The 115,343-nt window shown below is 55.6% G+C and carries 105 protein-coding genes and 5 tRNA genes (1 of these 110 running past the window's edge); 67 read left to right on the top strand and 43 right to left on the bottom strand.

Translation table 11 applies throughout. The features are described from left to right. Positions 1-846: the 5' portion of a DEAD/DEAH box helicase gene (locus tag VJ369_RS14695; protein ID WP_324092801.1), read on the bottom strand. Its footprint begins 1,683 nt before the window's first position; the window shows 846 of its 2,529 coding nt (coding positions 1-846); the start codon lies at positions 844-846; the stop codon falls past the left edge of the window. 77 nt (positions 847-923) lie between these two features. On the opposite strand from VJ369_RS14695, the gene VJ369_RS14690 reads away from it, so the two are divergent. Further along, positions 924-1,715 (top strand): methyltransferase domain-containing protein, encoded by a 792-nt coding sequence (locus tag VJ369_RS14690; protein ID WP_324092800.1) that lies wholly within the window; start codon positions 924-926, stop codon positions 1,713-1,715. Positions 1,716-1,829: 114 nt separating this feature from the next. On the opposite strand, the gene VJ369_RS14685 is transcribed toward VJ369_RS14690, so the two are convergent. Next, positions 1,830-2,483 (bottom strand): MBL fold metallo-hydrolase, encoded by a 654-nt coding sequence (locus VJ369_RS14685; protein WP_324092799.1) that lies wholly within the window; start codon positions 2,481-2,483, stop codon positions 1,830-1,832. 83 nt (positions 2,484-2,566) lie between these two features. Here VJ369_RS14685 and VJ369_RS14680 point away from each other — a divergent pair, with 83 nt between their 5' ends. Further along, positions 2,567-2,944, top strand: a complete 378-nt coding sequence (locus VJ369_RS14680; RefSeq protein ID WP_324092798.1) for a GntR family transcriptional regulator — start codon at positions 2,567-2,569, stop codon at positions 2,942-2,944. A 213-nt stretch (positions 2,945-3,157) separates the two neighbouring features. On the opposite strand, the gene VJ369_RS14675 is transcribed toward VJ369_RS14680, so the two are convergent. Beyond that, entirely contained in the window at positions 3,158-3,985 is an 828-nt protein-coding gene (locus VJ369_RS14675) for an SDR family NAD(P)-dependent oxidoreductase (protein ID WP_324092797.1), read from the bottom strand. A 466-nt stretch (positions 3,986-4,451) separates the two neighbouring features. Here VJ369_RS14675 and uvrA point away from each other — a divergent pair, with 466 nt between their 5' ends. The 12 genes from uvrA (at position 4,452) to secG (ending at position 17,908) form a co-directional block, all read left to right on the top strand. Continuing rightward, complete coding sequence (uvrA, locus tag VJ369_RS14670) at positions 4,452-7,322, top strand: excinuclease ABC subunit UvrA (RefSeq protein WP_324092796.1); 2,871 nt, start codon at positions 4,452-4,454, stop codon at positions 7,320-7,322. Between the two features lie 97 nt (positions 7,323-7,419). Beyond that, on the top strand, positions 7,420-8,118 hold the full coding sequence (locus tag VJ369_RS14665) for an HAD hydrolase-like protein (RefSeq protein WP_324092795.1): 699 nt from the start codon (positions 7,420-7,422) through the stop codon (positions 8,116-8,118). Then, positions 8,118-8,789, top strand: coding sequence for a lysophospholipid acyltransferase family protein (locus VJ369_RS14660; protein ID WP_105673745.1), 672 nt, complete (start codon positions 8,118-8,120; stop codon positions 8,787-8,789). Before VJ369_RS14665 ends, VJ369_RS14660 begins: the two co-directional genes overlap by 1 nt. A 2-nt stretch (positions 8,790-8,791) precedes the next feature. Next, on the top strand, positions 8,792-10,729 hold the full coding sequence (uvrC, locus tag VJ369_RS14655; RefSeq protein WP_324092794.1) for an excinuclease ABC subunit UvrC: 1,938 nt from the start codon (positions 8,792-8,794) through the stop codon (positions 10,727-10,729). A 9-nt stretch (positions 10,730-10,738) separates the two neighbouring features. Beyond that, a complete protein-coding gene (rapZ, locus tag VJ369_RS14650) occupies positions 10,739-11,632 on the top strand; it encodes an RNase adapter RapZ (protein ID WP_096254575.1) in 894 nt (297 codons plus the stop codon). A gap of 6 nt (positions 11,633-11,638) precedes the next feature. Beyond that, positions 11,639-12,664, top strand: a complete 1,026-nt coding sequence (locus VJ369_RS14645) for a uridine diphosphate-N-acetylglucosamine-binding protein YvcK (protein ID WP_324092793.1) — start codon at positions 11,639-11,641, stop codon at positions 12,662-12,664. A 27-nt stretch (positions 12,665-12,691) separates the two neighbouring features. Then, complete coding sequence (gene whiA / locus VJ369_RS14640) at positions 12,692-13,672, top strand: DNA-binding protein WhiA (RefSeq protein WP_096254577.1); 981 nt, start codon at positions 12,692-12,694, stop codon at positions 13,670-13,672. Positions 13,673-13,734: 62 nt separating this feature from the next. Next, the gene (locus VJ369_RS14635) at positions 13,735-14,364 is read left to right on the top strand and encodes a superoxide dismutase (RefSeq protein ID WP_096254578.1); all 630 of its coding nucleotides are present in this window, start codon (positions 13,735-13,737) and stop codon (positions 14,362-14,364) included. A 200-nt stretch (positions 14,365-14,564) separates the two neighbouring features. After that, entirely contained in the window at positions 14,565-15,572 is a 1,008-nt protein-coding gene (gap, locus tag VJ369_RS14630; RefSeq protein WP_324092792.1) for a type I glyceraldehyde-3-phosphate dehydrogenase, read from the top strand. 16 nt (positions 15,573-15,588) lie between these two features. Further along, complete coding sequence (locus tag VJ369_RS14625; RefSeq protein ID WP_324092791.1) at positions 15,589-16,815, top strand: phosphoglycerate kinase; 1,227 nt, start codon at positions 15,589-15,591, stop codon at positions 16,813-16,815. A 3-nt stretch (positions 16,816-16,818) separates the two neighbouring features. Then, entirely contained in the window at positions 16,819-17,634 is an 816-nt protein-coding gene (gene tpiA, locus VJ369_RS14620; protein ID WP_324092790.1) for a triose-phosphate isomerase, read from the top strand. A gap of 22 nt (positions 17,635-17,656) precedes the next feature. Beyond that, complete coding sequence (gene secG, locus VJ369_RS14615; RefSeq protein ID WP_096254582.1) at positions 17,657-17,908, top strand: preprotein translocase subunit SecG; 252 nt, start codon at positions 17,657-17,659, stop codon at positions 17,906-17,908. A 68-nt stretch (positions 17,909-17,976) separates the two neighbouring features. Here secG and VJ369_RS14610 read toward each other — a convergent pair whose 3' ends face one another. The 9 genes from VJ369_RS14610 to tkt all read right to left on the bottom strand — a co-directional run bounded on the left by VJ369_RS14610 (position 17,977) and on the right by tkt (position 29,340). After that, positions 17,977-18,699 (bottom strand): TrkA family potassium uptake protein, encoded by a 723-nt coding sequence (locus VJ369_RS14610; RefSeq protein ID WP_324092789.1) that lies wholly within the window; start codon positions 18,697-18,699, stop codon positions 17,977-17,979. Continuing rightward, a complete protein-coding gene (locus tag VJ369_RS14605; protein ID WP_324092788.1) occupies positions 18,665-20,032 on the bottom strand; it encodes a TrkH family potassium uptake protein in 1,368 nt (455 codons plus the stop codon). The genes VJ369_RS14610 and VJ369_RS14605 overlap by 35 nt, the downstream gene beginning before the upstream one ends. Positions 20,033-20,292: 260 nt before the next feature. Next, positions 20,293-21,276: an FAD-dependent oxidoreductase gene (locus VJ369_RS14600; protein ID WP_324092787.1), complete on the bottom strand. Its 984-nt coding sequence runs from the start codon at positions 21,274-21,276 to the stop codon at positions 20,293-20,295. Between the two features lie 68 nt (positions 21,277-21,344). After that, the gene (gene pgl, locus VJ369_RS14595) at positions 21,345-22,085 is read right to left on the bottom strand and encodes a 6-phosphogluconolactonase (protein WP_324092786.1); all 741 of its coding nucleotides are present in this window, start codon (positions 22,083-22,085) and stop codon (positions 21,345-21,347) included. After that, on the bottom strand, positions 22,075-23,016 hold the full coding sequence (locus tag VJ369_RS14590) for a glucose-6-phosphate dehydrogenase assembly protein OpcA (RefSeq protein ID WP_324092876.1): 942 nt from the start codon (positions 23,014-23,016) through the stop codon (positions 22,075-22,077). Before VJ369_RS14590 ends, pgl begins: the two co-directional genes overlap by 11 nt. Next, complete coding sequence (zwf, locus tag VJ369_RS14585; RefSeq protein ID WP_324092785.1) at positions 23,013-24,533, bottom strand: glucose-6-phosphate dehydrogenase; 1,521 nt, start codon at positions 24,531-24,533, stop codon at positions 23,013-23,015. The genes VJ369_RS14590 and zwf overlap by 4 nt, the downstream gene beginning before the upstream one ends. Before the next feature lie 8 nt (positions 24,534-24,541). Continuing rightward, positions 24,542-26,116: a glucose-6-phosphate isomerase gene (locus VJ369_RS14580; protein ID WP_324092784.1), complete on the bottom strand. Its 1,575-nt coding sequence runs from the start codon at positions 26,114-26,116 to the stop codon at positions 24,542-24,544. Continuing rightward, positions 26,117-27,220: a transaldolase gene (gene tal / locus VJ369_RS14575; protein ID WP_324092783.1), complete on the bottom strand. Its 1,104-nt coding sequence runs from the start codon at positions 27,218-27,220 to the stop codon at positions 26,117-26,119. A gap of 17 nt (positions 27,221-27,237) precedes the next feature. Continuing rightward, positions 27,238-29,340, bottom strand: coding sequence for a transketolase (tkt, locus tag VJ369_RS14570; RefSeq protein ID WP_324092782.1), 2,103 nt, complete (start codon positions 29,338-29,340; stop codon positions 27,238-27,240). A gap of 632 nt (positions 29,341-29,972) precedes the next feature. Between tkt and VJ369_RS14565 the strand changes: the two genes are divergently transcribed. The 3 genes from VJ369_RS14565 (at position 29,973) to VJ369_RS14555 (ending at position 32,414) form a co-directional block, all read left to right on the top strand. Then, a complete protein-coding gene (locus VJ369_RS14565) occupies positions 29,973-30,950 on the top strand; it encodes a heme o synthase (protein ID WP_414652665.1) in 978 nt (325 codons plus the stop codon). Positions 30,951-31,126: 176 nt separating this feature from the next. Continuing rightward, on the top strand, positions 31,127-31,468 hold the full coding sequence (locus tag VJ369_RS14560; RefSeq protein ID WP_324092781.1) for a PadR family transcriptional regulator: 342 nt from the start codon (positions 31,127-31,129) through the stop codon (positions 31,466-31,468). After that, positions 31,461-32,414 (top strand): DUF1700 domain-containing protein, encoded by a 954-nt coding sequence (locus tag VJ369_RS14555; RefSeq protein ID WP_324092780.1) that lies wholly within the window; start codon positions 31,461-31,463, stop codon positions 32,412-32,414. The genes VJ369_RS14560 and VJ369_RS14555 overlap by 8 nt, the downstream gene beginning before the upstream one ends. A 73-nt stretch (positions 32,415-32,487) precedes the next feature. On the opposite strand, the gene VJ369_RS14550 is transcribed toward VJ369_RS14555, so the two are convergent. Genes VJ369_RS14550 through VJ369_RS14540 form a run of 3 tightly spaced genes read right to left on the bottom strand, consistent with a single transcriptional unit; the run spans position 32,488 to position 35,166 of the window. After that, positions 32,488-33,429: a COX15/CtaA family protein gene (locus tag VJ369_RS14550; RefSeq protein WP_324092779.1), complete on the bottom strand. Its 942-nt coding sequence runs from the start codon at positions 33,427-33,429 to the stop codon at positions 32,488-32,490. A 25-nt stretch (positions 33,430-33,454) separates the two neighbouring features. After that, positions 33,455-34,216 carry an ABC transporter permease gene (locus tag VJ369_RS14545; RefSeq protein ID WP_324092778.1) on the bottom strand — a complete coding sequence of 254 codons (762 nt, stop codon included), beginning with the start codon at positions 34,214-34,216 and terminating at the stop codon, positions 33,455-33,457. Continuing rightward, positions 34,213-35,166, bottom strand: coding sequence for an ABC transporter ATP-binding protein (locus VJ369_RS14540; RefSeq protein ID WP_414652664.1), 954 nt, complete (start codon positions 35,164-35,166; stop codon positions 34,213-34,215). Before VJ369_RS14540 ends, VJ369_RS14545 begins: the two co-directional genes overlap by 4 nt. A 188-nt stretch (positions 35,167-35,354) precedes the next feature. On the opposite strand from VJ369_RS14540, the gene VJ369_RS14535 reads away from it, so the two are divergent. Genes VJ369_RS14535 through VJ369_RS14515 form a run of 5 tightly spaced genes read left to right on the top strand, consistent with a single transcriptional unit; the run spans position 35,355 to position 40,044 of the window. Next, positions 35,355-36,140 (top strand): metalloregulator ArsR/SmtB family transcription factor, encoded by a 786-nt coding sequence (locus tag VJ369_RS14535; protein ID WP_324092776.1) that lies wholly within the window; start codon positions 35,355-35,357, stop codon positions 36,138-36,140. Then, positions 36,137-37,597, top strand: a complete 1,461-nt coding sequence (sufB, locus tag VJ369_RS14530; protein ID WP_105673789.1) for a Fe-S cluster assembly protein SufB — start codon at positions 36,137-36,139, stop codon at positions 37,595-37,597. Before VJ369_RS14535 ends, sufB begins: the two co-directional genes overlap by 4 nt. A gap of 2 nt (positions 37,598-37,599) precedes the next feature. After that, positions 37,600-38,880 (top strand): Fe-S cluster assembly protein SufD, encoded by a 1,281-nt coding sequence (sufD, locus tag VJ369_RS14525; RefSeq protein ID WP_324092775.1) that lies wholly within the window; start codon positions 37,600-37,602, stop codon positions 38,878-38,880. A gap of 47 nt (positions 38,881-38,927) precedes the next feature. Further along, complete coding sequence (gene sufC / locus VJ369_RS14520) at positions 38,928-39,686, top strand: Fe-S cluster assembly ATPase SufC (protein ID WP_105673793.1); 759 nt, start codon at positions 38,928-38,930, stop codon at positions 39,684-39,686. Positions 39,687-39,699: 13 nt separating this feature from the next. Beyond that, complete coding sequence (locus VJ369_RS14515) at positions 39,700-40,044, top strand: metal-sulfur cluster assembly factor (protein WP_105673795.1); 345 nt, start codon at positions 39,700-39,702, stop codon at positions 40,042-40,044. A gap of 86 nt (positions 40,045-40,130) precedes the next feature. Here VJ369_RS14515 and VJ369_RS14510 read toward each other — a convergent pair whose 3' ends face one another. The 6 genes from VJ369_RS14510 to VJ369_RS14485 form a co-directional block, all read right to left on the bottom strand. After that, positions 40,131-41,303: a thiolase family protein gene (locus VJ369_RS14510; RefSeq protein WP_324092774.1), complete on the bottom strand. Its 1,173-nt coding sequence runs from the start codon at positions 41,301-41,303 to the stop codon at positions 40,131-40,133. Continuing rightward, positions 41,300-42,769 (bottom strand): class I adenylate-forming enzyme family protein, encoded by a 1,470-nt coding sequence (locus tag VJ369_RS14505; RefSeq protein WP_324092773.1) that lies wholly within the window; start codon positions 42,767-42,769, stop codon positions 41,300-41,302. Before VJ369_RS14505 ends, VJ369_RS14510 begins: the two co-directional genes overlap by 4 nt. Positions 42,770-42,773: 4 nt before the next feature. Then, on the bottom strand, positions 42,774-43,349 hold the full coding sequence (locus VJ369_RS14500; protein ID WP_324092772.1) for a biotin transporter BioY: 576 nt from the start codon (positions 43,347-43,349) through the stop codon (positions 42,774-42,776). A gap of 43 nt (positions 43,350-43,392) precedes the next feature. After that, positions 43,393-43,998, bottom strand: coding sequence for an energy-coupling factor transporter transmembrane component T (locus VJ369_RS14495; RefSeq protein ID WP_324092771.1), 606 nt, complete (start codon positions 43,996-43,998; stop codon positions 43,393-43,395). After that, positions 43,995-44,684 carry an ABC transporter ATP-binding protein gene (locus VJ369_RS14490; RefSeq protein ID WP_324092770.1) on the bottom strand — a complete coding sequence of 230 codons (690 nt, stop codon included), beginning with the start codon at positions 44,682-44,684 and terminating at the stop codon, positions 43,995-43,997. Before VJ369_RS14490 ends, VJ369_RS14495 begins: the two co-directional genes overlap by 4 nt. 151 nt (positions 44,685-44,835) lie before the next feature. Continuing rightward, a complete protein-coding gene (locus VJ369_RS14485; protein ID WP_324092769.1) occupies positions 44,836-45,561 on the bottom strand; it encodes a LysE family translocator in 726 nt (241 codons plus the stop codon). A 154-nt stretch (positions 45,562-45,715) separates the two neighbouring features. On the opposite strand from VJ369_RS14485, the gene VJ369_RS14480 reads away from it, so the two are divergent. After that, entirely contained in the window at positions 45,716-46,162 is a 447-nt protein-coding gene (locus VJ369_RS14480) for an Lrp/AsnC family transcriptional regulator (RefSeq protein WP_324092768.1), read from the top strand. On the opposite strand, the gene VJ369_RS14475 is transcribed toward VJ369_RS14480, so the two are convergent. Further along, positions 46,159-47,373 carry an MFS transporter gene (locus tag VJ369_RS14475; RefSeq protein ID WP_324092767.1) on the bottom strand — a complete coding sequence of 405 codons (1,215 nt, stop codon included), beginning with the start codon at positions 47,371-47,373 and terminating at the stop codon, positions 46,159-46,161. The two genes, VJ369_RS14480 and VJ369_RS14475, sit on opposite strands and share 4 nt — an antisense overlap. Positions 47,374-47,696: 323 nt before the next feature. Here VJ369_RS14475 and VJ369_RS14470 point away from each other — a divergent pair, with 323 nt between their 5' ends. Then, positions 47,697-49,376 carry an FAD-binding dehydrogenase gene (locus tag VJ369_RS14470; protein ID WP_324092766.1) on the top strand — a complete coding sequence of 560 codons (1,680 nt, stop codon included), beginning with the start codon at positions 47,697-47,699 and terminating at the stop codon, positions 49,374-49,376. A gap of 79 nt (positions 49,377-49,455) precedes the next feature. On the opposite strand, the gene VJ369_RS14465 is transcribed toward VJ369_RS14470, so the two are convergent. Next, positions 49,456-49,532, bottom strand: a tRNA-Arg gene (locus VJ369_RS14465). A 240-nt stretch (positions 49,533-49,772) separates the two neighbouring features. Between VJ369_RS14465 and VJ369_RS14460 the strand changes: the two genes are divergently transcribed. The 3 genes from VJ369_RS14460 to ettA all read left to right on the top strand — a co-directional run bounded on the left by VJ369_RS14460 (position 49,773) and on the right by ettA (position 52,886). Further along, a complete protein-coding gene (locus VJ369_RS14460; RefSeq protein WP_324092765.1) occupies positions 49,773-50,549 on the top strand; it encodes a CPBP family intramembrane glutamic endopeptidase in 777 nt (258 codons plus the stop codon). Between the two features lie 67 nt (positions 50,550-50,616). Next, positions 50,617-51,090 carry a single-stranded DNA-binding protein gene (locus VJ369_RS14455; protein ID WP_324092764.1) on the top strand — a complete coding sequence of 158 codons (474 nt, stop codon included), beginning with the start codon at positions 50,617-50,619 and terminating at the stop codon, positions 51,088-51,090. A gap of 113 nt (positions 51,091-51,203) precedes the next feature. Next, on the top strand, positions 51,204-52,886 hold the full coding sequence (gene ettA / locus VJ369_RS14450; RefSeq protein ID WP_096254611.1) for an energy-dependent translational throttle protein EttA: 1,683 nt from the start codon (positions 51,204-51,206) through the stop codon (positions 52,884-52,886). An 87-nt stretch (positions 52,887-52,973) separates the two neighbouring features. Here the strand turns inward: ettA and VJ369_RS14445 are convergent, their stop codons facing one another. After that, entirely contained in the window at positions 52,974-53,477 is a 504-nt protein-coding gene (locus tag VJ369_RS14445; protein ID WP_324092763.1) for a flavin reductase family protein, read from the bottom strand. Positions 53,478-53,625: 148 nt separating this feature from the next. Here VJ369_RS14445 and soxR point away from each other — a divergent pair, with 148 nt between their 5' ends. Continuing rightward, positions 53,626-54,096: a redox-sensitive transcriptional activator SoxR gene (gene soxR / locus VJ369_RS14440; RefSeq protein WP_324092762.1), complete on the top strand. Its 471-nt coding sequence runs from the start codon at positions 53,626-53,628 to the stop codon at positions 54,094-54,096. 146 nt (positions 54,097-54,242) lie between these two features. On the opposite strand, the gene VJ369_RS14435 is transcribed toward soxR, so the two are convergent. Further along, positions 54,243-55,139: an acyl-CoA thioesterase gene (locus tag VJ369_RS14435; protein ID WP_105673819.1), complete on the bottom strand. Its 897-nt coding sequence runs from the start codon at positions 55,137-55,139 to the stop codon at positions 54,243-54,245. A 156-nt stretch (positions 55,140-55,295) separates the two neighbouring features. Between VJ369_RS14435 and VJ369_RS14430 the strand changes: the two genes are divergently transcribed. Next, positions 55,296-55,955 (top strand): hypothetical protein, encoded by a 660-nt coding sequence (locus VJ369_RS14430; RefSeq protein ID WP_324092761.1) that lies wholly within the window; start codon positions 55,296-55,298, stop codon positions 55,953-55,955. A gap of 54 nt (positions 55,956-56,009) precedes the next feature. Here the strand turns inward: VJ369_RS14430 and VJ369_RS14425 are convergent, their stop codons facing one another. The 3 genes from VJ369_RS14425 to pepN form a co-directional block, all read right to left on the bottom strand. Further along, entirely contained in the window at positions 56,010-56,510 is a 501-nt protein-coding gene (locus VJ369_RS14425) for a globin (RefSeq protein WP_324092760.1), read from the bottom strand. 16 nt (positions 56,511-56,526) lie between these two features. Beyond that, a complete protein-coding gene (locus VJ369_RS14420; protein WP_324092759.1) occupies positions 56,527-56,994 on the bottom strand; it encodes an OsmC family protein in 468 nt (155 codons plus the stop codon). A 125-nt stretch (positions 56,995-57,119) separates the two neighbouring features. After that, complete coding sequence (gene pepN / locus VJ369_RS14415) at positions 57,120-59,666, bottom strand: aminopeptidase N (RefSeq protein ID WP_324092758.1); 2,547 nt, start codon at positions 59,664-59,666, stop codon at positions 57,120-57,122. Positions 59,667-59,933: 267 nt separating this feature from the next. On the opposite strand from pepN, the gene VJ369_RS14410 reads away from it, so the two are divergent. From VJ369_RS14410 to VJ369_RS14400, 3 genes are all read left to right on the top strand, one after another. Then, positions 59,934-60,407, top strand: a complete 474-nt coding sequence (locus VJ369_RS14410; protein ID WP_324092757.1) for a ribose-5-phosphate isomerase — start codon at positions 59,934-59,936, stop codon at positions 60,405-60,407. A gap of 2 nt (positions 60,408-60,409) precedes the next feature. Then, positions 60,410-61,384 carry an Fpg/Nei family DNA glycosylase gene (locus VJ369_RS14405; RefSeq protein ID WP_324092756.1) on the top strand — a complete coding sequence of 325 codons (975 nt, stop codon included), beginning with the start codon at positions 60,410-60,412 and terminating at the stop codon, positions 61,382-61,384. A 181-nt stretch (positions 61,385-61,565) separates the two neighbouring features. After that, positions 61,566-61,639 (top strand) — tRNA-Gly (locus tag VJ369_RS14400). Between the two features lie 64 nt (positions 61,640-61,703). Here VJ369_RS14400 and VJ369_RS14395 read toward each other — a convergent pair. Next, positions 61,704-62,141, bottom strand: a complete 438-nt coding sequence (locus tag VJ369_RS14395; RefSeq protein ID WP_324092755.1) for a VOC family protein — start codon at positions 62,139-62,141, stop codon at positions 61,704-61,706. Positions 62,142-62,510: 369 nt separating this feature from the next. Between VJ369_RS14395 and VJ369_RS14390 the strand changes: the two genes are divergently transcribed. The 8 genes from VJ369_RS14390 to VJ369_RS14355 all read left to right on the top strand — a co-directional run bounded on the left by VJ369_RS14390 (position 62,511) and on the right by VJ369_RS14355 (position 69,482). Further along, a tRNA-Pro gene (locus VJ369_RS14390) sits at positions 62,511-62,585 on the top strand. Positions 62,586-62,740: 155 nt separating this feature from the next. Continuing rightward, positions 62,741-62,815 (top strand) — tRNA-Pro (locus VJ369_RS14385). 88 nt (positions 62,816-62,903) lie between these two features. Beyond that, positions 62,904-64,232 (top strand): trigger factor, encoded by a 1,329-nt coding sequence (tig, locus tag VJ369_RS14380; RefSeq protein ID WP_324092754.1) that lies wholly within the window; start codon positions 62,904-62,906, stop codon positions 64,230-64,232. Positions 64,233-64,478: 246 nt separating this feature from the next. Continuing rightward, on the top strand, positions 64,479-65,078 hold the full coding sequence (locus tag VJ369_RS14375; RefSeq protein WP_096254622.1) for an ATP-dependent Clp protease proteolytic subunit: 600 nt from the start codon (positions 64,479-64,481) through the stop codon (positions 65,076-65,078). A gap of 51 nt (positions 65,079-65,129) precedes the next feature. Then, positions 65,130-65,789, top strand: a complete 660-nt coding sequence (locus VJ369_RS14370) for an ATP-dependent Clp protease proteolytic subunit (protein WP_105673836.1) — start codon at positions 65,130-65,132, stop codon at positions 65,787-65,789. A gap of 167 nt (positions 65,790-65,956) precedes the next feature. After that, on the top strand, positions 65,957-67,249 hold the full coding sequence (gene clpX / locus VJ369_RS14365) for an ATP-dependent Clp protease ATP-binding subunit ClpX (RefSeq protein WP_324092753.1): 1,293 nt from the start codon (positions 65,957-65,959) through the stop codon (positions 67,247-67,249). 40 nt (positions 67,250-67,289) lie between these two features. Then, positions 67,290-67,898: a DsbA family protein gene (locus tag VJ369_RS14360; RefSeq protein ID WP_324092752.1), complete on the top strand. Its 609-nt coding sequence runs from the start codon at positions 67,290-67,292 to the stop codon at positions 67,896-67,898. Between the two features lie 696 nt (positions 67,899-68,594). Beyond that, positions 68,595-69,482: a trypsin-like serine peptidase gene (locus VJ369_RS14355; RefSeq protein ID WP_414652667.1), complete on the top strand. Its 888-nt coding sequence runs from the start codon at positions 68,595-68,597 to the stop codon at positions 69,480-69,482. A 322-nt stretch (positions 69,483-69,804) separates the two neighbouring features. On the opposite strand, the gene VJ369_RS14350 is transcribed toward VJ369_RS14355, so the two are convergent. Both VJ369_RS14350 and valS read right to left on the bottom strand, forming a co-directional pair. After that, positions 69,805-70,296: a DUF4870 domain-containing protein gene (locus VJ369_RS14350; RefSeq protein ID WP_324092750.1), complete on the bottom strand. Its 492-nt coding sequence runs from the start codon at positions 70,294-70,296 to the stop codon at positions 69,805-69,807. A 211-nt stretch (positions 70,297-70,507) separates the two neighbouring features. Next, entirely contained in the window at positions 70,508-73,126 is a 2,619-nt protein-coding gene (gene valS / locus VJ369_RS14345; protein ID WP_324092749.1) for a valine--tRNA ligase, read from the bottom strand. Positions 73,127-73,327: 201 nt separating this feature from the next. On the opposite strand from valS, the gene VJ369_RS14340 reads away from it, so the two are divergent. The 11 genes from VJ369_RS14340 to VJ369_RS14290 all read left to right on the top strand — a co-directional run bounded on the left by VJ369_RS14340 (position 73,328) and on the right by VJ369_RS14290 (position 84,423). Next, complete coding sequence (locus tag VJ369_RS14340; RefSeq protein ID WP_324092748.1) at positions 73,328-74,092, top strand: SDR family oxidoreductase; 765 nt, start codon at positions 73,328-73,330, stop codon at positions 74,090-74,092. A 10-nt stretch (positions 74,093-74,102) separates the two neighbouring features. Continuing rightward, a complete protein-coding gene (locus tag VJ369_RS14335; protein WP_324092747.1) occupies positions 74,103-74,795 on the top strand; it encodes a sirohydrochlorin chelatase in 693 nt (230 codons plus the stop codon). A 100-nt stretch (positions 74,796-74,895) separates the two neighbouring features. Next, on the top strand, positions 74,896-76,596 hold the full coding sequence (locus VJ369_RS14330; protein ID WP_324092746.1) for a nitrite/sulfite reductase: 1,701 nt from the start codon (positions 74,896-74,898) through the stop codon (positions 76,594-76,596). Beyond that, positions 76,593-77,303 (top strand): phosphoadenylyl-sulfate reductase, encoded by a 711-nt coding sequence (locus VJ369_RS14325; RefSeq protein WP_324092745.1) that lies wholly within the window; start codon positions 76,593-76,595, stop codon positions 77,301-77,303. Before VJ369_RS14330 ends, VJ369_RS14325 begins: the two co-directional genes overlap by 4 nt. Before the next feature lie 16 nt (positions 77,304-77,319). Next, positions 77,320-78,243 (top strand): sulfate adenylyltransferase subunit CysD, encoded by a 924-nt coding sequence (gene cysD, locus VJ369_RS14320; protein ID WP_324092744.1) that lies wholly within the window; start codon positions 77,320-77,322, stop codon positions 78,241-78,243. Position 78,244: 1 nt separating this feature from the next. Then, positions 78,245-79,540, top strand: coding sequence for a sulfate adenylyltransferase subunit 1 (locus VJ369_RS14315; RefSeq protein WP_324092743.1), 1,296 nt, complete (start codon positions 78,245-78,247; stop codon positions 79,538-79,540). After that, positions 79,527-80,615, top strand: coding sequence for an ABC transporter substrate-binding protein (locus VJ369_RS14310; RefSeq protein ID WP_324092742.1), 1,089 nt, complete (start codon positions 79,527-79,529; stop codon positions 80,613-80,615). Before VJ369_RS14315 ends, VJ369_RS14310 begins: the two co-directional genes overlap by 14 nt. Further along, positions 80,606-81,346 carry an ABC transporter ATP-binding protein gene (locus VJ369_RS14305; RefSeq protein ID WP_324092741.1) on the top strand — a complete coding sequence of 247 codons (741 nt, stop codon included), beginning with the start codon at positions 80,606-80,608 and terminating at the stop codon, positions 81,344-81,346. Before VJ369_RS14310 ends, VJ369_RS14305 begins: the two co-directional genes overlap by 10 nt. Then, positions 81,321-82,178, top strand: coding sequence for an ABC transporter permease (locus VJ369_RS14300; protein WP_324092740.1), 858 nt, complete (start codon positions 81,321-81,323; stop codon positions 82,176-82,178). Before VJ369_RS14305 ends, VJ369_RS14300 begins: the two co-directional genes overlap by 26 nt. Then, positions 82,096-82,950, top strand: coding sequence for a uroporphyrinogen-III C-methyltransferase (gene cobA, locus VJ369_RS14295; RefSeq protein WP_414652663.1), 855 nt, complete (start codon positions 82,096-82,098; stop codon positions 82,948-82,950). Before VJ369_RS14300 ends, cobA begins: the two co-directional genes overlap by 83 nt. An 18-nt stretch (positions 82,951-82,968) precedes the next feature. Continuing rightward, positions 82,969-84,423 (top strand): FAD-dependent oxidoreductase, encoded by a 1,455-nt coding sequence (locus VJ369_RS14290; RefSeq protein WP_324092738.1) that lies wholly within the window; start codon positions 82,969-82,971, stop codon positions 84,421-84,423. Between the two features lie 289 nt (positions 84,424-84,712). On the opposite strand, the gene VJ369_RS14285 is transcribed toward VJ369_RS14290, so the two are convergent. The 4 genes from VJ369_RS14285 to VJ369_RS14270 all read right to left on the bottom strand — a co-directional run bounded on the left by VJ369_RS14285 (position 84,713) and on the right by VJ369_RS14270 (position 89,242). Beyond that, the gene (locus VJ369_RS14285) at positions 84,713-85,159 is read right to left on the bottom strand and encodes a DUF2871 domain-containing protein (protein ID WP_324092737.1); all 447 of its coding nucleotides are present in this window, start codon (positions 85,157-85,159) and stop codon (positions 84,713-84,715) included. Then, on the bottom strand, positions 85,152-87,257 hold the full coding sequence (locus VJ369_RS14280) for an MMPL family transporter (protein WP_324092736.1): 2,106 nt from the start codon (positions 87,255-87,257) through the stop codon (positions 85,152-85,154). Before VJ369_RS14280 ends, VJ369_RS14285 begins: the two co-directional genes overlap by 8 nt. 96 nt (positions 87,258-87,353) lie before the next feature. Next, on the bottom strand, positions 87,354-87,971 hold the full coding sequence (locus tag VJ369_RS14275; protein ID WP_324092735.1) for a response regulator transcription factor: 618 nt from the start codon (positions 87,969-87,971) through the stop codon (positions 87,354-87,356). Next, on the bottom strand, positions 87,968-89,242 hold the full coding sequence (locus VJ369_RS14270; RefSeq protein ID WP_324092734.1) for a sensor histidine kinase: 1,275 nt from the start codon (positions 89,240-89,242) through the stop codon (positions 87,968-87,970). Before VJ369_RS14270 ends, VJ369_RS14275 begins: the two co-directional genes overlap by 4 nt. Before the next feature lie 209 nt (positions 89,243-89,451). Between VJ369_RS14270 and VJ369_RS14265 the strand changes: the two genes are divergently transcribed. Continuing rightward, positions 89,452-90,654 (top strand): glycerophosphodiester phosphodiesterase family protein, encoded by a 1,203-nt coding sequence (locus VJ369_RS14265; RefSeq protein WP_324092733.1) that lies wholly within the window; start codon positions 89,452-89,454, stop codon positions 90,652-90,654. 70 nt (positions 90,655-90,724) lie between these two features. Here VJ369_RS14265 and VJ369_RS14260 read toward each other — a convergent pair whose 3' ends face one another. Together VJ369_RS14260 and VJ369_RS14255 are read right to left on the bottom strand one after the other, a co-directional pair. Further along, the gene (locus VJ369_RS14260) at positions 90,725-92,053 is read right to left on the bottom strand and encodes a UvrD-helicase domain-containing protein (protein ID WP_324092732.1); all 1,329 of its coding nucleotides are present in this window, start codon (positions 92,051-92,053) and stop codon (positions 90,725-90,727) included. 51 nt (positions 92,054-92,104) lie between these two features. Then, positions 92,105-92,884: a hypothetical protein gene (locus VJ369_RS14255; RefSeq protein ID WP_324092731.1), complete on the bottom strand. Its 780-nt coding sequence runs from the start codon at positions 92,882-92,884 to the stop codon at positions 92,105-92,107. Positions 92,885-93,452: 568 nt separating this feature from the next. Between VJ369_RS14255 and ileS the strand changes: the two genes are divergently transcribed. From ileS to ndk, 4 genes are read left to right on the top strand one after another with little or no spacing between them, the layout of a single operon-like run. Beyond that, positions 93,453-96,692: an isoleucine--tRNA ligase gene (gene ileS, locus VJ369_RS14250; RefSeq protein WP_324092730.1), complete on the top strand. Its 3,240-nt coding sequence runs from the start codon at positions 93,453-93,455 to the stop codon at positions 96,690-96,692. Then, entirely contained in the window at positions 96,689-98,044 is a 1,356-nt protein-coding gene (locus VJ369_RS14245; RefSeq protein ID WP_324092729.1) for a bifunctional folylpolyglutamate synthase/dihydrofolate synthase, read from the top strand. Before ileS ends, VJ369_RS14245 begins: the two co-directional genes overlap by 4 nt. Then, positions 98,044-98,478: a DUF4233 domain-containing protein gene (locus tag VJ369_RS14240; RefSeq protein WP_096254647.1), complete on the top strand. Its 435-nt coding sequence runs from the start codon at positions 98,044-98,046 to the stop codon at positions 98,476-98,478. The genes VJ369_RS14245 and VJ369_RS14240 overlap by 1 nt, the downstream gene beginning before the upstream one ends. A 35-nt stretch (positions 98,479-98,513) precedes the next feature. Beyond that, entirely contained in the window at positions 98,514-98,930 is a 417-nt protein-coding gene (ndk, locus tag VJ369_RS14235; RefSeq protein WP_324092728.1) for a nucleoside-diphosphate kinase, read from the top strand. 200 nt (positions 98,931-99,130) lie between these two features. Here the strand turns inward: ndk and VJ369_RS19200 are convergent, their stop codons facing one another. From VJ369_RS19200 to VJ369_RS14210, 6 genes are all read right to left on the bottom strand, one after another. Next, on the bottom strand, positions 99,131-99,382 hold the full coding sequence (locus tag VJ369_RS19200; protein ID WP_414652662.1) for a type II toxin-antitoxin system Phd/YefM family antitoxin: 252 nt from the start codon (positions 99,380-99,382) through the stop codon (positions 99,131-99,133). A gap of 222 nt (positions 99,383-99,604) precedes the next feature. Continuing rightward, a complete protein-coding gene (locus VJ369_RS14230; protein WP_324092727.1) occupies positions 99,605-100,135 on the bottom strand; it encodes a GNAT family N-acetyltransferase in 531 nt (176 codons plus the stop codon). Positions 100,136-100,210: 75 nt separating this feature from the next. Continuing rightward, positions 100,211-101,500, bottom strand: a complete 1,290-nt coding sequence (locus tag VJ369_RS14225; RefSeq protein ID WP_324092726.1) for an AI-2E family transporter — start codon at positions 101,498-101,500, stop codon at positions 100,211-100,213. Positions 101,501-101,696: 196 nt separating this feature from the next. Continuing rightward, positions 101,697-102,281: a GNAT family protein gene (locus VJ369_RS14220; protein WP_324092725.1), complete on the bottom strand. Its 585-nt coding sequence runs from the start codon at positions 102,279-102,281 to the stop codon at positions 101,697-101,699. 147 nt (positions 102,282-102,428) lie between these two features. Beyond that, the gene (locus VJ369_RS14215) at positions 102,429-102,794 is read right to left on the bottom strand and encodes a DUF2809 domain-containing protein (protein WP_324092724.1); all 366 of its coding nucleotides are present in this window, start codon (positions 102,792-102,794) and stop codon (positions 102,429-102,431) included. 22 nt (positions 102,795-102,816) lie between these two features. Next, positions 102,817-103,437 (bottom strand): vitamin K epoxide reductase family protein, encoded by a 621-nt coding sequence (locus VJ369_RS14210; RefSeq protein ID WP_324092723.1) that lies wholly within the window; start codon positions 103,435-103,437, stop codon positions 102,817-102,819. A gap of 496 nt (positions 103,438-103,933) precedes the next feature. Here VJ369_RS14210 and VJ369_RS14205 point away from each other — a divergent pair, with 496 nt between their 5' ends. The 11 genes from VJ369_RS14205 to VJ369_RS14155 all read left to right on the top strand — a co-directional run bounded on the left by VJ369_RS14205 (position 103,934) and on the right by VJ369_RS14155 (position 115,134). Continuing rightward, positions 103,934-106,972 (top strand): Rne/Rng family ribonuclease, encoded by a 3,039-nt coding sequence (locus VJ369_RS14205; protein WP_324092722.1) that lies wholly within the window; start codon positions 103,934-103,936, stop codon positions 106,970-106,972. Between the two features lie 231 nt (positions 106,973-107,203). Then, the gene (rplU, locus tag VJ369_RS14200) at positions 107,204-107,512 is read left to right on the top strand and encodes a 50S ribosomal protein L21 (RefSeq protein ID WP_096254656.1); all 309 of its coding nucleotides are present in this window, start codon (positions 107,204-107,206) and stop codon (positions 107,510-107,512) included. A 50-nt stretch (positions 107,513-107,562) separates the two neighbouring features. Beyond that, a complete protein-coding gene (rpmA, locus tag VJ369_RS14195) occupies positions 107,563-107,817 on the top strand; it encodes a 50S ribosomal protein L27 (protein ID WP_096254657.1) in 255 nt (84 codons plus the stop codon). Between the two features lie 126 nt (positions 107,818-107,943). Continuing rightward, positions 107,944-109,527 (top strand): GTPase ObgE, encoded by a 1,584-nt coding sequence (obgE, locus tag VJ369_RS14190; RefSeq protein WP_324092721.1) that lies wholly within the window; start codon positions 107,944-107,946, stop codon positions 109,525-109,527. A 2-nt stretch (positions 109,528-109,529) separates the two neighbouring features. After that, a complete protein-coding gene (proB, locus tag VJ369_RS14185) occupies positions 109,530-110,687 on the top strand; it encodes a glutamate 5-kinase (protein ID WP_105673904.1) in 1,158 nt (385 codons plus the stop codon). Between the two features lie 10 nt (positions 110,688-110,697). Further along, entirely contained in the window at positions 110,698-111,993 is a 1,296-nt protein-coding gene (locus tag VJ369_RS14180) for a glutamate-5-semialdehyde dehydrogenase (protein WP_324092720.1), read from the top strand. Between the two features lie 121 nt (positions 111,994-112,114). Further along, positions 112,115-112,309, top strand: a complete 195-nt coding sequence (locus tag VJ369_RS14175; RefSeq protein WP_324092719.1) for a hypothetical protein — start codon at positions 112,115-112,117, stop codon at positions 112,307-112,309. Positions 112,310-112,311: 2 nt separating this feature from the next. Further along, complete coding sequence (gene nadD / locus VJ369_RS14170; protein ID WP_105673910.1) at positions 112,312-112,917, top strand: nicotinate-nucleotide adenylyltransferase; 606 nt, start codon at positions 112,312-112,314, stop codon at positions 112,915-112,917. Between the two features lie 82 nt (positions 112,918-112,999). Next, the gene (locus tag VJ369_RS14165) at positions 113,000-114,562 is read left to right on the top strand and encodes a hypothetical protein (protein ID WP_324092718.1); all 1,563 of its coding nucleotides are present in this window, start codon (positions 113,000-113,002) and stop codon (positions 114,560-114,562) included. 48 nt (positions 114,563-114,610) lie between these two features. Next, on the top strand, positions 114,611-114,979 hold the full coding sequence (rsfS, locus tag VJ369_RS14160; protein ID WP_105673914.1) for a ribosome silencing factor: 369 nt from the start codon (positions 114,611-114,613) through the stop codon (positions 114,977-114,979). A gap of 82 nt (positions 114,980-115,061) precedes the next feature. Continuing rightward, positions 115,062-115,134 (top strand) — tRNA-Ala (locus tag VJ369_RS14155). Positions 115,135-115,343: the final 209 nt, after the last annotated feature.

The following is a 115,343-nucleotide window of genomic DNA, read 5'->3' as shown; positions in this document are numbered from 1 at the left end:
TAGCGTCTTTCCGAATCCGGCAGCGAAGCGAAAACCTGCCACCAGTTCGGCTATGCGGTCCTTTTCCTCACGGGTACAGACATTGATACTCATCAGCCCGGTGGCGCGATCAATCGCATCCAACTGCGAGAAATGCACGATATAGATCGGGACCTGCTGGGTTTTGATTAGTTCCTCGACGGTTTCCTGAACCGGTTCCATCGAGTAATAAAAATGAAGCGGGATAGGACGCTCGGAGTGGGCAACGGTGACAGTGGTCTTTCCGGTGCGCTCTTCCAGCTCCTTTTCAAAGCGTGAAACATCACCCAAGGTGGCGCTCATCAGCAGGAATTGCGACTGTGGCAATTCAATAAGTGGTAGTTGCCAGGCCCAGCCACGTTGCGGGTCTGCGTAGAAGTGGAACTCATCCATGATGACCATGCCTGCGTCGGCACGTGAGCCTTCACGCAAGGCGATGTTCGCTAGGATTTCTGCGGTACAGCAGATGATCGGAGCGTCGGCGTTCACCGAGGAATCGCCGGTGACCATGCCAACGTTTTCGGCGCCGAAGATCTTACACAGGTCGAAAAACTTCTCCGAGACTAATGCCTTGATCGGTGCGGTATAGAAGCTGATTTCGTCGCGTGCCATTGCGTAGAAGTGTGCGGCTATGGCTACTAAGGACTTACCCGAGCCAGTAGGCGTCGCCAAAATGACGTTGCTTCCGGCGGCCAAGGCCATAGATGCCTCGTCCTGGGCTGGGTACAAATCAATGCCACGGGTGGTTACCCAGCGGCCAAAGGATTCGTAAATCTCGTCGTCGGAAACGTTCTTGGCATCTGCAGGCAGGTAATCGGTAAGCAACATGATGTTCTAAGCCTATCTCGTTGAGAAGTATGACCCGGCGCTAGTGCGGAAAGTAGTGTGGGGCTAGGCTGGCGAACATGAAGTGGGATCCGAGCAAATATACAGAATTCGCCGATTACCGCGGGCGGCCCTACGAAGATTTATTAGGGCAGTTAGGCGACATCTCACCCCGAGTGGTTGTGGATCTAGGCTGTGGCCCGGGCAATAAGACAAACCTGTTGGCTCAACGGTGGCCTGCTGCACAAGTGAAAGGACTAGATTCGTCGCCGGAAATGATCGCCAAGGCTCAAGACACGGTACGACTGCAGAATCTAGACTTTGAACTGGTTGATGCGCGCCAGTGGCACCCAGACGACGAAGTTGATCTGCTCTTTTCAAATGCGATGTTGCAGTGGCTCCCCGAACACCGTCAGCTGTTGAAGACCTGGCTGCACGATCTGAAGACCGGTGCGTACATAGCCATACAGGTGCCGGGGAACTTTGGCTCGGCCGCACACACCGTGATGCGACAGATGGCGGACTCGAGTAAATGGGAAGAGCGGCTTTCCGGGGTGCTTCGCCATGATGACGCCGTAAGCGAACCGGAGTTCTACCAGCAACTGTTGCTTGAGGCGGGATTTCAAGCCAACGTCTGGGAGACGACCTTTCATCAGGTGATGATCGGCCAGGATCCAATTCTGGACTGGGTGCGTGGAACGGCGCTGTTGCCGGTCAGAGCAGCTCTCAGCGACAAGGATTACCTAGATTTCGAAACGGACTATTCACGCGAGGTTTCTACACACTATCCGTCATTTGCAGGGCCGGACGGTTCAGAGCTAACAAATTTTCCGTTCCGAAGAATCTTCATGATCGGCCGCAAACTCAGCTGAAAGTAACCTGCGTCAGGGAATGTCTGAGATTGCGAGTCAGGGATCCACGGATGAGAACATCCGTGGATCCCTGACCTCATACAGGAGTACATCTTCTTTGATGGTTGCCAGCCTTTACCAGCCGCGCTGACGCCACTCGTCCAGGTGCGGCCGTTCGTTTCCCACGGTGGTGGAGCCTCCATGTCCGGGAAGGACATGGGTCTCATCCGGGAATCTTTCGAATATACGTTCGGATACATCGTTGATCAGCGACTCGAAACGTTCGGGGTCTTTCCACGTATTACCTACCCCACCGGGAAAAAGACTGTCGCCACTGAAGATGACCTGCACTCCCGAAGCGTCACGCAGTGCATAGGCAATGGACCCAGGAGTATGGCCACGCAGATGAATTGCCTCAAGCTGCACTTCTCCAATTAGGATCTGATCCCCATGCTTCAAACCGTCCGAAATCTCCACCCCCGACTCTTTGCCAATGCCAGCAACGTCCTCATTCCCTGCATAGGTAGGAACCTTGTATGTTGTAACAGCTTCGGACAGCGCGCGTACGTGATCCCAATGCTCGTGGGTTGTCGCGATGCCAACTATCTGAGGTGCAGGTCCGTCTGATGCTGCACTGTCAATAAGTTCTTGAATCGCCGGCATATTATCGGCCGCATCGATGATCAATTGTTTTCCACTAGCGCGTTCGGTTACCAGGTAGACATTGTTATTCATGTCGGACACGCTCACCGAACGAATGGTGACATCGTTTAAGAGAAGTTCGCTCATACGCTTTAGCCTACGTGGGGCCGACGCTCGAACGCGATAGGCTCTGGTGGTCACTCAAATACATTGCACTGAATGGAGCACCCATGGCTGTCCTCGATTTTATCCGTATCGACCCCACATCGGGTGTGGCACCGTACCAGCAGGTCCGCGAACAGATCTTAGCTAGTATCGCGCGCAATGATTTGGCCCCGGGGACGAAGCTGCCTTCGGTCCGAGCGCTCGCCGGTGACCTCGATCTTGCGGTGAACACCGTCGCGAAGGTTTACAAGGAACTTGAAGCGCAGGGTGCTGTGGTGACTCGTGGGCGCCATGGAACGATCGTGCAAGCAACGGATGATCGAGGTGATCAGGAGGTCAGCGACGCCGCAGCCGACCTGGCGAGGGTCTCCCAGACCTGGTCAGTCGATGAAGAAACCGCGGTGAAGTATTTGCGGGCAGCCTTCAGCTCATTGCCACGCTAAGCCTATCGATGCCGTAGCTTGGCTCTCTCCTCAATGCGTCCGAATTGCATCCGGCGAAAGAAGCCTCAGGGTATTGGTTCAGCACTAAGCGACGAGGACGGTCCGAGTCACTCGTTGCTCGGGGAGGGGTACGCTGACATGGAATCTTACCGCTCTGATGGCGTTGGTATGATCCACTGTTTGGAAGTGCTCCAGGGAAGATCTGGCTGAACCTCAGAACCCTTTCAGAAGCAGCTCCGACTTCGTCCAGAGCTGTGTCGCGATCCGCGGAACATGCATCTGGGGATTAACTTTTGTAGCGATTCTGCGGGTCTCGTAATATGCGCCTGGAAGGAACGATTCATTCGGGGTTCCTTGAGCAAGCCAAATTAGCTGGTCTGCACCCTGTTCCGGAGTTACGGTAAAAAGAAGTTTGAGCGGTCCGTGATAGACACGTCGCATGAAGTGCGTGGTGTCACTGGCAAAGTTGCTTGCGACGATACCCGGGTGGAAAGCAACCGCAGTAACACCACGCGCCCCGAACCGGTGCTGTAATTCTTGAGTAAAGAGGATATTGGCAAGTTTTGCATTGCCATAGGCCTTCTGCGGCGCGTAACCGACCGCATTTTGCAGGTCATCGAGGTCCAACCGTGCGAAAACGCGAGCAGCCACACTGGCTGTTTGAATGACGGTGGCGCTCCCTGCGACGAGTGCTGGCATGAGCAAACGAGTTAGCAGAAAGGGTGCGAGGTGGTTAACCTGAAATGTCTTCTCATACCCGTCGACCGTAATGACACGTGGCCCCATGATACCGCCGGCATTGTTCGCTAGTACGTTGATCACAGGGTATGACTCTAGGAGCGTGCTCGCGAGCCGCTGCACCTGAGCAAGGTCGGCGAAATCCGCCACATAAAAGGGAATGTCGAGCTCGGCGGCCAGGTCCTTAGTTTTGCCCAGCGAACGTCCAACGATGACGACGCGATGACCACCTGCAACTAGCTTGCGCGCAGCGGCTGCGCCGATGCCGTCGCTACCGCCGGTGATGACAATGGTTTTTCTCATGTTGAACTCGTTCCTAGATGTCATCGCACGCCCGACGAAAGATATCGCGTTCGATACTTGCTGCAACCCGTGGATGTGTCCATCCGGTAGATCTCCATGCGTGGTTCTATCCTTGCCGTGGTCCGGCTCCGCATTGGCGGGACGAAGACGTTAAGTTCATCCTAATGGAAACGCGGAACCATGGATCGAACCAGCTCCTAGGGCTTCCACCGCGGGGACCAGACAGCCATTCATCGTGGTCCGGGCTTTGACACTCCTCATAATATTTGAACTCGCTGGGTCTTGCTGGGAGGAATCTGCGGGCCTGGATCAGCCGAGCCACGGAGCTTGTCTGGCACCCGAAAAGCCACTGGACCAGTAAGTCTGCGGCCCGAGAAATCAATCGAATATCGCCCTTCGCGAACGTCTCACAGATTTGTGCCACATGCCACGTTTATTCGAAGTAGTTTTCGATTAGTATTACCTCGTGGCTATTACTGCAGAAAGCAAAAAACTCGATTTGTCCCGTCTGATCGTCAAGGGTGCGCGTGAGCACAACCTCAAGAACGTAGATGTGGATCTTCCGCGTGACGCGATGATCGTCTTTACCGGGTTGTCCGGTTCTGGTAAATCATCTCTGGCCTTCGACACGATTTTCGCCGAAGGACAGCGACGCTACGTGGAGTCCCTCTCGGCATATGCGCGCATGTTCCTGGGTCAGGTCGACAAACCGGACGTAGATTTCATCGAAGGTCTTTCCCCGGCAGTGTCGATCGACCAGAAATCCACCAACCGCAACCCGCGCTCCACCGTTGGCACCATTACCGAGGTGTACGACTATATGCGCTTGCTCTGGGCCCGTGTGGGACACCCGCACTGCCCCGAATGTGGTGAGCCAATTTCCAAGCAGTCGCCGCAACAAATTGTTGACCAGCTGCTGGAAATGCCAGAGAAGACACGATTCCAGGTGCTCGCACCCGTGGTTCGTGCGCGCAAGGGAGAGTTCGTTGATCTTTTCACGGAGCTTTCCTCCAAGGGCTTTGCCCGCGCACGGGTAGATGGCAAAACTATTCAGCTTTCAGACCCACCGAAGTTGGGCAAGCAGATCAAGCACACCATCGAGGTGGTCGTTGACCGCCTGGCGATCAACGACACAGTGCAACAGCGGTTGACCGACTCGGTAGAAACCGCATTGAACCTTGCCGAAGGCCGTGTTCTGGTGGACTTCGTTGATCTTGAAGAAGATGATCCCAAGCGGGTACGTGCATTCTCCGAGAACCTTGCGTGCCCGAATGAGCACCCATTGGCCATCGACGAGATTGAGCCGCGCACTTTCTCCTTTAACAACCCTTTCGGCGCATGCTCCGCCTGTAGCGGCATTGGCACCAAGCTTGAGGTTGACGAGCACCTGATCATCCCGGATCCAGAGCTTCCCTTGACCGAGGGGGCCATTGCCCCGTGGTCCCTGGGTAAAGCGACTACCGAGTACTGGAACCGTCTGATTGAAGGCCTGGGCAAGGAGCTGGGGTTCACCATGGACACCGCCTGGCAGGACCTTCCGCCAGCCGCGCGTCAGGCAATCTTGCACGGCAAGGATCATAAGGTGGTCGTGCAGTACAAGAATCGCTTCGGCCGCGAGCGTAAGTACTCCACCGGGTTCGAAGGTGTCATCTCCTATGTTCACCGCAAGCATCAGGAGACCGAGTCGGACCATGCCCGTGACCGCTACGAGCAGTACATGCGTCAGATCCACTGCCCGACCTGCGGTGGAGCGCGACTGAACCCGGCGTCACTGTCGGTGCTGATCGGTGGAAAATCGATCGCCGCGGTGGCAGCCATGGACCTGCGTTCGGCCGCAGAATTCCTGACCAGTCTAGAACTCAGCGAGCGCGAGGCGCAGATCGCCAACCAAGTATTAAAAGAAATTGGCGCCCGCATGAAGTTCTTGCTGGACGTGGGGTTGGAATACTTGACCCTCGAGCGTGCAGCTGGCACCTTGTCAGGTGGCGAAGCTCAGCGTATTCGCCTGGCCACACAAATTGGTTCCGGTCTGGTGGGCGTGCTCTACGTTTTGGACGAGCCGTCCATTGGATTGCACCAGCGCGATAATCGCCGGTTGATTGAAACCTTGTTGCACCTGCGTTCGCTGGGCAACACGCTGATCGTGGTTGAACACGATGAAGACACTATCGCCGAGGCCGACTGGATCGTGGATATTGGTCCGGGCGCCGGTGAACACGGCGGCGAGGTCGTACACTCCGGCTCGCTGGAAGAACTGAAGAAAAACACTCGCTCGTTGACCGGCGACTACCTCTCGGGACGTAAGCAGATTGAGCTGCCGGCCAAGCGCCGAAAGATCGATAAAAAGCGTGTGCTGAAACTGGTGGGGGCGAAGGAGAACAACCTGCAAGATGTCACGGTGGACTTCCCTCTGGGCGTGCTCACCGCGATTACCGGTGTCTCCGGTTCGGGTAAGTCGACTCTCGTTAACGACATCTTGTACAAGGTGCTGGCCAATAAGCTCAATGGTGCCAAGCAGGTTCCCGGCCGCCACACCCGTGTGGTGGGCCTAGACCAGCTGGACAAGGTTGTGCACGTCGACCAGTCGCCGATTGGCCGCACTCCACGCTCAAACCCGGCCACTTATACCGGTGTGTTTGATAACATCCGCAAACTTTTCGCAGAAACTAACGAAGCGAAACTGCGCGGTTACCAGCCTGGTCGTTTCTCCTTTAACGTCAAGGGCGGACGTTGCGAGTCATGCTCGGGCGACGGCACCTTGAAGATCGAAATGAACTTCCTTCCTGACGTGTACGTGCCGTGCGAGGTCTGCCATGGAGCGCGCTACAACCGCGAAACCTTGCAGGTGCTCTACAAGGGCAAGAACATTTCAGATGTGCTGAACATGCCGATAGCAGAGGGTGCCGAATTCTTTGCTGCTTTCACACCGATTGCCCGTCACTTGCGGACGCTTGTTGACGTGGGACTGGGATATGTGCGTTTGGGTCAGCCAGCCACTACGTTATCCGGCGGTGAGGCTCAGCGAGTGAAGCTTGCCGCAGAACTGCAGAAGCGCTCTAATGGTCGCTCCATTTACGTGTTGGACGAGCCGACCACCGGGTTGCACTTCGAGGACATCCGCAAGCTGCTCAAGGTCCTTCAAGGATTGGTCGACAAGGGAAACACCGTGTTGACCATTGAACACAACCTTGACGTCATCAAATCCGCTGACTGGGTGATCGATTTGGGTCCCGAAGGCGGTTCAGGCGGTGGCACCATTCTTGCGACCGGTAGCCCGGAGCAGGTAGCAAAGGTGGCAGCTTCACACACTGGAAAGTTCCTTTCCGAGGTTCTCTAGTTCAACAATTCACTACTGAAGCGGACCCACTGAATATGCGATTTCAGTTATGGATTGCTTACGTGAGTCCGCTTCATGGGAAGATGTCTAGGTGAATATGTCGGTAACAAGTGTGCTCTTTGATCTGGACGGGACTCTCGTGGACCCGGCGGGTTCCATAACATCCGGAATTCGTCAAGCCCTCGTGGCCAATGGCGTCAGCGATCCGGGGGAGGAAGCTGTCGAAGCGTTGGTGGGTCCACCCCTGCAGATCGGTCTGCGCACCCTTGATGGTGTCAACGATGGGAATATCGAGGAGATCATTGCGGATTACCGGGCCCGTTATGCCGAGGTAGGTATGGCGGCCTCTCGGGTCTACCCCGGGATTCGCGAACTTTTGACGACTTTGCGCGAAGCCGGGATTTACGTTGCGGTGACTACCGCTAAACCAGAACCTATCGCGCGAGAACTGATTAGCAAGCAGAACCTTGATTCGTCGTTAGATGCGATCTTCGGGAATGCATCAGAACACGGAACGATGGGATCAAGTAAAACTCATATTGTTCAGGCCGCGCTCACCGCAGGTAAGCTAGACCCGGCGAGTTGCGTTGTCGTGGGGGATCGACACTACGACCTCGACGCGGCACATGAAAATTCTGTGTCGTCTATCGGTGTCGCCTGGGGATTCGCGCTTGAAAACGAACTGGACGATGCCGACCACCAGGTAGCAACCGTGCAAGAGCTTGCGGCGCTGCTGCTTGGCGAAGAAGTAGCCGCGCAGTTAGCAGGAACAATGATGCAGGAGGGACAGAAGTAATGAGTCTTTACACTATGACCCGTTCCTCGATCCGCGGGATGCTACACACCTTGTGCCGCCCCGAAATCACCGGCCTGCACAATGTGCCCAAAGATGGCGGATTTATTGTCGCCTCAAACCACTTATCTTTCCTAGACTCGATTATCGTCCAGGCGCTTACTCCGCGAGATGTCGCGTTCTTTGCGAAAGCGGAGTATTTCACCACTCCGGGTATCAAAGGCAAAGCCATGAAGACCTTCTTCGAATCTGTCGGTTCTATCCCGGTACAACGTGGTGAGCAGGCAGCTTCCGTGGCCGCATTGGACTCGCTGGTAGAAATCATTGAAAGCGGAAGCGGAATCGGTATTTATCCTGAAGGTACGCGTTCTCGTGACGGGAAGTTGTACCGCGGACGTACCGGTGTGGGTTGGTTGGCGCTGACCACCGGTGTTCCTGTGATCCCAGTGGGACTAATTGGCACCGAGAAACTTCAGCCTGCGGGTGCGAAAGGGATTCGTCCCACCAAATTCTCCATTCATTACGGCGAACCGTTGTACTTCGAGCAGTTGGGACGTAAACACCCATTGCCGGAGCGGCGACGTGCCACCGACAGGATTGTCGACGCAATTGCCGAGCTAAGCGGACAGGAACGCGTCGACTCGTACAACCAGTTGCCACCGGACGCGAAGTAGTTATGGCAGATCCAGCCAGTTACCGCCCCAAATCATCTGACATCCCCACAAAGCCCGGCGTCTATCGTTTCCGCGATGAGCACGGTCGGGTAATTTATGTCGGCAAAGCCCGCGTGTTACGCAACCGGTTGGCGTCCTATTTCGTAAACCCACAGCGACTCACGGCTAAAACACGAGCCATGGTATTCACCGCGACGAGTGTTGAATGGACCACCGTAGGCTCGGAGCTTGAAGCACTGCAGCTGGAATACACCTGGATCAAGGAATACACCCCACGCTTTAATATCGTCTTCCGGGACGACAAAACCTACCCGTATCTTGCCATCACGATGGATGAAAAGTTCCCTCGGGCCCTGGTAATGCGGGGGGATAAACGCAAGGGTGTTAAATACTTTGGCCCGTTCTACCCGGCTAAAGCAATCCGCGAAACACTCGACACGCTTTTACGTGTATTCCCGGTCCGTACCTGCGCTCCTGGGGTTTTCAAGCGTGCCGAAGCATCGGGGCGACCTTGCCTGTTGGGCTATATCGATAAGTGCTCCGCACCGTGTGTAGGCCGTATCAGCCCTGAGGAACACCGGGATCTTGCCGATGACCTTTGCACTTTTATGGGTGGAGAAGCAGGGAAATTCACGCGCCAACTTACCAGTCAGATGCAAGAGGCAGTAGGCAAGCTCGAATACGAAAAGGCCGCGCGCTATCGCGATGACATTGCGGCGTTGAATAAGGTCTTCGAACGTAATGCCGTAGTACTTGCCGAGAATACCGAGGCAGATGTTTTCGGTATCCATGCAGATGAACTCGAAGCAGCCGTGCAGGTCTTCCACGTAAGAGATGGCAGAATTCGTTCACAACGCGGCTGGGTCGTGGAAAAGGTTGCGGATCTAACCGACGCGGAATTTGTGGAGCAGCTGCTTACTCAGGTTTATGCCGATCATGCGGACCGGATCCCTCGCGAAGTGCTGGTCCCGACCTTGCCCGACGATATTGAAGACGTAACAACCTGGCTGACCGAACTGCGTGGATCCAATGTATCGCTGAGGGTTCCACAGCGCGGTGACAAGGCAGCGCTGGCTTCGACCGTGGTTGAAAACGCCGAACAAGCATTACGTTTGCACAAGTCCAGACGAGCCGGAGATATTTCGACGCGTTCGGCCGCAATGCAAGAACTCCAGGAAGCATTGGGCGCGGAAACTGCGCTATTACGTATCGAATGTTACGACGCTTCGCATACGCAGGGAACTAACGTTGTTGCCTCGATGGTGGTCTTTGAAGACGGGCTGCCGAAGAAGAGCGAGTATCGAAAGTTTTCGATCACCGGTGATGCTGCACGTGATGATACTGCCAGCATGTATGACGTCATTTACCGTCGTTTCAACAGGTATCTGAAGGAAAAACTTGACCCGGAAACGTTTAGTACCGGGGAAGTTGAGGCCGGAACAACCGAGAAGAAAAAATTCGCTTACCCTCCGTCGCTAGTGATTGTTGACGGTGGCCCGCCACAGGTTGCAGCCGCCCAGAAAGCCTTAGATGACCTGGGTATTGATGATATTCCGGTGGTCGGACTAGCGAAACGTCTCGAAGAGCTATGGTTGCCAGAAGACCCGTTCCCGGTCATCTTGCCTCGTGCTTCAGCCGCGCTGTATTTAGTACAGCGGCTGCGCGATGAAGCGCACCGTTTCGCCATTACGTTCCACCGGGCGAAGCGTTCTAAATCGATGATCTCCTCGGATCTGGACGCTATTAGCGGTTTGGGCAAGTCCAAGCAGGAAGCGTTGCGTAAACATTTCGGGTCAATGAAAAAGATCCGAACTGCAACGCTGGAACAACTTATGGAAGTCCCCGGAGTCGGCGAAAAACTTGCGACTTCCATCAAGGAATCCTTAGAAGATACTTCACGTGCCGGTGTGAACATGACTACCGGTGAAATTGTCGACTAGCCTTGAGTTATGACCACCGAGTATGAAGCTGTAAAACCTCCGGAATCCGAGCTCGTGATCGTCACGGGCATGTCTGGCGCGGGACGAACCACTGTTGCCCATGCGCTGGAAGACCTTGGCTGGTACGTGGTGGAGAACCTGCCACCATCGATGCTGGGGATGCTCACCGAGCTGATGAGCCGTTCGCGCGGAACTATTGCACGACTTGCAGTGGTCATGGACGTTCGCTCGAAGGATTTGTTCCCAGAGATTCGTGAATCTTTGGCCTTGCTGACCAGCGGTGGGGTGAAATACCGCATGGTGTATCTGGATGCCAGCGACGAAGTTCTGGTTCGACGATTCGAACAGGGCCGTCGCCCGCACCCGCTGCAAGAAGACGGACGTATCCTCGACGGTATTCAACGTGAGCGCGACGTTACCGGACCGCTACGCGAAGCTGCCGAACTGATCTTGGACTCGACCTCCATGTCGGTCCATGACCTCGCGCGTTCGGCCACCGAGTTGTTCGCTGAATCCGGGCCAATCATTCTGCGTATTAACGTGATGAGCTTTGGGTTCAAATATGGTCTTCCTACCGACGCCAACTATGTGGCAGACGTACGTTTCATTCCCAATCCACACTGGGTCCCCGAGCTACGCCCGCAGACCGGCAAAGACAAAGAAGTCTCAGATTACGTCTTGAGTCAGCCGGGAACCAATGAATTTATCACTAATTATTTGAAGGCACTGGAACCAGTATTTGAGGGGTACCGCCGCGAAAACAAGCACTATGCCACCATTGCTGTGGGTTGCACCGGCGGCAAGCACCGTTCGGTCGCGACTACTATCGAATTGGGGCGTCGCTTGGCGCAGCTGCCAAACGTGCGAGTGAATATCACGCACCGTGATCTAGGCCGGGAGTAGTTTTCGATGGCATTCGCAACGGGACCTATCCCGATTCAGGGTCTTACCCGGCCCGATGATATGCGCAACCCTTCGGTGGTTGCGTTGGGTGGAGGACATGGTCTGTCCGCCTCGCTTTCGGCACTTCGCCGGCTAACTACCGAATTAACCGCGGTAGTGACGGTGGCAGACGACGGTGGAAGTTCAGGCCGCTTGCGCGGCTCCTTTGACGTCTTGCCGCCAGGGGATTTGCGCATGGCGCTCGCTGCGCTCTGTGACGATAATGACTGGGGCCGTACCTGGCGCGATGTCATGCAACACCGGTTTAAATCAGATGAGCATCCCGAAGAACCGCTCAACGGCCACGCGGTGGGTAACCTGCTGATTCTCGCACTTTGGGAACTGCTGGATAATCCAGTAGCCGGCTTGCGCTGGGCCGGTGCGCTATTGGGCGCACGCGGTCAGGTACTCCCGATGAGCACCGTTCCCTTGTCCATTCATGGTGAAGTCCTTGAAGCGGACGAAGTGACCGATACGCTGATTAAGCGACGCATCGACGGACAAGCCCGACTGGCGGCTGCCGGCGGTGGGGGATTGGTCGCTAACGTCCATCTCGAACCCGTTGACGCGCCAGCGTGTTCCGAAGCGTTGGACGCGATTGAACTGGCCGACTGGGTCATCCTTGGCCCTGGGTCCTGGTATACCTCAGTATTGCCGCATTTATTGCTACCCGATATGCGTCAGGCCCTTGCCGATACAACCGCCAAAAAACTGCTGACCATGAACCTTGCCACGGACACCGCGGAAACCACTGGAATGGACGCTGCAGCGCATCTCGAAGTGTTGGGACGCTATGCTCCAGAAGTAAAATTCGATGCGATTATCGCAGATGAAGCGCGGATTCGTAACAAGGAGAGATTTGAGCTGGCAGCGCAAAAACTCGGTGCGCGTGTCTTCTTTAGTAGAGTAGGGGTATCTGACGGTCGTGCCGAGCACGACCCGTTGCGCTTAGCGGCGGCCTATCATGAGGTGTTTACCGCAATAGGATCCTAATCGGATCTATGTAAGGGAGTTTGATTCATGGCATTGACGGCTTCCGTCAAAGACGAGCTGTCGCGGGTTGAGATTCGCAAGCCATCGGTACGTAAGGCCGAGGTTTCGACCATGCTCCGCTTCAGCGGCGGACTACATATTGTTTCCGGGCGAATAGTTATCGAGGCCGAGGTTGACTTGGCTGCGACCGCTCGCAGACTCAAGGTCGCCATTGGCGAGCTCTACGGACACGATGCAGAGATTGTCATGGTCTCTGGTTCCGGAATCCGCAAGGGTAGCCGATATATCGTGCGCGTCGCCAAAGATGGCGAAGTTTTAGCGCGGCAGACCGGCCTCCTCGATCAGCGTGGACGGCCCGTTCGTGGGCTTCCCTCGGTGATTGTTAACGGCTCCACCGCGGATGCCGAAGCGGTCTGGCGCGGTGCGTTCTTGTCGCATGGTTCGTTGACCGAACCTGGACGCAGTTCCGCATTAGAAATCACTTGCCCTGGACCGGAAGCCGCCCTGGCTCTGGTCGGCGCTGCTCGACGTCTGGACCTCACCGTGAAAGCGCGCGAGGTCCGTGGTGTCGACCGCGTGGTCATTCGCGACGGTGATGCTATCGCTCAGCTTTTGACCCGTATGGGTGCACATGATGCACTCATGGTGTGGGAAGAGCGTCGAATGCGTAAAGAAGTTCGCGCCACCGCGAATCGGCTAGCGAACTTCGATGATGCCAACCTGCGTCGTAGTGCACAGGCCGCCGTGGCTGCCGGCGCACGCGTAGAGCGGGCCTTAGAAATTCTCGGTGACGAGGTGCCCGAGCATCTGCGCTACGCCGGAGTCCTGCGTCTGGAGCACAAGCAAGCGTCATTGGACGAACTGGGTCGCATGGCCGAGCCACCGATGACTAAAGACGCGATTGCCGGTCGCATTCGCCGCCTTTTGGCGATGGCTGATAAAAAAGCCGGTGATATGGGAATACCTGGCACAGAGTCCAGTGTTCCAGTAGATGAACTGGAACAGTAAAAATTGTCCCCGCGGGAGACCTTCCGCGGAGATTCAACCAATTGAGAAGATTGAGGAGAATCATGGCTGTTTATTCACTGCCTGAATTGCAGTACGACTACGCTGCACTGGAGCCGAACATCTCGGCTCGCATCATGGAGCTGCACCACTCGAAGCACCACGCAACGTACGTTGCTGGCGCAAACTCGGCGTTGGAGCAGTTGGCAGAAGCCCGCGAAAAGGGCGAGTTCGGCAACATTCCGAAGCTTTCGAAGGACCTGGCGTTCCACTTGGGTGGACACACCAACCACTCGATCTTCTGGAACAACCTCTCCCCAGAGGGTGGCGACAAGCCAGTAGGCGAGTTGGCAGCTGCTCTGGACGAGTTCTTCGGTTCGTTCGACGCTTTCCGCGGTCACTTCACCGCTTCGGCCATGAGCCTGCAGGGTTCGGGTTGGGCAATCCTGGCATACGAGCCACTGGGTGGCCAGCTTGTCATCGAGCAGCTCTACGATCAGCAGGGCAACGTTCCAGTAGGAACCATCCCGCTGTTGATGCTGGACATGTGGGAGCACGCCTTCTACCTGGACTACGTCAACGTCAAGGCTGACTACGTCAAGGCCTTCTGGAATATCGTGAACTGGGCAGATGTCCAGGCACGCTTCGAAGCAGCCCGCACCGGTGCCGCTTCACTCATCGTTCCAGGTAAGTAATTTACATTGAATTAACCTTCGGGTAATTCACCTCACATTTTGCGCGATTATCGCGTAGGATGTTACAAGTGTGTTGCGGACCTCGCATTTTTGCGAGGTCCGCATATCACGGCACAACGGAGTGTCCTCTTAGATAAGCAGGCCACTTCCGTGAAAAGCACGGTTGTGGCAACGTCATCCCATTTAGAGGAGATAGTCACGTGACAACTCGTGTTGGAATCAATGGTTTCGGTCGAATCGGACGCAACTTCCTGCGTGCAACGCTTGCGCACAATGCAGATATCGACATCGTCGCCGTCAATGACCTTGGTTCAATCGATTCGCTTGCTCACCTGGTGAAGTTCGATTCCGTGCTCGGCCCAGTCGGCCAGCCGGTATCTGTAGATGGCGATACCATCGTCGTCGGAGAACGCCGTATCAAGGTTCTGTCCGAGAAAGACCCGGCAAACCTTCCATGGGGCGAGATGAACGTCGATGTCGTCATCGAATCGACGGGGTTCTTCACCAAAGCCGAAGACGCCAAGAAGCACATTGCTGCTGGCGCAAAAAAAGTCATCATCTCGGCTCCGGCCAAGAATGAAGACATCACTATCGTGATGGGTGCCAACCACGAGAAGTATGATCCGGCAAACCACCACATCATCTCCAATGCTTCATGCACCACCAACTGCTTGGCCCCTATGGCCAAGGTGTTGAATGATGAATTCGGCATTGTTGACGGTCTTATGACCACCATTCACGCCTACACGGCAGATCAGCGCCTGCAAGATGCCCCGCATAGCGATCCTCGCCGTGCACGTGCCGCAGCGCTGAACGTCATCCCGACTTCCACCGGTGCTGCCAAGGCAATCGGTGTGGTTCTGCCGGAGTTGAAGGGCAAGCTCAACGGTTACGCCATGCGCGTGCCGGTTCCAACGGGCTCAGCTACCGACCTGACGGTCAACCTAGCGCGTACCGCCACCGTGGAAGAGATCAATGCAGCCTTCGAGAAGGCTGCATCCGAGGGCAAGATGGCGCAGTACCTTGAGTACTCGACCGATCCATTGGTTTCCTCGGATATTGTGACGAACCCTCACTCGGCTATTTTTGACTCCGGTTTGACCACCGTGATCGGCAATACCGCGAAGGTTGTGGCATGGTACGACAACGAGTGGGGATACTCTTCGCGACTCGTTGACCTTGTTGAATTCGTGGGATCAAGCCTCTAGTCGATAACCTAGAGACATGACTTCTCACACTCTCGACGATTTACTCGCTGACGGTGTCCGCGGGCGGTACGTTTTGGTTCGCAGTGACCTGAACGTACCGCTCGACGGGGCGACCGTAACTGATGATGGACGTGTCCGCGCGTCCCTTCCGGTGATCACCAAACTGACCGAGGCTGGCGCCAAGGTCATTGTGATGGCACATCTGGGCCGGCCTAAGGGCCAGGTTGATTCGAAGTATTCCATCGCTCCGGCCGCACATCGGCTGAACGAGTTATCTGACTTCGAGGTCAGCGTAGCAACCGACGTCGTGGGGGATTCTGCCCGCGAGAGCGCTGCAGCGTTGGCTGAAGGTTCAGTTCTCGTACTTGAAAACGTGCGTTTCGATGCTCGTGAAACCTCCAAGGTGGATGCCGAGCGCGAGGAGTTCGCCAAGGCGTTGACCTTGCTGACCGGCGAAAATGGCGCTTATGTGAATGACGCCTTTGGCGCGGTTCACCGTAAGCACGCTTCGGTCTTCGACATTGCGGCTCTGCTGCCTAGCTACCAGGGTGACCTTGTCGCTACCGAGATCAAGGTACTCAAAACCCTAACCGAGGCTCCTAAACGTCCCTACGTTGTTGTCCTGGGCGGTTCAAAGGTTTCGGACAAACTCGCAGTCATTGACAACTTGCTTGGCAAGGCCGATCAGCTGCTGATCGGTGGAGGCATGGCATTCACCTTCCTCAAGGCTCAGGGGCACGCTATTGGCGGATCCTTGCTTGAAGATGATCAGATTTCGGTCTGCCAGGAATACCTAACCCGCGCCGAAAAACTTGGCTGTGACATCATTGTTCCTAGTGACGTCGTGGTGGCCAGCAAGTTTGGTGCCGACGCTGAGCACGAAGTACTTGATGCCGACAAGATCGAGGAAGCGAGCTTTGGCGCTAACGGTTTGGGCTTGGACATTGGGCCAAAGTCTGCGGAACTGTTCGCCAGCTACATCACGAGTGCAAACACGGTGTTCTGGAACGGCCCAATGGGTGTCTTCGAAATCCCAGCCTTCGCCGATGGCACCCGCACGGTGGCCCAGGCTCTGGCTGATTCCGAGGCGTTCAGCGTAGTTGGCGGTGGCGATTCTGCTGCTGCGGTACGTGCATTGGGCTTCTCTGAGGATGACTTCGGCCATATCTCCACTGGTGGCGGAGCGTCGCTGGAATACCTTGAAGGCAAGACCCTGCCCGGTGTTGCCGCTTTGGAAGGCTAAATTATGACGATGTCGAATAACGGCGCCTATGTGCGTCAGCCGCTAATTGCCGGCAACTGGAAGATGAACATGGACCACGTCCAGGGCATCACCCTGGTGCAGAAATTGGCGTGGACCCTGAAGGATGCACAGCACGAATATGATCGTGCTGAGGTTGCGGTGTTCCCACCGTTTACCGATATCCGTGGTGTGCAGACCCTGACCCTCGGCGATAAGCTGGACGTCGTTTACGGCGCTCAGGATTTGTCCGCCCAGGATTCGGGTGCGTACACGGGAGAAATCTCCGGTCAGTTCCTGAACAAGCTCGGTTGCAGCTATGTGCTGGTTGGCCACTCGGAGCGACGTGAGTACCACAACGAGACTAACGCTGTGGTAGCTGCGAAGCTTACCGCAGCTTACCGCCACGAGGTAACTCCGGTACTTTGTGTTGGAGAAGGCCTTGAGGTGCGTCAGGCAAGCGAGCATGTTGAGTACACGCTGGCACAGCTTGCGGAGTCATTGGAGGGCATTACCGCCGAGCAGGCAGCGACCCTGGTTGTTGCTTATGAACCGGTATGGGCCATTGGAACCGGTGAAGTTGCTGGACCAGCAGACGCTCAGGAAATGTGTTCCGCGATTCGTGGGGCATTGACCGAGCGTTACGGTGAAGAAGTTGCGCAGAAGGCGCGCCTGCTTTACGGTGGCAGTGTCAAGGCTGCAAACGCCGCCGCAATCATGCGCGAACGAGATGTTGATGGCGTGTTGGTCGGTGGTGCTAGCTTGGATGCCGAAGAATTTGCTAATATTGTAAGGTTCGAGCACCATCTGGTCACCGACTGAATCTAATTAAGGAACCGTCGACTTGGATATCATCAAGATCATTCTGCAAGTACTACTGGGCATTACCAGTGTCTTGCTAACCCTCCTGATCCTGCTTCATAAGGGTCGAGGCGGCGGTATGTCCGACATGTTCGGTGGCGGCATGACCAGCTCGATGGGTTCGTCAGGTGTTGCCGAGCGCAACCTGAACCGAATTACCATTATTCTCGGTCTGGTCTGGGGCGCCGTCATTATCGGCTTGGCGCTAGTGATGCGATTTAGCGTCGAGTCATAAGCGGCTAAAATTCGAGGGTCCCACATACGTGGGACCCTCGAATTCGTTAAACGTGATGCTGCATGCTGCTAACGAAGCTGTCCAAACCGATCAGTATCAACGGTGGAACCGAGCACCAGCACCCGATCGCCTTCATTGAGTACCGTGTCTACATCGGTGTTCTGCCAAACGCCAGCTCCGCTGGCTTTGGCCGCGATGGTCACCCGGTACTTTCTTCTTGTCTGGGTTTCGCTCAACGGAATCCCGCAGAGAGACTTCGGTGCCATCATCTTAACCATGGCGTATCCGGGGTCTACTTCCAGATAGTCCATGATTGACCCGCGGACCAGGTGTGCCACACGGCGGCCCATGTCTTTTTCCGGATAGACAATATGGTTAACGCCAAGTTGCTCAAGGATCAGCCCATGCCTGTCATCCTGGGCTTTCGCCCAAATCAGCGGAATCTTCATGCTGAGGAGTAGTGAACAGCAAAGGATTGAGGACTGCAGGTGACTGCCCACGGCAACCACCACACGGTCAAAGTCATGGATGGCTAGCTGCTCAAGAACCTCACGGCGTGAGGCATCGGCCCTTACTACCTGCGTCAACTCGCCATTGAGCGCCTGAACATTGTCCTCATGCTGGTCAATGCCCAAAACATGCGTGCCGGTTTTCATTAGCTCTAACGCGAGCGAACTGCCAAAGCGGCCCAACCCGATCACTGCCACCGAATCGGCGGTGGTGGCAATCTTTGACTCTGAATGGAAATTTAGTAGCTTAGCCAATGGCCGGCCTTTCTTTGGGAAGCTCATAGAGAGCCTTACGATTGCGCAGGGCTAGTGCAGAGCCTAGAGAAAGCACTCCCACGCGCCCCAGATACATCAGGGCTATCAGCACCGTCTTGGCCTCGTCTGGCAGGTCAGGGGTGATGCCTGTACTTAGCCCGACGGTACCAAAAGCCGATGTCACTTCGAAGAGACAACGATCCAGCGAGTAGTCCGTAAACAACACCAAGCACATGGTCCCGGCAAAAACCGCTGCCGCACCCAATAATGCAACTGTGAGCGCTTGACGATGGACCGAACGGGAGAGCCGCTTGCCCAGCACATTGACGGCTGCATCACCCCGTAGCTCGGTAATGATGATGAATGCCAAGACCGCAGCCGTCGTGATCTTGATGCCACCAGCCGTACCCGCCGGTCCGGCGCCGATAAACATGAGCACATCCATGCCCAGCCAGGTTGCTGGATGCATGGCCCCGATGTCGATGGAGTTGAATCCCGCGGTACGCGTCTGCACTGATTGGAAGAATCCGGCCAAGAGCCGGCCGGCTGGATCCAGTGCTCCGAGCGTCTTGGGGTTGTTCCATTCCATGACCGTGATGAATGCGGTGCCGCCAATAAGCAGGATTGCTGTCATCAGCAAGACCAGTCGAGTATTCATACTCCATTTCAGGGTGTTTGAACCATAACGTCGCAGTTGTACGAGCACGGGGAAGCCCAGGCCACCGAGGATGATGGCAAAGCTGATCGGTAGGCTAATCCACGGGTCGTCAACAAAGCCCATGAGATTATCCGTGTACAAGGCAAAGCCAGCATTGTTAAAGGCCGAGATCGCATGGAATGCGCCATGCCACATCGCCAACGGCAAACTATGGTCGTAGCTAAGCCAGAACCGGATGGTCAACACAGTGGCCGTGAGTGCTTCGATGGACAGGGACAGCAGTAACACCGTCTTAGCGGCGGTGCGGATATCCTGGCCACTGAGCGCGCTGCTTTCACGTTGACTGGAGAGCTTGGTCAGCGCGCCAATTTTTCCCATCAACAACATGCTCAACAGCGAGGCGACGAGCATGATCCCTAAGCCGCCGAGCTGGATGAGCACAATGATGACGATTTTGCCGAAGAGCGTGTAGTAGGTTGCCGTGTCCACCACGGTCAACCCGGTCACGCAGACTGCGGAGGTCGCGGTGAAGATCGCATCAATCAAGGAAGTGAAGTGACCTTCGTTGTGCGCCCATGGAGTAGCTAGCAACAAGCCACCGACAAGAATCGCACCGAGGAACCCCAACGCGACGACTTGGGCAGGTTTTGCCAGTGAAATTTGTCCCCTGGAGTGAGGGGGTCTAGAAGAGTCTGCGCGCATCGTTTCACATCGTTCGAAGTTGCATCGTGCTTATGCGCGAGCGGGAGTAACGAATGAAATACTACGCCTGAACCGGGTTTTGTCTAGTGTGATTTGCAGCTCATATTGGCGGGTCTGCTGGTGAAGGGGACAAGCGTTTTTGAGGTCCCGGCTGTCAATCTTCTTCGTTGTTCGTGCGCGATGCCTTAGCGGTAGTTTTGTATCTGATTATGCTCCGGCGACACAATTGCCGGAGCCCATAATGCAGGTGATGCACTACGTTAGCTAAGTGCACCGTCCACGAGTTCAGCAACGCGTTGTGCCGTGCCCCAGGAGAGGGTCACTCCCGCGCCACCATGGCCGTAGGCAGCCACCACTGGTACCGGGTGGTCCGAAACTAGTTCTAGGCGGATGCTTTCCCGTGCCGGACGTAAACCAACCTTGTGCTCCAAAACCTGTAGTCCTGCTAGTTCCGGCACCAGTGCGGTGGCCCGGCGCAGAATTTGCGCCGCGGTCTCTGGGTCAACTTCTTGGTTCCAGTCGTGTGCGGTGTCCGTGCCGCCGACAATAATGTCTTCTCGGCGCGGAATGATGTAGCTAACCCCCTCCGGATAGTCATCATCGCATAACCAATTTTTCAGGTGATTCGTGTTCGCCAGCCGCAGGACCTGTCCGCGGATTGGATACACCGAATCGTCATCGCCCAGTAATTCGCCTCCACGTAACCCGCTGGCAATCACCACCAGGTCGGCGTCATGCTCCAGCTCTTTTAGATCCTTGATGGTCTGACGGACAAAAGTCACCCCTAGCTTTGCCGCCTCGTTTTTCAGCCATAACAGGTAGGTGCTCATGGTGATGATGGGAACCGTTGCATAGGCTCCGCCGAAGGCCCCTTCGGGCAGATCTGCGGGGAGTGCCTCACTCACGTTTGCCACGATTTTTGTCCAGGACCGGTCGGCTCCGGGAACATGGTCGACGTTTAATCCGGCACGCAAATCTACCCCGGTCTCGGCGATGTCAGCTAGTTTTTCGAAGCGCGCCAAGGAACGGGCAAGTAACAGGTCCGCGGCGGGAGAGTTTTCCGAATGGTAGGGGAACCAAATGGCTGCGGCTACCGCCGAGACGGTCTCTAAGCTGTCCTGATCGGCGATCACGGTAACGTGGTGGCCGGCACTTGCTAACTCATAAGCGCTGGATAATCCGATGACGCCGGCGCCGATCACCGTAATTCGAGCGGGTTGTGCTGAATGTGCTTGGGTGCTCAAGGGAAGTCCTTTCAAAACACAAAAACCGGTGCTCCCCACATACGAGAAACACCGGTCTATGCTTGCGCTTAGAGTAGTGTGGCCGCGCTACGGTCAATCAACCAGCGAGTTGCTTCGGTGCCTTGAACGGCACTAGCTGGCACCGCCAACTCGTTGACCTCGTGCTGGGCTGCTGCCAAGGCTGGGGCTTTCTCCGCACCGGAGACCAGCAGCCAAACCTCACGGGCGGTGTTGATGGTGCTCATGGTCAGCGACACCCGATGCGGTGGTGGCTTGGGGGAGTCATGTACCGCAATCGCGCCGAGCTGCCCGGATCGAGTGTGATTCGGGAACAAAGACGCGACGTGCGAGTCCGGGCCCATTCCCAGCATTAATACGTCAAACACCGGATTAGCGGCACCTTCGCTGGCTTCCTCGGCCAGCAACTGCGTGTAGGCAGTTGCTGCGTCCTCGGCGCTAGCGAAGGAGTCACTATCACCCATCATGTGCACGTTGCCGCGCTCAAGGCCCAGTGCGTCCAAGGCAGTGAATAACGGTTCAGCTTGCACTGCGTTGCGGTCCGCACTGTCAGCGGCGACAAATCGTTCATCGCCCCACCAGAAGTGGACGGCTGACCAGTTCACCGAGAGATTTGCCGGGTTCTGTGCCACGGCAACCAACGTCGCTATGCCCAGCGAACCGCCGGTCACCACCACGTGGGCCACTCCGCGGGCGGCAAGAGCGTCGGCGATAGAGGTGATCAATCGGGCGGCGATACCTTGTGCGGTGGCATTCGCATCTTCATGGATGACAATTTGTCTAGCGATCACTGGAACGGATGCTCCTTAGGTTGGTCAAGGCAAGTCCACGGGTGATGACCTCGCCGAAGACGTCGTCGGCGTCGAGCCGGCGCATTTCCTCGGCCAGGCACTCGGCCACGGAACGGCGTGGCAGCGAAATTCGCTGGGGTGCTGTGCCAGGTAGATACAGATGTGCCACCGCTCCGGAAGGGCGTGAAAGTTCCACGTCTCCGGCCTCTCGGGTGAGCCGGACACTGGATAGACCACCGGTGGACTTATCCGCCGCGATGGTTACCGGAACCTCTAGGCACATGGTCAGCCAGGCGGCCAGCAGTGAAGTGGACGGCGAGTTTTCCGAGCCCTTCACGGTGATGCCCGTCAAGCCTTCGGTGCCGATCAAATCAATGATGCTGGCGAGCTGTGCGCGCCACAGCGTAATGCGCGTCCACGCAAGATCGGTGTCTCCAGCCCGGTAGGTGCTGGCCCGTTGGAACAGCGCCTCGGTAGGGTCACTGGTCTCGTTGGAATCGGTGATCCGCCGGTGGGCGAGTTTGCCCAGCGCGGTGTTGTATGGATCTGCTGGAACCCCGTGTGGCCACCAGGCAACAATCGGGGCATCTGGCAGCAACAGCGCCGAGATTAACGCTTCATCCGCGGCCATATTAGGCCCGTGCGTACGCATCACGATGACCTCGGACGCTCCGGCGTCTCCGCCGACGCGGATCTGCACGTCCAGACGATTTTCGCCCTTTTCAGAACCGCGCACCACGACAATAATCCGGCAGGGGTGCTCACGGCTTGCGAGGTTGGCGGCCTCGATGGCATTCTCCGCGAAACCCTCACGGGTAATGACCACCAAGGTCAGTACCCGGGACAATGCCACCACACCGTGGGTGCGGCGCGAAGAGATCAGCTTTTTGGCCACCTTATTGGTGGTTGTATTGGGAAGATCAATCATCATGGTCGTCGCCACGTCCTTCCATCTTTAGCCATCAGCTCATCCGCGCTGGCCGGACCCCAAGAACCTGGAAGATAAGGATCTGGTTGCTCGGGTTGCGCTGCCCAGTACTCTTCGAATGGGTCAAGGATGCGCCAAGACTGCTCAACTTCTTCGTGGCGGGGGAACAACGGTGGTTCGCCCAGTAACACATCAAGAATTAGACGTTCGTAGGCTTCCGGAGAAGACTCGGTGAACGCGTTGCCGTAGCCGAAGTCCATGGTGACATCGCGGATTTCCATCTGTGTGCCTGGCACCTTGGAGGAGAAACGGATAGTAGCGCCCTCATCTGGCTGCACGCGGATGACAAACGCGTTCTGACCAAACTCGTCATCGGCGTGATCTGTGAAGAGCAGATTTGGTGCTCGTTTAAAGACCACCGCGATCTCGGTGACTCGCCGGCCTAAACGCTTGCCTGCCCGCAGGTAGAACGGGACACCATTCCAACGACGGGTATTGATGTTCAATCGGACTGCAGCGAACGTTTCGGTTTTGGAAAGCGGGTTAAAACCTTCTTCATCCAGGAAGCCGACTACTTCCTCGCCACCCTGCCAACCGGAGGTGTACTGGCCGCGAGCACTAGCCTGGCCCAAATCCTCAGGCAGCTGAACCGCGGTTAGTACCTTTTCCTTTTCGCTGCGCAGGTGATCGGCGTTGAAGGAAATAGGTTCCTCCATGGCGGTCAGTGCGAGTAGCTGGAGCAGGTGGTTCTGGATGACGTCGCGGGCTGCGCCCACCCCGTCGTAGTAGCTTGCACGTCCGCCGATGCCGATATCCTCGGCCATGGTGATCTGCACGTGGTCCACGTACTTGTTGTTCCACAGTGGCTCGAACATCTGGTTTCCGAAGCGCAACGCCAGTAGGTTCTGCACTGTTTCTTTGCCCAGATAGTGGTCAATGCGGAAGACTGAATCGGCCGGGAAAACCGATTCAACGATTTGGTTCAGTTCTCTGGCGCTTTGCAGGTCATGGCCGAAAGGCTTCTCAATGACTACACGTTCCCAGCCCGGGTTCTCATCCTTGGCGAGTTTATGCTCGGAAAGCTTCTGGCAGACTACGTCGAACCAGCTCGGTGGGATGGAAAGATAGAACGCGTGGTTTCGTCCGGTGGACCGGGATTCTGCCAGCTCGTCGAGGGTTTCGGCGAGCTTTTCATAGGCATTGTCATCGTCGAAGGCGCCGGAAATGAAGCGCATTCCGGCGGCCAGCTGGTCAAAAACCGTCTCGTTAAACGGAGTTCGCGCACTGGCCAAGATCCATTCGCGAGCCTGGTTGGCGAAGTCTTCTGCCGTCCAGTCACGGCGGCCGAAGCCGACAATGGCAAAGTTGGGGGGTAGTAGGCCGCGGTTGGCCAGGTCATAGACCGCGGGCATAAGTTTTTTGCGGGCCAGGTCACCGGTGATTCCGAAGAACACCAGCGCGCCCGGACCGGCGATGCGGTTAAGCCGCCGGTCGCGGGCGTCGCGAAGTGGATTACTCATATTTTTTGTTAGCTCGCAGCCTCAAGCAGCGCCGCGATACCCGCGGCGCGGTCGGTTAGATTCACGCGCAGTACCGGACGGCCATGCTCGGCGTCCGAGAGCACCGCACCATCACCGGTGGCTTGGGCGGTGATCAAACCGCCAAAGCTGAAGGGACGGCCCGGGATCTCCAGATCCTGCTCGTGGTTTGCGGTGACCTGCAGGAAGACTCCCTGACGGGGGCCACCCTTGTGGTACTGGCCGGTGGAGTGCAAGAACCGTGGCCCCCAGCCGAAGGTGACCGGGCGTCCGGTGCGTTCGGCCAGCAGGTCACGGAGCGCTTCTAAACCAGCGTCCGCATGACGGTCCAGATAAGCGTGGATGGATAGGTATCCGTCCTCGCCCAACTGGGCTGTCAGCTCGTCCAAGGCGCCAGCTAGGTGAGGAGCTTGCGTACCGAACAGTTCAACGCTGCCGTCCACCGCGTCCGGGGATCCGGCGGCAGGAGCGTCCAACAGTGAACGGGCGGCAACCTTAGCTGCCTCCACATCTGGCTGGTCGAATGGGTTGATGCCCAGCAGGTAGCCGGCGACTGCAGTTGCAAATTCGAAGATCATGAAGCTGGTACCCAGCGGCGCACTGATGTGAATCGCCGTGGCTGCTTCATCAACTTCTTCAGGCAACTGCTCATGCAGGTACAACGGCAGGATATCTGCTGCGATATTCTTCAACTCCGGTGCGTTCGCGTCAGCGACCACTGGAAGCACACCCTTGCCGAGCTTGCCGGTGGATTCTGCGATGAGCTGTTCGGCCCAGTCGCCGAAGCCCGGAAGCGCGTCACCGATTTCTGCGATGACTAGCTTGTCGCGTCCTGCGGTGACCAGTGCAGCGCCCAAGTGCAACGCGATATTATCTTCGTCGTCGCTGCTCAGCAGGTCGGAGATCAATCCGGCTTCCTCGATGAGCGCTTCAATATCCGCCCCGGCAAGACCGCTGGGTACCAGACCAAAAGCGGTAAGCGCCGAGTATCGTCCGCCTACGTCTGGGTCGGCGTTGAAGATCGCGCGCACGCCTTCAGGATTATCCATCGGGGAGCCCGGATCTGTGACCAGCACCAGCCGTGTGGCAGGATCGATGCCGGCGGCTTCGAAAGCCGCGGTGAAGGCCCGACGCTGCGAGTCAGTTTCCACGGTGGAACCCGACTTGGAAGCGACAACCACTACGGTGCGCTCCAGATCGGTGTTTACGATGGTCGAAACCATTTGCGGGTCGGTGCTGTCGCAAATGACCAGGTCTACCTCGTCATGCGCGGCAATCACCTCGGGTGCTAGTGAGGAGCCACCCATACCGCACAAGGCGATCCGGGTGAGTCCCTCAGCCAGCAACTGCTCACGGAGCTCGAGAATCTGTGGAAGCAACTTTTCGGCCGCTTCGAAGGGCTGAGCCCAGCCCAAACGGATTGATGCATCAGCCTCGGCTGATGCACCCCACACGGTAGGGTCCTGAGTGGCGATACGGCTGCCAATCCGGGCTTCGATGAGCTTCGGCAGAAGCTGATCAACCGATGCGAGGGCCTCGCCGGAAGTTACCAGGCCCAATTCCATTTACTTAGCCTCTTTCAAGGCCACCGACATGTCTTCCAACAGTTCGTTCCAAGCGACGTCAAACTTCTCAACGCCCTCTACCTCAAGCAGCGACACAATCTCGGTGTAGTCGATGCCCTGGGCTGCCAATGCATCCAGCACACCGTTAGCCTGGGCGTAGCTGCCCGAAACCACGTTGCCGCGAACCTCTGCCTCGGCCGCGGTGGCGTCCAAGGTCTTCTCCGGCATGGTGTTCACGGTCTGCGGTGCCACGAGTTCGGTGACATACAGGGTAGACGGGTAGGCAGGATCCTTTACACCGGTCGAGGCCCACAGCGGGCGCTGGACGTTGGCGCCGGAGGCAGCCAGTGCATCGAAGCGCGCCGAGGCGAAGGACTCTTCGAAGACCTGGTAGGCCAGACGTGCGTTAGCCACACCGGCCTGGCCGCGAAGTGCCAAGGCTGCTTCGGTGCCCAGAGCATTTAGACGCTTGTCGATTTCTGAATCCACGCGGGATACGAAGAAGGAAGCCACTGAGTGGATCTTGGAGAGGTCAAGGCCCTTAGCCTTGGCCTTCTCCAAGCCGATCAGGTACGCGTTGATGACCTCGCGGTAGCGTTCCAGCGAGAAGATCAGGGTGACATTGACGCTGATGCCCTCGGCGATGGTTTCGGTGATCGCTTCGAGACCGGCCAGCGTTGCTGGGATCTTGATCAGGACGTTTTCGCGATCCACGCGCTGGTACAGGGCCTTCGCCTGGATGATGGTCTGCGCGGTGTCGTGGGCCAGACGAGGGTCAACCTCGATGGAGACACGGCCGTCAAAACCGTTGGTGGAGTCGAAGATCGGGCGGAACAGGTCGCATGCTGCGGCCACGTCGTCACTGGTGATCTCGGTGATCGCGTCCTCGACGGACTTGTGACGCTGCTCGGCGATAGCTTCGCCGTACACGGTCGCGTTGGACAAGGCCGCGGCAAAGATGGACGGGTTGGTGGTCACGCCAACAACGTTCTTCTCTTCAATGAGCTTGGCTAACGAACCGCTGGTCAAACGTTCGCGGGAAAGGTCGTCGAGCCAGATGGATACACCAGCGTCTGACAGGGCCTGGGTATTTGGGTTAGTCATAATGTGTACCAGTTCCTTTACTTAACAACTTTTTGGGCGGCTGCGACAACTGCTTCGGTGGTGATGCCGAATTCGCTGTACAGCTTCTTGTAATCTGCGGAGGCACCAAAGTGATCCAGCGAGATGATCTCGCCCTCGGCACCAACTAGTTCACGCCATCCCTGGGCGACACCGGCTTCCACCGAGACGCGGGCGGTGATGGCTGCCGGAAGAACTTCTTCGCGGTAGGCAGCGTCCTGCTTGGCGAACCACTCGAAACTTGGCAGTGAAACTACGCGGGCTGCAATACCCTTGGTTGCCAGTTCTTCGCGGGCCTCAACGGCCAGCTCAACTTCGGAGCCGGTAGCCAGCAAGATGACATCTGGGGTGACTTCTGCGCCGTCGCGAAGGGCTTCAGCCAGAATGTAACCACCCTTCAAGGTGCCTTCGGCGCCGCGGAAACCGGCGGCCGCGCGATCATAGATTGGCAGGTTCTGACGTGAAAGCACGATGCCCGATGGGGTATCAGTCAGTTCCAGCATTCCGCGCCATGCGTAGGCAACCTCGTTGGCATCCGCTGGGCGCACGACGTCGAAGTTCGGGATGATGCGCAGCGATGCCAGCTGTTCAACCGGCTGGTGGGTTGGGCCGTCTTCGCCCAGTCCGATGGAATCGTGGGTCCATACGAAGATCGACGGTACACCCATCAAGGCAGCCAAACGGATCGCCGGACGCTGGTAGTCCGAGAAGATCAGGAAGGTGCCGGAGAATGCGCGCGTCGGTGAAGACAGCACGATACCGTTCACGATCGAGGCAGCAGCGTGCTCACGGATACCGAAGTGCAGGACGCGGCCGTATGGGCTGGCATCCCATGAGTCCGTGGAGCGGCGTTCTGGAGCGAAAGACTTCGCGGTATCGATGGTGGTGTTGTTTGAACCGGCCAGGTCGGCCGAGCCGCCCCATAGTTCTGGCAACTCGTCGGCAATGGCGTTGATGACCTTGCCTGAAGCCGCGCGGGTAGCCATCGTGGCCCCTGGTTCGAAGGTAGGGATCTTCTCGGTCCAGCCCTCGGGCAGTTCGCCAGCCTGCAGGCGCTCAAGCAGCGCAGCCTCTTCAGGGTTGGCGCTCTTCCAGGCGTTGAAGGTTTCATTCCAGGACTCGTGCAGTGCCGCGCCACGGGTAACAACCTCGCGGGCGTGAGCCAACACGTCATCCTCGATATGGAAAGACCGTTCTGGGTCAAAGCCTAGAACCTTCTTAAGCCCTGCAACTTCTTCCGTACCAAGCTTTGAACCGTGAATGCCACCGGTGTTCTGCTTGGTTGGCGAAGGCCAGCCGATAACGGTGCGCAAAGCGATGATCGATGGACGTGAGGTCTCTGCCTTGGCGGCACGGATCGCTGCGTCCAGGGCTGCCATGTCTTCGACGTACTCGCCGGTGACGGTCCAGTCCACCCGCTGGGTGTGCCAGTTGTAAGCGTCGTAGCGTCCCAAAACATCTTCGGTGAACGCGATGTCGGTATCGTTCTCGATAGAAATTTTGTTGTCATCGTAAATGACGACGAGGTTGCCAAGTTCCTGGTGGCCTGCCAACGAAGATGCCTCCGAGGTGACGCCTTCCTGCAGATCGCCATCGGATGCAATCACGTAAACCGTGTGATCAAACGGGCTGGTGCCAGCTTCTGCGGCAGGATCCAGCAGGCCGCGCATGCGCCGCTGTGAGTAGGCGAATCCAACGGCCGAGGCAAGACCCTGACCTAATGGGCCGGTGGTGATTTCCACGCCGGCGGTGTGGCCGAACTCTGGGTGACCCGGGGTCTTAGCGCCCCAGGTGCGTAGCGCCTCAATATCTTCCATCTCCAGGCCGTAGCCGGACAGGAAGAGTTGTAGGTATAGGGTCAGCGATGTGTGACCGGGGGAGAGGACGAAGCGGTCGCGGCCGATCCAGTTCGGATCTTTCGGGTCGTGACGCAGGTGCTTCTGGAAGATTAGATATGCTGCCGGAGCCAAGCTCATGGCGGTACCTGGATGGCCGTTGCCAACTTTTTCTACGGCGTCGGCTGCCAGGACACGGGTGGTGTCGATGGCCTTACGATCCAACTCGGTAAGTGAGAACTCTTCTACTAAGGATTCAGTCGCCACTGCGGCGTTCCTTCCATTGAGGCTTGGACGGGGATAATCCCGCTGACACGCAATACGCCGTCGACCCTCCTACCCGAAGTCGAGCTTATTTGGGGTATTTGGTGGCGACGGCGCGATTACTGTCCACTCTATCGCGAATCGGGCATTGTCTGTATGGCTTGAACAAACATGACACGCAGAATTTAGATCAATCTTTGACCCCTCGAACATTGCGTGGCTCAGAAAGGCGGCGAATCAACGGGAACTATGATCTTGTTGCGGCTGCGATATTTCCGCTTTGAACCTTAGATAAGCCCAGCACAGTGGTGCCGCGTCCTACTGATTGGAGGGTGGTTGGGTGGTGATGGAAGCATTGCAAGACCGCGCACATACAATGCTTAAAGTATGTTGAAGGTCAGATGACAATACTGAAAGTCTGTGGCTGGCTTGAAGACGCAGTGATCACCATGGCCTCATGTGCTATTGAAGGGCGCTCTGATTTGCGCGGTCAGCTCAGGCGCGTTGATACGTAAGATGACCGGAATCACGCCGATTTTCAGCAATTGTTCCTCAAGGCAACTACCGCCTGACTTCTATTCGTCGTAGAATAAAAGATGTCTGTCTTGTACCCGTGTAGAACTGAGTGCGTTTAATTGAAGACTCTTAATGTCACCGGAACGTCAGTGCCGCGCTCGTCGCGTCAACCTGATGAAAGCACCGGGGATTTTGTCAAGCGTAAGGCCGGCTCCTATGTGGCGTTGACTAAGCCCCGCGTCATCGAGCTGCTCCTAGTGACCACCCTGCCGACGATGATTTTCGCGCAGCGCGGTTTCCCTGATGTCTGGCTCATGGTGGCAACCCTCGTTGGTGGCGCAATGTCCGCAGGTGCGGCAGGCTCGTTTAACTGTTACCTGGACCGCGACATGGACAAGCTGATGAAGCGGACCAAGGGTCGCCCGTTGGTTACCGGTGATGTCACGCCCCGCGAAGCATTAATCTTTTCTTGGGTTTTGGCAATTGCTTCACTCGCGGTGTTCTGGTTCGGGACCAACCCGCTGACCACTGCACTTGGTCTTGCCGCGATTCTTCTATACGTAGTTCTTTACACGATGATTCTTAAGCGTCGCACCTCGCAGAACATCGTCTGGGGTGGCATTGCAGGCTGCATGCCAGTACTGATCGCATGGGCCGCTGTGACCGAAACCGTCGAGTGGCCAGCGATCATCCTGTTCCTGGTGATCTTCCTCTGGACTCCGCCACACTATTGGCCGTTGTCAATGAAGTACGCCGACGACTACAATGCTGCGTCGGTGCCAATGCTTGGTGCTATCGCCAATGCGCGTCGCGTCTCAGTTCAGGTGGTGCTCTACGCTTGGGCCACGGTCGTTTGTTCCTTGCTCTTGCTTCCTATGGGCTATGCAGGAATCGTCTACACTGCGGTTGCCGGTGGGGCGGGTATTTGGTTCCTTTACGAATCGCACGTTCTCTACCGCGAGACCCAGCGGGACCATAGTCCTGCCGAGATGAACCGTAAGGCCATGAAGGTCTTCCATATCTCCATTACCTACTTGTCACTGGTCTTCGTGGCCTTGGCGTTTGACCCATTCGTGGGCAGCCCGCTGTTTGGCTAAAAGTCCTCTTTGGATCCCCGTTTCCCTTACCGGAAGCGGGGATTTCTTTTTGCCCTTGGGTATCGCCTGGAAAATCGGCGCGGAGCCGGGGGCATGGCCCGGACGCGTTGGTAAAGAATAGCTAACGTTTGACTCTCTTGCTATACAAGGCTTGTTACGCAAGGTAAGTTCGGGATATGAATCTCAACGCAGAAAAGATCGCTACGAACCTGCGCAAGGGAGTGCTTGAATATTGCGTTCTTGCGTTGTTGTCCGAGCGCGATATGTATGGACTTGAGATTGCGAATCAGCTCGTCGAGTTGGAACTGACCGCTAGCGAGGGGAGCCTTTACCCATTGCTAGCCAGAATGAAAGACGCGGGCAGTGTACGGACGCGCTGGGAACAAGCTGACGGTTCACGCTCACGCAAGTACTACGCAATAACTGGCAACGGTAAGGAATCACTGGAACTCTTTGGCTCAGTGTGGGGTCAGCTGAGTGATCAGGTGGACGGTTTATTAGGAGGACATCATGTTTAGTACCAAGCCGGACGTGACTGCCAAGCGCTACCTGCGTCAACTCAGCGGATACTTGGCAGACCTGCCTGAAGCGCAGCGGCGGGTCATTCTCCAAGACATCTCCGAACACATCGAGGAGTCAATATTCAGTGGCCGAACTGAATCGGAAGCCATCAGCGCCTTGGGGGAGCCCAAGGAAGTGGCCAAGGCATCCCGCAGCGAGCTGGGGATCCCCGAACCGCGTGGGACTGGCCCCTGGCCAGTCGGAACCAGTCTCATTGGAGCCGCGGTGGCGATGGCGACCTTTACCGCCGTAATCGTGAGTTTTTTCCTGCGTAACGCCGAAGGCCAGCATCCCGATTCGACGAATACTACCGAACGAACGTTGTCGTCATTGCTGGAATTTTATGGCCCCGGCGTTGCGGTGCTCACCTTGCTTCCAGCAGTGCTGGTGGCGGCGCTCTTGTTCGTGCCACTGCGGATGCGCCGTTGGGCCACACTAGGCTGCGCGATCGCAACTACGGTGTTGGTTTTTTATAACCCTATGGACGCTGGCCTGTTTTATGTCCCCACGGCGATCTTGATTTGGTTGGCTGCCACACTCCCTTTTGCCAAAGTGCTCCAAGCAGGTCGGCGTGAGTCGGTTCTCTTGCAGATTATCGGACTGTGCATCGTGCTACTACCGGTCGTGGTTCTTTTTGCGGGATCGGTCAACGATTCCTTCAGCGTCGTCATGATACCCGCATTGATCTGGGCGGTAGCTTGTCTAGCATTAGCAATCGGGGTCGTGCTTAATCGTCGTATCGTCTACTGGATCATCTTGATTTATGGACTGTTGGCGCTTGTTACCGCAGCTTTTAATAGTGGAATCTTAGTGGCGGCGATTTGGCTGTTTGGTGGGATTGTCTTGTCTTTTGGAATCTACGGGCTGCTGCGACTGCGTCCACGAGCTGGCATCACCCGCTAGGACTTGTTAACTGTGCAGAAAGAAAAAGCGCCTGGCTCCCTAAGGGGCCAGGCGCATAAATCTTGATGAGGTATTAGTGCTGTTCGACGCGTTCGCTGCGCGGAAGCCGGACTGCACGGTCCCACAGGTTGGTGGCCGCTACCAGCAACAGGCTGGCGCCAAGCATATGTAGCAACACCAAGACGATAGGCAAGCCAGTGAAGTGCTGGGTGTATCCGATAGCAGCCTGTGCGAGGATGACCACTACTAGCCACCAGGCAGCTGTACGGACCTTGGACCGGCCAGCGGCGCGGTAGGCCAAGACGAGCACGGCTATGGTGGCCATGATCAACAGGTATACCGGAGCGGTATGCATGCGAGTGACCAGCAATGGGTCAAAGAGGTGACGTGGTGCAGAAGCGTCACCTGCGTGTGGGCCGGTGCCGGTGACGATAGTGCCCATAATGACCGCGAGCATGGACAATATCCAGGCAGCGGTGGCGAACTGACCCACCGATTTAGTCGAGGCTAGGTGATCGTCTTGCTTTAGTTCTCGTCGGGTGCGGTTGACCAAAATCGTAGCCAAGCAGACGAGCGTTCCAGAGAGAATGAAGTGCAAAGACACGACCCAAGGGTTGAGGCCGGTCAACACGGTGATGCCACCGATAACTCCCTGAGCTGGGATGCCTGCCAAAAGAACCCAGCCAAGGGTGAAGATCGATGGATGAGTTTTGCGCATATTCCAGATGGCAACTAAGAAGGCGATTGCGATAACCAGCAAGACAAAGGTCAGTAAGCGGTTACCAAACTCAATTAGCCCGTGCACACCCATCTCTGGGACTGGCGTCATGGAACCGGGCACGCAGTTTGGCCAGTGCGAGCAGCCCAAGCCGGACTTGGTCAGGCGTACCGCACCACCGGTGATGATGATGCCGATCTGGGATATCAGAGAAGCGATCGCCAGACCGTGAACAAGTCGGGTGACGTGCGTCGGCAACCTATCGGCCCAGCTGGGGGTGACCAGGTTTGAAGACAAGGAAATCTCCCTTACTTTGTGTTGATTAGTTCCATTTGAAAAGTTTAATGGCGGCAAATGAGCCGGCGGCAGCCCAGAGTACTAAGAAAATGACACTGGCAATGCTGAACTGCCCCTCAATCAGTGCCGCCCGAAGTGCATCACCCAATGCGGCCGAAGGCAAGGCATCCAGCGTTGGCTGAAGCCAGGTAGGGGCCATCGTGAGCGGAAACAGAACTCCGCCGACTCCGGCGAGGAGGACCCAAGCCAAGTTGGTGATAGCAAGTGTCGCTTCAGGGCGAACCGTACCGGCAATAAGCAATCCCAATGCCGTAAACGTCGCAGCTCCTAGGAGCAAGAACAATACGGCGGGAACAATTCCCCAAAGGTTTGGCTCCCAGCCCAGAAGTAAGGCCACGACGGTGATCAGTACGACCTGGATTGCTAGCACTGTGAGCACCGCAATGACCTTGCCGAAGATCAAACCTACTTTACCCAATGGGGTAGTCGAGAACATGCGCAGCACGCCATAGCGTCGGTCAAAGCCAGTGCCGATACCTTGACCGGTGAAGGCTGTGGAAATGACGCAGAGGGCGAGTACTCCGGGCACTGCCGCATCAATGCTGCGCGGTGCGACACCCTCTAGAAGGTCAGTGAAGGTCAGTCCGAAGAGGGCAATAATGGGCAAAACTACAGCGAGTACTAACTGCTCCCCATTGCTGAGCATCATCAGAGTTTCGTATTTGCCCTGTAAGGCGATGCGCTTGGGCATAGACACGGCGTTGGAATGACTCATAGTCGGGCTCATACCGTTTCCTCCTTCTGCGCGAATTCCAAGAAGACATCTTCGAGGCTGCGTGCCTGCAAGTTCATGTGCGTCGGCAAAATGCCTTCACGCACCCACCAGCTTGTCAGCCAATTAAGATGCTCCGGGGAACTGACACCGGTCAAATGGTATTCACCAGGTGCGGTCTCGCTTAGGTGTAGTCCGGCAGGTGGCTTCGGTAATTCTAAGGATGGGGTGGCGCCAAAGTTCACCGGACGGTTGTCGTGTTCGGCGGCGGCCAAAGTTGTCAGCTCGGTGACGGTGCCCTGCGCAACGGTTCGACCCTTGTCGATAATGTACACATAGTCACTTAGCCGCTGTGCGTCATCCATCAGATGTGTGGTCAGCACGATGGCTTTACCCAGGTCGCGTTGTTCGCTGATCAGATCAAAAACAACTTGACGTGATTGTGGGTCTAATCCGGCGCTCGGCTCGTCTAGGAAGAGAACTTCAGGGTCACCGGCTAGCGCGAGGGCTAAGGCGACTCGTTGTTTTTGTCCGCCAGAAAGTCGGCGAATAGTGCGGCTGCCAAAGGATTCAAGGTCCAGCCGAGTGATCAGCGCATCAATATCGATGGGTTTTTTGTACATTCCAGCTACGTGGCGCAAAAGCGGAATTGGCCGCATCGAGGGAGGTAATCCTCCGTCTTGCAGCATCACGCCGACCCGCGAACGAAGGTCGGGGTTATCGCCGAAGGGATCTTGGCCGAGCAGTTCAATCGTTCCGCCCTCGGGGCGCAACAGGCCCTGAGCGCAGGCGAGCGTAGTCGACTTGCCAGCACCATTAGAGCCCAAAAGGGTAGTGACTTGGCCGGGGAGGGCTTTGAGGGAGACGGAATCCAGGACCCTGAGCATGCGATTATTCAGCGCAGGAACCGGTCCCAAATCCTTGCTCAGCTCACTAATAATGAGGCTGGGAGTAACTGAAGACACCACAGCATTCTACGTCATGTCGAAGTCGTAAGGGTTGAGTCTTTAGTCACGAAGGCTCGATTTAGGTTTCGGTGCGGAGGATGATAGCCATAGGGCGCAAAATCCCTGTGATTCTTGGAATGACTAGCCCTACCTTAGTAAGTCCTTCCTTACTAGACGTAGGGGGAAAATATAGGCATGCTTGTGTTGTGTATTCATCTAATTCAGACACAGCTAGTACCGCAACCGGCACCACGGTTGGCACGGTTGGGGATGCTGAAGAGCGCACGCGAGACCGAGTTCTAAACGCGGTGCTCGAAGACGGACCGGTCAGCGCGGCCGAACTTGGCAACAAGCTAGGGTTCACGCCAGCAGCGGTTCGCCGTCACCTCGATGCGCTGTCAAAAGCAGGGCTTGTTGAGGTAAAGCTGGTAGCAAATCAGAAGTCGGGCGCAGGGCGACCGTCTCGCAGGTACGTACTATCGCACCGCGGACAGACGAAGCTGGGCAACGATTACCTAGACATCGCCACCCAAGCACTTAAGGTGCTCGGGGATGCGGCCGGCGAAGATGCAATTCGCAAATTCGCGCGGGACCGCTTCGCGACGATGGAAAACCGTTATGCGAAGGCAATGGACGGTATAGAAGGACTCGAAGAACGAACAATGAAGCTTAGCGAGTTGCTCAGTTCAGACGGTTTTGTGGGATACACCCGCAATGTCGAAGCGAAAGTTTCGAAAGCACTAATGCGCAGCGTTCAGCTGTGCCAGGGGCATTGCCCCATACAAGATTTGGCACGCGAGTTTCCGGTGTTTTGCGACATGGAAACTGAAATGTTTGCTCGACTGGTCGGTGTTGATGTGCGAAGGCTCTCGACATTGGCCGGTGGCGGACATGTGTGCACGACCCACATTCCAGTGGGTCGCGGAAAGGCGCCGATACGCGCTGAGAAAAGAACTCGAATTCAGTTCACGAAGATGGAGAGGCCGCGATGACGGATCAGATTGCACAGGAGTCTGCCGACCCAGGTGTAATTTCCGAAATTCTGGAGAAGAACCCCGAACTCCAAGGAATCGGTAATTACGAATACGGCTGGTCAGATAAGAACGACGCGGGTGCAAATGCACGCCGTGGAGTTGACGCTGAAGTTGTAGCCAACATTTCCAACCTCAAGTCAGAGCCTGAGTGGATGTTGGAGCTACGTCAGAAGGGCTTGAAGTACTTCGATCGCAAGCCAATGCCAACCTGGGGTCCAGACCTCTCAGGCATCGACTTCGACAACATCAAGTACTTCGTTCGCTCGACCGAGAAGCAAGCCACCTCGTGGGAAGACCTTCCGGAAGATATCAAGAACACCTATGACAAGCTGGGTATTCCTGAGGCTGAGAAGCAGCGTCTGGTTTCTGGCGTTGCCGCGCAGTATGAGTCCGAGGTTGTTTATCACCAGCTGCGTGAAGACCTTGAAGCTCAGGGTGTGATCTTCCTCGATACCGATACCGCGTTGCGGGAACACGAAGACGTCTTCAAGGAGTACTTCGGTTCGGTCATCCCGGCAGGCGATAACAAATTCGCTTCGCTGAACACCGCGACCTGGTCCGGTGGCTCCTTCGTATACGTTCCTAAGGGCGTCCACGTAGAGATCCCACTGCAGGCCTACTTCCGTATCAACACGGAAAACATGGGTCAGTTTGAGCGTACTTTGATCATCGCCGATGAAGGTTCCTACGTTCACTACATCGAGGGTTGTACCGCTCCGATCTACCAGTCGGACTCGCTGCACTCGGCAGTAGTTGAGATCATCGTGAAGAAGAACGCCCGCGTTCGCTACACGACCATCCAGAACTGGTCGACCAACGTGTACAACCTCGTGACCAAGCGTGCCATCTGTGAAGAAGGCGCCACCATGGAATGGGTCGATGGCAACATCGGCTCCAAGGTCACCATGAAGTACCCAGCCGTATACCTGGTTGGCGAGCACGCCAAGGGTGAAACCCTGTCCATCGCCTTCGCCGGCGAAGGCCAGCACCAGGACACCGGTTCGAAGATGGTTCACATCGCTCCGAACACCTCTAGCGCCATTGTCGCTAAGTCGGTGGCTCGTAACGGTGGCCGCTCCGCATACCGTGGCTTGGTCCAGGTCCGCGAAGGTGCCAAGGGTACAAAGAACTCGGTCGTCTGTGACGCGTTGCTGGTTGACCAGATTTCGCGCTCGGACACTTACCCATACATCGACGTCCGCGAGGATGACGTAACGATGGGCCACGAGGCGACGGTTTCCCGTGTTTCTGAAGAGCAACTGTTCTACCTGATGTCCCGCGGCATGGCCGAGGACGAGGCAATGGCAATGATCGTGCGTGGCTTCGTTGAGCCAATCGCACGTGAGCTTCCAATGGAATACGCGCTGGAACTGAACCGCCTTATTGAACTCCAGATGGAAGGATCGGTCGGCTAAGAATGTCGGAGACCACCACTCAGATTCCCGAAGAGAAGGCGCGCATTGGCGCCCCATCGATTCCGGGCTTCACCGAAGAGGGCGAAAACCTTTCGCCGCTAAACGACAGCGCTTCCTCACCACTAGCCGGGGCTTCCTCTAAGAGCCACAGCCACGGTGGCGGCGAAGGTGTCGCGGATTCTTCGCGTGCAGGCCGGTTGACCAGCTACAACGTTGAAGACTTCCCCAAGCTCACCGGCCGTGAAGAAGACTGGCGCTTTACCCCGCTGAAGCGTATCGGTTCGCTGCACACCGCTGAACTGACCGGTAAAGCACCAAAGGTCGAGCTGACCGGTTCAGAGAACGTCACGCTGCGCACCGTCGCAGCAGACGACGCGATCCGCGGCAACGCTTTCACCCCCGATGACCGCGTGTCGGCCAACGGCTGGAAGTACGCCGATGGCGCGCAGGTTCTGACCATCCCGGCTAACGCCGAGAACACCAAGAGCGTACTGCGCATCACCGGCGAGTCGCTGGAACCTGCAGCTCAGCACCTAATCATCGTGGCCGAGGAAAACTCCGAAGCCATGGTCGTTATTGACCACGTGGGTTCGGCAGTACTGGCGCAGAACATCGAATTTGATGTTCGCCAGGGCGCGCGCCTGCGTGTTGTCTCCCTGCAGGCTTGGGAGTCGGACGCAATCCACGCTTCCTCGCAGCAGGCTGTGGTAGCCAAGGACGCAACCTTCAAGCACATTGTTGTCACCTTCGGTGGCGACTTGGTGCGCGTGAACCCATCAGCACGTTTTGCTGGGGAACACGCTGAGATCGAGTTGTACGGCCTGTACTTCGCCGACGCCGGTCAGCACCTGGAACACCGCTTGTTCGTTGATCACGCAGTTCCTAACTGCAAGTCGAACGTATTGTACAAGGGTGCCTTGCAGGGCAAGGGCGCACACACGGTCTGGGTTGGCGACGTGCTGATCCAGAAGGCCGCTGTGGGTACCGACTCCTACGAAGCGAACCGCAACCTGGTGCTCACCGACGGTACTCGCGCCGACTCGGTTCCTAACCTGGAAATCGAGACCGGCCTCATTGATGGTGCCGGACACGCTTCCACCACGGGACGCTTTGACGACGAGCACCTGTTCTACCTGATGGCCCGCGGTATCGATGAGAAGACCGCTCGCCGCTTGGTGGTTCGTGGATTCCTGAACGAAATCGTCCAGCATATCGGTGACGAGCAGCTCGAAGAGCGCCTGACCGAGACCATCGAAGAAGAATTGGCAGCTACTCACCTTTAAGTAGCGCCGGTTCTACCAGCCTTTTAGATATAGAAACGGAACGACGTATGTCTACTCTGGAAATCAAAGACCTGCACGTCTCGATCGACACCGAGCAGGGCGAGAAGGAAATTCTCAAGGGTGTTTCATTGGTAATCAACACCAACGAAACCCACGCAATCATGGGCCCTAACGGCTCGGGCAAGTCCACCTTGGCTTCGACCATCGCCGGTCACCCACGCTACAAGGTCACCTCGGGTTCAATTACCCTTGATGGTGCCGACGTACTGGAGATGAGCGTTGACGAGCGTGCCAAGGCAGGTCTGTTCCTGGCCATGCAGTACCCAGTTGAGGTCCCAGGCGTGACCATGACTAACTTCTTGCGTACCGCCAAGACCGCAATCGACGGCGAAGCGCCGAAGCTGCGTACCTGGACCAAGGACGTCAAGGAAGCCATGGCGAAGCTGAAGATCGATGCGGACTTCGCTGGCCGTAACGTCAACGAAGGCTTCTCCGGTGGCGAGAAGAAGCGCGTTGAAATCCTGCAGATGGAACTTTTCAAGCCTAAGTTCTCGATTCTGGATGAGACTGACTCGGGCCTTGACGTTGACGCGTTGAAGACCGTATCTGAGGGTGTTAACCGCGCTCAGGAAGAAAACCAGATGGGCACCTTGCTGATCACCCACTACACTCGCATCCTGCGCTACATCAAGCCAGACTTCGTGCACGTGTTCGTTGATGGTCGTATTGCTGAGCAGGGCGGCGCAGAACTTGCAGATCGTTTGGAAGAAGAAGGTTACGACCGCTTCCTTAACGTTCAGGCCTAGTAAGGTATAACTCATGAGTGAATTAACCGAACAGAGCACAGGAGCCAAAACGACTCCGTTGGAAGATGTCGAAGAGGCGCTCAAAGACGTGATTGACCCGGAACTCGGCGTCAACATTGTCGACTTGGGTTTGCTTTACGGAATGAAGTACGCCGAAGACGGCGTGCTAATTCTCGATATGACGCTCACCACCGCTGCCTGCCCGCTCACCGATATTATCGAAGAGCAGGTTGCCCAGGCTATGGAAAGCGTTGTCGACGAGCATCGTCTGAACTGGGTCTGGATGCCACCTTGGGGTCCAGAACGTATCACCGATGATGGCCGCGACCAGATGCGAGCACTTGGTTTCAACATCTAAGTTGTATTGAAAAAGGCGCCTTTCAAAATCCGCTAGGGATTTTGAAAGGCGCCTTTTCTTTGTGTTTGAAGTGCTGTTCTTAAGCCTCAGTGATTTGGTGTGTGTACCGTTTCAAAAGCCATGGCTGTGCCGGTACCGCCGGCTGCCGCCATCAAAGCCAAGCACAACTCGTCTTCAACCTTCTTTTCTTTAGCCTGCCAGAACAGTCTCGTGGTCAAAATGGCACCACTAGCCCCGTAGGGGTGGCCCAGTGCCAACGCCCCACCATCACGATTTACGTCTTCAGGAGCTATTCCAAGCTGAGTCAGACAGGCAATGGCTTGCACGGCAAAGGCTTCGTTGAACTCAATGAGCCCGGCCTGATCCAGTCGGCGTTTGCCTAGTAGCTGCTCGAGTTTTCGATAGGCGGGAACGGCTGCCATGCCCAAGATTTGTGGGTCGCACGCGCCGCTACCTGTGGACAGATAACGCAGTGCAAAATTTGCACCCAACTGATTGAAATACTCGGCGTCAACGATTAGCACCGCCGCGGCACCGTCATTAATGGGACACGAATTACCTGCAGTCACCGTGCCGCCAGGAACAAAGGCTGGGCGCAACGCCCCAAGTTTTCGCTCCGTGAGTCCCGCTCGCGGACACGTATCGCGGTTGATGAGACCGGTAGCGGTGCGCACCGTCACTATCTCGTTATCGAATCGAGCGGCCTGCTGAGGTTGGACCGCACGCTGGTGGCTTCGCAAGGCAAAATCGTCTTGGGCTCTGCGCGAGACACTAAACTCTGTGGCGATGTTTTCGGCCGCGACGCCCATCTCTGGGTCCGAGTGAGGACGTGGGGTAAAACGAGCTCGTGAATAGATGCGCGGGGGAGTGCCGGGCACAACATTCTTTTCCATCCTCCACGGCGCAGTACTGACCGATTCGACGCCTCCGGCGATGACTGCGCGTGCTTCACCGCACTGAATCATTCGCGCCCCAGCCGCAATGGCTTCTAAAGCGCTGGCACACTGCGCGTCTAGTGTAGTGGCTGGAACGGTCAGAGGTAGACGCGATGCCTGAGCGGCTACTCGGGCTATATCCCCGCCCGGTCCGGCAGCATTTCCGGCAAAAACGTGGTCTACCGCAGCAGGATCCAAGTTTGAATCTTCGAGCAACGCGTTAAAAACTTCTGCCAGCAGATCTTCGGCGCCTAACTGCGCAAACTCTTTATTCGACCGCACGATAGGCGTGCGCCGAGCCGCGATAATCAATGCTTCATTCATCGTAAACGCAGCTTTCTTAGACCCCTGGCCGTCGGTAAGGGAAGGCGCAGAATATCTTGCTTGCCGCTGTTCGTCAGTGGCCAGTCAGATAAAAAAACGATTTCATGGGGAATCTTGTAGATGGGAAGTAAGTTTTTCAGCTCGCGGTGCAGCTCCAGCGCATCGGGAATCGTTTGTGGTTCCGGAAGCAGACAATAGGCGGTAATTTTTGCCTTGCCCGGTGTATCGTGATGAGCCTGAATCACAGACTGGGTAAGCCCGCATTGTTCTAAGGCGGTGCTAATTTCTGCCGGGTAAATATTGTTCCCATTAATATTGAGCATCCCACCGTGACGACCCAATATTTGGATCTGGTTATCCGGTAGTAAGCGGGCAAGATCACCTACCCCGGTCGCATCTTGGCAGCGTTCCAACTCGCCTGGGCCGCGTGGGTCATAGCCGGTGGCATTAAAGTCGCTGGCAATCATGAGCCGGCCAACGCCGTTGTCTTGCGGCGAATGCAGATGCGCCCGGACACCGTCGAAGAAGGTGCCGATGAATTCTGGATTCGAATCTTTGGCCGAGCGTTGATGCTCCCGGTAGGCAATGAGGCTGTGCTCACTACTTCCGTAGTATTCGGTGCAAGTGATCTGTGGGGAAATTTGCAAGATCCTTTGGGCCAGCGGCGAAGCCAACGGTTCACCGCCAGTGACCACATGACGGAGCGTGGCAGGTAAGTTCGACTCGAGCAGGTCAAGCATGAGCCCTATCAGCGTAGGAACAGCGACCACCCGGTTGCAGTTTTCGGTTTTTAATAGCGTGGACACGTCCTGAGCTTTCCAGCGTCCGGGTGCCACGAGTGTTCCTCCGGTGGCAATCGATTCCACGAGAGCGTAGAGGCCTAGCCCGTGGGTCAGCGGGCCGGGCACCAGAGTTCGTGAGTCCTGGGTGGCACCGAGGGTCGTGGCGCACCTGCCGATTGACTGCTGCCACGACTGGCGACTGCGCATTACCGCCTTGGGAGATCCGCTAGATCCAGAAGTGAAGACGACCAACAGCTCGCACTGTGCGTCGTCGGAGGGCGTTATCGCCGGTACAGCAGCTGCGTCCTCAACCACTGATGGCACTAGCATTGGGTTTTGGCCTAAGGCGCGTAAAACTGATTCCTCATCGCGGTCGCAGAGCACGGTGGGTGAGTCGAAGAGATCTAGCATTTGGCGAAGCCGTGCCGAAGGCCATGCCGGATCCAGGATGATCGCGCTCATACCGGCCAGCAGGCACCCATGGAAGGCGATAGCCAGAGAGATGGGGTCGGTGCAGTAGATACCGATACGGTTTGCTGGTAAAACTTTCTGACGTAGCTTGCCAGCCAACGCATTACTGCTCGCGGCTAAGGAAGAATAATCCATAACGTGAGTGGTGCTGATGACCGCGGGGTGACGTGGACGGGTCCGCGCATGCTGTTGCAATTGGCTGGCAAGATCCATCGGGTTAGCTCATCAGCGCCCGGTAGCTGCGGTGCACGGTGACAGCCACCAGCGCGGTGACTACGGCTTTGATAAGGTCTCCAGGTAAGAATGCGATGGCGCCTACCGCGGAGGTGCCAAGATCAAGCCCTGTCACTGCTGCTGTCCATGGAATGCCGAACAGGTAGATCACGCCGATACCGCCAATGATGACCGAGACCAATCCTGTGATCATACGTCCGGTTTGGCTCTTTTGGCGGAGCACCCAGAATTTGAACAGCGCGCCAATCACCAGGGAACCAAAGATCCAGCCCAGCAGGTAGCCGCCGGTTGGGCCTAGCAACACGGCCAGTCCACCACGGCCGCCAGCTAACAGTGGTAAGCCGGCTAAGGCAAGGACTACCACAATCAAACTTGAGAGCATGCCACGTACCGGGCCGAGGAGGGCTCCAGCGAGCATGACGCCCAAAGTTTGCAGTGTAATCGGCACCGGCACAATGCCGATCACGATGGGCGGAACTAAGCCCATAGCGGCGATCATGGCCGCAAATATTGCGACATAAACAGTATTTCGGGTTTGCGAAGTTGTAGCAGTTGCCATGGAGTGTCCTAACGAATGATTGTGCGAGAGAGCCTGGAGAGGATTAGTTGGAATGTTCGGCGGAGTCGTAACCGCGTGCTTCTAGCGCTTCGGCGGTATCTTCGGCGATCCGGAGGGATCGAATCACCAGTGGAACCGCTACGGCGAGGGGATTATTTGCTAGCCCGCGCGCATGCTGGGCTTCGCGGACTTCAAGATATACGCGTTTGAGTTCGGGAATGAAACGAATAGCCAAAGATAGCCCTAAGGAAATTTGTGCCGGGTTGGCACCGACATGACGTAGGGGAGAGGCCACCTGTTGGAAGAGTTCGAGCATGGCGTCAAAGGTGGTCGTCAAGCTGACGGCGTAGGCAAACATGCACATGGTGAGCAGGCGAAGTACCGACACTAGCGCGCTGTCCCAAGTTGTCTGGATTCCTAAGGAGACAAAGACGATACCGAGGATGAGGAGCAAGGTCACCAGGGGCATGCGTAGCTGGCGCAAGTTCACCCGGGCGCTGAGCAAAACGATGACGCTCAAAATGAGCAGCACCGAGAGGATCTGCCAACTACCGATCAGGTATAGGCCGATGCTGACGATCAGCAATGCTCCAAATTTAAGCCCCGCTGGTAATTTGGCGAGGTATGAGGTGTTCAGCCCGGCGATCATACGTGGCTCCACTGGCGGTAATGATCAACAGCATCCGCAGGCTGACCATCAAAGGCGATGATCCCGTCAGTAACCACGAGGACACGATCAAAGTCTTCCAGTATTTCTAGATCGTGAGTAATGACGATGGCTCGTTGCGGAAGTTGGGCGATCTCGCGTTGGAAGCGCAGCCGATTACGTAGATCGAGCATGGTTGTGGGCTCGTCAAAAACAATCGTGCGTGGTTGCATGGCAATCACTGCGGCCAATGCCACCATTTGCTGCTCACCGCCGGAAAGCGTATGGCTCTCACGATCTGCCAGATGGCCAATGTTCAGTTCGTCAAGGGTCTGTGCGACTCGAACTTTGCGTTCTGATTTGGACAAGCCGATATTTTTCAGGCCAAAGGCAATATCGTCTGCGACCAGCGGCATGATGATTTGATTGGCAGGGTTTTGGAAAACGAAACCCACATCGCGACGAATCTGTTTCGCGCTTTTGGACGTATCCAGTCCTCCCACGCGGACGGTACCACTGGTAGGAATAACTAGTGCGTTGAGTAATCGCGACAGTGTGCTTTTACCTGCTCCGTTTGCCCCGATGACTCCGATGCGACGTTCATTGAGCGTCAGGGTGATATCAGTGAGCACCGTGCGGTCTTCAAAACTGACAGTGACTTGCTCAAGCTGGATCTCTGGTAATTCCACAATGCTCCATCGCGACGTACTTGTTCATCCAGTAGGTCACCGCTGTTTGATCGGTGTCTGGAAGGCGTTCTCAGTGACGTTTTATACCACTGAGAAAAGAGCATACTTGATCACTGTTCAATTGTCTTGATCAGTGTTCAATAAATTGTGTTTACCCAAAGAACTGATCGTAGATAAGCACTAGTGAAAGTCCAATCATAATGATCCCCGAACACGCAGTCACAATTCTTGCGGCAAGTGGTCTGGAGCGTAATAAAAGACGCGCGGTTAGGGCAACGGCAAAGTATACGGCGACCGATACCGCAAAATGAGTGAGGCCAAGTGCGCCGGTCTGAACGGACAATGGCCAACTTGCGTCCGGACTGATGAACTGCGGAATCAGCGCCAAATAGAGAAGCAGCGCCTTCGGGTTGACCCCACTGGTTAGCAGTCCTTTGAAGAAAGGTGCCCTCCACTGTGCACGCGAATTCTCAGATGCTGGAGCCTTGGTCAGAAGCGCAAGGGGCCCGGGGGATGCGTTGCGTGTGCTACGGCGTTGGTCATTAGTTCCCTCAAATTCTGCGTCGTCTGCAGGGGAAGCTGGGTAGAATTTTGCTGATTTCCAGCTGGTGAGCGTGGTAATTCCGAGCCAGAGCAGGTAGACGGATCCTGCCATGGTTAGCCAAAGGAGCAGTTGTGGCGAACTGGCGACTAGCGCTGCCACGCCACAGACAAGTAGCGCGGTGTGAAATAGATAGCCCGTCAGCAGTCCCCATACTGCCGCGCGGTAGCCTTTGGGTCCGATAGCCGAGGAAATGATATAAGCCCAATCGGCACCGGGCGTGCAAGCGAGGGTAACGGAGACCAAGAGGAAGCCGGTTAGTTGCGTGATTTCCATGGTGTCTCCTCATAGTTCCTGACTTGCTCATCTTAGGTTAGGGAAATTTGGTCGAAAAGTGCTTGCCGTTTTTACCTAAGAAGCGCCGATCCAAGCAATCTTTTCTTGATAAGTCGAAAAATTTCGCAAATATATTGCGTTGTAAGCTGGGTTCATGGATAAATTAGACCGGGCAATCATCGCTGAATTGCAATTGGACGGCCGGATGAGTGCAACTGCGGTAGCCAGCAAAGTTGGGCTCTCGGTTGCACCTTGTCATCGGCGCATTCGTGAACTCGAGCGAACTGGGGTCATTGCCGGCTATCAGGCTGTCATTGCTCCAGAACGCGTTGGCTTAGCATTCGAGGCCCTGGTCTTCGTAACGCTCAAGGACCGTACGCAACTCAAAGCCTTCGAGGCGGCAGTCGAAAAAGATGAGTTAATCGTAGAAGCGCAACGACTCTTTGGTGAACCAGATTTCTTGTTGCGTGTTTACGCCAAGGATCTGAGCCACTATCAGCACCTCTACGATGAGGTGTTAGTTGAACTGCCCGGCGTGGAGAAGCTAACTAGCACTATCGTGATGCGAAATATCAAAGAACGAGCGATCCTACCCGTTTAGCTTTTAACTTCGAGCGATTGGCCGGTTTGGGCTGCTCGTGGAGTGATGATCAACGAGATGACCAAGATTGTAACAATGAGCCAGAGGGCCTGCGGTAATCCGATGATATCTGCGACGAACCCGATAACCGGTGGTCCGCTGAGCATAGCCCCATAGCCAAAGGCGCTGATAACACTCACGGCACGTGGTCCAAGGTGATCGCTGCGCGAGGCCGCAATGGACATTCCCACAGGGAACCCGAGTGAACTACCCAGCCCCCAAAATAGCGCCCCGGCCCCAAGCATCCAGATGTTGTCGCCGAGAATAAACAAGACAATTCCGACCAAGCCGATCAGGCCCATGATCATCAGGGAACATTTGGTTCCAATGCGATCAACAATTGGTCCGCCCGTGAATCTGCCGACGGTCATCGCTCCGGTAAAGAGGGTAAACATCAGCGCACCGCTGGGATGGCTGAGTCCATGCCCGACGACAGAAGCAACTGTAAGCCAATCGTTGGCAGCTCCTTCTGCAAAGCTGAGCCCGGCAACCATGAGTCCCAGTAGCAGCAACAGTCCGCGTCGTGAACGTGCGCCGGAGGCCTTCAGCTGGGCTTTGTCTCGTGGGGCTGAGTAATTGTAATTCCAGTTTCTAAAACCGGTCTGTGCAAAGAGTGTTAAGCCGACAATTGCTACGGCGACAAAGCTGAAGTGCCAGATAGTTTCAATTTTTAGGCTCAGTGTAGCCGTTGCGATACCCGCGCCGAGCAAGGAGCCGAGACTGAAAAATCCATGCAATGAGGGCATGATGCTTTTGCCTAGCTTCCGTTCAACCTTGGCTCCGTTAACATTCATCGTGATATCAAGGCAACCGAATATTAGCCCGTTGAAAAATAAGATTACGAAAGCGGCGATACTGCTCTGCAGAATCGTGACTGATACGCCAAGGGTCACCAATACCGCAGCCAGGAAGATGGGGAGTATCAGTAGAAGATTTTTGGCTGAGAACGCTCGGCTAAGAGTCGGCGCCAATGCAATTCCGGCTAAGGTGCCAGCCGTCATGAAAAAAAGAAAAGCACCTAGCTGTGAGCCTGAGAAGTCAAAGACCATGTCGATCACTGAAAGTCTTCCGGCCCAAGAGGCGAAAGATAATCCTGCGATCAGGAAAATAAGGTTAACGCTGGAGCGTTCGCCGAGTAACGGCTTAGCTAAAGCGGGGGCGATAAGCGCCATCTACCTGTTCCTCCTGATTTGTACAGCACCTAGAGTTTATCCCACATTAGAAAAAGTTGAAACTAAAATCATCGACTTCAGGTGCACTGCTAGCGCACTTTTAGGTGTTGCATATGAAACTCCAAGTATCGGGTACTTGCACTGTGCGTGGCGGGTTGAGTATGTGCAAGCGCGGCAGGCCATTGGGGCCCATCGCAAAAAAGTGCCACGGCGCGGGGATTCCTTGGTCATCTGCCGCGAGGCTGGCTCTTCTCAAAAAATCAGGTAGCTACTAGGGTCAAAAGCAACCCGTAGTACCCGGTGAACTCAAGGAGAACCTGCTCGTGGGAAATGATGGACGGCATTCGGACCTGATTGTCATAGGCACCGGCCTGGCTGGGCTTGTTGCCGCGTGTGAAGCGGTGGCCGCCGGATTGTGCGTGACACTTCTCGACCAGGAGAATGAAAACAACTTGGGAGGTCAGGCGCACTGGTCCTTCGGCGGATTATTCCTCGTAGACTCGCCAGAGCAACGTCGGCTCAGAGTCAAGGACTCATTCGACCTGGCATGGTCCGACTGGCAGGGCAGCGCACAATTCGATCGACTCGACGACGAAGATTACTGGGCCGCTCGATGGGCCCGTGCCTACGTTGAATTTGCCGCCGGCGAAAAGCGCGACTGGATTCGTGCACAGGGAATTGAACTGACTCCGGTTGTCGGTTGGGCAGAGCGTGGCGACGGAAGAGCCGATGGGCACGGAAACTCGGTTCCAAGATTCCACGTGGCTTGGGGTACCGGTACCGGGGTATCCAATCCATTTGTGGACAAGGTGCGTGCAGCAATGGGTGAAGGAAAGGTGCAGATTCTTCACCGTCACCGCGCGACTGACTTGATAATGCACAACGGCTCGGTGACAGGCGTTCGAGGGGAGATCTTGCGCTCTGATCAAGCGGTGCGTGGAGTGAGTTCAAACCGAGAAGTCAGCGGTAAATTCGAGTTGAGTTCCAACACAGTGTTGCTTGCCACCGGAGGAATAGGTGGCAACCATCAGCTGGTCAGGAAATTCTGGCCAGAACGCTTAGGTACTCCACCAAAGAATATGCTCACCGGTGTTCCTGCATATGTCGACGGCAGCGGCTTGGAGCTCGCACAGGCAGCAGGTGCTCGACTGGTCAACAGGGACCGCATGTGGCATTACACCGAAGGCATCAAAAATTGGGATCCAATCTGGCCAAATCATGGAATTCGCATCTTACCCGGACCATCTTCGCTTTGGTTCGATGCGCTCGGCAACCGGTTGGGATCCCCAGCACTTCCAGGTCACGACACCATTGGAGCACTCAAGAAACTTAGAAGCGGGATTGACGCCGGGGTGGATCATTCCTGGTTCATCTTGAATCAAAGAATTATCGAAAAAGAATTCGCGCTTTCGGGTTCTGAGCAAAACCCCGATCTGACCAATTGGGACAAGAAGAGTGTCATTACTGAAAGAATATTCGGCAAGGGGGCGCCCGGACCCGTAGCGGACTTCATGCATCGTGGAGAAGATTTTGTTGTCGCCGCTAATTTGGCCGAACTGGTCGCAGGAATGAATGAGCTGGAACCGCACTTCCAGCTTGATCTGGAGAAAATTAGCCAGCAAATTCGTAGCCGAGACTTGCAGGTAGAAAATCCGTTCAGCAAGGATCAGCAAATTCAATCGATACGCAATGCTCGGCGTTACCTAGGCGATCGAGTCACACGTGCGGTGGCGCCACATAGAATTCTCGATCCGAAGGCGGGCCCTTTGATTGCAGTCAGGCTTCACACACTGACTCGAAAATCTTTGGGAGGTATTCAAACGGACCTCTCAGGCCGTGTTTTAGATCTGCATGGCTTGCCAGTGGATGGGTTGTACGCCGCGGGTGAAGTCAGTGGATTCGGCGGTGGAGGAATGCATGGTTATAACGCACTTGAGGGAACATTCCTTGGTGGTTGCTTGTTCAGCGGGCGTCAAGCGGGCAGGTCAATTGCAGATTCGTAGTCCTCAACGCTAAACGGCTGGGCCGAAAGCAAAAAGAACCGCCGTTCACTCTTTGACAAAGTGAACGGCGGCTCTCAGTTGGTACCCCCGGCCGGATTCGAACCGGCGACCTAGAGATTAGAAGGCTCTTGCTCTATCCAGCTGAGCTACGGAGGCGTAACCGAAAATTAGTTTAGCTCATTGGCAAGCCAGATCTCCAACTGAAAACGCTAGTCTTGTAGGAGGTTAAGTTCATGAGCGGTTGAGTAGGAGAATATTTGTATGCAGCACTGGAGAATTGATGGTCTGAAAAGTATCTCCTGCTTTACGGTTCTCAGTTTTGCTTTGGCCTGGCTAATGGCTCTCCCGTTGTGGCAAGGAGGGGGCTTACATCACCCGCAATTTACCTGGATAGCCATGGCAATGATGGTAACGCCGACTATCGCAGCAGTGACCGTGAGTTTGCTTCAGCGTCGAGGCAAGCAGTTCATCAAAGAATCAGGTCTCGCTCCGATCCGTAAGCCCAAGCGATTTCTACTAGCTGTCCTTCTTGCGTATTTCGTTCCCATTCTGCTCATCGTTCAAGCACCGTTTGTCGGTACGTGGCTCGGAGTCTTTCCTGGTGACTTTGATCAGTTCATGATTCTTAACTTTGTGTCGGGAACTGACGGGCCTGCTAGATATTTGCTTGGACAAGCCGGACTCATTCTGGTCGCCGGATTGCTGAATCTGATCCCGGCGCTAGGTGAAGAAATTGGTTGGCGTGGATGGCTCTGGCCAAAATTGCAGCCGTTGGGTCAGGCGCCAGCACTGCTGATTTCGGGTGTGATTTGGGGACTATGGCACTCGCCGCTGATCTTGTTGGGATATAACTACCCCTTTGCCAAGGATGGTTGGGGAGTAGTAATGATGTGTGGAATGTGCATCGTTGTCGGGGCATTCTTTGCGTGGTTGAGGACCATGAGCAACTCCGTTTGGCCTGCAGCCTTGGCTCATGGGATATTCAACGCCAGCGTAGGGTTGGTATCCCTATTTATGATCATGGGATCCATGCTCGACACAACGAAGGCCTCTATTCTCGGTTGGTCCGGTTGGATTCTGCCAGTTGTAGTCATCGTGCTGATGGTATTAGCTGGGGCTTTCAGTGTCACAAAGAGTTATCCACAAAGGGAATCGACGGAGCTTCGCAACTAGGCTTCGAGGCTCAGCATGGATTGAAACCCGGTAACCGTACCGGTCAGATCCAAAGGAGAACAACGTCATGAGTGATCTTGTGACTATCCGTGCCGTTATTGGCACCGAGCCTAAGCTGAGCATCACGCCGCAGGGGCTGGCAGTGCTGAAGTTTCGCGCAGTCACCCACGAGCGCAAGCGAGATGCGGAAACTGGGCAGTGGGTCGATGCGGGAACCAACTGGTACTCGATAAGCGCCTTCAGGTCTTTGGCCGAAAATGGAATGGAATCTTTTGAACAAGGCGATCACATAGTGGTGACCGGCAAGCTTCAGGTTAGGCAGTTTGAACGAAACGACGGATCGCGCGGAACCAGCGTAGATATCGAAGCATTCTCATTTGGGCACGATCTCAAGTATGGAACTTCGAACTATACGAAGGTGCGCAATGGTGGCGGAGAATTTGAACGATCAACTCATGGCTCCCAGTCCGATGGGACCGAACAAGTAGACGATAAGAACTCCAATGCATCATGGCCTGAAAGGGACACAGAAGCCGCCTAAAAGTTCCCCATTCGGTGGTGCCGCGGACAAACGTGTGAAACCGGGCACCACTGAGGCGAATTAGTGGTGTGTGGATTCGGATTTGCGGCTACTGAGCGACTAGCCTTAACCTCATGGCGGAATTCATTTATACGATGACCAAGGCTCGCAAAGCCGTTGGTGACAAAGTCATCCTTGATGATGTCAGCATGTCGTTTTTCCCGGGCGCCAAAATTGGCGTGGTGGGCCCTAACGGTGCTGGTAAATCAACGATCCTGAAGATTATGGCGGGCATCGATACCCCGTCCAATGGTGAGGCGCGTTTATCACCCGGTTATTCTGTTGGCATCTTGCTGCAGGAACCACCCTTGAACGAAGAAAAGACCGTCCTGGGCAACGTCCAAGAAGGCGTTGGCGAGATCTACCAGAAGATTACTCGCTTCAACGAGATCTCCGAGGAGATGGCTCAAGAAGGTGCAGATTTCGACACCTTGCTAGACGAGATGGGCAAGCTGCAGGAGGCTATCGATGCCGCTGACGCTTGGGACATCGACAACCAGCTAGAGCAGGCTATGGATGCCTTGCGTTGCCCGCCGGGCGACGAGATGGTCACCCACCTCTCCGGTGGTGAGCGTCGACGCGTAGCACTATGTAAGTTGCTGCTGCAGAAGCCGGACCTGTTGCTCCTCGATGAGCCTACTAACCACTTGGATGCTGAGTCTGTACTGTGGCTAGAGCAGCACCTGTCGGCGTACCCAGGCGCAGTACTGGCCGTGACTCACGACCGTTACTTCCTGGACCACGTCGCTGAATGGATCTGTGAGGTTGACCGTGGTCGCCTGCACCCATACGAAGGCAACTACTCCACTTACTTGGAGAAGAAGCGCGAGCGTATGGAATTCCAGGGCAAAAAGGATCAGAAGCTTGCAAAGCGTCTGACCGAAGAGCTCGAATGGGTCCGCTCCAACGCTAAGGGACGTCAGACCAAGTCGAAGGCTCGTCTGGCTCGCTACGAAGAAATGGCTGCGGAAGCAGAGCGCACTCGAAAGCTTGACTTCGAAGAGATCCAGATTCCACCAGGCCCGCGTCTGGGTCAGGTCGTTATTGAAGCAGAGAATCTGAAGAAGGGCTTCGGAGAGCGTGTGCTTATCGACGGACTTTCTTTCTCGCTTCCACGTAACGGTATTGTCGGCGTGATTGGTCCTAACGGTGTTGGTAAGTCGACGCTGTTCAAGACCATCGTGGGCATGGAAGAAATTGACGGTGGATCGCTGAAGATTGGCGAGACCGTGAAGATCTCCTATGTCGATCAGAACCGCGAAAATATTGATCCGGAAAAGTCCCTTTGGGAAGTTGTCTCTGAAGGCAACGACTACATCCAGGTCGGTCAGGTTGAAATGCCTTCGCGTGCCTACGTCTCGGCTTTCGGTTTCAAGGGTCCTGACCAGCAGAAGAAGGCAGGTGTGCTCTCCGGTGGTGAGCGTAACCGTCTGAACCTGGCGCTGACCTTGAAACAGGGTGGCAACCTGTTGCTGCTCGATGAGCCTACTAACGACTTGGACGTTGAGACTCTTTCGTCCTTGGAAAACGCACTGCTCGACTTCCCGGGTTGCGCAGTCGTCGTCTCGCACGACCGCTGGTTCCTGGACCGAGTGGCCACTCACATTTTGGCTTACGAGGGCACCGAGGAAAATCCTTCGAGCTGGTACTGGTTCGAAGGTAACTTCCAGTCTTACGAAGACAATAAGGTTGAGCGTTTGGGAGCCGATGCAGCTAAGCCGCACCGTGTGACCCACCGTCGCCTGACTCGCGACTAAGAATAAAGCGAAGCGCCGGGGCCACCACGAATATTTCGTGGTGGCCTCGGCGCTTTTTGCTGTGTAAAAGTCAGCGTAATCTAACTACTATCCTTGAGCTGTGTCGGGAAGAAACGCTGGTAGCTTCAGATATTTACGGTTCTGATGCACCAAATGTTGTGCGGGTTCGCCTGTGATGACTTCGAGAATTTCAGCCGCTATAAGACGTGACCCGCCGACGCTAATTGAGGAATGGATTTGTGCGCGCAAAGCCGCTGGCGCCCTATCAAAATACGGTTCCCCGGTGGGCAGAAAGGTCCACCCCTGATCTGTGGTGAATCGTGGAGCACCAGGCCGGGCGAAATTATCTGCCAGTTCTTCATGATCTTCGCCGAGCATATGAATCAGGAAAGTGCTTGCAGCTAGTACCGCTCCAGCCGCCCCGGATTCCTTAGTCAGCGAAAACGAAACAGCCACCGGATCGATCGATAACGAAGCGAGACTTGAGATCGTCAGTCCGTAAGGAATGCCATCAACCGTGGCGGTAATAAGCGCTACTCCTGCGGGGTGAGCGCGAAATGCATCGCGGAAATCCGCGGACAAGCTCTGCATGCGTGAATCGTCCTTTGTTTTGGAATCACTGAGATTTAATCTCCGCACCGAAATCCCTGGGGTCGGGCGTCAACTATCTTCAGCCTAGAACCTCAAGTAAGCTTGAGGTCAATTTGTTGATCGGTGATGCTTCGCACAGGGAGGAAATTTGAGCGACAATAAAAATCCTGGACAAGAGCAGCTGGGAATCGGACAAGTCAGTGAACGCACAGGGGTAGCGAAGTCAGCTCTTCATTATTACGAAGACATTGGATTGATCCATTCAACACGTAGTGCAGGTAACCAGCGACGCTATCCACGGCATATGCTGCGGCGGATCTCGCTAATCTCCGTCGGCAGTAAACTCGGAATACCACTGGCGGACATCCGCCATGCGCTCGAACCGGTACCCATGGATACCATTCCCTCTGAAGGTGATTGGAAACGCGCGTCTACCGAATGGAAACGCGTATTAGAGCATCGTCGTCGAGCCATCGAAGAACTCGAAGACCGGCTGATGGGATGCATCGGATGCGGTTGCCTTTCGATGGAGGCATGTTCACTGCTGAATCCGGAGGATACCCTTGCAAGCCAAGGCTCGGGCGCCCGACGTCTAGAATCTGGAGACGGTGTTAGCTAGGCGTCAAGTACGGGGATCCGCTTACCAGTGCTGGAACTTTTTGCGGAAAAGCAGAACAAGCGACAATCTCCGCCAAAATAATTGGCGCAAATGGTCGCTTGATTTGCTTAGCTGATCTCACTCAGGGTTCGAGTCCAGTCTGAGACTTACTCTAGGTCCTCTTCAAACTCTGGAAGCCGGACCATTCCTTCTTGGGCTACGGTAGCTACCAGCTCACCAGCCGCATTGAAGATTTGCCCTGTTCCCAGTCCTCGTGCAGAAGATGCGCTAGGGGAGCGCAGTACATAGAGCAGCCATTCGTCGGCGCGGAATTCTCGGTGCCACCACATTGCATGGTCTAAACTCGCGATACTCAAGCCTCGATGAATCCAGCTAATGCCGTGGCGGCGAATGACCGGCTCGAGCAGCATATAGTCACTTGCGTAGGCCAACGCGGCTCGGTGGAGAACCGGATCATCTGGCATGGGAGCGGTGGTCCGCATCCAGACTGCAGCCATTGCTTCGTTTTTCTCGTAGCCCGGAAGGTACACCGGTTCGGTGATGTGGCGCATGTCAAAAGGACGTTCGTAGGCCCATTCGTGGGCTACTGGATGGTCGAAGTGACCGATGATGTCAGCCGTTTTGAGCAGAGTTTCTGGAGCCGGGACGTCAAATGGCACCGCGTCCGAGTGGTCGAGCCCTTTGGCCGGTTCTTGGAAGGACGCGATCATCGAAAGTATCGGCACGCCATTTTGATAGGCGTGGACTCTGCGAGCAGAGAATGATCGACCGTCACGCAACCGTTGAACCCCAAAGGTGATATTTTGTGTGGGGTCGCCCGGGCGAAGGAAATAGCCATGCATCGAGTGGATCGCACGCCCCTCAGGGACCGTGCGTGAACCAGCAATGACAGACTGGGCCAATACTTGACCGCCAAAAACCCTAGTTCGGGATTGGCGAGGAGTCTTGCCGATAAAAATATCTTCATCGGTGCGAGCCTGCTCGGCTCCGTCCAGATCCAGTAAATCCAGCAGGATTTGTGTAGTGCCCAGTTCCTCGGTCACGATATTGAACTCCTTGACGTGCTGACGATGACTTTGAAAACTCTATCGTGACAAGATTGAATATTCACGTGACGGCACCGTGCGGGAACTGCCGCATGTGACGAAAACCGATGAATGCGCCGGAAAGTTAGTTCCAAATCATGAGAACATTGGGCTATGGCCAGTGATTCACTTGTTTTTGAAGACTCCAATTCAGTCAGCGATTTAGCTAACTTACTTAGCCGCGCTAAAGCTATCGAAGACGATGGGGCATTGCTCACCGTCCGTGGAACTGCGCTAGCAGTTTATGTTCCGGTGCTGATTCCTGCACAGCTTGGACAAGGCGACTACACCATTCTAGGAATGCGAGTACATCGCCTGGCAAACGAAGCCCACAGCAATGCCTGCTACTCCATCGCGGCTATTCAGGATCGTCTGGCACGAATGGGGCAGACAAGCACCGAGTTTGTGTTCCCTCCGGTGGAAGAAAATCCAGTATGGGCCGGTATTACCGTGCCGATGTCCGGATGGGTGGAAGCCGGAACTGTTGCAGACACTGAGCTGGCCGCGGCAGCGCAGTCGGGTATCGATGCGGTAGCTAAGGCATTGCCGGAAAATCCGGGCAAACCCGTTGTTGCTCAAATACGTCAGCGCATCTGGTCTGCCGAGATGGAAGGCGCGAAAGTCAGCCTCCCGCTGGGCGCCGCCTTCGCTATGCACGCACTAGGTTTCTTGTCGTCAGATGGACAAAGTAGGATCCTTCGTCAGGGTAACTGGATCCGTGTCAGCAATGGGCTGGGTCATGTTCTCTTGCGCCGTTCGGCGTCACTGCTCTGATCACAAAAAGCTCCGCCCCGGCTAGGCCGGTGCGGAGCTTTTCGCTGGTGGGGTTTAGCTTGACGCGTTGAGCAGAGAATGCGCAGCGCGGTCGAAGTATTCCCGTAACGTTTCGGCGTGAAGCATCGGCAGTTCTAACTGGTCGATGGCCTTGTTCATATGTGCCAACCAGACATCGCGGTTATGTGGGTTAACGACATACGGCATATGGCGCATGCGTAGGCGCGGATGTCCTCGATGCTCCGAATAAGACGTTGGGCCACCCCAATATTGTTCTAGAAACAGTTGCAGGCGGATCTGTGCGGGGAACAGATCCTTTTCTGGGTACATGGCTTTAAATTCTTCGTCGTCGGCGACGGACGCATAAAAATTCTCGCTCAATCGCGCGAAGACCTCGCGGCCACCCACTTCTTCATAGAAAGTCCCCGCATAGTCGGATACATCTATCGGTTCCTGAGCCAGCTTCAGGAACTCATCGGAAGAAGGGCCGGTGACTACTGGGTTGCTCATCGGATCGCGCTTCACGGTGTGAGGCAGCGGGTTTATTTCACTCATTTAATACATTCCTAAATTACGCGGTGACCGGTTCGTGGAGAACCGGAAAATTCACGGACCTGGCGATGAAGCAGACCCGATTGGCTTGTTGATGTAGCGAATCTGCGAGCTCTCGTTGAGAATCGTCGGCTAAAGAAACTTGCGGACGGAGAACCACCTGGGTGAACTCTCCGCTATTGTCGCGGTTTAATCTCAAGGTGCCTGAAGCCTGATCTTGATAGCCGGTGATCACTACGCCGTGGGTCACCGCTACGTGGAGATATGAGAGCATGTGGCATTGGCTCAAGGCAGCGAGCAAAAGTTGCTCGGGGTTCCATCGATCTTTATCGCCGTGGAAGGTCGGATCTGCAGTGCCGGCGATGTCAGGCAACCCATCGGCCCGGATGATGTGGTCCCGGCCATAACCACGGTAGGTGTCGGTTCCAGCCCCGCGATTTCCGGTCCACTCGATGTCGATCTGATAGTTGTGCAGCGAGAGGTCCATGCTGCTATTCTTCCACCCTTTAAGGAGCTTATGGTGTGCGTTGGAGCACGAATCCTAGGTCCCTTAGCAATGAAGGACCGTACCGATATCGAACTACAACGCACACCAGGGGTGCAAACTGAATATTAGGCTTTAGTATCCGTGGACTGGGCAGCCAAAGCCCTCACCACGTCTGCGCGAGATTCAATCAATAGGCGGCGCATCGCAGGATGCTTCTCGCCCAGACCCGACAAAAACTCATCAGTGAGATCAATAGTCTTCTGAGACACTGCCGAACTTGGGTAGAAGCCCAAAACGATCTGCTTCGCCATTTCATGCGAGTAGCTCTCCCATGCCTTGACCAGAAGGTCAAAGTAAGGTTCGGTGAAACCATCAAGCAATGACTGGTCATGAGAAATATTGAAGCCCGAAATGACTGCGCCTTGCTGTACGTTGGACAGCGTTGCTGACGCGGCGGCCGTAAAGGCTTCATTTTTCGCTTCGGCGGATGGGCGCGCAGCCCGGGCCGTGTGCCAGCTGGCTTTACCCTTGGCCGTGTCATCCTTGGCAAGCATCTCATCGAGCTCGGTGGTATTCATTCGTGCCCCGGCGGTCAGCGCGATCGCCAATGACCAGCGCAGGTCGGTGTCTAGAGCCAGACCATCTAGGACCACGGAACCGTCGAGCAACCCTGAAACCTGATCAAACTGCTCAGTGGTCCGCGAGCGGTGAGCAAATGCTTTAGCGAACTGCAGCTGAGCATCGGATCCTGCCTCTGCTTGCTGTGCCAAGTCCCAAAGGCGATCGGCTGCCTGTACCGAAAGTTCACTGCTGTGCTTGGGGGTTACATAGTAGTCCAAGGCGGTATTGAGCTGACGCAAGAGAACCATGATGACCGAGGAATCAACTTCGTGACCAATGTTATTTAGCAACAGCTGGACATAGTCACTGGCTGGGCTTTCGGCATCGCGAACCGCATCCCAGGCCGCACTCCATACCAAGGTGCGCGGTAGTGATTCGACGAAGTCTTTCAAGTGTTCGGTGGCGGTAGCCAATGACTGCTCATCGAGACGGATTTTGGTGTAGGTCAGGTCATCATCGTTGAGCAGGACCAAGTCTGGACGCTGCATGCCGATGAGTACTGGAACCTCGGTGCTGGCACCCTCGACGTCTAGCTCCTCGCGGTGTACTCGCACAAGCTTGTCTTGTTCATCGAGGCTGTAGAAGCCCACTGCTAGACGGTGCTTGCGCAATGTAGGGAATTCTTCGATCGCACTCTGGTTGATCGTGAATCCGGTGATATTCCCGGCGTCATCGCTCGCAATTTCAGCTTTGAGTGTGTTGACACCCGCGGTTTCCAACCATGAGGCGCCCCAGTCGCTCAGGTCCCGGCCGCTAGCTGCTTCCAGCTCGGTGAGTAGGTCGGGTAGTTCGGTATTGGACCACGCGTGCTTCTTGAAGTATTCGCGGACACCCGCCATGAACTCTTCCTGACCGACAAAGGCAACCAGTTGGCGGAGCACAGATGCTCCCTTGGCGTAGGTAATCCCGTCGAAATTCACCTCAACATCTTCGAGATCGTTGATCTCGGCAACAATTGGGTGTGTGCTTGGAAGCTGGTCTTGGCGGTAAGCCCAGTTCTTTTCCAAGGTATTAAATGTGGTCCATGAGCTGGTGAATTCGGTGTTCTGCGCCGCGGCCAAAGTCGACATGAACTCGGCAAATGATTCGTTGAGCCATAGGTCGTTCCACCACTTCATGGTGACTAGGTCGCCGAACCACATATGCGCCAGCTCGTGCAGGATCGTGATTGCGCGGCGTTCGACCATTGCATGGGTTGGACGGGAGCGGAACACGTACTCTTCGAGGAAGGTAACGGCCCCGGCGTTTTCCATGGCTCCGGCATTGAACTCTGGAACGAAAAGCTGATCATACTTTTCAAAAGGGTAGGGGGTTCCGAAGTTCTTTTCATAGAATTCGAAGCCTTGGCGGGTGACCGTGACGATGTTCTCCACGTCCAAGTACTGCATCATGGAAGCGCGCGCGAAGACACCCAATTCGACGGTTCGGCCGCTGGAGGAAACCAATGAATCGCGAACTACCTGGTACGGGCCAGCGATCAATGCAGTGATGTAGCAGGAGATGCGCTGGGTGGGTGCGAAGTTCCAGGTGGCCGCTTCGCCTTGCTCGACAGGTGCTGGTGTTGGCGCGTTCGAAACCACATTCCAGTATTTCGGTGCGGTGACTGAGAACTGGAAGGTGGCTTTGAGATCTGGCTGCTCGAAGACGGCAAACATGCGGCGGCAATCGGCGACCTCAAACTGCGAGTACAGGTAGACTCCCTGATCCACTGGATCCACGAAGCGGTGCAGGCCTTCGCCGGTATTCATGTATAGCGCATCGGCATCGATGATCAGAACGTTCTCGGCTGCCAGCGCAGGCAACTGGATGCGGATGCCGTCGGAGTGCTGCGCCGGATCAAGTTCGACACCGTTGAGGTTGATGGACCGGACAGAGTCGGTCACGGCATCGATGAAGGTTGATGCGCCTTCGGCGGCAGTGAAGCGCACCGTGGTGTGGGAAGTGAACACACGCTCGCCACGTGTTAGGTCCAGGCTCACCTCGTAGCCTTCGACGTTGATCAAGTTCGCGCGGTCGGCTGCCTCAGTGCGCGTGAGGTTCATTCCTGGCATAGTGCTCTCCGTTATAAGGTGCTAAAAGATTATCGCCACAGTTTCTGAAACGATTATTGAATAACTTCTCCCATTGTGTCATCGACACTGGGGGAGCATGCAAGCCCTAAGCCACAAAATCTTTACCTCTTGCCCAAACCTTATCCTTTAGGCAGGCGCGTCACGGACACTGGCAATGGTTATACAGTTCGATTCTGAAGGTAGTTGGTCGCTAAGCTAAGAGGAGTATCAACCGGTCTTTCCTCCTAATGAATGAGGCAATAAAGCATGCGCGTACACATCGCCACCGATCACGCAGGTCTGGAACTCAGTGACTACTTGGTAAAGCACCTCACCGCCAAGGGATACGAAATGGTCAACCATGGCCCTAAATCGTATGACCCGCAAGATGATTACCCCGCATTCTGTATCAATGCTGCCAAAGCAGTAATCGATGATCAGCGCGCCGGCGTAGATGCTTTAGGGATTGTTCTTGGAGGATCCGGTAATGGTGAGCAGATCGCAGCAAATAAGGTCGAAGGAATTCGTGCCGCCTTGGCATGGAACTTGGACACCGCCAAGCTGGCTCGTGAGCATAACAACGCAAATGTTATTGCCGTTGGTGGACGTCAGCATTCGGTCGAAGAGGCAGCGCAGCTGATTGAGGCATTCCTCGCGGAACCATTTAGCGACGCCGAACGTCACGTACGTCGAATCGGCAAAATCGCGTCGTACGAAACTACCGGCGAGGTCATCGACTAGCTGTGCCCGAAGGACATTCCCTTCACCGACTGGCTCGCCAATTTGATGATGTTTTTGGCGGGCAGACGGTTCAGATTACTTCGCCTCAAGGCCGCTTTGCCGCAGATGCTGAACGCATCAGTGGCAACGAGCTGGAACATGCCTTCGCCAAGGGCAAGCAGCTATTCTGCCGTTTTTCCAATGATCTATACCTGCGGGTGCATCTAGGACTTTATGGCGCCTTCGAATTTGGCGGCGACGAAAAGTTCATTGGCGCATCCTCAATCGGCGCGCCTCGACGCATAGGTGAACGCGAAGGCAATATGCAGGAACCTGGCGCATATTCCGGTCCACCGGAACCCGTCGGTGCCGTACGAGCCCGTATTGTTTCCGAGCATGGATGGGCTGACCTGCGCGGGCCGACAGCGTGTGAAGTCTTGGACTATGAGCAAGTGCAAGTAAAGCTCAATAAGTTAGGTCCGGATCCCTTAGCCGGTGCTGCTGCGCGATTCCAGGCTGCTAAGGGACAGGTGCGTGCTGGTGAAGATCTTGTGCTCCTAGAGCGTGGACTCAAAGAGTTCCGGGCGAATCTTGCGCGCACCAGCACCGCGATCGGCGTGGTGTTAATGAACCAAGACTTTATTAGCGGAGTCGGGAATATCTATCGAGCCGAAGCGCTTTTCAGGAATCGTATTTCCCCGGATCTTCCTGCCAATCAGCTTTCTGGACGTAGTGCGAATAAATTGTGGTGGGACATCGTGGCCATCATGGAAGATGGCGTCCGTGACGGAAAGATCATCACTACTCGTGACGAAGACCGGGATCCGCTGGGGGTCGTGTGGCCTGATAACGCTTACTACGTGTACCAGAGACAGGGGATGGGATGCCGCCGCTGCACCGGGACGGTGTCCCTGGCGGAAGTCGCTGGACGGAAACTGTACTGGTGCCCCCGGTGCCAGAAGTTGCCGCGCAAAAAGGCATTGCAAGACGGCGCGTAGGGAGTTTGGGCCCAAGATCACTTTCCCGGTGTTCGCGAAACCGCGTGTTTTGTAACGGCAGCAGGACAAAGTGATGCTATACGGGATGTGTCCAAGTCGGAACGGGAATCATCCGATTTGCATCGACCTAGATTTATGGTCTAGACTAAATTCTGTTCGCGGCAATGAAGTCACGAATCGTGGGGATGTAGCTTAGTGGTAAAGCCTTAGTCTTCCAAACTAATGATGCGGGTTCGATTCCCGTCATCCCCTCCACGAAAAAGGCCTCGCTGATGCGGGGCCTTTTTGCATATCCAAAATAAGTTTGCGAATGAGCAAGCTAAACGACGCAGAACTCATTTCCCTCGGGATCTGCAAGCACTACGTGATCTAGATGTCCGTGCATGAAGTGTCTTGACAGTTCCTTGGCGCCGAGCAATATTAGCTGCTCGACTTTCGCTTCAACTCGAGACCCGCGTTGCTCGGCGGGCTGGTCGCGACCCAGTCCTACTTTCACGTCCAGATGAATGCGATTTTTTGCAATCTTGGCTTCGGGTACTTTGAGCATTGAAATTTGCGGCCCAGTGCCGGTCGGGTCACAGATGACTGCACCGTCATCCCATTGCGCTGGTGGCACCTCGCAGGCAATCAGCCAGTCCTCCCAGGAGGCGAAGCCGGCGGGGGCTTCGGCATCCACATATCCAAGCGCCGCCTTCCAGAAGCGAGCAAGTTGCGCAGGGGCTGCACAATCAAACGTCAGTGTCCATGTAGTTGGCATGGCTAAAGGGTACTACCCAGGCGTTGCGCGGGGCAGTGGACGGCAGCGAACAAAACCCGGAACACGCAGTTCGAAACGCATGCCGAAGAGTTGGCTGTGAGCGTTCGGGGATATTTCTGCGAAGAACATGGAAAAAGCTTGTTACTCAACTCACCTTTTTCGGTGTTTTACCTCAAAAACAGACGTCAACACCGGAAAACCCGCGTAAATTCGCAGAAGTCAGATGTTTTGAACACGAGGATGCCGATTTTGCTTTTAGCTCGAACCCGTGTAAATTTATTTCTTGTGATCACGCAGGGATAACAACTTCCCAGCAAAGATTCACGAGATGTTGGCTCAGGTGAAAAGCGATTTTCACGCAGAGTGCAACGGGGTATAGCTCAGCTTGGCTAGAGCGCGCGCTTTGGGAGCGTGAGGTCGCAGGTTCGAATCCTGTTACCCCGACTCATGAGATAAGTTCTTCGGAAGTTATTGCATGATAAAAAGATCTAAAGATAATTTAGTTCTTGTGATCACCGGAAACAGTAAAAAGTATCTGGCAAGAATCGCAAACGATTAGTGGATACAGGATGACTCGGGTTAGACTGTTCACTGCTAATCGGGGTGTAGCTCAGCTTGGCTAGAGCGCGCGCTTTGGGAGCGTGAGGTCGCAGGTTCGAATCCTGTCACCCCGACTCTGTCGAACAACCCCGCAACGCCACCATGTTGCGGGGTTTTTTGCAGATAAAACCTAATTCTTAGACAACTCAGGAGTACAACGCTGTGAAGAGCGCCGTCGAAAACGTCAACCCGACCCGGGTGAAACTGACCGTTGAGGTTCCTTATGAGGAACTGAAGCCCCGCGTCGATGAGGCGTACAAGACCATCGCTCAGCAGATTCAGGTTCCAGGCTTCCGTAAGGGCAAGGTGCCGACTCGTATGATCGATCAGCGCGTTGGTCGCGGATACGTCATCGAAACCGCTGTGAACGAGGGCCTGAACGACTTCTACCAGAAGGCTATGGTCGAGAACGAACTGACCCCGCTTTCCCGCCCAGAGGTTGACATCACCGAACTTCCTTCCATCGAGAAGGAAGGCGAAGGCCAGCTGGTCTTCACTTTCGAAGTTGATATCCGTCCGAAGGTTGAACTACCTGACTACAAGGGTATTGAAGTTTCCGTCGAGGCTAAGGAAGTTGCCGACGAAGACATCGATAAGGCCCTCGATGACCTGCGCGGTCGTTTTGGCACCCTGAAGGATGTTGAAGCACCAGCTGCTGCAGACTCCTTCGTCACCTTGGACCTGACCGCATCGGTCGAGGGCGAAGAGGTAGACGCAGCTCAGGGTCTGTCCTACCAGGTTGGTTCGGGCAACATGCTAGAGGGCATGGACGAGGCTGTTACCGGCCTGTCCGCAGGCGAAGACGCCACCTTCGAGACCACCCTTGCCGGTGGCGAACACGCAGGCAAGACCGCGACCGTGAAGGTTGTTGTCTCTGCAGTCAAGACCCGCGAGCTGCCAGAAGCAAACGATGACTTTGCTCAGCTAGCTTCCGAGTTCGACACCATCGCCGAACTACGCGAATCGCTGTCCAAGGATGCTGCCGAAGGCAAGATCACTGAGCAGGGCGTAGAGGCCCGCGAGCTGGTTCTCGACAAGCTGGTCGAACTGGTTGAGGTTCCTGTTCCTGCTTCAGTCATCGACGAGCAGATCGAACAGCACTTCAACGCACCAGACGCTGAAGCTGACCACGACACCGAAGAGCACCGCGCAGAAGTTCGCGAGAACACCGAGCGTGCATTCAAGAACGAAATCATCCTTGACGCCGTTGCCGACGCCGAGGAAGTTGGCGTTGAGCAGTCCGAGCTGATCGACTACATCGTGCAGACCGCAGGTCAGTACGGCATGGAGCCAAACCAGTTTGCGCAGATGCTTGACGGCGCCGGCCAGGTTCCAATGTTGATGGGCGAAGTTCGCCGTCGCAAGGCACTTGCCAAGGTTCTTGAATTCGCAACCGTCACCGATTCGAACGGTGCCGCTGTAGACCTGACCTCATTCGTGAAGCCAGCAGGCGAAGAAGAAGCTGTAGAGGAAACTGCAGAGGCTAAGTAGTCTCGCAACCTCGGTAGCCACCTACTAACTTGGAATCAAGTTAGTAGGTGGCTACTTTTTTGTTCGCTGTCGGTATAGTCATGCGCCGTGAGCGAAACAAGGGCATGAAACCGCGCATCTAGCAGTTGAAGTCAGTAATCTCAAAGTAACCAGTTGCAGCTTTGGGATTCGAAAAAGAATTTCAAAATCTGATCTACACGTTTGGAAGAGGTAGAGAACATGTCAAATGATTCGCGCACTCCCACCATGGCATCCGTTGACCCGGCCGGCCGTGAGGATTACATCTACAACCGCTTGCTCAAAGAGCGCATCATCTGGCTGGGCTCCGAAGTCCGCGATGACAATGCCAATGCGATTTGCTCGCAGCTGCTCTTGCTCTCTGCGGAAGATACTGAAAAGGACATCTACCTTTACATCAACTCCCCAGGCGGATCGATCACCGCAGGCATGGCTATCTACGACACCATGAACTTCATCCCGAACGATGTGGTGACCGTGGCAACCGGTCTGGCCGCATCGATGGGTCAGTTCCTCCTGTCCTCGGGTACTCCAGGCAAGCGCTATGCGACCCCTAACGCTCGTATCCTCATGCACCAGCCTTCGGGTGGCATTGGCGGAACCGCTTCGGATATCAAGATCCAAGCCGAACTGATCATGCACATGAAGAAGGTTATGAGCGACCTGACCGCGGAGCAGACCGGGCAGAGCGTCGAACAGATCCTGATCGACAACCAGCGTGATAAGTGGTTCACCGCTGAAGACGCGCTGGAATACGGATTCTTCGACCAGATCGCAAAGCATGCCGGCACGGTCACCGGTGGCGGCGGCGTCGACGCCGGCAAGTAGTCGGCCTTAGCTATCGCCCTGAACCCCAAAGATTTGTCCAAGGAGAAAACCATGAACTTCAATCCGGAAGCCGTTAGCGGTCAGATGCCGTCGGCCCGCTACATCCTGCCACAGTTCGAAGAGCGCACCCCGTACGGGTTTAAGCGCCAGGATCCATACGCCAAGCTGTTCGAGGATCGCATTATCTTCCTCGGCGCGCAGGTCGATGATGCATCGGCAGATGACGTCATGGCCCAGCTGCTGGTTCTTGAGTCGATGGACCCAGAACGCGATGTCACCCTGTACATCAACTCACCAGGTGGATCTTTCACCGCGATGACGGCGATCTACGACACGATTCAGTTCATTCGCCCAGAAGTACAGACGGTCTGCCTCGGCCAGGCGGCCTCCGCCGCAGCCGTACTGCTGGCCGCCGGTACCCCGGGCAAGCGTCTGGCTCTACCAAACGCACGCGTGCTGATCCACCAGCCGTCAATGGGTGGCGGCGAACGCGGTACCGCGACCGATCTGCAGATCCAGGCCGAAGAAGTTATGCGTATGCGCTCATGGCTCGAAGAGACCATTGCAAGCCACTCGGGTCAGAGCGTTGAGAAGGTACGCGACGACGTTGAACGCGATTTGTTCATGACCGCTGCCGATGCCAAGGAATACGGCATCGTCGACGAGGTGCTTACTCCACGTAAGATGACCCGCGCAGTTCTTGGCCACTAGGACTTACACGGAATAATTACTGAGTACTGGCGGTTTACCTTGTAGGCGCGTTCTCCACAGGAGGATTGCACCACGCAGGTAGACCGCCATATTCAGCTAATTTGGGGGTTACCTGACTTAGAATTGGGATAGTCCACGGCAACTCAAGCAAACAGGAGATCGGTGCGATGGGACGTATGGGCGAAGGCTCGGATCTGTTGAAGTGTTCTTTCTGCGGAAAGAGTCAGAAGCAGGTAAAGAAGCTAATAGCAGGCCACGGAGTCTACATCTGTACCGAATGCATCGAACTGTGCAATGAGATCATTGCCGAGGAGTTTGCTGAAGAACAGGTCTCCGAAGATTTTTCATTGCCAAAACCACGAGAAATCTTCAATTCCTTGGAAGAGTACGTGATCGGTCAGGAGAATGCTAAGCGTGCTCTATCCGTCGCCGTATACAACCACTACAAGCGAATTCACGGCACTCAGGAGCATTCTCCTGTTGCAGCCTTGAACAGTGAGAATCCGCTGGATGATGTTGAGGTCTCGAAATCTAACATCATGCTAATCGGTCCTACCGGTTGCGGTAAGACCTACTTGGCGCAGTCACTGGCTAAAAAGCTGAACGTTCCGTTCGCCGTAGCCGATGCAACCAGCTTGACCGAGGCCGGCTATGTCGGTGAAGACGTTGAGAATATTTTGCTGAAGCTGATTCAAGCTGCGGACTTTGACGTCAAGAAGGCCGAGACTGGCATTATCTACATTGACGAGATTGACAAGATTTCACGAAAGAGCGAGAACCCTTCAATTACTCGGGACGTTTCCGGTGAAGGCGTTCAGCAAGCTCTGCTGAAGATTCTTGAAGGTACCGTCGCAGCAGTTCCGCCGCAGGGTGGACGCAAGCACCCACATCAGGATTTCCTGCAGCTGGACACAACGAACATTCTGTTTATTGTGGCTGGTGCCTTTGCCGGACTCGAAGAAATTATTTCCTCACGTGCGGGTCGAAAGGGTATCGGGTTCGGAGCACCGCTGACCGCAATAAAGTCTGAGGCTCCGTCTTACTCCGATGTTCGTCCCGAAGACTTGCTGAAGTTCGGCTTGATCCCAGAATTCGTTGGTCGCCTCCCGGTGATTGCTACGGTAGAGCATCTTGACCGTGAAGCATTGATTCGAGTTCTTACGGAACCCAAGAATGCACTGGTGAAGCAGTACCAAAAAATGTTCCGGATGGACGGCGTGGAGCTGAGCTTCGAACCGCAAGCCCTAGACGCAATTGCTGAACTGGCAATTGAACGTGAAACCGGCGCACGTGGGCTTCGTGCAATTTTGGAAGAGACATTGGGCGGCATCATGTTTGAGCTGCCTAGCTTGGAAGAGGTTGCAGAGGTAGTGGTGACTCGTGGAACTGTCTTAGATAAGGACGAGCCGTTGCTCCTTTCCCACGAACTTGCAGCGAAGCGTAACAAAAAATCCGCATAGTTTAGAGTTCCATTAATTTTTCGTAGGAAGTTGAAGGTTCATGCCACAGCGCACACAAGTTGATTTCTGGTTCGACCCAATCTGCCCTTTCGCTTGGGCCACTAGCCGTTGGATCAAGGAAGTTGAAAAAGTTCGTGACATCGATGTTCGTTGGAACGTCATGAGCCTTTCGGTGCTCAACGAAGGTCGTGACCTTCCTGAGGACTACCGCGCATCAATGGATAACGCCTGGGGGCCAGTACGAGTAATCATCAAGGCTGCGCAAGAGCATGGCGATGAGGTTATTGACCAGCTCTACACCGCAATGGGTGAACTAATTCATTACGAAAAAGTTGAAGACCGCGCCGATGTCATATCCCGCGCGATAGCAAAGGTCGGGCTTCCAGCGGAGTTAGCACAGGCTGCTGATACCGATGCCAATGATGTTGCACTACGTGCGAGCCACGAAGAAGGCATCTCCAAGGTTGGCCAAGACGTTGGCACTCCAGTCATTGCGGTAAATGGAGTGGGGTTCTTTGGTCCGGTCATTACCCGAATCCCAACTGGCGAAGACGCAGGCAAGATGTTTGATGCCGCTGCGCAGCTGGCTTCTTTCCCTTACTTCTTTGAAATGAAGCGCAGCCGCACCGAAAGCCCAGTTTTCGATTAATCTGCGTTCTACAAGCCTCGTACGATTGACCCAGCCATATTGTGGCGGGTCCGATTGTACGAGGTTTTTTATTTAGTGCCGGCCATATTCTTCGTAGACCGGTTGTGTGTTAGTTAATGAAATTGACCTAGCTTAAGCGAGATTCGCGAAGGGGAGCGCTCTCACTGACCTCGTGAGAGTTAATGTTTCGCTCGGCGGTAACTTTGCGTGAAAAAATTTCAACCAACTACTCAAACGCTAAAATGTGAAGCGCGTCATCGTCGTTTCACAAATTTTAACTGTCCCGGGTCTTGCATGCCGCGTCCGCCTACTGCTAAGTAACTTTCATTTTCCTCTGCGATTTCTCGTGCAGATTCAAGAGAATCCTGCGAAAGTGATGTCTGGGGTCCGGCTATTAGTCTGGTTCGCTCTCTGAGTTTTGGTCGCAAGAAAATCGCTGCTTCATAGTTTTAACCAATTTGCGTGTCGAATGTATAAAATTCTTCGCGAACGGTCCTATGTATTACTTGAAAGATGTGTTTGACTAACTCCCACAGGTGCTCCGGCACATGCTTTCGACGGCGGCCCCCATCCGCCACACAGGGAGAAAACGTGCAAGACAGAATCCAAAACAATGCCCCCAAGGCGAGCCTGCGCAAAGGTCGAGCAATAGCTGCACTTTTGCTTGCCGGTGGACTAATCGGCGGAAGTGCCTCAATGGCCATGGCTGCACCCACAGCCCCCACCGACAAAGTCGAGTCATCAACAATCAGCCAGGCAAACGCTGAAAAGGCGATGAGCTACTGGACCTCATCTCGTATGAAGAACGCCAAATCCGCTGACGTTCTCACGCACGGGAAATCCGCTACGAAGGGTGCGCAGCAGGCGGGGGAGTCAAAGAAGATTTCCGGCCAGAAGGCAGCGAACCCGAAAAATAAGGGTCAAAAACTGAAGAAAGGATCATCAGTCACACCGGTGTCCCACATTGGTAAGGTGTTCTTCACCCTTGGTGGCTCAGACTATGTGTGCTCGGGTAACTCGGTTGTTTCGGCCAATGAATCAACGGTTTCCACTGCCGGTCACTGCGCCAATGAAGGCCCTGGTGCCTTCGCAACCCGCTGGGTCTTCGTGCCTGCATACGAAAACGGTAACGCACCGTACGGATCATTTGCAGCAACTGAATTGGTGACCCCCACTCAATGGAGCAATGGTGGAGATATTACCTATGACACTGCCTTCGCCGTGGTCTCCGATAATAGTGGAGTCAGTTTGGCTGATCAGGTCGGTGCTTCAGGTGTCGCCTTCAACCAGGCTCGTGGATTAACATACACAGCTTTCGGTTACCCGGCGGCGAGCCCATTCAATGGCGAGACGTTGCAGTCATGCTCCGGTTCGGCAGTTGACGATCCATACGGACAGAGCGATTCTCAGGGCATCCCCTGCGATTTGACCGGTGGATCCTCGGGCGGCCCATGGTTCCTTGGTGGATCCAGCAGCTACCAGAACTCAGTCAATAGTTTTGGCTACAGTGGCGTGCGTAACACGATGTTCGGTCCTTACTGGGGCACCGTCATCGAGCAGGCATATAATTCTGCACAAAACTAGCAGCAAGTGAGTTGGGCGGAATGTCGAGGAAGACATTCCGCCCAACTTGGTTAAGGATGAATGGATGGCATCACGCGACGACGCTGTGAAAGGCGAGGACGATTCAACTATCGTTCACAAGATAGCCCAACCGCCTAGTGAACAGGTTGCCTATTTTAACGAGGTACACCGGCGCAAAGCGAAACCGATGCAACGACTAATAGCTAGTCCCGAGGAGTCAGATAATCCTGACTCTGAGAAATGATCCGGGCTAGCACCAGTTCCCGCATCCAGCCGAGGATCAGAAATAAGCCGTGCCTGATTGTGACAAGTTTCTGCAGTTTCAGCTTACAAACGCAAAATTAAATGGGTACTTGTACGCCTGCCCTGCCCGGTACTCATCTGGTGCTTTGACGGCGGCCATAATAGCAATCACAAAGCAGACGATGCCGCCGAGAACACCAATCAGCCAACCAATGACAGGTACGAACGCTAGCAAGCCAATGATTGCGCGAATGATACTGAAGTTCAGTGTCTGCTGATGGAAGTCGCGGACCAGCGGATTGCTACGTTCCTTATCGATCACAAAGAAAATGAGTGCCGGAATGATTCCAAAGAATGCCGAAAGCCATCCATTAAGTTGAATGCGTTGGAGGCTGTCATCTACGCCTTGTCCCGGCCGTGGAGCCGGCGGAAAGCCTTGCTGGCCAGAATAATACGCACCGGGCGACTCAGCGCTGGGATTGCCTGTTGGTGATTCGTTTGTTGGAGGAGTTGTCGCGCCGCCCACGTCATCTGGCTTGAACTCGTTTGAGTCTTCCGGTGTGGTTGTCATTTGAGCCTCTCAAGAGTCGAGCCTGATTGCTTACTCTGACCGTACACCGTTAAAGCAATGTTCCGTTTAATAGAGATCAAATCGTTATTACACTTGATTTTATCGAAATCCAACAGCTGTTCAATTACAGAGAACGAATTGAGAACTATCGTGGAAACAGCGAAGGCCACCGAGAAAATCTCGATGGCCTTCGTGTCTTACCAAATGAAGATTAATCTTCTTCGGCAGGAGCCAATTCCACGTTTACAACGTTGAGATCGCCCTCGGCTTCAACCAAGGTCAGTTCACGTGCGTTTCCGGCGGACTTCAGGTCGGTGAAGCCTGCACGCAACTGTTCAATCGCAGCTGCAGGTGCGTGGATTTCACCAGAAAGTACCTCGGTGCGTTGTTTGACCTTAGCGTCTGACTTTGCCTTACGGATACCCGAGAGTGCGTGGCCAACGGTAGGAAGAACCATGGCGTCAGCACCTTCGGTGGCTGCGCTGAGATGAGCAACGCTTGGCCACTGCGACAGGTGAACGGACCCGGTTCGCCACCAGCCCCAAACTTCTTCGGTAGCAAACGGCAAGAACGGTGCAAACAAACGCAGTACCGAGTCCAGAGTTGTTGCGAGTGTTGCAAGAACGCTGGCCTGTTCAGCTTCACCATGACCGCCATAGGCACGGTCCTTGATCAATTCAACATAGTCGTCGGTGAACGACCAGAAGAACGATTCGGTGATATCCAGAGCACGCGCGTAGTCATAGTTTTCAAAAGCACGCTGAGCGTCCTCGATCACGGTAGACAGACGCAACAGCAACGAACGATCCAGACCGTTTGTGACCAATGACGCGTCATTGGTCAGCACGTTTGCCTCGGTAGCACCCAGGTTCAAGACGAACTTAGAAGCGTTAAGAATCTTGATCGCCAGACGGCGGCCAATCTTCATCTGGTTGATTTCGTAGGCGGTATCGGCGCCCAACTTGGCACTGGCGGCCCAATAACGAACAGCGTCGGAACCAAACTTCTCCAGCACCTCGTTTGGTACCACCACGTTGCCCTTGGACTTGGACATCTTCTTACGGTCTGGATCTAGAATCCAGCCCGAAATGGCAGCGTGCTTCCAAGGAACATCGTTGTGCAGCGCATCGGCACGCACTGCGGTTGAGAACAACCAGGTGCGGATGATGTCGTGGCCCTGCGGGCGCAGATCAAATGGGTATACCTTGGAGAAGAACTCGTCATCGCGTCCCCAACGACCCACAATCTGTGGGGTCAGCGAGCTCGTTGCCCAAGTATCAAGCACGTCGGCGTCACCGATGAAACCGCCGGATACACCACGCTGATCCTCGGTATAGCCGATGGGCGCATCCGCTGCCGGATCAACCGGAAGCTGTGCAGTCTCAGGAAGAATCGGAGCGTCATAGTTAGGCTCGCCCTGCTCATCAACCTTGTACCAAACGGGTACAGGTACGCCGAAGAAGCGTTGGCGGGAAACCAGCCAGTCACCATTTAGGCCAGAAACCCAGTTCTCATAACGCGAGCGCATGAACGATGGGTGGAAATCGATCTCCTGCCCGCGGGCAATCATTTGCGTACGGCGCTCTTCGTCACGGCCGCCATTTCGGATGTACCACTGACGTGAGGTGACGATTTCCAAAGGCTTGTCGCCCTTTTCGAAGAAGTTCACCGGACGTGAGACCTTCTTAGGTTCACCATCAAGCAGATCTGCTTCGCTGAGCATCTTGACGACGGTTTCCTTCGCGGAGAACACGGTTTTCGCCGAGATCTCTGCGTAGGCTTCCTGTCCGGCCTCGGTGGTGATCCACTCCGGGGTATCGGCCAAGATGCGGCCGTCGCGGCCAATGATGGCCCGAGTTGGCAGCTGCAGTTCACGCCACCACGTTACGTCGGTCAGGTCGCCGAAGGTACAGACCATGGCGATGCCCGAGCCCTTGTCTGGCTGAGCCAGGGGGTGTGGGTAAACGGTAACCGGTACGCCGAAGATCGGCGAGGTGACCGTTTTGCCGAACAGGTGCTTGTAGCGCTCATCGTCTGGATGAGCGACCAGGCCGGCACAGGCTGCGAGCAGTTCCGGACGAGTGGTCTCGATGAAGACCTGTTCGCCACCTTCGGCAGTGAATGCATAGCGGTAGTAGGCGCCTGGCATTTCGCGGTCTTCGAGTTCTGCTTGGGCCACCGCGGTACGGAAGGTGACATCCCACAGAGTCGGAGCTTCGGCCATGTAGGCGTCGCCCTGCTTGAGGTTTTCCAAGAACGCTCGCTGAGATACCGCACGGGCGTTGTCATCAATGGTCCGGTAGGTCATGCGCCAGTCAACGGACAGGCCCAGAGTGGAGAAGAGCTGTTCGAAGACTTTCTCGTCTTCGACTGCTAGTTCTTCGCAGAGTTCAATGAAATTCTTACGGCTAACTACATCCCAGTCACGCTGGTTTTTCGCCGGTGACTCAGGTGGGCGGTAACCCTCGATATATGGTTTGGTCGGGTCGCAGCGAACGCCGTAGTAGTTCTGTACGCGACGCTCGGTGGGAAGACCGTTGTCGTCCCACCCCAGTGGGTAGAACACGTTCTTGCCGCTCATGCGCTGGAAGCGTGCCAACACGTCGGTCTGCGTGTAGGAGAACATATGTCCTACGTGCAGGGAACCGGAAGCGGTTGGTGGGGGAGTGTCAATGGAGTAAACGTCCTCGCGGGTCGTGTCCTCGTTGAAGTGATAGGTGCCCTCGGTGCGCCACCGGGACGAAAGACGTTCCTCTAGGCCTTCCAAAGCGGGCTTGTCAGGAACGGAAACCGTTGCGGGCGTGTCTGTGCCCAAGTTGTCTTCTGCCATGTTTCTATTCTTTCATGTTTTAGAAGGCAAGGAAGCATTGATGTTCATGGTCTGGGCCACTTGAGCGAGGGATGCCTGGGTGGCGTAGCCAAAGGGGCTAAATATCATCTGTCGGGCACCGACTCGCGGGCGGGTGAACGGCTTACGTAAGAGAAATTCATCGCCTCGCATGCGGGCGCCCCAAAGTTCTAGAGTGGGAATATGACTAATTCTCAAAATCAGAACAATTCACGCTCTGCCCTCGTCACCGGTGCTTCGAGTGGCATCGGTCAGGCTACCGTCCGTGCCTTACGTGCACAGGGCTGGAACGTTTTCGCAGTGGCGCGCCGTGAAGAACGACTGAAGTCCTTGGCTGCCGAAACCGGGGCAATCGCACTGGTTGCAGATGTCAGTGTGCAAGCTGATGTTGATGCACTGGTCAGAGACGTCGAAGCGCAAGATGGAGTCGATACGCTCATCAACTGTGCTGGCGGAGCACGCGGAAGTGACCACTGGGCCGAAGCAAAAGACGAAGACTGGGAATTCATGTGGCAGGCAAACGTCATGGGAACCATGCGGTTGACCCGCGCGCTATTACCTTCCTTGCGTACCAATACAGGCACCATTTTGAACGTCACCTCAACCGCCGCACTGTCCAGCTACGAAGGTGGCAGTGGCTATAACGCCGCAAAAGCAGCGCAACGAGCCATGACTCAGGCGCTACGTTTGGAAGAAGTGGGCAACGGAATTCGTGTCATTGAGATCCTTCCAGGACTCGTCCACACCGAAGAATTCGCCCTGCGCCGGCTTGGGACCAAAGAAGCAGCCGAGAAAGTCTATGCGGGAGTCGCCGAACCACTCACCGCCCAGGACGTTGCAGAAGTGATTCGCTACGCGGTCAGCGCACCGTCACATGTGAACCTGGACGAAATCGTCATTCGGCCACAGGCTCAGGCCGCCAATCACAAGCTGATCCGCCAAAGCTAACAAATCGGTGATGAAGAAAACCCACGTCCTCGCTGCGTCACATGGCACCGATAGTCTTCGCGGTCAACATCTGATCCACGAACTACGTACACAGCTGGAGGAATTGGCGCGTAGTGAGATACACACCGAGTTGGTCTGGCACGAGGCATATGTTGATGTTCAACAGCCGCAACTTGCTCAAGTGCTCGCTTCATTGCCCGTGGGCGAAGCGGCGGTAGTACTGCCGCTGCTGGTCGCCGATGGCGTACATACGACAGAAGACATCGCCCAGGCAGTAGCAGCACGGCAAAACACGGTCGCGGCCAGCCCACTGGGCGCTTTGCCGGAACTTGCTTACCTACTAAGCCAGCGCGCCATGACTCAGCTGGAGCCGAATCTGAAGGTTCTCCTCGCTGCTGCCGGAACCCGGCTAGAGCAAGGGCAAGAGCAACTCAGGGACTTAGCAGCGCAGATCTCAACGCAGCTGGGTCAAGAAGTTCAGGTGGCTTACTGTGCCGGGGCTAAACCGCTGATTAATGAACTGCTTTCCGAGGAAATCAGGCCAAAGACGCTGGTGCTTAGTGCGCTGTTGGCCGATGGACTTTTTCAATCACGGCTGGCTAGCATGGGCGCCCGGATCACCACAAGCCCGTTGCTTCCGGATGTCATGATCGCTAAATGTTTCCTCATAAGACTGCAAGAGGCACTTAAACAGTGCTCATAATTGTCCTCAGATGACGAAGTTCGCGGTGATTAAGTAAAGCGCGTTCATGTGACAACTCGTGGTTGCCAGCCCCCGGGGGCTGGTTTCTACGCTGGCTTACATGACGCAAACTACTGCACCAGGTCGCCCTAAGCGGGCAGCTAAACCCCAAGGTCAATGGAGGGTTGACGGCAAAGCACCGCTGAATCACAACGAGGAACTCAAAGCCGCCGACGACGGTCTGAACGTCCGCGAACGTATCGAGCAGATTTACGCGCTCAAGGGTTTTGACTCAATTGATCCAGAAGACCTGCACGGGCGCTTTCGCTGGTGGGGTTTGTACACCCAACGAGCCCAAGGCATTCCCGGTGGTAAGACCGCCACGCTGGAGCCGCACGAACTTGAAGACAAATACTTCATGCTTCGGGTGCGCATCGACGGCGGAGCTCTAAGCACCGACCAGCTTCGGGTGATCGCCGGGATCTCTACCGATTTCGCCCGTGACACCGCGGACTTTACCGACCGACAGAACATCCAGTTGCACTGGGTAGATGTAGTCGATGTCCCCGAAATTTGGCGGCGGCTCGAAGCCGTAGGGCTGAACACCACCGAAGCATGTGGGGACGTTCCCCGAGTCATCTTAGGCTCGCCCGTGGCGGGCATCGCCAAAAACGAGATCATCGACCCGACCCCTGTGATCCAGGAGATCGCACGACGCTACGTGGGCAACCCGGAATTCTCCAACTTGCCGCGCAAATACAAGACCGCGATTACCGGCCACCCGAACCAAGATGTCGTCCACGAGATCAATGACTTCGCGCTCATCGGGGTTGAACATCCGCAACTCGGCGTCGGATATGACCTCTGGGTCGGTGGGGGACTCTCCGCCAACCCGCGCTTGGGCGAACGGCTCGGAGCATTCGTCCGCGAAGAAATCGCTGCCGATGTTTGGGAGGCAGTGACTTCCATCTTCCGCGACTACGGCTATCGAAGGCTGCGCAACCGGGCACGCCTGAAATTCCTGCTCGCCGATTGGGGCACCGAAAAATTCCGTCAAATCCTCCAAGACGAGTACCTGGGTTTTGACCTCCCTGACGGACCTCCTGCGCACAAACCGCAGGATGCCGGGGATCACAGCGGAGTGCACGAACAAAAAGACGGCCGGTTCTTTATCGGGCTGACCCCGCCGGCGGGACGCGTCTCGGGAACAATTCTCAACAAACTGGCGGACCTGGTTGAAGCGACCGGTTCTCGCAGGCTACGGACCACCCCGCACCAGAAGATCATCGCCTTAGACATCCCCGCAGACCAGGTTGATGCCTTTACCGGTGCAGTGCAAGAACTGGGCTTAGACCCGTTTCCTGGCTTAATCAAGCGCTCAGCCATCGCTTGCACCGGCATCGAGTTTTGCAAGCTAGCCATCGTGGACACCAAGGACACGACCATCGAGGCGGTAAAACAAATTGAATCAAGGCTCGCGGATCACGAAGGAAAACTTCCCAAGGCCTTGTCCTTGCACGTTAATGGTTGCCCGAACTCCTGCGCGCGTATCCAAACAGCCGACATTGGGCTGAAAGGGCAACTGATCACCAACGTGCAGGGCGAGCAGGTATCCGGATTCCAGGTGCACTTGGGCGGAACACTTGCCGGATTCGAAAACGGTGAGGCAGGACTAGGCCGCACTGTCCGAGGGCTGAAGGTCGCGGCGGATGAACTTCCCGAATACGTGGAACGCGTTGTCAAAAGCTATTCAAGTAAGTCAGAAGAGAGCGAGTCTTTCGCTGCCTGGGCACACCGCGCCGGCGAGGAGGACCTGCTATGAGCCCCGTGCAACGCACCGAAGCTGAACTGCGGAAGGTCGCAGCGCTAGGAGCCGAAGAGCTTGGCTGGGACTCCACCGCCGAACAGGTCATCAATTTTGCGGCTAAACATTTCGCGGCCCGCGAGATCGCAGTTGCCTGTTCCATGGCTGACGCGGTACTCCCGCATTTGGTATCGGCCGCCATTCCAGACGTAGACGTGCTGTTCCTAGAGACCGGGTATCACTTCGCCGAAACCCTCAGCACCCGCAAGGAGGTCGCCCTGACTCTGCCGGTACGCATCATCGAGGTGCTGCCAAAACTCACGGTGCCTGAGCAAGACGCGAAATTTGGCAAGGACCTCTTCGCCCGTGACGCAGCAACCTGCTGCCAGATGCGAAAAATGGATCCGTTGAAAGATTCCTTGAAAGACTATGGCGCCTGGTTCACCGGGGTGCGCCGCGAGGAGGCGCCCACCAGAGCCAATACGCCGCTGGTGGGCTTCGACGAAAAGCACGGTCTAGTGAAATTCAATCCGCTGGCCGCCTGGACCTTTGATGAACTGATTGGCTACGCATCCGAACACTCGGTGCCGGTGAATCTGTTGCTCGCCCAGGGATATCCCTCCATCGGCTGTCAACCATGTACCAGGCCGGTAGCCGAAGGTGAAGATCCCCGTGCGGGTCGCTGGGCCGGCCTAACAAAAACCGAATGCGGCATACATATCTAGCGAAGGAGAGAAGCAAATGACCATCACAGCCAACGCACCCACCCACGTACGGCGCAGCGTCCTTGACGAGCTCGAAGCCGAATCAATTCACATCATCCGTGAAGTGCTCGCCGAATTCGAAAATCCCGGTTTGCTCTTCTCCGGAGGTAAAGACTCGGTGGTAGTACTGCACCTGCTGGCTAAAGCAGTGTTTCCGGCACGTGTGCCGATTCCTGTAGTGCATATCGATACCGGTCACAACTTCGGTGAGGTACTGAAGTTCCGAGATCAAGTCGTGGCACGTTATGGACTGAACCTCGTTATTGGTTCGGTACAGGAATATATCGACCGCGGGGAGCTAACAGAACTGCCAGATGGCACCCGAAACCGTTTGCAAACCCGGGTGCTCTTGGACACTATCGAGGCAAACCGCTTCGACGTGGTCTTTGGCGGGGCTCGCCGCGATGAAGACAAAGCCCGGGCCAAGGAACGCATCTTATCGCTGCGAGACGAATTCGGAGTCTGGGATCCACGTAACCAACGCCCGGAAATCTGGAATCTTTACAACGGGCGCCACGCACCCGGTGGGCATGTCCGCGCCTTCCCGATCTCCAACTGGACCGAACGCGATATTTGGGCGTATATCGACCAAGAACAAATCCAGTTACCGCCAATCTACTTTGCCCACAAGCGCCAAGTCTTTGAACGCGACGGTATGTGGCGAGCGGTCACCGGAGTCTCGCTGCCGGCCCAGGACGAAGTTGTCAGCATCCGCCAGGTGCGTTACCGGACCGTGGGAGACGCCAGCTGCACCGGTGCGGTGCTCTCGGCCGCTGACACGGTACCGAAGGTGCTGGACGAGTTGGCCTTGGCTACCGTGACTGAACGCGGCGCCACGCGTGCCGACGACCGAATTTCAGCGGCCGGAATGGAAGACCGCAAGACCGAAGGGTACTTCTAAAATGACCACCACACTGTTACGTATTGCCACTGCCGGCTCGGTAGACGACGGAAAATCAACGCTTGTTGGACGGCTGCTCCACGACGCCAAAGCAATTCTCGCCGACTCGCTTGATGACATCGCACGCACCAGCGCAGAACGCGGTTTTGGTGGTGAAGCCCCGGCACTGGATCTGGCATTGGTTACCGACGGTCTGCGCGCCGAACGCGAACAAGGCATCACCATCGACGTGGCTTACCGCTATTTCTCCACCTCCAACCGTTCCTTCATTCTGGCCGACTGCCCGGGACATGTGCAGTACACCCGTAATACTGTCACCGGCGCCTCAACCGCAGATGCCGTGATCGTGCTGGTGGACGCGCGACACGGGGTACTGGAACAAACCCGCCGCCATCTCGGGGTGCTTTCCTTGCTACGGGTGCCACAACTGGTGATAGCCGTAAACAAAATGGATCTCGTGGACTGGAATGAGCAACGCTTCAGTGACATTGAAACTCAAATTCTCGGTATCACGGCCGAATTGGGTATCAAGCGCACCGCAGTCATCCCCGTGTCGGCGTTGAATGGGGACAACATCGTTGATGCCTCGGCGCTAAGTGATTGGTACGCCGGGCCGACGTTGCTCGGATTATTGGAAGCTTTTGAGTCCGAACGCGGGCAAGGGACGGCCCGTCTTGATGTGCAGTACGTCATCCGTCCACAAGGCGCCTTGGCTCCTGGACTTGCTGCTGAAGAGTATCGCGACTTCCGCGGTTACTCCGGCACGCTAGCCGACGGTGAGTTGAGTGTGGGCGATACCGTCCAGATCATCTCCAACGGACAGCCAGCAAGCAGCAATATCAAGTCGATTCGCAACTCGCACGGCGAAGTGAGCACGGCGCTGACTGGAGAAGCAGTGCTTGTGGAACTAACTGGTGAGATCGATATTGCCCGTGGCGACACCATCATTGCGGGGGAGCCTCGGGTGCCTGTTCGCGAGATCCGAGCGAATATTTGTGTATTGTCCCCGGCGAAGATCATCGCCGGCCAGCTGGTACTCATTAAACACGGCACAAAGGTTGCTCGGGCGAAGGTTGAAAGCATTGATCACGTAATCAATGTGGTTGATTTCTCCAGTAGTGTGGCCACCGAATTGCAGCTCAATGATTTGGCGCGGATCACGGTCCGCAGCTCCGCGGCTCTAGCCGTGGACGAGTACCAAAATTCACGTACCGCAGGTTCTTTCTTACTGATAGACCCCGATAGCGGAACCACCTTAGCTGCGGGAATTATTGAGGCTCAGAATGCCGCCGCCTGAGCGTCAAAACCCCCGGAGGCAGCGGTTCACCTCGACTGCGGCAGCTAGTAATTCTCCGGCCCGCAAAGCGACACTGTGGATTGTGGGGCTCTTGGCAATTTTCGCCGTGGGTACCGCCTTTGTTCCGCCCTTGGGTGAGGCGAAGGCCAAGATCCCTGCGACAAGTTCCGCGAAGGAACTTCGTCTGGGATATTTTGCCAACGTCACCCATGCTCCGGCGCTCATTGCGGACCATCAAGGTTTTCTAGAATCCACTCTAAAAACTGACAATACGCGGTTGGAAACTCAAATTTTCAACGCTGGTCCGGCAGCAATCGAAGCGCTAAATAGTGGGGCACTGGATGCGGCTTACCTTGGCCCGTCACCGGCCTTGACCAGCTACCTATCCAGCGCAGGAAAGTCATTAAAAATAGTGGCAGGGGCGACCAATGGGGGAGCGAGTTTAGTGGTCTCCAAGCAAATTAGAAGCGTCGAAGATTTGCAAGGAACCGAGCTGGCAACGCCGCAATTCGGCGGAACTCAGGACGTGGCGTTGCGCCATTATCTCTTGGATCAAGGGCTGGGAGAGCAGGTGACTGTGACCCCAAGTTCAAACGGCACGGTGCCGCAGCTATTTGCTCGTCAAGCCATCGACGGGGCCTGGCTGCCGGAACCTCACGCCTCTTTGCTGGTCAAGGAACACGGGGCTCACCGGCTGATTAATGAATCTTCATTATGGCCTCAAGGCAAGTTCCCCACCACAGTATTAGTTGTCAGTCAGGATTTTTTGGCCGAACACCCGCAGAGCGTCGCGAAACTTGTGGCGGCCAATGCGCAGTCTATTCATTGGCTCAATTCGGCTAGCTCCGCCGAACGGCTAGCTGCAGTACAAGCCGCACTGACGAAGATCAACGGAAGCAGCCTCTCCGACGAGGTAATCAATTCGGCGCTGAGCCAGGTGAGTTTCGATGAAATCCCGCTCGAAGCTACCTTCAAGACTCTGGTTGAGCATCAGTCCGCGGTGGGTATCGGAGAGCCTGGCGAGGTAACAAATATCGTGAACCACCAATGGATTGGACAGCGTCCATGGGAGTAGACCTCCACGAAGTCTCACTGAGCTATCCAGGAACCGATTTGGTGATTGATTCGCTCACCGCCCAGATTGACGATGGCGAGTTTGTTGCCGTTCTTGGTGCTTCAGGATGTGGAAAATCTTCGTTGCTGAACATGATTGCCGGGCTGCTGCAGCCCACCTCCGGATGGATTGAAGTTCCACACGATGGGGCGGCCTTCATGTTCCAAGATGCAAACCTGCTTCCGTGGCTGAGCGCTGCCGATAATATTTCACTCGCATTAAAACTTGGGGGACACCCGGCCGACCTGCGTGATGCGCGTGTAGCGCAGTTGCTTAACCTAGTTCAGCTCCGGCACGCGGGAAATAAAAAACCTCATGAGCTCTCTGGCGGTATGCGTCAACGAGTGGCCTTGGCTAGATCCCTGGCCCAGGACCGTCAGGTGCTGCTGATGGACGAGCCCTTCGCTGCCCTAGATGCGATTACCCGCGACATGTTGCATGAAGAGTTACACAACCTCTGGCAACAGACGGGCAAAACCATTATCTTCGTCACCCACAATGTACGCGAAGCAATTCGGCTCTCCGAACGTATTTTGGTGTTGTCCTCTCACCCGGGACGAATCCTTGAAACTCGACGGATCTCGGCGCAACTGCGAAACGATCCAGCCCAGTCGGCGGCTTTGGCCGACGAACTGACAACAATCCTCCGGAAGGAGCAACGAAAACATGAGCGCACTGGCGCAGCAGGCTAGCCCACCGACGGCCAAAGCCGACAAATTACGGCTACCTAAGACCTCGCTTGATTCGGTCCTCGCGCCGATTTTAACCGTCATCGTGCTCCTGAGCCTGTGGCAGATTGTTTCCTGGGTTGCTCCTATCCGTGCGGACCTATTTCCTGGGCCCGGAGCCATCATGGCAAAGCTGCCCGAAATATTGGCCAGCGGATCACTACTCGGTGCAGTAGGAACCTCACTTTTTAGGGCGCTGTCCGGATTTATTCTGGCGGTGCTCATCGCAACGCCCCTCGCATTACTGCTGGCGCACCGGCCCTTACTTCGCAAGGGACTCGGGCCGCTGATTTCAGCGATGCAGGTACTGCCATCCATCGCATGGGTGCCGGCCGCGATCATCTTATTTGGGCTGAGCAACGCGACCATCTATATGGTGCTCCTTCTGGGTGCGGTGCCCTCGATTATCAATGGACTACTTTCCGGCATCGACCTGATCCCGCCCCAGTACCGGGCGCTATCCCAAGTCCTGGGCGCAGATAAGCGCCAGCATATTTGGCATGTTGAACTGCCTGCGGCGCTGCCAGGCTATGTGGCCGGGTTACGTCAAGGCTGGGCCTTCGCCTGGCGCTCCTTAATGGCCGCTGAATTGATTGCGGTGGGCGGGTCACTGTCCCTCGGGGTGGGCTCGCTGCTGCAACGTGGACGTGACCTTGCAGATTTACCGTTAGTGATCTTAGTCATACTTGTTATTTTGTTTGTTGGCGTCTTGATTGAACTTTTTTGTTTTGCACCCGTGGAACGCAAGCTATTGCGCGACAGGGGCATTAACCGCACGGGAGGAAAAAATGTCTAAAGGAAAAATTACGCTCATTGGAGGCGGGCCCGGTGATCCGGAGCTGATCACGGTTGCTGGCTACAAGGCTCTGGTTGCCGCAGACGTGGTGCTTGCAGACCGACTTGGACCTGTCGCATTGCTTGACGAGCTGCGTCCCGAAGTTAAAACTATTGATGTGGGAAAGGCTCCGGGTTGCCACGCGAAAACACAAGATGAGATCAATGATCTCCTAGTCAAATATGCTTCTCAGGGACTGGACGTGGTCCGCTTAAAAGGTGGTGATCCCTTCGTTTTAGGGCGTGGTGGCGAAGAGCTGATCTTCGCCGCGGAACATGGGATCGCTGCGCGGGTAATCCCCGGAATTACTAGTTCCATTTCTGTGCCGGCCGCGGCCGGAATACCGGTAACCCACCGAGGTGTCGCTAGCGGATTTACCGTCATCAGTGGACATGAGGATCTTAGCGATGTCCCGCTACGCGCTGACCACACCCTGGTGGTGCTCATGGGGGTGTCGAATTTGCCACAAATTGTTGAGACATTACTTACCCGGGGTTTACCGTTTAGTACGCCAATTGGGATAGTGGAGCGAGGTTACTCACAGACGCAGCGGACAACTATCGGTACGCTAGAGGAGATTGTAGTGCGCGCCCGTAAGGCCGCCGTGGCGAATCCGGCCGTCATCGTAATTGGTGACGTTGTACGTCTAGCACCTGAAGCTTTAACCCAGTTGGTTGAGCTTCAGCCGCTGGAGTCGGTCGACGTCACAGCGTCGGTCTCATTCGCTGACTAAGAAAGTAGATGTTGTTTGATGAGTGAAGTTCACGTACCTGAACATTTGACCTCCCGCGCCCTGCGCGTTGCCATTGTCGGTGCCGGTCCCGCAGGCATCTACGCCGCGGACATGCTCAATAAGAGCGAGCCAGTATCTTCTGGCCAACTGTCGCTGAAGGTAGATCTCTTCGATGAGCTGCCTACCCCGTTCGGCCTGATTCGTTACGGCGTATCCCCGGACCACCCACGCATTAAGGGCATCATCAACGCCCTTCATAAGGTGCTGAACAACGACTGGATCAACTTCTACGGAAACGTAGGATTGGGCCGGGACATCACCCTTGACGAATTGCACGAGCGCTATGACGCGGTCATTATCTCCACCGGTGCCCAAAAGGATGCCGACCTGAACATCCCAGGCATTGAACTTACCGGATCTCATGGTGGCGCAGACTTCGTATCTTGGTACGACGCGCACCCGGATGCCCCGAAGGAATGGGATCTTTCCGCTACGGAAGTAGCGGTGATCGGTAATGGCAACGTAGCTTTGGACGTCGCCCGTATTCTCTCCAAGCATGCTGACCAGCTGCTAGAGACCGAAATTCCAGCGCACATATATGAGCAGTTAAACGGCTCCGCTGTCACCGATGTACATATCTTCGGCCGTCGTGGCCCAGCACAGGTGAAGTTTACCCCGCTGGAACTTCGCGAACTATCGCACTCCAAAGATGTAGACATCGTCTTGTACGAAGAGGACTTTGATTTCGATGAGGGTTCGGAAGAAGCAATCCGCACCAGTAACCAAACCAAGACCATGGTGTCGACCCTGACCAACTGGTTGATTGAACAGGAAGAGAACGAGGAAGCCGCCAGTGCTTCTCGTCGTCTGCATCTGCACTTCCTGCAGACCCCGGTTGAGGTGCTCGGCGAAGACGGCAAGGTCACCGGTTTGAAGCTTGAACGCAATGAACTGGACGGCACCGGAAATGTTAAGGGAACCGGTGAATTTACCGAGTATCCAGTACAGGCCGTGTACCGTGCAGTTGGCTACTTCGGTTCTCCCGTAGAGAACATCGAATACGACGGGCAGCGCGGTGTATTGCCAAACGTTGAAGGCCGTGTCTTGAACGCTGAAGGCGCCCATATTGATGGCCTGTACGCGACCGGTTGGATCAAGCGTGGCCCTATCGGACTAATTGGCCACACCAAGGGTGACGCCTTGGAGACCATCAACCACCTGCTCGAAGACTTGGCAAACCTGCCGGTTCCGACTTCGAACCAGAGCATCGAAGAGCTCCTTGAGTCCCGAGGCGTGGACTACGCCGATTGGGATGGCTGGATGAGCCTGGACGAGCAAGAAAAGGCTCTGGGCGCCCAGGCCGGTACCGTGTCGACCCGCTTCGGTGAGATCACCCGCGACCGCATCAAGCTAGTCGAGCGCGAAGAAATGCTGGAGTTTGCACGAGCAAAAAAATTAGCTAAGAGCCTGTAACCAACAGTACAGGTTCAGGAATAACTGGCACCCGTTGATCTTCGGATCTTCGGGTGCCATTTTCCTTTAATCCCGACAACTGAATAGGTCGTCGGGCGAATGACAGCACTGACCTGTAGACATCCGTCATCGGACGCCACCGTGGGTTTGCATGCAGCGTATGTCGGCTGTGTGATAACTCATCTCCGGTGCCGGGCAGACTTGCGCGACGCGGTCGCGGTTGATTTATGACCAGATACACCTGTGGGGAAGAGCTTCGGCTCTTCCCCACAGGTGTATCTGGTGGACCTTAAACGCTGAGCTTGTCAGTCTGGCCGGTCTTCATGCTGGCAGGAACGCTGCGGCGCAACATGATGAACAACAAGATCATTCCTGCGGTCAATGCCATGTGGCCAAGTCCTGCGATTCCGGAGATCATGGCAGAGGATTCAATGTCCAGGACGGTGAGCATGCCGTGGGTGAGCTGCATTCCCGCGGTGATGATGACACCTGCGTGGTACGTGCCCATGAACCATGCGTAGAGCTTGCGGTGGGAGCTGATATTGAATGCCTTCTCCAGCAGCAACACCAGCAAGGTGACGATGAAACCAAGAACCAGCAGGTGTGTGTGGACTACAGAAAGCTGGGTCCAACCACCCTCGGGGAAATCGTTCATCTTGGTGAATTCGCGGAAGAACAGTCCGGAGGCGACTCCTACGAGCATGTAGGCAAAGGCGATGTTGATAAGCTTACGCATGAGTTTCACTTTCAATGAGTTCGGTGTTTGAAGAATTTTCTTTGGTGTTGCTGTGGCCGCGGTAACCGAAGACCGGAGATTTGGTGCGACCCAACAAGATGAACAACGCCGGCAGCAGCAAGGTGCGTACGACGAACGTGTCCATAAGTACTCCGAGGCCAACGATCAGACCAAGCTGACCCAAGACCATCAGCGGCAAGCTGGACAATGCCGCAAATACTCCTGCCAAGACCACGCCTGCGCTGGTGATAACCGTTCCGGTACGGCTGGTGGCATTGATGATTGCATCCGCCAGAGGCATGCGCAGGGCATCTTGTTTGACTCGCTGTGTCAGGAAGATTGTGTAGTCAACGCCCAGGGCCACCAGGAAGACGAAGGCGAGGAGCGGAACTTGAACGTCCAAAGCAGAGGTATCAAAAACCATAGATCCAATTAAGGATCCCAAGCCCACCGCGGCTGCGGCACTGAGCAAGTTGGTCAGCGAGAGCAGCAGGGCGGTGCGGAACTTTCCGGTGACAACCCACAACATGATCAGGCAGACCAGCAAGATCAGTGGCGCAATGACTAGGAAGTCACGCACGTGGCTTTGATGCGAATCGTAGGCTTCGGCAATGGCTCCACCAACCAATGCCTCAGCGCCGGGAACCTGCTCGAACTCGGTTCGCAGTGACTTGATCAGTTCGAAGCTTTCGGGAGAACCTGATTCACTGTTGCCGATAATCATGACGCGGTCGGAGCCGTTGTCCGGTAATGCTGGCAACTGTGTAGCACGTTCTACTCCTTGGACAGCTTTCGCTGCGGTAGTGACCGCTTCGCCGGTACCAGGGGAAGCAAGAACGGTGATGGGCGCGGTCTCTCCAACGGGGAAGTGCTCGGCCAGCCGTTGCGTGGCCGAAGTCGATTCAGTGGCCGTACGGAACTGTTCGGTTTGGCGTAGTCCCACGCTGGTAGCACCCAGTGCGGATGCCAAGATGCCAAGAATGAGTACTAACGCACTCAGGTTGACTACCGGGCGCTTGATGACAGCCGCTGCGGCTTTACCCCAGATGGAACGCTTAGCAGGTTCGTGATCCGGGCGGGGAACTAGTGGCCAGAAAACCTTGCGGCCACACAGCGCCATCACTGGGGTCAGTACGAACAAGTTGAACCCGGCAGCGATCAGTAGGCCTACGGCGCAGACGATACCCAAGCCTCGGGTGTCTTCCATGACGGCCAGTGCCATCGTGGCCAGCGCCAGGACTACGGTCAAGTTTGAGGAAACAATCGCTTCAAAGCTGTTGCGCCAGGCGCTCGCAAGAGCAGCCCGGTGATCGGTGTGCTGGTGTAGCTCATCACGGTAGCGGGAGATGAGGAATAGTGCATAGTTGGTGCCGGCACCGAAGACTAGGACGCTGAGTACGCCGGAATCAAAGTGAAGGTTGAAAGGCTCGCTGAGGGCGTTGGCGATGAGGCTCGCACTGCGATCGGCTAGCCCAACGACTGCCAATGGAATTAGCCAGAGAATCGGGGAGCGGTAGGTGAGAATCAACAGTACCGCCACGATGCCGATGGTCACTGCGAGCAAGGTGAAGTCTGCCCCGGCGAAGGTCGCAGACAAATCCAGCCCAAAGGCTGGTGCTCCGGAAACCTCGATGAGCATCCCGGCGTTTTCATTGGTGCTGATCTGCTCGCGCAGATCAGTGACCATCGCACGGTCAGCGTCGGTGCCTGCGCTGTCCCAAGAGGCGGTCAGCAAAGAAAGCTTGCCGTCCTCGCTGACTAGCGGCTTGGAAATCTCGACATGTAGTTCATCGCTGAGCTTGCTGGCTAGGGTGTTTAGTCCTGTGAGGTCTGTGTTGCTCAGCTGTTGCTGATCTGGGTGTCCGGCAACGAGTAATGCTGACTCTTTACCGGAATCGGGGATTTGTTCGAGAAGCTTGGCCACTGTGGCCGAGTCAGAGCCTGCGACTAATGTACTGGTGCTGCGTTCGGCTGCCGGAATGGAGCTGAGCAGCCCGAAAACGGCAAGGATGACAGCGAGTGCCCCGAGGAGCCAGAGACATGCACCGCGACGCGAGGTGAGCGAATTCGCTACCGATGTGAGAACTGGAGATTTCATACTTCTAGTCAATGCCAAATCGAGGTTTAGCAAATCGTGAAAGCGTTCGAACTCTATCTCAACCGTTCGGTTGATACGCCCACCAGAAGCGGGCTGCTAAATTAGTCCATGGTTGCGGGCAGCCTGTACGGCGGCGGTTCGTGTAGGAGCTTGCAGCTTGTCAAAAATATGCACCAAGTGAGTCTTCACGGTCGCTTCGGAGACGAAGAGTGTCCGCGCAATTTCGCGGTTACTTAGCCCCGTGGCTAAGTGTTTTAATACTTCGGATTCTCGGCTGGTCAATGCAATTTTTGGTTTGCGCAACCCAGCCACTACTCGTTGGGCCATTTCTGGGGCCAGCACCGTGTGCCCCGCAGCCGCCTGGCGGACCGAATCGATGATCGTTTGTGAGGCGACGTCCTTGAGTAAGTACCCCGCGGCTCCCGCCTCGATGCACTGTAGGATCTCGGCATCCTTATCAAAGGTGGTCAAAATGAGTACTTGGGGCGGATTGGGTAAAGCACGAAGTGCCGCGGTAGTAGCCACACCATTCATCCCAACTCCCAGCCGGAGGTCGCACAAGACCACGTCTACCGGGATTTGGGAGGCTGACTTAACTGCTTCTTCGCCGCTGCCCGCTTCGCTGAGTACGGAAATGTCCTCATAGTTTTCAAAAAGTGCACGCAGTCCGGTGCGCACGATAGGGTGGTCGTCAACCAGCATAAGGTTAATCAATTTCCGGCCTCAGGGTTCTTTAATGGGACATAGGCCGACAAAGCGGTACCTTCGCCCAGCGTACTTTCAATGTCAAGTCCGCCGCCTAGTTCGCGTAAGCGTTGGCGCATGGCGGGTAAACCGAATCCACCGGATTCTAAGTTTTTTCCCACGTTGGATTGCCATTCTCGAAGGCTGAATCCAATGCCGTCATCAACGATATCTAATCTGATGGCATCACCGGTATCTGCCAAGGAGACTACCGTCCGTGTGGCTTTCGCGTGACGACGCACGTTGGCAAGCGCCGACTGGGCTGTGCGTAGTAGGGCCACCTGAATTCCGGGGTCTAATACAGGAAGGTCGGCATCCACCCGTAGTTCGCTGGCGACCGCGCAATCTCTTTCAAACTCTTCGAGCATACGCCGAAGTGCTCCGGCGAGCGCTTGGGAATCTAATTCGCTCGGGGACAACGCGGCAATGATTCTGCGGAGGTCGGACAGTCCTTGCCCGGAGAGCTCTTCGATTCTTTCTAACGCGTTGGTTGCTTGGCCAGTTTGCTGCGTGTGGAGGGCGGCTTTGGCATGGAGCCCAATGGAGGAGAGCTGTTGGGCGATGGTGTCATGGATTTCTCTGGCCACTCGGGTACGTTCGGCGAGTGCACCGGCTTCATGCTGGGAGCGTGCCAGTTCCTCTTGAAGATCAGCCATTTCCTGATGTGCGCGTAAGAGTGAGGAGACAAGCTCGTTGCGTTCGGCAATATCGTGTTCGAGCTGTAAATAGCCGCGGGAGATTCCCCACGCGAAGGTGCCGCCAACCAGCGGGCCAACTACTCCTGAGACCGTGGTTGCGCCATTGTGCAGGAAAGGGGCCACAACGGTGAGCACATATACGGCGGCGGACCAGACAACGGAAAGTCCTAAGGCTAATTGGTGGCCGATGAGTAGCCAGAGACTAAAGGCAACCCACATGAATTCTGGTGAGGCGCTCATTCCTAGGGCCCAGATTGCGACGAGCACGGCGAGCCAATATCCCGGTAGCCGGGTACTTCCTTTGGAACGGAGAACGACGAATCCGAAGAGGTACCACAAGGCAAAAAGTCCTGCCGCGGCGATGGCTAACCAGAGACTGGATGCTGTGGTCGATGCTGCACGAAGTAGCGCGACAAGGAGCAGAACCGCCGTGATTAGGTGTTGCCCCCAGCGCAGGGCACTCACAGAGAGAGCTCGTTGTTGTGCGACTTTCGGCGAAAACTCCGCCGTGCCGGAAACCGATACGGCCGCTTCTCTGGGCATGTTCACGACTTGTCCACCCATGGTCTAAAACTCATGACTCTGACTCTATCGAAAGCATTTGTCCCAATGAAGTTGCGTATGCACGGTTGCTGACGTGGCGGGGGACTGAACAAGACTTTAGCCCTGCTTCATCTTGTGTTTGATATTGGGTTGTTTCCATCGGGAAGGGTAAGCCGCGAAGCATTCTCAAGCCAAAGGACATTGTAGAAATGAAAATTCGTTCCCTAGCAGTTGGCGCGTTGACCGCCTGTTTAGCGGCAACCGCAGTAACCCCGGTGTTGGCAGAGACTCCAAAACACAATGGTGAGACTATCTTGATAGGTCATCGTGGCGCGGCGGGTGTCGCACCGGAGAACACGATTGCGGCCATTGAAGCAGGAAGCCGCTCGGGAGCAGGATTTGTGGAGATAGACATTCAGCTCTCTGCAGACGGCGTGCCGTTTATTTTCCATGACGATACTCCCGCGCGCACCAGCAATGTGGCCGAAGTTTTCCCGGGCCGTGAGAATGACCCGATTACCTCCTTCACCTGGGATGAGCTTCAGCGCCTGGATGTTGGTTCGTATTTCTCAGATCAATTCGCTGGCGAAAAGATCCCGCACTTCGACGACGTGGCCGATGCCCTGACCGGCAAAACCGGAGTGTTCATTGAGATCAAATCCCCGGCGAAGTCCCCGGGGGTAGAACAGGTAGTGGCCGATTATCTGAAAACCGATCCGCAATGGAGTGCATTAGAGGCGGGAGGAAAAATTGAGGTTCTCAGCTTTGACGCAGCCTCGAACAAACGATTCGCCGCGCTCGCTCCGGAGGTACCGTTGCAACAACTGCTTGGTTCCGTGCCAAGCGCTTCGGAATTGGCTGAAATTGCCAGCTACGCAGATTCATTCGGTACTAGCTACCGCACCCTTGACGTGGCCCGTGCAGAGCGTGTGAAAGAGGCCGGGCTGGGTCTCGGGGTCTACACCGTCAATTCTGTGCAGGCCGCTCAGGCTTCTTTGGACATGGGCGTGGAGCGTTTGACCGGAGATTTCCCCGAACAGATTCACCGTCACCTGAAGGGCCAGAAAGTTTTCCCCTCGAACAATGGTGTGGTGATCGAGGACTCGGTCAACGATGTCCCGGGCAATGACGTTCAAGCCGAAACCGGTGAACATGTGGTGCTGGCTAACCAGTCGAAGCGCACGATTGACGTATCGGGATACCTGATTCGGGATGCCGGCAATAACGTGCTGTCCATCGGTGAGGGGTATGTGCTGCAGCCAGGCCAAGAGCTGCGGGTCTACACCGGCCCGGGGACTAACTCTGCGCAGGCGTACTACAACGGAGGCACGGCTAGTGTGCTGAACAACGGTGGAGATTCGGTGGCATTGTGGACGGCAAAAGATAAGCTGGCCGATACTTTCGCCAACTAGTCCCAGGTGAGGGAGCGTTCGCCGGGCAATGGGGGTGGTACTCCATTGCCCGGTGAACACGTTCTGCCGGCTAACGCGGCTCGTCGGAAAGCACCACGAGCAGTGCGGTAGCGCGTGTCATCGCCACATACCTGTGCACCGCTCCGGCGATCGACTCGCCGAATCTTTCTGGCCGGTTCAGAACCACCAGATCGAATTCAAGGCCTTTTGACTGTGCCGGACTGAGCGAGCGGATCCTCTTCGTCGGGGCAAATGACGGGTCGCCAATGACCACGCCAACGCCCAGAGGATTTTCGCTCAGCCACTGCTCCAATAGGTCGGTCTGCTGGTTGGGCTTGGCATAAATGACTGGGGCACCGTCCGTACGAATTGACCGCGGGACGTTGGCATCCGGTAATTCTTGGCGTATGACTGTGGCGGCAGCATCCATGATCTGCTGCGTGGTGCGATAATTCACCCCGAGCGCGGATACCCGGCATTGGGAAATTCCGGCCCTAACCAACCGTTCCTCCCAGGACTCTGTGAATCCGCTGGCGGCCTGGGCTCTGTCTCCGACAATGGTCAGACTTCCAGACGGGCAACGCCGTAACACCATGGCCCATTGGGCATCAGTGAGATCTTGCGCTTCATCTATAACAACATGCGCAAAAGGACCGGCGAGAGCCTTGGCGGACGATTCGACCTCCGTGCGCTGTTGGACGAGTTTTTCTTGGAGATCCTCATTGCGTAGCTGTGATGACAAGTCTTCCGAGTCATCTGCTGCGGCGACCAGATCGCCGATGACTCGAAGCATCATTTCACGCTCTGAGACAAGCAGGCTCTCGCGGTGGTGTTTGGCTATTTCAACATCGGGCTCACCGACCAGATACCGGGCCGCATCCAGCAACGGACCGTCCTCGATGGTGAAAGCGCTTTGTTGTTCGCGCCGCAAGCTCTCTAGCTCTGAGTTAGCGAACCACGGTGCACTGAAGCGCAGCAACATCGGAATGGAATACAAGGCACCCAGCAGTTTTTGTGGATCTAGTATGGGCCAGTGCTCCTCGAACGCTAGCGCTAACTGTGTATTGCGGGCTAACTCCGCATGGATCTGTGCTGCAGGGGCACAGTCCTTGGGCAGCTGATCAATCAAGATCTCCTCAAGTGCCTCACGAATCTGGGATCTGGATTCGTTGTGGTTGGTTCCTGGCTCCACCGATGCCGCCGCATCCACCCACTGCTGTACCGTCACCCTCACATCAGCCCAGCTAGTCTCAATCACTAAATCTTGAGCCGGGGGTTGCTGAAATACCGTCACGGCACGTTGCAAGACTTCTAGCATCCGCCCAGAGGATTTCAGCTTCGCTACAGCGCAGGACTCTTCAAAATCCGAACCGTGGACTTTAGGAACCAAATTTTGCACGGTGGTGATCAGTACTTCTTCCTCGCCTAGGTTGGGCAGAATGTCCGAGACTTAGGCGGTGTAGGCCTCATGCGGGCCGAGTACCAAAACCCGTCCGCGGCCACTGGGCAGCTGGGCGTCGGCGTGCAGCAGATAGGCAGCGCGGTGTAAAGCAACTACTGTTTTCCCCGTTCCGGGACCGCCATCAACCACTAAAGCACCCTTGGCCGAACTGCGGATGATGGCGTCTTGGTCCGCCTGGATGGTTGAGAGCACGTCCTGCATTTTTCCCACACGATTGGCTCCGAGCGAAGCCAAGAATGAAGAATGTTCGTCCAAAGACGGGCTTGCGGCCAGTTGTGTCAGGTCAAAAACTTCATCCCAAAAATCGACAACTTTCCCCTGCCGCCAACGGTAGCGGCGACGACTACTCAGATTCAGCGGAAATGCGTGCGTAGCAGCGAAAAACGGTTCGGCGGCCGGTGCCCGCCAATAGACCAGCAGCTGGGCAGAGTTTTCATCAGCGAGTCCTACTCTGCCTACGTAGGTGCGTGCCCCGGTGGTGGCATTGACCATGAAGCCCAAGCAGGCATCTGGTCCCATCCGATCCAGCGCGTGCAGGCGACGGGCTAATTGATTTAATTCCACGTCCCGTTCCAGAGACTGCTGCAAGATCCCCGCCCGGTCCTGACCACGTCTAGTTAAGCGCTCAGTGACGTCGCGGCGTTGTGTGGAGAATCGTTGGGCAATGCGGCAAAGATGTTCCTGGTCCTCTCGAATTTCCGCGTAAAACTGTGGGTCCTCCAAAGAGTCTGATAGCTGGAAGTAGCTGGGCAAGGGATCGGTACTCATGCGCTGTAGCTCCGGTCTGTGTCTGCGGGTAAACAAGAGGGAAAAACCCATTGTGAGCCCCGTAGGGGGCCTTGCGGCAAGGGCCCCTGCAGGCTATATTCTGAAAATGAAGGAACTAATAATTCGTCCTTCAAACTACGCTGAGCAGAAACCGGATGAGGTGAGATTTGCTCATTTTCGGCCACCAGGATTTGGTGCACGGCGTCGATTTTCGCGTCGTAGAACAGTGCTGAAACGTGCAGTCTATAGCCCGCGTAAATTCCGCGGAAGTGATCCGGCTTTCATCAGGCTGGATTGAGTTTTCAGCGCGGTCAATACGCGCTAGACTGGTAGGTACACGGCTTTGATCCGGATATCACCGGGGAGTCCTTGGAAGAAGAATCAGGATGCAGCTTTGCATTTGATCCAGTAGAACCAAGCGGGACCAGCCCGTCATAGCTGATGAGAAGCGGTTTTTCACCTTTATGCGAGAGCATCACGGTGGGGAATAAGCGGGGTGGTACCGCGGCCAAGTGTCGTCCTCGTAGGCAAGTTTTTTTGACCCTACGCTTGAAGGATGGCCATTTTGATGAGCTTCTACCCAAAGGTCACTACCGACCCGACCGGTTCAACCCCGGCCTCACCGCGTTTCCCAGAAATTGAGAAGCGAGTCCTCGAATACTGGAAGAACGACGGCACCTTTCAGGCCTCCATCGACCAGCGTGAGGGTGAAGAATTCGTCTTCTACGATGGCCCTCCTTTCGCTAACGGCCTGCCACACTACGGCCACCTGCTCACCGGCTATGTCAAGGACCTGGTAGCCCGCTACCAGACCCAGCGTGGCAAGCGTGTAGAGCGCCGTTTCGGTTGGGATACCCACGGTTTGCCAGCCGAGCTGGAAGCCATGAAGCAGCTGGGCATGACCGACAAGCAGCAGATCGAGTCGATGGGTATCGACAAGTTCAATGATGCTTGCCGCACGTCGGTGATGAAATACGCCGATGAGTGGAAGCAATACGTCAACCGCCAAGCCCGCTGGGTTGACTTCGAAAATGACTACAAGACCCTGAACGTTGAGTTCATGGAATCGGTCATCTGGGCTTTCAAGCAGCTTTCGGACAAGGGCCTGACCTACCAGGGCTTCCGCGTCCTGCCTTACTGCTGGAAAGACGAAACCCCTCTGTCCAACCACGAGTTGCGCATGGACGACGACGTTTACAAGAACCGCCAGGATCAGACGGTCACCGTCGGTTTCACGATTCTTGCCGGAGAAACTGAAGTATCCAAGAACCTTGCCGGTGTTCAGGCCTTGGCCTGGACGACCACCCCTTGGACTCTGCCAACTAACGCGGCCCTGGCCGTGCACCCAAAGATCGAATATGTAGTTGTGCCTGCAGGGGAGGCCGGCGTCAAGGCTTCCGCTGCCGCCGGGCCGTTCCTGCTGGCCAAGGATCTGCTCGGCTCCTATGCGAAGGATCTTGGCTACAACGACGCGAAGGAAGCCGCCGCTGCCATCAGTGCGACCTTCCAAGGCTCTGAGCTTGCTGGGGTTCGCTACGAACCACTGTGGGACACCTTTACCGATACTGAAAAATACGGTACTGAAAACGCTTGGCAGATTGTCACCGCTGACTACGTCACCGTAGGCGACGGTACCGGTATCGTGCACCAGGCCCCGGCATACGGCGAAGATGACCAGCAGGTCTGTGAAGCACATGGCATCCCGGTAGTGCTCTCGATAGACGAGGGTGCAAAGTTCCTTCCGCTGTTTGCTGGCGGGCCACTGAACGACATCGCCGGCGTGCAGGTTTTCGACGCCAACAAAACCATCACGAACGTTTTGAAGGATGACGCCCGCTTGGTCAAGCAGGCCTCCTACGAACACTCCTACCCACACTGCTGGCGCTGCCGTACACCACTGATCTACCGCGCCATCTCCTCATGGTACGTGGAAGTCACCAAGATCAAGGACCGGATGGTCGAGCTCAACGAGCAGATCAACTGGATCCCAGGCAACGTGAAGCATGGCCAGTTCGGTAAGTGGCTGGAAAACGCCCGCGACTGGTCCATCTCACGCAACCGCTACTGGGGTTCGCCAATCCCAGTCTGGGAATGCTCGGGTGTCGAGTGTGCTCACCGCGAGGTCTTTGGCTCGCTTGAAGAGATCAAGAACTTCTTCGGACGCCTGCCGCTGAATCATGAGGGACAGCCAGATCTGCACCGCCCATTCATCGATGAGCTGACCAAGGCTCACGAGGGTTGTGCCGAAAGCGGCACTCTCTCACGCGTTGAGGACGTGCTTGACGTCTGGTTTGACTCAGGATCCATGCCTTACGCACAGGTCCACTACCCGTTTGAAAACGGCCAGTGGTTCGACTCAGGTCACCACCCGGCAGATTTCATCGTGGAGTACATTGGCCAGACCCGTGGCTGGTTCTACACCATGCACGTGCTGTCCACCGCACTATTTGACCGCCCGGCCTACACCAATGTCATTTCCCATGGCATTGTGCTCGGATCCGATGGGCAGAAGATGTCCAAGTCATTGCAGAACTACCCGAACGTCAACGAAGTTTTGGACCGCGACGGTTCCGACGCGATGCGTTGGTTCTTGATGGCCTCACCAATTCTGCGCGGTGGCAACCTGGTGGTGACCGAGCAGGGCATCCGCGATGGCGTGCGTCAGGTCTTGCTGCCGCTGTGGAATGTCTGGCACTTCTTCAACCTGTACACCAACTCCGCGAATAACGGAGCCGGCTACGAAGCTAAGCGTTCAACCAGCTCTACTGACCCACTGGATCAGTACATGCTCGCGGCCACCGGAGAACTCGTTCGCGAGGTCACCGAAGCACTGGACACCTATGAAGTGTCCGATGCTACCGAAGCGGTTCGACACTACATGGACACGCTCACTAACTGGTACGTGCGCCGCTCGCGCCAGCGTTTCTTCGACGAAGATACCCAGGCCTTTGACACGCTGTATACCGCGTTGGAAACCTTAGCGAAGGTTTCGGCATCGCTGTTGCCACTTGCCAGCGAAGAAATTTTCCGTGGGCTGACCGGGGAACGCTCGGTGCACCTGACCGACTGGCCAGATGCCAACGATTTCCCAGCCGATATGGTCTTGCTGGAAACCATGGACACCACCCGAAAGATCTGCTCGGTAGGCTCCTCGCTGCGTAAGGCTAAAAACCTGCGTGTCCGCTTGCCACTGGCAGAGCTGAAGGTAGTTCTCACCGACGCAGCGCGTCTGGAAGGCACCTACGCTTCGATCATCAAGGACGAGCTGAACCTGAAATCAGTGACCCTGATCGATGCTGCCGGAGTGGACACCGCAAGTTACGGCATCAGTCAGCAGCTGGTGGTCAATGCTCGCGCGGCTGGTCCGCGCTTGGGCAAGAATGTTCAGCAGGCCATCAAGGGCGCAAAGTCCGGTGACTGGTCGGTGACCGCTGGCGTGGTTACCGCCGGTGGCCTTGAACTGGCCGAGGGTGAATACACCTTGGACACCGTAGTTGATGAGGCGGCAGAAATTGCGGCAGCAGTCATCGACGGAGGGTTCCTGGTCTTGGATACCGAGGTCACTGCGGAGCTTGCCGCCGAAGGTACAGCCCGCGATATGGTTCGCGCCATCCAGTCGGCTCGTAAAGAGGCAGACCTGCAGGTTTCGGATCGTATCCGTACGGTTATCACCGCTACCGCGCAGACCGTTGAAGCGTTGGAAAGCAACCGCGAACTGATCAGCAGCGAAACCTTGACCGCCATCTTGGAGCTGGTCGTCGACGAGTCACAGGTTGAAACGAAAATTGAAGTGGAGCGCACCGTATGAGTGATCTAGAGCGCGTCTACGCCCAGTTACTGGCTCGCGCGCCAGAAAACAAGATCGAACCACGCATGGACCCCATGTTCCGTGCCATGGAAATCTTAGGGGAGCCGCAAAAAGCTGCGCCGGTTATACACATCACCGGCACCAACGGAAAAACCTCCACCGCACGGATGATCGAGTCGCTACTGCAGGCCCACGATATCCGTACCGGACGCTACTCCTCGCCACATCTACTCAAGATTACCGAACGAATCAGCATTGACGGGGAACCAGTTGATGACGAGACGTTCGTGCGCGTCTGGGATGAGATTGCCCCTTTTCTTGACCTAGTCGACGCGGAACTTGCCGAACGTTCAGAGAATCGGCTGACCTACTTTGAAGCGGTAACCATCCTTGCCTTCGCGATTTTCGCCGAGGTACCGGTGGAAGTTGTTGTGCTGGAGGTAGGCCTTGGTGGAATTACCGACGCGACGAATGTGGCAGATGCCCAAGTGTCCGTGTTCACCCCGATTTCTTTGGATCATACGGATCTGCTGGGGGATACCACCGAGCTGATCGCCGAAGAAAAGGTTGGAATTCTTAAGCCAGGCGGCTACCTGGTCTCCGCCCGGCAACCAGAAGACGCGGCCGAGGTATTGGTTTCCAAGGTGCGTGAACTGGAAGTTCCCATGGCTTTTGAAACCAGAGACTTCAAACTCATTGACCGCACCATGGGCGTTGGCGGACAGGTATTGTCCATCGAGGGGCAGGCGGGTCGTTACGACGAGATTTACCTCCCGCTCTATGGCGCACACCAAGCACAGAACGCTGTCGTTGCACTGGCTGCCGTTGAAGCTTTCCTCGGAGGTGGCGAACGCGAACTGAACGTGGAACTCGTCCGCGATGGTTTTGCCGCCACCACCAGCCCGGGCCGACTCGAGCTGGTGCGCAGTGCGCCGAGCATCTTAGTTGATGCCGGGCACAACCCCGATGGCATAAAAGCCAGCGCGGAAGCAATCAAAGAGTCCTTCGGCTTCTCCCGCCTCGTGCTTATGGTCGGTATCCTGCAGGAAAAGGACGCCGAAGCAATGCTTTACACCATGCGTGAAGAGTACGGCGATCTGGTGGATGACCTTTGCTTGACTCAGTCCTCCTCACCACGCGCAATTCCGGCAGGCGAACTGTCCACCATGGCTATCGAAGCTGGATGGCCAGAGGAAGACCTCCACGTCACCGAAAATCTTGAAGACGCGGTGGAGTGGTGTGTGGGACGCGCTGAATCCGGAGATGACCTTGCCGGCGGCGTACTTGTCACCGGTTCGATTACACTGGTGGGCGAAATCTCACTACTTCTCAAGGGAGGGCAGAGCTCCTAATGGCCAAGTTAACTAAGGCGCAGCGCGAATGGCGTCCGGGGATGAAAAAGAAGCCCCGTTCCACCAAGGTGATGTTCGCTTCCACGGTATTGACCTGTGAGGCGTTTCTCGCCATCTTTGTCACTTTGGCAGCCTTTGGTCTCAAGCGCGCCGAACCTGCGGTAGTGCTTAGTCTGGGTGCTGCAATGGCAGTACTGTGCATCGTCACCTGTGCGCTTTTGCGTAAGCCTGCCGGTTACTTAATTGGCTGGATCCTTCAAGTGCTGTTCTTCCTGACCGGGTTCATCTTGGTAGACATGTTCTACCTGTCGGTCTTCTTTGGCCTGTGCTGGTGGTACGCGCTGAAGAAGGGTGGCGAAATGGACGTGGAAGACAAACGCCGAGCCGCTGCACAAGCTGAGTGGGACCGCGCCCACCCAAACGTAGAATCATAATAAACCAAAGTATCTAGGAACGAAGAGGTAGAAACATGACCGAACGTACTCTCATTCTCGTCAAGCCAGATGGTGTGAAGCGCGGCCTAACCGGCCAGATCCTCGCTCGCATTGAAGCGAAGGGTTACACCATCGCCGAGTTGCAGCAGCTGGACGCTTCCCGCGAGCTGCTGGCAGAACACTACGCCGAGCACGAGGGCAAGCCATTCTACGAGCCACTGGTGGAATTCATGCTCTCGGGCCCAGTCGTTGCGATTGTCGCCGAAGGCCAGGGAGTCATCCCCGGTTTCCGCTCGCTTGCAGGTACTACCGATCCAACCAGCGCGGCTCCGGGCACCATCCGTGGTGACTTCGGACGAGACTGGGGCCTGAAGGTTCAGCAGAACCTGGTTCACGGTTCGGATTCAGTTGAGTCTGCAGAACGTGAAATCGGCATCTGGTTCGCCAAGTAAACCACGCTGTACAGCTTTTTGATGAGAGCGAAAAACCCTGTCTGCCTCTCATAGGCGGACAGGGATTTTTCATATCCAGTACGGGCTAAGCGGTTCTAACAAGCGCGAGCAGAAGAGAAATACTCAGCTGGACGGCTGAGGAAAGAGCAATAGTGGAAACACTCAATACCCGGCTACACGCCTAGGAGTTCCGCTGAAACTTAGAACCAGTCATCCAGAGAATTGTGTGAATGAGGTACAAAGGATGGGCTTGGTGTGGGAGATGAACTCCATGAAGTGTGAGCCGAAGCCGGTACCGAAGACTGGCGAATAGAATCGTAGTCATCTTTAGAGAGCATGACGACAGATTCTTTGGGGGACCTGGAAACAGAGACAACTGCATGTTCGGTCACGACATTGTCGACCAAACTAGAAAAATTCTTTAGTGCATCCTCATAGCTGAAATTCAGCATGAGTACCTCCTAAATATCGCAGTGAGCGCCCAAAGGCACTTCGTTGGTGTAGTCAAGCGTGGCCTGCGTTGAGATCTGATCTGAGTAAAAACCGGATCTTGCTGCTGTGACAATGATTCTCAAGGCGCCGCACTTGTCACATAAAGCCGCTTCTTTCACTTGAGTCACATTAAACACATCACTAGACGAAAGTGCAACGTTGCTGGTCTTCAGATGACGCTTCTAATCAGTTCTGAGCTTTGCGAACAGCAATGAATCACGGCGCCGAGAATTGATGAGTTTGTGCCCGCGTAGCAGCCCCTCATAATTCAATCCAGCCTTTTCCAAGACCCGGCGGGAGGCGGTATTCTGCGGCGCGCACGTGGCAGTGAGGCGTTGCAGATCAAGGGCGCTAAAGCCCAGCTCAAGGAGCAGCTGTGCCGCTTCGGTAGCGTACCCGCGGCCCCAGTAACGCTGGTTGAGGCTGTAGCCAAGTTCGCCACACCGGTGTTGCTCGTCCGTGGTGCACACGGCCGCGGCTCCAATGAGCTGACCTTCTACGAGCACTGCCAGAGTTAGCGTCTGCGCGGACGGCGTACAGGCTTGCAGTAAGTACTCCCGGGTCTGTGCTTCGGTGTTCGGGCCCCATTCGGCATATCGATAGACCATCGGGTCAGTGGCATATTCATGTACCGCAGCAAAGTCCGAGGGCAGAAAATTACCCAGGGACACCGCTGTATGCGTGGTGATGATTTCGCGTTCTACTCCAGCCATTTCTGCACCTTTCAATACAAAAAAGTCTTGGCCCCACCAAAAATCGGTGAGGCCAAGACAATGCACTATCGAATTCTAACTTTCGGCACCTCGTGTGGTGCCTTCGGGACGAGAATCCTCGGCGTCCAATGATTTCTTATGGTCTTCTGGTTTGACCTTCGCCTCGATATCCTTCTTGGCATCATCAACGGCATGCGAGTTATCTCTATCCGTCCAGACCTTGACCACTGCCCAAGCTGCTGCCGTCAGCGGCACCGATAGTACGGCGCCGATAATGCCCGCCAGCACGGTGCCGGCCGCCAAAGCGATCAAGACTACGAGAGCATGTAAGTTCAGCGCGTTGGCCATGACCACCGGTTGAAGGAAGTTGCCTTCCAGCTGGTTGACGATGATTACCGCTGCCAGCACGATCAATGCGACGACTGGACCGTTAGTTACCAAGGCGATCAGCGTAGCCAGAATGCCTGCCACGGTGGCACCTACCATCGGAATGAACGAACCGAGGAAGACAATAACCGCCAGCGGCAGAGCCAATGGAACTTGCAGGATCAACAACGTCGCTGCGATACCAAGGGTATCTACGGCGGCGACTGTTGCGGTGCCGCGGATATATCCGCCGAAGGTGCGTAGAGCACGGTCTCCGGAAAGGATCCACTTGTTGCGGTAGTGCTTTGGCGTCCAGGAGACGGCAAAAGCCCAGATCCGGTCGCCGTCCTTCAGGAAGAAGAACAGGATCACCAGCAGTAAGACCAGACCAGTCACGAAGCTACCGGCTGCACTGAGCGTGTTAAGCGCGCCAGTTCCGAACTGCGAACTTGTCAGGAACGAGGTGACTGAATTTACGACACTATCGATCTGCGTCTGATCGATGGATAGTGGCATGTTGCCAATAAAACCTTGGACCATGTCGTTGAGCTGGTTAAAGCCCTCGACGGCCTGATCAACAAGCTTGGGCCATTCTTTGATGACCGAGAAGACTAAGCCGGTACCAATTCCGCCCAGTACCAGTAACGAACCGAGGAAGACAATCCATGCGGAAAGCAAGGGGGAGAAGACCTTGCGCAGTTTCAGTACCAGTGGCCACAACGCGCAAGAAATAATCACCGCGAGCAGGGTCGGGATAACGATCACCGTGAGGCGCAACATTCCAATAATAAAGAACGCCGCTAAGGTTCCGACGATTAGCAGCTGTGCGCTGCGAATACCCAGACGGCCGAGCATATCCGTCCATAGCGCGGGCACTGTGAAGTTGGGCTTAGCCACTTCTGACTCGCTGAGAAGTTCACCTACCGGAGGTTCGGGGGGTGCTGACGGAGCGGCTTTTGGCTGACGCTGCGGCAACTTAAGTTTACGGAGAAAATCCATGGGTACTCCTTGTAACTGACACTAACTAGCTCCAACAATAGGCTAACGAGTAGATTAGCAACCAGCACAACGCCGAGAGAAGCTAATTTCAGCTCTGGCTTTTGTGTTTACAATCCTCCTAAGCAGAAAAATGGGGTGTTTGTCCACGAAGACGTGGACAAACACCCCGGGAGAGCTAGTTCGAGCCAGTGGGGAATTAGTTCCCGAAATACTCCTCGGCAAGCAAGCTCATCAGAATGCGGTCATGGAATGCTCCATCGTGGAATCCTGCCTGGCGGTGGCGGCCTTCCTCGCGGAAACCAGCACGCGAGAACGTGCGCAATGCGCGTTCGTTGTATGCCCAGATGCCTAAACCTATTCGGTTCAGTCCCATTTCACGGAAGCCAAAGTCGACAATCATTTTCGTTGCGACGGTGCCGTATCCCTGACCGACATTTGAACCGCCAATCATCAGCATGAGTTCAGCCGAACGTACCGGAGCATTGAAGTTATAAAGCGCCGTATGTCCAATCAGGGTGTCATCTGGCAGGGTCACGGACAGACCCACGCCATCTTTGGTTCCACGGTTCAGGCTCCAGCTTTTAAAAAGACTGGCTGCTTCAATTCCGGGATGTGGCAGCACGATATTTCCTTGCAGTGCCATGAATTCTGGACTGTTCCACCACTGGGTCAGGATTGGTAGGTCATCGTCCTGTAGCTCGCGGAGCCTAATTGTGTCCGAGATCAGTAGATTGATGCCATAATCTTGGGCATTTTCTGTATTCCAATTGTCGCTTCCCATGACCCTAATCTAGTCGCTTTGAACTTGATTGGGGTGATTTGGCTCATGGTGAGCAGTCGATGCGGTGCGGGGTCTAAGCATTAACTTCCCTGATTATGCGGGGGAGTAAGCGGCAATTCGCGGGGCGCTGGTGCCTCAAGGTTTTCGCTAATAGCGCGAATTGGTGATTCGGCGTTGCCAAAACAAATCAACGAGAAACGCGGAAAGCGCACCGACGAGGTAAGCCACTAGATCAGTTGCCGCAAAGCCGGTCCCAAGAACCAGCCGTGCCGGTGGGAACAAGTGGCCCGCGGTGCTGGGGAAAGCGGTTAATTGCAATAGTTCCACCGCTACGCACCATCCCAGTGCCCATAATCCCACGGTAACTCGTGCGCTGGTGGGGACCAGGAAGGCCACTAAAACATAAATTAAACTCGCGTAGAGAATTCCCCCGGATAGATCCGAAATCAGGCCCCAGGGCTGAAAGCGCAGAAATAAACCAATGGGGATCAGCGCCACTGCACTGATCCCCATTGCGAGCCGACGCCGGTTGGGACTAGCCAAAGAACGCATTCGGGAATCGCATGACAATTGAGGCTGCAACGAGGACCCAGAGGATTGCAGTGATAATCCAGCTCCATTCGGTGACGAACTTTTTCAGCCCTGCCGAACCTGGGATGATGCCTCGGACAATGTTGTGTGAGGTGGTGAAGACGAAGAGGGGGATCATGACCGCCCAAACCACCATGCAGTAAGGGCACAGAGCGTTAATCTCATAAAGCGCCTGGGACCAGAGCCAAATTATGAATACCATGGCGATGGTTACACCGGTTTGGATGCCAATCCAGAACCAACGCTGGAACTTGGCGCCTGCGAGCAAGGCCATCCCAATGGTAATCAGCACGCCAAAGAGCACTATTCCGAGAAATGGGTTGGGAAAACCCAGGAGCGCCGCTTGGCTGGACTTCATCACCGTGCCACAGGAGACCCATGGGTTGAAATCACAGCTGGTGACGTAATCGGGATTCTTGTAGAGCTCAAGGCGTTCTAAAACCAAAATGCCGGAAGCGATCCATGCGATCGTTCCTGTGACTACAGCGAATACTCCATAGCCGCGCTCTTTTGCCCACCAGGGCAACACGCCCGAGTTCTGCGGACTCTCAAGTGATGAAACCATATCTTGACTATTCCATATGTTCAGTCGAATGCGGGTCAACGCGCAACTTGCATAGCTCATACTATGGAGCTTTTCTGTGCAATATATATGTGTTTGTGAACTTGTAATGAACTAAATATGAGAGAATAGAAATGGTTGTTCGCGGATCCACAGTCTGCTTTCAACCCGACGACAGACTTTTGAAACAACAGATCGTCTTGCGATGCATCGCTTCGGTTGAGTGCCCATTACGTGCGCCTCCCGAGGGAATACCGCGGATCGTAGGGCTGCAAAGGAAAGCAGCCGGTTTTCAATGGCCACGTTGAGCCGCAGCAAGTGCATGCCGGATCAGTAAAATGAATCGGCTTGAAACAAGCTGCGGAACACACAAGGACTTTTGTGTCTGGCCGACTCTCCGAGAATGGCCGTAAGACACGTGACGAATGTTGTTTCAGCCTAGGCACCGTCTGTGGAGGTCGCCGAAGCGGGAATTTAAACTAGGAGTACGCGAATTTAAATGAGCGCATCAAATCAGCGAAAGGGAGGGGCGCAGTCAAATAAGCGAGGCAATCGTTCGCGAGCCCGCCGTACCACTGTAGCCACCACCCCCTCACGTCCACTGCGACGTGCACTAACTTTGGCCGAACTTAATGCCGCAGCCGGCGTAGAGGAAAGCCCGTTCCGTTGGCGCGCCACGCGCCGCACACAGGTCTCCACCCCTGACTCGGTCAAACGCCTGAGCCGCCAAGCAGAACGTCGCCAGCAAGTGGCTCGTGACGCGGTCGAGCAAGCAGCCGCAGCATCCGACGAGAAGTTAGTCCCGCAGGAGACTCCGGTCGAAATCGAAGTTGAGCAGGCTCCGGAAGAAACCGGCCCGAAGCTCGCAGCGGCAGTCACCGAACCAATCAAGGGTTCCGAGGCCAACGAAGTTTCGCCTGATGATCACACCGGTGCCTTGCTTGCAGAGCACGGCAGCACCATGATCATGAACCCGTTCGCAATTCCAGAGGCAGCCCACACCGTAGTGCAGCATGCGGTGGCTAAGACCGCTAACCCGGTGAAGGCACGAACCCCACGCCAGCAGCACAGCGAAGAGACCGAAGACGACGATGTCACTTCGCGTCGCCGTCGCCGTCGCCGCCGGGGAGATGTTGATCTTGAGGTTGAGGGTGGTTCGCAGGATGATCCACCAAATACTGTGACCCGTGTCCGTGCCCCGCGCGCCAGCGTTGAGTCGCAGCTTCCAGCATCGGACCGGGTGACCTCGGTGCGTGGTTCCACCCGTCTGGAAGCAAAACGTCAGCGTCGCCGCGAATCACGTGAGACCGGTCGTCGCCGTCAGGTGATTACCGAAGCCGAGTTCTTGGCTCGTCGTGAATCGGTAGAGCGCAAGATGATTGTGCGACAGCGCGAAGATCGTATTCAGATCGGTGTGATGGAAGACGGAGTGCTTGCCGAGCATTTTGTCTCCAAGACCCAGCAGGATTCATTGATCGGCAACGTTTACCTGGGCAAGGTTCAGAATGTGCTGCCTTCTATGGAAGCTGCATTCGTGGATATTGGCCGCGGCCGTAACGCCGTACTTTATGCCGGTGAAGTGAACTGGGATGTGGCAGCACTCGAAGGCCAGCCACGGCGCATTGAAAATGCGTTGAAGGCCGGAGACTCGGTGCTGGTGCAGGTCACCAAAGATCCCGTGGGTCACAAGGGTGCACGTCTGACCAGTCAGGTGTCCCTGCCTGGCCGTTACCTGGTTTATGTGCCAGGTGGTTCAATGACCGGTATCTCCCGCAAGCTCCCAGACGTGGAACGTCAGCGTCTGAAGAAGATCCTGAAGGATCACCTGCCGGAAAACGCTGGCGTCATCGTACGTACCGCAGCCGAGGGTGCATCCGAAGAGGAGCTGACCAACGACATCAACCGCCTGCGAGCTCAGTGGGAAGGTATCGAAGCGCAGTCTTCCTCGACCAAGACTCTAGCTCCAGAGCTTCTGTACTCCGAGCCTGACCTCACCATCAAGGTGGTTCGTGATGTTTTCAACGAAGACTTCACGAAGCTGATAGTTTCCGGCGAACAAGCTTGGGACACTATCGAGGCTTACGTCATGTACGTGGCACCGGATCTGATGAGCCGCTTGGAGAAGTGGGAACAGGCTGAAGATATCTTCAACAATTTCCGCATTGACGAACAAATCAACAAGGCGTTGGATCGCAAGGTCTTCTTGCCATCGGGCGGTTCGTTGGTTATTGATCGTACCGAGGCCATGACAGTTATTGACGTGAATACTGGCAAGTTCACTGGCTCCGGCGGAAACCTGGAAGAAACCGTCACCAAGAATAACTTGGAGGCGGCCGAAGAAGTCGTCCGCCAGCTGCGCTTGCGTGACATTGGTGGCATTATCGTCATCGACTTCATCGACATGGTTTTGGAAGCCAACCGCGATCTGGTGTTGCGCCGTTTGGTCGAGTGCCTCGGCCGTGACCGCACTAAGCATCAGGTAGCTGAGGTGACCAGCCTAGGACTGGTACAGATGACGCGTAAGCGCATGGGTACAGGTCTGCTGGAGGTCTTCGGTGAAGAATGCGAAGCATGTGCCGGTAGCGGCTTCATTACTCATGAAGAGCCAGTAGAGCACCGCAAATCCTTCAACTCTTCCGGTGAAGCTCACGCAAAGAAGTTCCCGGAGAAGTCTTCGTCTCAGCGTCCAGAGCGTCGTCGCCGTCGTGGCAACGAACGTGAAGATGTGAAGCCGGCAGAGCAGAGCACCGAGCATCATGAATCTGAGTCTGGTGAGAAGAACGAAGCTACTCGGCACGCGTTAGCCAATATTGCCGCGGCTTCGCACCTAGAGCAGCCTGTCGAAGCTGGTTTGAAGTTTGGCGGAGCGAACGTCCCGGTTACTAAGGGTGAAGCCGCACAGGCTTCCTCCGAGGAGAAGTCGGTAACTTTGGAGGCCTTGGAGGCCGCCCTTCCAGGCGGAGCTGAAGGGGAAGATCCGGAAGGCCTTGAAGCTGGACGCAAGCCACGTCGCCGTTCACGATCGCGTCCACGCGGCCGTGGCCACGCGGACCAAGGACATGGAACCGAACATGCTGAAGTTCAGGCTTCCGCTCCAGAAACTGAAACTGAAACCTCTGTCGTTCCGGTTGCCGAGAAGCAGCCAGAACCGAATACGCGCAAGCGTGGCTCACGCCGAGCTACTCGCGCGCAGAGTGAATCCGTAGCTGCGCCCAGCTCGTCCGGACAGCCAATGCTGACTGGGCTTGCAATGCCAGCCTCGCAGGGAGCGCAGGTAGCGCAAGCCACCTCAACCGCTCCAGCCGCCGCAGCAGCCGCTGCGGCCCCACAGAGTTCCACTAAACCAAAGCGACGCAGCCGTCGGGCCACCTCGGTCCAGGGCGATGCGCACGCAGAGGTTAGTGTGGCCGAGGTATCTGCTGCCACCGGTTCGGTGGTTCAGATGGATACCAGCAGTGCACGAAACGTAAAGCCAGCCGAGGCTGCCGGGAAACCGGTAATGCTTGGTGTTGGAGTTCCGGTTCGTGAACTGAAATAAGATGAACTTGATCACGCTTCACCCGCTGGGGCAGTTTCTATTTGCCCCGGTGGTGTTGACTAGCGTAATCTGGTTGATCGGTGCTAAACGCCAAGATCACGGATTTCTGATCCGCTCGGCGTCAAGGCACAAGCGCATGAGATCCCTGATTCAGGCATCTGATTTATCAGATGTTCGGGTTGATTTCTGCGCCGGTAAGACAATAAACGTCGAGTAGAAGCGAGTACCCACGTGGTGTACGCAATTGTCCGCGCAGGCGGCCACCAGGAAAAGGTCTCCGTTGGAGACCTCATCACCGTAGACCGTCTTCGGGCTACCCCAGGTAGCTCCATTGAGCTTCCAGCCTTGTTGTTGGTAGATGGCGAGAAGGTAACTTCCGCCGCTGCTGACCTGGCTAAGGTCAAGGTTTCCGCTGAGGTTGTAGAAAACCTCCGCGGCCAGAAGATTGTTATCCAGAAGTACAAGAACAAGACCGGTTACAAGAAGCGCCAGGGCTTCCGTGCCGCTCTGACCAAGGTCAAGGTCACCTCGATCGCCTAATTTGGGCTGATCGTAATAACCAATTTTTGTAGCGAAAGAGGCTAAAAGGCATGGCACATAAGAAAGGTGCGAGTTCCACTCGCAACGGTCGCGATTCCAACGCACAGTACCTAGGCGTAAAGCGCTTTGGTGGCCAGGATGTCAAGGCAGGCGAAATCATCGTCCGCCAGCGTGGCACCCACTTCCACCCAGGCGCCGGCGTAGGCCGTGGCAAGGATGACACCCTGTTCGCTCTGGCTGCTGGCGCAGTCGAGTTCGGCACCCGTCGTGGTCGTCGCGTAGTGAACATTGTGACTGCTGCCTAACTTTAGGCAACAGACAATTATTTCAGTGCACAAGGGGTGGGCCGATTTCGGTCCGCCCCTTGTGTGCGTATAGATAGACTTTAAGCGAGCATAAGCTCGCACCCCGTTATAGGAGAAGATGGCCCCGTGGCTGCATTCGTTGATCGCGTAACTCTAGATGTCACCGCAGGTAATGGTGGCCACGGTTGTGTGTCCATCAAGCGCGAGAAGTTCAAACCGCTCGGAGGACCAGACGGTGCAGCAGGCGGCAATGGTGGCAACGTCTTCTTGCGCGTTGACCCACAGGTCACCACCTTGCTGGACTTCCATCACCTGCCACACCGTAAGGCTCCCAATGGCGAGCCAGGTAAGGGCGATCTGCGCCCGGGCAAACAGGGTGAGGACTTGATCCTTGGCGTCCCAGCGGGCACCGTGGTGAAAACCAAGGATGGCGACATCATTGCCGACTTGGTCAAGGTCGGTGACGAATACCGCGCTGCCGTAGGCGGCCTGGGTGGTCTGGGCAACGCGGCTATCGCTTCGGATAAGCGTAAGGCTCCGGGCTTCGCCCTGCTTGGTACCCCAGGTACCAGTCAAGAAATTGTGCTGGAACTGAAATCAGTGGCGGATATTGCCCTGGTTGGCTTCCCTTCGGCCGGTAAGTCTTCGTTGATCGCCGCCGTATCGGCTGCCCGTCCGAAGATTGCTGACTACCCGTTCACCACCCTGGTGCCAAACCTCGGCGTAGTTATGGCCGGCGAAATTCGTTTCACCGTAGCCGATGTCCCTGGGCTGATCCCCGGTGCGTCCGAAGGCAAGGGATTGGGTCACGAATTCCTTCGCCACGTTGAACGCTGTGCCGCTATTGTGCACGTGCTTGACTGCGGCTCCCTAGAGTCGGATCGCGATCCTATTGGCGATTTGGAAACCATCGAAGCCGAATTGGCGGCCTACGAAGCCGACTCGACTTTCGCCGGTACCGACGGCAATATTATTCCCCTGACCGAACGTCCAAAACTTGTTGCGCTCAACAAAGTAGACATGCCAGACGGTGCCGACATGGCCGAGTTTGTGCGCCCAGAGCTCGAAAAACGTGGCTACCGCGTCTTTGAAATCTCGGCATTGGCACGTAATGGATTACGTGATTTGACCTTCGCCATGGCTGAATTGGTAGAGAAGGCACGCTCCGAGCGTGTCGAAGAAACCCCGGTTGTGGAAGTTCCGATGCTGCGTCAACGCACCGGAAAGAAGACCGAATTTGTTATTCGCCGTGAAGAGGTGAGCAACGAACCGCTCTGGCGTGTCATTGGTGAAAAGCCTGAACGCTGGATCGTGCAGACCGATTTCCGTAATGACGAAGCAGTCGGCTACCTGGCAGACCGCCTAGCAAAGCTGGGTGTTGAAAACCAGTTGTTTAGGGCCGGTGCAAAGCCTGGCGACGCCGTCGTGATTGGCTCCGAAGAAAACTCGGTGGTCTTCGACTGGGAGCCAACCATGGCTGCCGGTGCAGAATTGCTCGGCTCACGCCGTGGCGAAGACATCCGTCTAGAAGACCGAAACCGTAAGACTCGTGAACAGAAGCGCGCAGAGCATGAAGATCGTCGTGCCGCTAAAGCGGAGGCGCGTGCGGAACTTGAAGCTGAACGTCGCGCTGGCATCTGGACCGAGTCTGTACATGCTAAGAACGCTGAACGCGCTGCGAAGAATCGAGCAGCAGAAAAGGAAGACTAAGTATGAATGTGCGAGCAACCAAGACATTATCTTCAATTTCCTCACTTCGAGATCTACCTCAAGCACGAAGACTAGTAGTCAAGGTGGGATCCAGCTCGCTGACAACCGTCAGCGGGGGAATCTCCCATGAGCGGCTGAAGTTTCTGGCCGACACTCTCGCACAAACCGTGCACGACGACACTCAAATCGTTTTAGTCTCCTCCGGCGCTATCGCCGCAGGACTGTCGCCGCTGGGATTGGACAAGCGTCCTAAAGACCTTGCCACCCAGCAGGCGGCAGCAGCCGTTGGCCAGGGGTTACTGCTCGCGCAGTACACCCAAGAATTTGCCAAATATAACCTGAACGTCGGGCAGGTCTTGCTGACCGCCGATGATTTGATGCACCGCACCACCTACACCAACGCACTGCGTTCGCTGACCCGCTTGCTGAATCTGGGCGTCTTGCCGATCGTCAACGAAAATGACGCCGTAGCCACCCGGGAAATCCGTTTTGGTGACAATGATCGTTTGGCCGCCCTGGTAGCCCACCTGATCAAGGCCGATGCGTTGCTGCTATTTTCAGATGTTGACTCGGTTTATGACGCACATCCAAAGGACGGCGGAAGCCGTATCTCGCATGTGGGTCACCCCGATGAACTCGACACGGTGGATCTGGGCACCCCAGGTTCTGCGGGTGTGGGTACCGGCGGAATGATCACCAAGGTTGATGCCGCGACCATGAGCTCCTCGGCCGGTATTCCTACCTTGGTCACGAGCACCGATAACGCTGCTCGTGCGTTGGCCGGCGAAGACGTGGGAACCTGGTTTGCGGCTCGCAACACGCGCCGTTCGGCCCGTGACGTATGGCTTGCTCACCTGGCATCCGCCGAAGGCCGACTTATCTTGGATGCCGGCGCGGTCCGCGCTGTCGCCGATGGAACGAACTCATTACTTGCCGCAGGCATCACCGCAATTCGCGGAGAGTTCGAAGCCGGAGACGCAGTAGAGATCTGTGATGCCGAAGGCACCATTATTGGCCGAGGCTTAGTAAATTATTCTTCTGAAGAACTTCCAGACATGCTGGGACGTACCACTAGTGAGATCGCCGAATCGCTTGGCGAAGGTTACGAAAAGGCCGTAGTGCATATCGATGATCTGGCTTTGATGGAAGTGGGTCAATAGAATGGAAGACATGAGTCTAGATTCAGCCGATACCAAGACCGAATCCACCACCGACGTTGCCACGTCGGTCAACCAGCTGGCAGATCGAGCCCGGCGGGCCTCGCGAACTCTTGCGCGAGCAAACCGTGATTGGAAAGATAAGGCGCTGCGCGCCATCGCTGACACCATCGATGCTCACCGTCAGCAAATTATGGCTGCAAACGCCAAAGACCTAGAAAACGGTCGGGAGCGCGGCACGAGCGCTGCGATGCTTGACCGACTCAAGCTTGATGACCAGCGTATTGACGGACTGATCTCGGCCCTTGAAGAACTTATTGGCCTACCCGATCCGGTTGGTCGTGTAGTGCGTGGAGAGACCCTCCCTAACGGCTTGCGGATGCGTCAGATCAACGTTCCAATGGGCGTTATTGGCACCATTTACGAGGCGCGTCCCAACGTGACCGTAGATATCGCAGGGTTGTCACTCAAGAGTGGCAACGCGGTATTGCTACGTGGTGGCTCCGCCGCGTTGAACTCAAATCTCGCATTGGTCAGCTACATCCGTAACGCCTTGGAATCCGTCTCCTTGCCACGAGATCTGGTGATCTCCGTGGATGAATACGGACGCGAAGGTGCCGACGCGATGATGGCAGCACGTGGCCGAATCGATGTGCTGATCCCACGTGGTGGCCGGGAATTGATCCAGCGTGTAGTGACCACGGCCAAGGTCCCAGTGATCGAAACCGGCGAAGGCAATGTGCACATTTTCATGAGCGCAAGCGCCGATGAAGAAATGGCTACCGACATCCTGCTCAACGCGAAGACTCACCGTCCCAGTGTGTGCAATACGGTAGAAACCCTGCTTATCGCTAAAGATGCTCCGGCTGCACCGGCGGTATTGAGAGCACTGGCTGAGGCTGGCGTGACGCTGCATACCGACGCACGGGTTGCCTCCTTGGTGCCAGGAATTGAGACTATTGCTGCCGGGGAAGATGACTGGCGTAATGAGTACTTAGACTTGGATATCGCGGTCAAGCTCGTGGACACGATGGATGAGGCGCTGGAACATATCCGCGAATACTCCACCGGGCATACCGAAGCGATCATTACTTCGTCACTGGCTGAGTCCGAGAGATTTATTGCGGAGATTGAATCTGCCGCAGTAATTGTAAATGCTTCGACTCGATTCACCGACGGTGGACAGCTGGGCTTAGGCGCCGAAGTAGGTATCTCCACACAAAAGATGCACGCCCGCGGTCCTATGGGTTTGTCCGAACTGACGACAACTAAATGGATCGTTCAGGGCGACGGGCATATTCGTAAATAGTTTATGTTCTGTGTTTTCGGTAGGATGTAGAAGAATCGTACCGTTACTTTTCGGACCAGTGTTTGTCGTACAGATACGGTCTCGTTAAAACGTTTGGAGAAATAAGTTGAACGCGTTGATTATGGCTTCTGAAGCCGCATCCACCGGCATGGACCCGCACACCATGGCAATCATCATTGGTGGTGGCATCTTCGTTACGCTGATGGTGTTGTTGCTGGTCGCCGTTTCCTACACCAACGTGGGCATGCGTCACGCGGATCACGCTGAGGGTGAAGATGTTCACCGTCAGTTCAAGGTTCACGGCGACAAGCACTAGCTTTGGCTGATCCAAAAGACAAGAACCGCCCATTGCGCCTCGGCGTGATGGGCGGTACTTTTGATCCCATCCATAATGGTCACTTGGTAGCAGCCAGCGAGGTTGCCTCTGAATATGATCTGGATGAAGTGGTGTTCGTTCCTACTGGACAACCTTGGCAGAAGTCCACACGAGATGTCTCTGCCGCCGAGCATCGTTACTTGATGACGGTCATTGCGACGGCCTCGAACCCGGGTTTCACGGTGAGCCGAGTGGACATCGACCGCGAAGGCGCAACGTATACGCACGACACCTTGCTCGATCTTCGTGCCGAACGTCCTGAAGCGGAGCTGTTCTTTATCACCGGTGCCGATGCGTTGAGTCGTATCGCCAGTTGGAAAGACATAGATCAAGTCTGGGACTTGGCGCATTTTGTCGGTGTGAGCAGACCAGGGCACGTGCTTCCGGAACTTCACCAAGAGAACGTTTCATTATTAGAAATCCCAGCTTTGGCGATTTCCTCCACAGATTGTCGCGGTCGAGTAGGCCAAGGCAAGCCTGTCTGGTACCTGGTTCCGGACGGTGTGGTGCAGTACATTGCAAAATATGGGCTCTATACCGAGTCGTAACCTCACATTGATACCTCTAACACGGCATAATCTCTAGGTAAGGGTGACGGTATTTTGTCTACGCGGTCGGGAGAAGAACAGGATGAGCGATAACACGCAGCCGGCTTCAAGCCGGCGAGCTTTGCGTGAAAAGCGGCGCGCTGAAATGGAAGCCATGCTGGCCAGTAGTAAGGCCGAGCAGGAAGCCAAGAAGCTAGCCGATCAGCAGGCAACTGAAAAGAAGGATGTTAAGCCTTCGGCAGGTGCCAGCCCAGCTGACCCGAAAACTGCCGCTCCATCTGCTTCAAAGCCTCCGGCGAAACCAGAGGCAAAGACACCTCCAGCGAAAGCGCCAGCGAAACCTGCCCCGGTAAAAGCTCCGGTTGGGAAAAGCTCATCCGGCGTACCGGACAAGTTAGCCGACGAAGCAAAGAAGCCAGCAGGTAAGCCTGTCATTGCTCCAAAGGCCGGTTCTGCACCCAAGCAGGCAACCGAATCTAAGTCTGCTCCTTCAGCTCCCAAGCCAGTTGCAAAGTCGGCTGACAACGTCGTGAAGCCTGCCTCTGCACCAAAAACTGAGTCTGCTGCAAAGCCTGACGAATCATCAGATAAGCCGATGGGGGAGCGCGCATCGCTGCGTCGTGCCCGTGATCGCGAAGCACTACGCGAACGCCGTCGCCTTGAAGAAGAAGTCGGTGCGCTCACCACGAACGTACCCACAGTGGAACCAGCTGAAGAGCCAAAACCATTAACCCGACGTCAGCTTCGCTTGCAGTCGCTGGCGGACCAAAATCCTGACTCGGCGAATCAGAAGCCCAAGGGCGCTAAGCCGGCTTCGAAACCGAAGTCAACCGACGATTCACCGGAAACCACCGTGATGAGTGTCGAAGAAGCCTTAGCCGCTCGACGCTCCCACGATCCCAAGACTCCAGTTGATCCGAATCTTTTGAACGAAGATGATGGTGAGATTGATCTCGAAGTACTAGCTCATCAGCGGGAAATGGCAGCTCGTGCTGCAATCATTTCTCGTCGTGCTGCAGAGCGTGAACGACTACGTATTGAGAACGCAAAGAAGGGTAAAGAGCAGCCGCTCTCCGATCCTTTTACCGGCGCCCTGGGCAATATTCGCGAAGTCGAAGACCGCATCGCGAAGACTGGCGTGCAAGGTCCTAAGACCGAAAGCGTCTCGCTGGATCTTGATTCCAGCGGGAAACTCTCTGACAAACTGAAGCATAATTCGCAGGCATCCAAAAAGCCAAGTGCCGGCAAGATGCCTCCAAAGCCTGCACCGAAAACTGTTAAGCCGGTGGTCAAGCCAACTTCAACGGTTTCACCAGCTAAACCAGCGCCGGCGCCGGCGAAGCCGCAAGCCGTACCCGCACCTAAGCCTGCGACTACCCAAGCGGTCAAGCCAGCGGCAAAGCCGCAAGTAAAAACCGATGGCTCAAGTGATCAATCGACTGCTCAAGCTTCGGCGCCGCAAGCGAATGTGGAAATGCCACGTATCGAAGCGGTTAATGCTCAAGGGCTGCAGCCACTGGATGCTCAAACTCATGGCGTCCGGCGTGCAAATAACATGCTGATTGCGATGATCGCTGCACTCAGCGTGGGCGGTGCCGCACTCATTGCGGGTATTGTTATGTTGATCAGTTCGCTGTCTTCGTAGGACAATTAAGTTCTCGATCTATACCTCTATAAGGAGACACCCCACTTCATGGGAGCACACGCAGACTCTATCGCCCTCGTTCAGGTGGCCGCGCAGGCCGCATCTGACAAGTTGGCAGAAGACATTGTGGCACTTGATGTCGCCGAACGTATGGGCGTAACTGACGCGTTCCTGATCGTCTCCGGTGGCTCTGAGCCACAGGTCAACGCAATCGCTGACGAGGTCCAGGCAATGGTCCTTGGAAAGTTTGACCTTCGTCCGGTACGCCGCGAAGGATTCGGCTTGGGCCGTTGGGTACTTCTGGACTACGGTGACGTAGTTGTCCACATTCAGCACCAGGAAGACCGTGTCTTCTACGCGCTGGACCGCCTGTGGTCGGACTGCCCGGTCATCGAAATCACTGCAGAAGCCAAATAGTCTTAAGTGAAAATGGGATTTGCTTCCTTGATTAGCGCTCACTTATGATTAGTAAGTTGCCTGATCAGGAAGCAATCCTTTTGGGGGTATGGCGCAGTTGGTAGCGCGTCTGCATGGCATGCAGAAGGTCAGGGGTTCGAATCCCCTTATCTCCACAAATGTGAAGAGTCGCGACATAGTTTACAGATGAGTTGCGACACGCTTTACAAATATTCATCAGAAAACCCCTGGCCAACGGCCAGGGGTTTTCTGTTTATCCGGCCAGTAGTTCCGTTCTTCGTTGATCACATGCCGACTGAGGATTTCTCCAGTTGCGACTTCGACGACGGTGACTTCTTCGGTGTCGATAATCATTACCACTTTC

Origin of the sequence: Glutamicibacter sp., from assembly GCF_035257265.1 — a bacterium.
Classification (GTDB): domain Bacteria; phylum Actinomycetota; class Actinomycetes; order Actinomycetales; family Micrococcaceae; genus Glutamicibacter.
The sequence above is the reverse complement of the archived record's forward strand: the minus strand, read 5'-3'. Positions and strand labels throughout refer to the sequence as shown.

What these genes read in the sequence shown, in the direction of transcription:
- VJ369_RS14690 (WP_324092800.1), top strand. Translation starts at nt 924, where the DNA reads ATGAAGTGGGATCCGAGCAAATATACAGAATTCGCCGATTACCGCGGG.
- VJ369_RS14685 (WP_324092799.1), bottom strand. Translation starts at nt 2,483, where the DNA reads ATGAGCGAACTTCTCTTAAACGATGTCACCATTCGTTCGGTGAGCGTG.
- VJ369_RS14680 (WP_324092798.1), top strand. Translation starts at nt 2,567, where the DNA reads ATGGCTGTCCTCGATTTTATCCGTATCGACCCCACATCGGGTGTGGCA.
- VJ369_RS14675 (WP_324092797.1), bottom strand. Translation starts at nt 3,985, where the DNA reads ATGAGAAAAACCATTGTCATCACCGGCGGTAGCGACGGCATCGGCGCA.
- VJ369_RS14665 (WP_324092795.1), top strand. Translation starts at nt 7,420, where the DNA reads ATGTCGGTAACAAGTGTGCTCTTTGATCTGGACGGGACTCTCGTGGAC.
- VJ369_RS14660 (WP_105673745.1), top strand. Translation starts at nt 8,118, where the DNA reads ATGAGTCTTTACACTATGACCCGTTCCTCGATCCGCGGGATGCTACAC.
- uvrC (WP_324092794.1), top strand. Translation starts at nt 8,792, where the DNA reads ATGGCAGATCCAGCCAGTTACCGCCCCAAATCATCTGACATCCCCACA.
- rapZ (WP_096254575.1), top strand. Translation starts at nt 10,739, where the DNA reads ATGACCACCGAGTATGAAGCTGTAAAACCTCCGGAATCCGAGCTCGTG.
- VJ369_RS14645 (WP_324092793.1), top strand. Translation starts at nt 11,639, where the DNA reads ATGGCATTCGCAACGGGACCTATCCCGATTCAGGGTCTTACCCGGCCC.
- whiA (WP_096254577.1), top strand. Translation starts at nt 12,692, where the DNA reads ATGGCATTGACGGCTTCCGTCAAAGACGAGCTGTCGCGGGTTGAGATT.
- VJ369_RS14635 (WP_096254578.1), top strand. Translation starts at nt 13,735, where the DNA reads ATGGCTGTTTATTCACTGCCTGAATTGCAGTACGACTACGCTGCACTG.
- VJ369_RS14625 (WP_324092791.1), top strand. Translation starts at nt 15,589, where the DNA reads ATGACTTCTCACACTCTCGACGATTTACTCGCTGACGGTGTCCGCGGG.
- tpiA (WP_324092790.1), top strand. Translation starts at nt 16,819, where the DNA reads ATGACGATGTCGAATAACGGCGCCTATGTGCGTCAGCCGCTAATTGCC.
- VJ369_RS14610 (WP_324092789.1), bottom strand. Translation starts at nt 18,699, where the DNA reads ATGAGCTTCCCAAAGAAAGGCCGGCCATTGGCTAAGCTACTAAATTTC.
- VJ369_RS14605 (WP_324092788.1), bottom strand. Translation starts at nt 20,032, where the DNA reads ATGCGCGCAGACTCTTCTAGACCCCCTCACTCCAGGGGACAAATTTCA.
- VJ369_RS14590 (WP_324092876.1), bottom strand. Translation starts at nt 23,016, where the DNA reads ATGATGATTGATCTTCCCAATACAACCACCAATAAGGTGGCCAAAAAG.
- zwf (WP_324092785.1), bottom strand. Translation starts at nt 24,533, where the DNA reads ATGAGTAATCCACTTCGCGACGCCCGCGACCGGCGGCTTAACCGCATC.
- VJ369_RS14580 (WP_324092784.1), bottom strand. Translation starts at nt 26,116, where the DNA reads ATGGAATTGGGCCTGGTAACTTCCGGCGAGGCCCTCGCATCGGTTGAT.
- tal (WP_324092783.1), bottom strand. Translation starts at nt 27,220, where the DNA reads ATGACTAACCCAAATACCCAGGCCCTGTCAGACGCTGGTGTATCCATC.
- VJ369_RS14560 (WP_324092781.1), top strand. Translation starts at nt 31,127, where the DNA reads ATGAATCTCAACGCAGAAAAGATCGCTACGAACCTGCGCAAGGGAGTG.
- VJ369_RS14555 (WP_324092780.1), top strand. Translation starts at nt 31,461, where the DNA reads ATGTTTAGTACCAAGCCGGACGTGACTGCCAAGCGCTACCTGCGTCAA.
- VJ369_RS14545 (WP_324092778.1), bottom strand. Translation starts at nt 34,216, where the DNA reads ATGAGCCCGACTATGAGTCATTCCAACGCCGTGTCTATGCCCAAGCGC.
- sufB (WP_105673789.1), top strand. Translation starts at nt 36,137, where the DNA reads ATGACGGATCAGATTGCACAGGAGTCTGCCGACCCAGGTGTAATTTCC.
- sufD (WP_324092775.1), top strand. Translation starts at nt 37,600, where the DNA reads ATGTCGGAGACCACCACTCAGATTCCCGAAGAGAAGGCGCGCATTGGC.
- sufC (WP_105673793.1), top strand. Translation starts at nt 38,928, where the DNA reads ATGTCTACTCTGGAAATCAAAGACCTGCACGTCTCGATCGACACCGAG.
- VJ369_RS14515 (WP_105673795.1), top strand. Translation starts at nt 39,700, where the DNA reads ATGAGTGAATTAACCGAACAGAGCACAGGAGCCAAAACGACTCCGTTG.
- VJ369_RS14510 (WP_324092774.1), bottom strand. Translation starts at nt 41,303, where the DNA reads ATGAATGAAGCATTGATTATCGCGGCTCGGCGCACGCCTATCGTGCGG.
- VJ369_RS14505 (WP_324092773.1), bottom strand. Translation starts at nt 42,769, where the DNA reads ATGGATCTTGCCAGCCAATTGCAACAGCATGCGCGGACCCGTCCACGT.
- VJ369_RS14500 (WP_324092772.1), bottom strand. Translation starts at nt 43,349, where the DNA reads ATGGCAACTGCTACAACTTCGCAAACCCGAAATACTGTTTATGTCGCA.
- VJ369_RS14495 (WP_324092771.1), bottom strand. Translation starts at nt 43,998, where the DNA reads ATGATCGCCGGGCTGAACACCTCATACCTCGCCAAATTACCAGCGGGG.
- VJ369_RS14485 (WP_324092769.1), bottom strand. Translation starts at nt 45,561, where the DNA reads ATGGAAATCACGCAACTAACCGGCTTCCTCTTGGTCTCCGTTACCCTC.
- VJ369_RS14480 (WP_324092768.1), top strand. Translation starts at nt 45,716, where the DNA reads ATGGATAAATTAGACCGGGCAATCATCGCTGAATTGCAATTGGACGGC.
- VJ369_RS14475 (WP_324092767.1), bottom strand. Translation starts at nt 47,373, where the DNA reads ATGGCGCTTATCGCCCCCGCTTTAGCTAAGCCGTTACTCGGCGAACGC.
- VJ369_RS14460 (WP_324092765.1), top strand. Translation starts at nt 49,773, where the DNA reads ATGGCAATGATGGTAACGCCGACTATCGCAGCAGTGACCGTGAGTTTG.
- VJ369_RS14455 (WP_324092764.1), top strand. Translation starts at nt 50,617, where the DNA reads ATGAGTGATCTTGTGACTATCCGTGCCGTTATTGGCACCGAGCCTAAG.
- ettA (WP_096254611.1), top strand. Translation starts at nt 51,204, where the DNA reads ATGGCGGAATTCATTTATACGATGACCAAGGCTCGCAAAGCCGTTGGT.
- VJ369_RS14445 (WP_324092763.1), bottom strand. Translation starts at nt 53,477, where the DNA reads ATGCAGAGCTTGTCCGCGGATTTCCGCGATGCATTTCGCGCTCACCCC.
- VJ369_RS14430 (WP_324092761.1), top strand. Translation starts at nt 55,296, where the DNA reads ATGGCCAGTGATTCACTTGTTTTTGAAGACTCCAATTCAGTCAGCGAT.
- VJ369_RS14425 (WP_324092760.1), bottom strand. Translation starts at nt 56,510, where the DNA reads ATGAGTGAAATAAACCCGCTGCCTCACACCGTGAAGCGCGATCCGATG.
- VJ369_RS14420 (WP_324092759.1), bottom strand. Translation starts at nt 56,994, where the DNA reads ATGGACCTCTCGCTGCACAACTATCAGATCGACATCGAGTGGACCGGA.
- pepN (WP_324092758.1), bottom strand. Translation starts at nt 59,666, where the DNA reads ATGCCAGGAATGAACCTCACGCGCACTGAGGCAGCCGACCGCGCGAAC.
- VJ369_RS14410 (WP_324092757.1), top strand. Translation starts at nt 59,934, where the DNA reads ATGCGCGTACACATCGCCACCGATCACGCAGGTCTGGAACTCAGTGAC.
- VJ369_RS14395 (WP_324092755.1), bottom strand. Translation starts at nt 62,141, where the DNA reads ATGCCAACTACATGGACACTGACGTTTGATTGTGCAGCCCCTGCGCAA.
- VJ369_RS14375 (WP_096254622.1), top strand. Translation starts at nt 64,479, where the DNA reads ATGGCATCCGTTGACCCGGCCGGCCGTGAGGATTACATCTACAACCGC.
- VJ369_RS14370 (WP_105673836.1), top strand. Translation starts at nt 65,130, where the DNA reads ATGAACTTCAATCCGGAAGCCGTTAGCGGTCAGATGCCGTCGGCCCGC.
- clpX (WP_324092753.1), top strand. Translation starts at nt 65,957, where the DNA reads ATGGGACGTATGGGCGAAGGCTCGGATCTGTTGAAGTGTTCTTTCTGC.
- VJ369_RS14360 (WP_324092752.1), top strand. Translation starts at nt 67,290, where the DNA reads ATGCCACAGCGCACACAAGTTGATTTCTGGTTCGACCCAATCTGCCCT.
- VJ369_RS14355 (WP_414652667.1), top strand. Translation starts at nt 68,595, where the DNA reads ATGGCCATGGCTGCACCCACAGCCCCCACCGACAAAGTCGAGTCATCA.
- VJ369_RS14350 (WP_324092750.1), bottom strand. Translation starts at nt 70,296, where the DNA reads ATGACAACCACACCGGAAGACTCAAACGAGTTCAAGCCAGATGACGTG.
- valS (WP_324092749.1), bottom strand. Translation starts at nt 73,126, where the DNA reads ATGGCAGAAGACAACTTGGGCACAGACACGCCCGCAACGGTTTCCGTT.
- VJ369_RS14340 (WP_324092748.1), top strand. Translation starts at nt 73,328, where the DNA reads ATGACTAATTCTCAAAATCAGAACAATTCACGCTCTGCCCTCGTCACC.
- VJ369_RS14335 (WP_324092747.1), top strand. Translation starts at nt 74,103, where the DNA reads ATGAAGAAAACCCACGTCCTCGCTGCGTCACATGGCACCGATAGTCTT.
- VJ369_RS14330 (WP_324092746.1), top strand. Translation starts at nt 74,896, where the DNA reads ATGACGCAAACTACTGCACCAGGTCGCCCTAAGCGGGCAGCTAAACCC.
- VJ369_RS14325 (WP_324092745.1), top strand. Translation starts at nt 76,593, where the DNA reads ATGAGCCCCGTGCAACGCACCGAAGCTGAACTGCGGAAGGTCGCAGCG.
- cysD (WP_324092744.1), top strand. Translation starts at nt 77,320, where the DNA reads ATGACCATCACAGCCAACGCACCCACCCACGTACGGCGCAGCGTCCTT.
- VJ369_RS14315 (WP_324092743.1), top strand. Translation starts at nt 78,245, where the DNA reads ATGACCACCACACTGTTACGTATTGCCACTGCCGGCTCGGTAGACGAC.
- VJ369_RS14310 (WP_324092742.1), top strand. Translation starts at nt 79,527, where the DNA reads ATGCCGCCGCCTGAGCGTCAAAACCCCCGGAGGCAGCGGTTCACCTCG.
- VJ369_RS14305 (WP_324092741.1), top strand. Translation starts at nt 80,606, where the DNA reads ATGGGAGTAGACCTCCACGAAGTCTCACTGAGCTATCCAGGAACCGAT.
- VJ369_RS14300 (WP_324092740.1), top strand. Translation starts at nt 81,321, where the DNA reads ATGAGCGCACTGGCGCAGCAGGCTAGCCCACCGACGGCCAAAGCCGAC.
- VJ369_RS14290 (WP_324092738.1), top strand. Translation starts at nt 82,969, where the DNA reads ATGAGTGAAGTTCACGTACCTGAACATTTGACCTCCCGCGCCCTGCGC.
- VJ369_RS14285 (WP_324092737.1), bottom strand. Translation starts at nt 85,159, where the DNA reads ATGCGTAAGCTTATCAACATCGCCTTTGCCTACATGCTCGTAGGAGTC.
- VJ369_RS14280 (WP_324092736.1), bottom strand. Translation starts at nt 87,257, where the DNA reads ATGAAATCTCCAGTTCTCACATCGGTAGCGAATTCGCTCACCTCGCGT.
- VJ369_RS14270 (WP_324092734.1), bottom strand. Translation starts at nt 89,242, where the DNA reads ATGCCCAGAGAAGCGGCCGTATCGGTTTCCGGCACGGCGGAGTTTTCG.
- VJ369_RS14265 (WP_324092733.1), top strand. Translation starts at nt 89,452, where the DNA reads ATGAAAATTCGTTCCCTAGCAGTTGGCGCGTTGACCGCCTGTTTAGCG.
- VJ369_RS14255 (WP_324092731.1), bottom strand. Translation starts at nt 92,884, where the DNA reads ATGAGTACCGATCCCTTGCCCAGCTACTTCCAGCTATCAGACTCTTTG.
- ileS (WP_324092730.1), top strand. Translation starts at nt 93,453, where the DNA reads ATGAGCTTCTACCCAAAGGTCACTACCGACCCGACCGGTTCAACCCCG.
- VJ369_RS14245 (WP_324092729.1), top strand. Translation starts at nt 96,689, where the DNA reads ATGAGTGATCTAGAGCGCGTCTACGCCCAGTTACTGGCTCGCGCGCCA.
- VJ369_RS14240 (WP_096254647.1), top strand. Translation starts at nt 98,044, where the DNA reads ATGGCCAAGTTAACTAAGGCGCAGCGCGAATGGCGTCCGGGGATGAAA.
- ndk (WP_324092728.1), top strand. Translation starts at nt 98,514, where the DNA reads ATGACCGAACGTACTCTCATTCTCGTCAAGCCAGATGGTGTGAAGCGC.
- VJ369_RS19200 (WP_414652662.1), bottom strand. Translation starts at nt 99,382, where the DNA reads ATGCTGAATTTCAGCTATGAGGATGCACTAAAGAATTTTTCTAGTTTG.
- VJ369_RS14230 (WP_324092727.1), bottom strand. Translation starts at nt 100,135, where the DNA reads ATGGCTGGAGTAGAACGCGAAATCATCACCACGCATACAGCGGTGTCC.
- VJ369_RS14225 (WP_324092726.1), bottom strand. Translation starts at nt 101,500, where the DNA reads ATGGATTTTCTCCGTAAACTTAAGTTGCCGCAGCGTCAGCCAAAAGCC.
- VJ369_RS14220 (WP_324092725.1), bottom strand. Translation starts at nt 102,281, where the DNA reads ATGGGAAGCGACAATTGGAATACAGAAAATGCCCAAGATTATGGCATC.
- VJ369_RS14215 (WP_324092724.1), bottom strand. Translation starts at nt 102,794, where the DNA reads ATGGGGATCAGTGCAGTGGCGCTGATCCCCATTGGTTTATTTCTGCGC.
- VJ369_RS14210 (WP_324092723.1), bottom strand. Translation starts at nt 103,437, where the DNA reads ATGGTTTCATCACTTGAGAGTCCGCAGAACTCGGGCGTGTTGCCCTGG.
- VJ369_RS14205 (WP_324092722.1), top strand. Translation starts at nt 103,934, where the DNA reads ATGAGCGCATCAAATCAGCGAAAGGGAGGGGCGCAGTCAAATAAGCGA.
- rpmA (WP_096254657.1), top strand. Translation starts at nt 107,563, where the DNA reads ATGGCACATAAGAAAGGTGCGAGTTCCACTCGCAACGGTCGCGATTCC.
- proB (WP_105673904.1), top strand. Translation starts at nt 109,530, where the DNA reads ATGAATGTGCGAGCAACCAAGACATTATCTTCAATTTCCTCACTTCGA.
- VJ369_RS14180 (WP_324092720.1), top strand. Translation starts at nt 110,698, where the DNA reads ATGAGTCTAGATTCAGCCGATACCAAGACCGAATCCACCACCGACGTT.
- VJ369_RS14175 (WP_324092719.1), top strand. Translation starts at nt 112,115, where the DNA reads ATGGCTTCTGAAGCCGCATCCACCGGCATGGACCCGCACACCATGGCA.
- VJ369_RS14165 (WP_324092718.1), top strand. Translation starts at nt 113,000, where the DNA reads ATGAGCGATAACACGCAGCCGGCTTCAAGCCGGCGAGCTTTGCGTGAA.
- rsfS (WP_105673914.1), top strand. Translation starts at nt 114,611, where the DNA reads ATGGGAGCACACGCAGACTCTATCGCCCTCGTTCAGGTGGCCGCGCAG.